The organism is Sphingomonas gellani (assembly GCF_900110035.1).
In the GTDB taxonomy this organism is placed as follows: domain Bacteria; phylum Pseudomonadota; class Alphaproteobacteria; order Sphingomonadales; family Sphingomonadaceae; genus Sphingomonas; species Sphingomonas gellani.
Genome location: NZ_FOCF01000007.1, coordinates 115,344 through 206,724 on the forward strand (window position 1 = coordinate 115,344; position 91,381 = coordinate 206,724).

Consider the following 91,381-nt stretch of genomic DNA (forward strand, 5'->3'; position numbering starts at 1 on the left):
CAACCTGCCCTGCGCCGCCATCAGCGCCGCCCATGCGGAATCGGCGTCGCGCACCGCCTCCCTCGCGGCGGCATCGGCCTGGAAACGCTCCGCATGCCAATTGGCCTCCGCCTGCCGGACGCGCGACGCGACAAGGCCGCCGGTCAGCAGCGGCAGGCGCAGGTTCGCCCCCACACTGGCCGCGCTGTCGAACCCGCGCCAGTCGCCGCCCGCGATGCGCACGCCCCGGCCATAGCCGCCCGCCAGATCGATCGTCGGCGCGCGTTCCGCCCGAGCCTGATCGATCCGCGCGGCAGAGGCATCCGCCGTGCGGCGCTGCGCCAGAAGCAGCGGGTTGGCCTGTTCCGCCGCCTGTCGCGCGTCGGCAAGGCTGCGGGGCAGCAGGGCGGACGGCGGCACATCGGGTGCCAACGACCCGGCATCCTGTCCCACCACCGCACGATATTCGGCCTGGGCCGCGGCCAGCGCCCCTTCCGCATCGGCGAGGTTGGCCGCGACGCTTGCCCGCTGAGCCTGAAGCTGCGCCACGTCCGTCCGCGTCGCCTGCCCCAGATCATAGCGGGAGCGCGCCTCCGTCACCTGTCGGTCGAGGCGTTCGATGCCGACCCGCGCCACCTCCGCCGCCTGTTGATTGAACAACAGGTCGGCATAGGCCGCCACGACACGCTGGAGCATCGCCGCCTCCGCGTCGCGCAGTCGCTCCTCCCCCGCCGCCACGTCGCGGGTCGCCGCGCGGGTGGCCGACGCCACCCGACCGCCCGTCCAGATCGGCAGCGCGGCCGTGACCCCACCGACGCCGGAGCGGCCATAGCCCAGCCGGTCGTACCCCGCAGTGCCGCCGGTCTCCACGACCAGTCGGCCGGCGGCTCGCGCCTGTTCGGGCAGTTCCGCCAGCGCCTGCTGCCGGGCGCGGGCGGCGGCCAAATCCGGGTTCGTCGCGACGGCGGTCGCGATCGCCTGCGGCAACGTCTCCGCCCCGGCATGGGCGGACGCCAGCAAGGCTCCCGCGATCAGAAGGGCACGCCCCTTAGTCATGGCGCAGCGCCCATGCCGGCGCCGCACGACTGGCGCGCAGCGACTGGCCCAGCACGGTCAGCACCGCGATCGCCAGCGCCAACAGGCTGGCGCCCACGAAATACAAGGGCGACAACGCGATGCGATCGTCGAACCCAGCCAGCCATGCCCGCATGGCAACAAAGGCGAGCGGCCATGCCAGCAGGTTCGCGATCAGCACGGGGCGCAGGAACTGCCCGACTAGCAGCTTCACGATGTCGGCGGACGAGGCGCCCAGCGTCTTGCGAATGCCGACCTCCTTCACCCGCCGCGCGGTATTGAACGACGCCAGGCCCCACAGCCCGACACAGCCGATCAGCACCGCCAGCCCGGCCCCGATGCCGAACAGCCGTGCGGCACGCTCGTCCGCCTTGTAATAGTCCTGCAGGTCCTGGGTCGCCGTTTTCGCGGAGAAGGGCACCTGCGGCGCCACCCGCCGCCAGATCGCGCGGAGCTGTTCGACCATCCGGCGCGGGTCGCCCTCGACGCGCAGGGTGGTGCGCGGGAATTGTGCCTGACCGGAGGCGTAGTAATAAACCGTGCCGTTCACCGGGTCGCGCGGCGAGAAGAAGCGCGCGTCGTCCACGACGCCGATGATGGTTCGCGGCGCTCCGTTCCCGACGGTCCTGCCAACCGCCGCCATTGGGGTCGCGAAACCAAGCAGACCGGCAGCACGTCTGTTCACCAAGATGTTGACCGGGTCGCTGTCCTTTGGCGCGTTACGCATGTCGTCCAGGCGGTGCGCCGCGTCTGGCAGGCGCCCGGCCAGCAATCGGAAGCCGAAGGTCGGAAAGAAGTCGGGTCCAACCGTGATCCATTGCAGGCTGGGTCCGCTGTCCGAGCGGCCTGGTACCTCGACATTGGCGCTGTTGCCGGTGCTGTACCCTGGAGTGGAGTCGGATGTCGTCACCATCCGCACGCCGGGCAGCCGGCGCACCTCCTGAAGGAAGGACGCAACCTGCGCCTTGTCCAGGGCGCTGTCAGCAGTGGACCCGACGATCACCAGCCCGTCGCGGCGAAAGCCCAGGTCGGTGCTGCGGACGTGCTGCGTCTGCGCGACCAGCACGGTGGTCCCGACCGTGAACGCGATGGCGAGCGCGAACTGGAACACGACCAGCGCCTCACGCACGCGCGTCCCTGCCCGTCCGCCGCCCGGCGACCGCGCCGACGCCAGCACCGCCGCGGCGGGAAAGCGCGACAGCAGCACCGCGGGATACAGGCCGGCGATGAGCGCGACGATCAGCGTCAGCCCGATCAGCGCAGGCACCACGAGGCCATAGGGCATGACAAGCGACAACCCGCCCGCCGAGTTGACCAGCGGCAGACCCAGTTCGGCCAGGATCAGGCCGATCAGCGCGGCAAGCGCCACGGTCAGCACCGCCTCCCCCAGGAACTGTCGGACAAGCGCACCACGATCGGCGCCCAGCACCTTTCGCATCGCCACTTCGCGCGCGCGCAGACCGGCCCGCGCGGTGGCGAGGTTCACGTAATTGACGATCGCGATCAGCAGCGTGAGCAGCCCGACCAGGCCGAGCGTCGTCATCGTCAGCTTTCGGCCGGGCGTCTGCAGGTGCAGGTCGGTGACCGGCGTCACCGGCAGGCTCAGCTGTTTGGTGACGTCTCCCAGATCCTTCGCCCCGCGACGATCGACAAAGCCGCGAAGCTGTCCGGCCAGGCGCGCGGCGTCGGCGGGCGTGTCGAAGCGCAGCCAGGTCATGACGCGCTCGCTGCCCCAATGCCTCCACATCGCGTCGGGATGGGGCGAGGGCATGCGCGCGATGATCGAGAATCGCTGCACCGTCGCTTTGGGCAGGTCGCGAAAGACACCGGCGATGCGATAGTTCGCCGCCTTACCCATCACGGCGAGTGTGATGGTGCGCCCGATCGGGTCTACGCCCGAATAATATTTCCCGGCCGTGGTCTCGTCGACCAGAACGGCCGACGGGTCGCGCAGCGCGCGCCGTCCGTCACCCCGCGCCATCGGCAACGGAACCACGTCCAGGAAATCGGGATCGGCGTAGCCGAATGCTTCCGACGTGGCGGAGCCGGGGCGGATCACGTTCGCATCCATCACCTGCATCCGTGTGCCGACGATGCCGGGAAAATCCTCGCGCAGCTCGTCGATCAGCCCGCCCATCGTGCCGGTGCTGTACCCGTTGGCGGGGCTGCCGGGCTGGTTCCAATATTCCTCGACCACATACAGCTTGTCATGATCCGGCAGCCATTTTTCGTAGCTGGTCTCGAACCGCACATAGAGGCCGAGGACCAGGAACACGGCGATCCCCACCGCCAGCCCCCCGATGTTGAGCGCGGCGTAGAGCCGGTGCCGGGTCAGGGAGCGGTAGAGCGACAGAAGGGCGGAGCGGTTCATGCGTTCGTCCGATCAAAGGAGGAAAAGGATGTGGCGGCGGCCGTCAATCGTGGTGCAAGGCCCAGGCAGGAGCCGCCCGGCTCGCCCGCACCGACTGACCCAGCGCGGTGAGCACGGCGATCGCGGCCGCGACGAGACTGGCGGCGAGGAAGTAGACCGGTGACAAAGCGATCCGGTCGCCAAAGCCGGCGAGCCATGTCCGCATCGCGAAATAGGCAAGCGGCCAGGCGATCAGGTTCGCCAGCAGCACAGGTCGCAGGAATTGGACCAGGAGCAGCCTGACGATGTCACTGGCGGACGCGCCCAGCGTCTTGCGGATGCCGATCTCCCTTATGCGCCGGGCGGTGTTGAAGGACGCCAGCCCCCACAGCCCGACACAGGCGATCAGGATCGCAAGCCCCGCCCCGATGCCGAACAGGCGCGCGGCCTGATCATCGGCCTGGTACAGCCGGCCGAGACGCCGGTCCGCCGTTTCCGCGATAAGCGGCACTTGTGGCGACAGCCGCCGCCAGGTCTGCCGAACACGGTTCATCATGACATTCGGATCACCGGTGAACCGGATCGCGGCGACCGGCGTCGGCGGCACATCGCGGGTATATTGAAAATAGGTCGCCTGATCCGGCGTGCGCGGCGAGAAGAAGCGGAGCTGGTCGATCACGCCGATGATGGTCCGTGGCAAGGATCCGCCGACGGTCTTTCCCACGGCCTCAGCGGGCGACGCGAAGCCGAGCGCCTCGGCCGCGACACGGTTGACGACGATGTTGCGCCCGTCCTTCCACCTGGTCCACTCACCCGCGTCGTCGGCACGATGCCGATCATCGAACAACCGCCCCGCGAGCAGTCGCGGACCATAGGCCCGGAAGAAGTCGGGTCCGACGCTGGCGACCTTGATCGACGGGCCCAAACCGGGCCGGCCGGGCACCTCCACCACGTCCACCATACCTGCGCCATCGCCGCCCACACCTACGCTGCCCGCGCCAACCGCAACGACACCTGGCATGTCACGCAATGCCGTGACGATCGCGCGCGACTGATCGGGAAAAATCCTCTTGTCGGCGAGCGAGGGCACCACGATCAGTCCGTCGCGTCGGAAACCGAGGTCGGAACGACGTACGTGCGCGGTCTGCGCCACAAGCACCGCCGTGGCGATGATGAACGCGGTGGCCATTCCGAACTGCATCGTCACCAAGGCCTCGCGCAGGCGCGTTCCCGCCCGCCCGCCGCCTGGCGAACGTGCGGAGGCGAGCACGCCCGCAGCCGAGAGGGACGACAGAAGCAGCGCGGGATACATGCCCGCTGTCGCGCCCACGAGCAGCACCAGCAACGCCAGTACCGGCAGTGCCAGGGCGTAGGGGATGCCGAGCGACAGGCCGTTCGCGGCATTGATGAGGGGGAGGGCAAGTTCCGCCATGATCAGTCCGGCAAGCGCCGCCACCGCCACCGTCAACATTGCCTCGGCCAGGAACTGGCGGATCAGCGTGCCGCGATCCGCGCCCAGAACCTTGCGCATCGCGACCTCCCGCGCGCGCAGTCCCGAACGCGCGGTCGCCAAGTTCACATAGTTCACGATGGCGATCAGCAGCGTCATGGCCGCGACGATCCCCAGCGTGGTGACGGTCAGCCGGCGCCATGCGGTTTCCGTCCCCTGCGGCTCCAGATGGATCCGGCTCACGGGCAACAGCGACAGAGTGATCGCCTTATCCGGTTCCGGCCCTAGTTCTTGACCGGCGCGGCGCCGGACGAACGAGGGCATCTTGGCCTCGAACCGCCGCGCGGCGGCCGCGTTCGGAAAGCGCAGGAACGTCGATACGGATGCCGTGCCCCATCTGTACCAGGCCCATTCGGCAGGTGGCGCCTTTCGCGGCATGGGCAGCAGGATCGCGATCCGCAGATCGGTGTTGTCGGGCAAATCCTCGAAGATGCCGGCGACCCGGTATGTCTGGGGCGCGTCGACCGCGATGGTCAGCGGCTGGCCGACAGGATCGGCCGCGCCGAACAGGGTACGCGCCGCCGACCGGCTGATGAGCGCGCCGTCAGGGTCCGCCAGCGCCCGGCGACCGTCGCCTGTCACCATCGACAGGGCGAACACGTCGAAGAACGAAGGGTCGACCTGCGCCACGTCCATCGGCAGGGCCTCGCCCCCGCGCAGCACGGCGCCGCCATCCTTGCCGCCCCGTATGCGCGTGCCGACAAGGCCGGGAAAATCCTGCCTCATTTCTTCGAACAGGCCGGCCATGGTGCCGGGATATGCGCCGTTGAACGCGCCACCCGGCAGGTGCAGTTCGGTCTGCACGAGGTACAGTTCGCGGTGGTGCGGCAACCACCTCTCGAAACTCAGTTCGAAGCGGACATACAGGCCCAGCATCAGGCAAACGGCGATCCCCAGCGCGAGGCCGCCGATGTTCACCACCGCATAGGCGCGGTGGCGCGCGAAGGTGCGGTACAGCCCCAATGCAGCCTGACCGATCACGCCGGCGCCCTTCAAATGTCGCGCATGGCGGATGCGACGATGCGGCCGTCGAGCATGTCGATGCGGCGCTTCGCCATGTCGGCGTGGCTGGGGGAGTGGGTGACCATCACGATCGTCGCGCCCTCCGCGTTCAGGCCGGACAGGATGTTCATCACCTGCTCGCCATTGGCGGTGTCCAGGTTGCCGGTCGGCTCGTCGGCCAGGATCAGCTTGGGATCGCCGACGATCGCGCGGGCGATGGCGGCGCGCTGCTGCTGTCCGCCCGACAACTGGTGCGGGAAGTGGTGGGCGCGGTGGGCGATGCCGACCTTGTCCATCGCCGCGGCCACGCGCGCGCGCCGGTTCCCAGCATCGGCGCGGTAGGCGAGGCCGAGCGCGACATTCTCCTCGATCGTCAGTTCGTCGATCAAGTTGAAGCTCTGGAACACAAAGCCGAGGGTCTGGCCGCGAAACTTCGCCAGCGCCTTTTCATCCAGCGCGGCCAGGTCGCGGTCGCCGAACAGGTAACGCCCCCCGGTGGGCCGATCCACGGTGCCCAGCGTGTTGAGCAGCGTCGATTTGCCGCAGCCGGACGGCCCCATGATGGCCAGGAACTCGCCCTCGGCGACATGGAGGTCGATGTCGTGCAGCGCGGTGGTTTCCACCTCGTCGGAAACGTAGCGGCGCTGGATGTTCTGGAGCCGGATCATGCTGGTCCCTTTCAGCGGATGTTGAGGATGTCGCCCTTCACGGACGCGGTGTTGGAGGTGACGATGCGATCGCCCTGGGCGAGGCCGGACAGGATCTCGACCTGCTCGGGATTGCGGCGCCCGGTCTTCACGGAACGGCGGCGGGCATGGCGACCGTCATCGTCGAGCACGAAGACGCTCGATCCGCCCCCCGCCTCCAGCCAGCTGCCGACCGGAGCCACCAGCGCACGCGATCGGGCGCCAAGCGTGATGCGGATGTCCAGCGTCTGGCCGCGGTTCAACCCGGCAGGCGCGCTGTTGTCGAACGTCAGCTCGACACGAAACCGTCCATCCTTCACCGCCGGCAGCACGCGGGACACGGTTAGCGCCGCGCCGTCGCTGGTCCGCGCCCTTTGTCCCGCCGCGACGCGACCCAGGAAATATTCGTCCACGTCCGCCTCCAGCTTCCACGATCCCTCGCTGTCCACCTGTCCGGCCGGATCGCCGGCCTTCAGCGTCTGGCCGGGCTGAATGGTGAAGTTGGTCAGCCGGCCGCCGGCGGGGGCATGGATCGTCAGCGCCTCCAGCCCCGCGCGCACCGCTGCCAGGTTGCCCGACAGGCGCTGTTGCGTGTCGGCCAGCCGCGCGCCCTGCGTGGCGGTGATCCGCGCCTCCGTCGCGCGTCCGGTGCGCAACTGCGCCAGACGCTGCGACTGATAGGCGGCCTCTTCCTGGAAGCTCTTCACGCCGGCGTCGGACACGAACCCTTGGTCGTGCAGCTGCTGACGCACCGACAGGTCGCGCCGCGCCTTGATCAGGTCGTATTCGGCCTGCGCCACCTGCCCCGCCCGGTCGAGCCGGTTGCGCTCGATCCCCAGTCCCTCGCCCGCGACCTGGCCCAACTGGCTGGCGATCTGCGCCTCGCGGGTCAGCACATCCAGGCGCAATTCCGGATTGGCCAGCGTGGCGAGTGGCTGGCCGGCGTGCACCACCGTGCCGTCCTGCACCAGCAGCCGCTCCACCTGCCCCCCGCTCAACACGCCGACCAGCGTGGTGACGCGCGGGGCGACCGTGGCGCGGACGGGCAGGTAGTCGTCGAACGCGGCGCGCGCCACCTCCCCCGTTTCCAGATCGGCCGCCGCGACGTCGGTCGATCCGCTTGCCGGGAGGAAGCGCCACAGCGCCACGCCGATCAGGACGACCGCCAATCCGATCAGCACGCCGCGCCGTCGCCACCATGGTCGTGCTCGCCGGGCGACGCGGCGGTCCATCGCGGCGCCCGAAGTGGTGCTTGCGCCCATGTCCTGTTCGGTCATCATGAGCGGATTGTCGCTCACCACCGGGAAAATACCTAAACCACTATGGAACAACGGTTTTCACGGATCACGAACACCGATGACCGTTCGCAACCGGACGCACTGTCCACGAATGGACGGTCGGAAACGGGGTCAAGGGGATTGTCGATCCTGCTGGTCGACGACAACCCGCATGTCGCCGATTCGCTGGATGTGGCGGTCCGGCTCGCGGGCCACGCTCTGGACCGTGCCGAGGGGCCGGAGGATGCGCTGTCCCGCCTCGCCATGCGGCGATACGACGCGGTTCTGCTCGACATGAACTACACCGCCGGCCGCACCAATGGGGCCGAGGGACTGGCGCTGCTGTCGCGCATCATGTCCGACGATCCGGGTGCGCGGGTGGTGGTCATCACCGCGCACAGCGGCATCCGCATCGCGGTGGAGGCGATGCGGGCGGGTGCGCGCGATTTCGTGATGAAGCCGTGGCGCAACGCCGACCTGCTCGCCAAGCTGGAGGCGGCGGCGGCGTGGACGGCACCGGCCGCCGCCTCCCGCAGCCCCTATGTGGACCCGGCCCCGGCCGGACTGATCGGCGACAGCCCGGCGATTGCGCGGGTGCGGGACATCGTCCGCCGGGTCGGACCGACCATGGCGGGAGTCCTGATCGCCGGTCCGTCCGGCAGCGGCAGGGGGCTGGTCGCGATGGCGCTGCACGCCGCCTCACCCCATGCCGCCCTGCCGATGGTTCAGGTCGATCTGCGCGATCCGGAGGCATGGGCCCGCATCGACGCGGCGGACGGCACGCTGCTGCTGCGCCACTCGGATCGGCTGGGCAGCGTCGAACAGGCGCGCCTGCTCGACCGCTTGCCCGATGGTGCCCGTGCCATCGCCATCGCCGACGATGTCGCGGCGATCGACCCGGCGCTCGCCCGACGCATCGCGGCGGTAACGATCACCGTCCCCTCGCTCGCACAGCGGGGCGAGGACGCGCTGCTGCTCGCGCGGCATTTCGCGCGAATGGCGGCGGAGCGGTACGGACGCCCCGCCCCCCGGCTAACCCCGGCGGCCGAGGACGCGGTCATGCGGATAGACTGGCCCGATCAGGCGCGCGGACTGGCGGCGGCGGTCGAGCGCGCCGTGCTGCTCGGCGAGGGCGACATGATCGACGCGGCGTTGCTGGTGTCGCCGAGCCACGCGCCCGCCGAGGCGACCGACACGACGGCGCCATCACGCTTCGACCTGGAAGAGAATGAGCGTGCGGTGATCGAGGCGGCGCTGCGCGAGCATCACCACAACATCACCCATGCCGCGACGGCGCTGGGCCTGAGCCGCGGCGCGCTGTATCGGCGCATGGAGCGTCATGGCCTATAGCGCGGCGGTGCGGCGGCGACGTGCCATCGGTGCGCTGGTGTCCGGCGTGGTCCTGGCGGGCGCCGGCGCGATCCTGCTGGTGGCTTGGCAGGCCGGATGGTGGGCGACGGCGTTCGGGTCGGCGCTGTGCATCCTGTGGATCGTCGGGCTGGACTGCTGGTCCGCGCTGCGCGGCGGCGCCCCCGCGATGCCGGCCGACAGCATCCCGTCTGATGCGGATGCGATGCCGCTGCTGGCATTGCTCGATCAGGTGCCGGTGCCGCTGGTCCGCATCGACGGCAGCGGGGCGCGGGTGCTCAATCGCGCCGGGCGCCACCTGTTCGGCACCGACGACCGTATCCTGCCGACCCCGCCGGAGTTGGTCGACCCCGCGGCCGATCGGCTGCGTCATGAGGGGCGTGCCTGGCGGATCAGCGCCGTGGCGATGGGCGGGGCCCGGCGGCTGGCCGTGCTGATCGACGTGGACGCCGAGGAGCGCGCGGCGGAAGGACGCGCCAGCGACGAGATGATCGACATTTTGGGCCATGAACTGCTCAACGGCCTGTCGCCGATCGTCTCGCTGGCCGACAGCGCGGTCACGGCCGCCGCGCGCGGAGACGCCATGCTGCCCGATATCCTTTCCACGCTGGCGCGCCGCATCGAGGGGCTGGAAGGGTTCACCCGCGCCTACCGGACCTTGTCGCGGCTTCCCGATCCCGTGGTGGCGCCCGTCTCGTTGCGGGACCTGGGCGACGACCTGGCGCGCCTGTTCGCCAGTCGTTTCGGCGACGCCGTCACCCTCATCATGACCGTGTCCGATCGGACGGCGACCATGGACCGGGACCAGCTCACCCAGGCGCTGTGGGCGTTGCTCCAGAACGCGGCGGAGGCGGCGGTTGCGGCCGGTCCGCCATGCCGCGTCGACCTGAACATGGCAGCCGACGATCAGGGGCTGACGATCCGCATCGGCGACACCGGCCATGGCATCGCCGCTCCCGACCGTGCCCGCATCTTCCGCCCGTTCTTCACCACCAAGCCGAACGGGTCGGGCATCGGCCTCAGCCTGGCGCGGCGCATCGCCCGCGCGCATGGCGGCGACCTGTCCCTGCTGCCGACGGCGCGGACGATGTTCGAACTGCACCTGGCCACATCGAGCGCCGGCGTGCCGCACTCCTCGACAAAACAGCGGCCCGATTGATCGAACAAGCCCCCTCACATCTTCGAGTTTTTTGTTGCCGTGTTTTGGAGTTGTAACATTCGACCATCAACGGGCGGACGTCGCCAACGATCGCGGCGCAGACTTACCCCGGGGGATCATGTTCAAATCCGTTCTCGCAACCAGCACCGCGCTTCTTGCGCTGTGCCCGGCCTTTGCCGCACCCGCCTTTGCGCAGGCGGATGCCACCACGGCCCGGACGAACACCCCGGCGGCCAGCACCGACGACGCGAGCGCGCAGGCGAACGCGCCGGAGGAGCCGAAGAACGACATCATCGTCACCGGTTCGACGCGCGCGCAACGCCGCTTCGACGCATCCTACGCGATCAACACCATTTCGCAGACCGACATCGAGAAGATCGCGCCGGTCAACTTCGCCGACCTGATCGGCCAGCTCCCCGGCTTCCAGACGGAGATCACCGGCGGCGAGGTGCAGAATATCTACCGCATCCGCGGCCTGCCGAACGATGGCGGTTTCGTCAGTTTCCAGCAGGACGGTTTGCCGCTGTTCCACGAGAATGACGGTGTCTTCTTTCGCGGCGACGCGATCCTGAAACCCGACCTGATGACGGAGCGGGTGGAGGTCGTGCGCGGCGGTCCGGCACCCGTCTACGCCAGCTATTCGGGCGCGATCGTCAACGCGATCGAGGTCACGGGCCGCGACGTCGTGCGCGGCAAGGCGCAGGTGACGCTGGGCGACACCGGACTGTACCGGGGCGATGTGGTCCAGTCGGGGCCGCTGGGCAACAACACCTATTACGCCGTCGGCGGGTTCGTCCGCTATCATGACGGGTACCGCGACAACGGCTTCCCCAACGACAAAGGCGGTCAGTTCCGCGCCAACATCAAGCATGACACGGACACCGGATCGTTCCGCGTCAGCTTCAACTACGTCAACGACCACAATGTCTTCTACCTGCCGATTCCGACCGCCGATCCGCGCAATCCGAATGTCTCGCTCGACCCGTACATCGACTATTTCTCCGGCACGCTGAACTCGCCGTCGCTGCGCAATGTCGATCTGCGCTTCCGCAACGCGGCGGGCGTGGTCCAGAACGCCGCCAGCGACCTGAGCAAGGGGCGCCACATGCGGATGTTCAACGTCGGCACGCAATATGAGGCGGAGTTCGACAACTGGCTGGTGTCGGCAAAGGCCGGGGTCACCATGGGCCAGCTGGATTTCACCGCCTTCTACTCGACCACCAATCCGGTCGACGCCAACAGCTTCGCCAACGGCTATCGCACCCGCGCCAGTGCCGCGTTCGGGCCGGTCGCGTCGTTCGGCTATGTGCTGGCCGGGACCAGCACGGTCTACGACCCCTATGCGGCATCGGGCCTGGTGGTGCAGGGCCAGTACCGCGACATCCACTCCAAATTCTATTCCAGCCAGGCCAACCTGTCGGTCGCGAAGAAGTTCGAGACGGGCTTCGGCACCCACGACCTGAAACTTGGCGTGTACGGCAGCCTGTATGGAGAGGACAGCCGCACGTTGTACCAGAACTACCTGATCGAGGTGGCGGGCCAGCCCCGCACGCTGGATCTGGTCGCCTATAACGCCGCCGGCGCGCGGATCGGGCGCGTCACCGACAACGGTGTGCTGAACTATGCCGCGACGCTGAACCGGGGCGATTCCGACGCGCGCATGATCGCGTTCTTCGCCAACGACACGTGGGAGATCGTGCGCGGCCTGCGCATCGATGCCGGCGTCCGTCACGAACGCTACAACTACAAGGGCTATGCCCTGCTAACCGGTCAGGCGAACCTAGGCGACGCCACCACGCTGGCCGACGACACGACGCGCGCCTTTACCGGCGGGGTCGTCAACCAGACCGGCAACCCGCACGTCACCAACTGGACAGTCGGGGCCAATTACGACTTCAACCGCCACATCGGCGTCTATGGCCGCGCATCGCACCTGGCGACGCCGCCCAACATACAGACTGTGATGAGCATCAACCCGACCATCCTAACCACGGTCGCCGACCAGTACGAGGCGGGGCTGAAGCTGGCGGCCGGCCGGTCCTATCTGTACGTCACCGGGTTCTACACCAACTTCGACCCGCTCAACGCGTCGTTCCTGGCGTTCGACCCCACCACCGGCCGCAACGACGTCAACGTGCCCTTTATCGGCGAGGCGCAGGTGAAGGGCGTGGAGTTCGACGGATCGCTCGCGCTGCTGCCATGGTTCACGCTGAACGGCGCGCTGACGATCAGCGACCCCAAGTACAAGAACTTCCAGAGCGCGACAGGCGCCGATCCGGTACAGGCCGAGGGCAAGCAGATCGTGCGCCAGCCCAAGATCTACGGCAACATCCGCCCCAGCTTCGACTTCGACCTGGGTGGCAACGCCGTGTCGATCTATGGCCGCTACACCTACATGGGCAAACGCTATGTCGACCTGTACAACAACACCGCGTTGCCGTCCTATGGCACGACAGGTGCGGGGATAACGGTGCGACACGGCAGCTGGCAGGTGCAGGTGGTGGGCGACAACCTGTTCAACGCGCATGGCCTGACGGAGGGCAATACCCGCACCGACCAGCTAAGCGGACAGGGCAATGCGGAGGCGATCTACGGCCGCCCGATCTTTGGCCGGAACGTGCGCCTGGTCGTCGGCAAATCGTGGTAAGGGGGCGCTGGGCGCTCGCGGCGGCAGCGCTCGTCGCGGCGGGCGTCCCGGCGTTCGCCGCGCCCGTCGCGGCCGACCGGACAACTCCGGCCACCGACCGCACCGTCGCCACGCTGTCGCGTCGGCTGTTCCCGCTGCTCGATGCGATCGGCGCGGATCCGGCGGCGGTCGCCCGGTTGCGGGCACAGCCCGGTGTCGCGGCGATGCTGGCGACACGCGCGGCGCGACGGGCGGCGTGCGCGCAGGACCTGCCCTGCATCGCCCAGGCGCTGATCTGGTCCGCCGAAGAGGCATCGGCGCTGTCCGCCGCCGTTCCGATGGACGCGCCGCATGCCGATGACGGCGCCGCCGCGCAGGTCCGGCGCGAGGTGGAGGGGATCAACGTGGTGCTCCGCGACTACGCGCTCGGCCATGTCCCCCGCTATCTTCAGATCGACGGCCCCGGCACGATCGATCCGATGGAGGCGAAGGCGCGGCTACAGGCCGCCGAATGGCTGTCGCGCGCACCCCGCGCGGGTTCGGCACAGGCGCTGGATGGCAGCGTGGAGTTTGCGCTTGCCCTGCTGGACGTCAGCGACCGGACGGATGCCACCGCGTTCGAGCCGCTGACCGGCGGGATGAACGCGGCGGCGGCGAAACGGGCCCGCACCACCGATTGGGCGCGCTGGCGCTACACCGCGATGATCGTCACCGGCGTCGGCCCGGAAACGCCCGACGCGGCGCTCAGCCCGTTCGGCCTCTACCATCTGCGCCTTGCCGCCAACCGCTTCGCGCAGGGCGACATCCCCTTCATCATCGTGACCGGCGGCCGCGCACATCCCCGCGCCACCCGCTTCGTGGAGGCCGAACAGATGCGCGCCGCGCTGATCGAACGCTACGGCGTGCCCGCCGATGCGATCCTGATCGAGCCCTATGCCCGCCACACCACGACCAACCTGCGCAACGCCGCCCGCCTGCTCGCAAGCATCGGCGCGCCGCTCGACCGCGACACGCTGATCGTCTGCAACCCGGGCCAGAGCGATACGATCGCCAGCCCCGGCTTCGTCCAGCGCAACGTGACGGAATTGGGCTATGCCCCCGGCCAGGTCGGACGCCGCCTGACGCCGACGCAGCTGGAGTTTCGGCCGTCGCCCATGTCGACGCGCGTCGATCCGCGCGACCCCCTCGACCCCTGACGTACCCCTGACGTACCCTGCCCCATTCGGGAAGAACGATCATGCGCCCCGCCCTGCTGACGACCCTTTCCGCCGCCGTCACCCTGTGCCTTCCCTCCGCGGCCTTCGCATGGGGCGGTACGGCTCATGCCGTGATCGACCAGGCGGCGATCCAGGCCATTCCGGATGACGGCCCGACATTCTTGCGCAGGCATTTCGACTATATCGCCGGATCGGCATCGCTGCCCGACACGTGGCGCGGGTCGTCGGAGAACTTCTCCAAGATCGAGGAGGATCCCAACCACGGCTGGTTCCGGGAACAGTTCCGCTTCCTGAAGCCCATTCCGCGGTCCCGTTACGAGTTCGTGATCGCGCTGTTCAAGCGCTACCAGGCGTTCCAGCGCACCGATCCCGCCACCGCCGCGCGCACCAACGTGCGATGGACCGGCACCCTGCCCTATGCCGCGATCGAGGCGTATCAGCGGATCATCGTGTGCATGCGCGACGTCCGCGCCGCGCAGGCGGCGGGACGGGACAGCGCCTTTGCGGAACAGCATTGTGCCTTCGACGTGATCCGGCTGGGCCATTACATCGGCGATGGCGCGCAGCCGCTGCACGATTCGGTCAACAGCGACGGCTGGCGCGGGCCGAACCCACACGGCTACACCACCGACCGGTCGATCCACGGCCGCTTCGAAAGTCGCTTCGTCGACGGCATGACGCTGACCGTCGCCGACATCGCGCCGCGCATTGGCGCACCCGGACATCGCACGGGCGACATGTTCGACGCGATCCTGACCTTTCTGGACGGAGCCGGCGACCAGATGGAGCGGGTCTATGTGCTGGAAAAACGCAACGGCTTCGCGGATTTCGCCGACAAGGACGTCCGCGCCCTGATCTACGCCCAGACCACGGCCGGGGCGACCATGCTGCGCGACATGCTGTGCCGAGCCTGGGTGGAGAGCGCGACGTCGCCGGCAGAGGTCGTGCCGTCGCCCATCGACTTCGACAATCCCCGCTTCGATCCGGAAACGGGCTCGGCACCCGGCTGAGGCCGTTTGCGTGGGTGCTGCAGCGGGACTCTGCTGCCCGTGCTTACCCGCAGCACCGCTTGAATTTCTTGCCCGAACCGCACGGACACGGATCGTTCCTGCCAGCCTTGGCAGGGTTCGTTGCGACCGACAGGATTTGCACCGTCGACGTGGCGGCGGAGCGTGCGCCATACAGCCGCACCACGTCCTCCATCATGTCCGTTGCCGCGCAATCCTGCAGCGCGTTGATTTGCATGCTGTCCAAATCGCTCTCGTTGCGCGCGACCGCGATCAGCGTCCTCAGGCGCGACACGGCAGCGGCAGCCTCGGGATCATCCCCTTGGTCAATCGCGGTCCAGCCGTCCGGGCGCAGCGCCATCGCCTCGGCAAAGCCGTCGATCCACATCTCCCACAACGGCTCGCCGTTACGCTCGTCGATGTCGATGACCGGCCGGGGCTTGCCGCGTCCCAGATCGCGCACGATCTCGTCGTGCCGCGCCATGACGGCATCGGTGAACCACCGGACGTCCGCCGGATCATCGAACACCGGCACGTCGCCATCGTCGATGCCCCAGATGTTGCCGAACCATTCCGCAGGCGCGATCGCCTCCGGGCAGACGACGATGCCGTGGAGAAAGCCGTCCAGCTCCGTCAGGAGCATCGGCTCCTCCAGCGGCAGGGCGGCCAGCGCATCGTCCAGCCGCCTGAGGCGGGAGGGCAGCTGCCTCACGCGGTCACGCGGGCCGATGCAAGGCGACCATGACCCGACATCACAGACGGATGTTGCGCTTCTGCATCTCGGCCGCTGCGATCGTCCACAGGGGCGTCTCCTTGTCCCCGGCGAAGATGTCCGCCAGATCGAGCAGATCCTCGTTCGCCAGCGCCACGACCGACGCCTCGATCGCGGCGAGGCGAGCAGCGATGCGCTCGGCGTTGGCCACCTCGCGCCTGATCCGTGTCTTGAGCATGCCGGTACCGATAGCAGCATCGCGACGCAAAAGGCACCTCCCACGTGTCGAACGCGTGAGACACCTGTACACGGCCCTCAAAACCCGGCGAACGGGGCCTGAAACAGCCCCCGCCCGCGCGCCCCAACCCTCACTTCAGCTCACGAATCCAGATCGATCGGAAGCTGATCGGTGCGCTGGGATCGCCGTGATCCTGCAACTTGATGGGGGCGGCGCCATGCGCGGTGTATTTCGGCTTGCCGATATACGCCGTCTCACCGGTCAGCGCGTAATGGTTCTGGACCAGCACCCCGTTGAAGAACACGGTGACGAACGCCGGCGTGGTCAGCGAACCATCGGCGGCGAAGACGGGCGCCGTCCAGATCACGTCATAGCTCTGCCATTCGCCCGGCGCGCGCATCGGATTGGCGAGCGGCGCCGACTGCTTGTAGATGCTGCCCGCCTGTCCGTTGACATAGGTCTTGTTACGGAAGCTATCCATGATCTGGAGTTCGTAGCCATTGTCCCCCGGCCCCGTGGACGCCAGGAATAGCCCGCTGTTGCCGCGCGCCTGTCCCGTGCCCGTGATGCCGACCGGGATGCGCCATTCCAGGTGCAGCTGGTAATTGCGGAAGGTGCGCCGCGTCTCGATGTTGCCGGTGCCCTTGCGCACTGTCATCTCGCCGTTGCCGACCGTCCACTTGGCCGGCGTCTTGTCCTTGGTCGACACCCACTCGGCCAGGCTCTTGCCGTCGAACAGGATCACCGCGTCGGATGGCGGGGCGACCGCGACCGCCGGACCGGGCGTGACCACCGGCGGTTCGGGTTGCCACACCTCGGTATCTTCGGGACGCGGGCCGGAACTGGCCTGCATCGCGAAAGCCGGAGCGGCGAAGGCGAGCATGGCAACGGCAGCGGCCTTGAGGGTCATAATTCCCATCCCTTGCGATAGTCTCTGTCCAGAAAGCGGTTCGCGTCGGGCAGGTTGGTGATCCGCCCCGAAGCGCCGTCATATTCGATCGGCTGGTCGGCCCGCAGCGCCACCATGCCGAGCAGCATGGTCTCGGTCAGCGGCACCGCGCTCGAGAAGGGCGACGATATCGCCTCTTCTCCGCGGATCGCGCGGATCCAGTTCATCTCGTGCCCGTCGCGGCCACCCTGGATGCGCGGCAGCGACACCGGGATCGCCGCGGCCCGCGCCTCCACCCCGTCGCCGATCAGCACCGGCTTTTCGCCATAGGTGTCGTGCATCAGCATGCCGCGGTCGCCGATATACAGCACGCCGCCATCGGGGTTCATCCGCGCCGTCGCCGGCATCGCCACGGGCGTCGGCGGCATCAGGCCACCGTCGTACCAGGTCATCATCAGCGGCCCCGGCTTCGCCGCACCGAAGTGATAGGTGGTGATGTTGGCCAGCGGATAGCTGCCCAGGTCGGCCGGCGGCTTGCCGTCCCAAATATTGTCGTCACCGCCCCAGCGGCTGTGCCGCGTCTCGATCCGGGTCGGCAGGCCGGGTTGGAGCGCCCAGACCGGAAAGTCGACCAGATGCGCGCCCATGTCGCCCAGCGACCCGATGCCGAACGGCACCCAGCCGCGCCAGTTGAAATGGGCGTAGTCGGGATTGTAGCCCCAGTCGACCGGCGCCGGTCCCAGCCACAGGCCCCAGTCCAGCGTGGCGGGCTTCGCCACCGCGGCGGGACGCGCCTCGCCCTGCGGCCAGACCGGGCGGTTGGTCCAGGCATGCACCTCGCTGACCCGACCGATCGCCCCGCCCCGGATCAGTTCCACGACGCGCCGGCCGTCATCGCCGGAATGGCCCTGATTGCCCATCTGGGTGACCAGCTTCGGATTGGCGCGCGCCAGGCCGAGCAGGGTGCGCCCCTCACGCACGGTATAGGTCAGCGGCTTCTGCACATAGACGTGGATGCCGCGTTCCATCGCCGCCTTCGCCGCCAGCGCGTGGTGATGGTCCGGGGTCGCGATCACCACCGCGTCGATGTCCTTGCGGGCGTCGAACATGCGGCGATAGTCCGCGAACTTCGTCGCGCGATCGTAAGCGGCCTTCAGCGGCTGCATCGCCGGTTTCGCCGCGCCCTTGTCGTCGACGAACGACTGCGCGACATGCGCGAAATCGACATCGGCCAGCGCGACGATGTTCTGGCTGGTCAGGCGGGACATGTTCTGCGCGCCCATGCCCCCCGCTCCGATCACGGCCAGGTTGACGCGGTCGCTCGCGGCGATGCGCCGCGCCGACGCCTGTCCCGGCAGGCCGAGCAGACCGGCTGTCGCCGTGGCGCCCGCCAGCCAGTCGCGCCGGGTGACACCGCCATCTTCGTTCGTCGCCATCGCCATTCCCCTCAACAATCCGAACCGGACAGCGGCGGCCGACCCCGGCGGGGCCGACCATCCGCGCAGGCCGGAACCTAGCTAGGCATGCTTCATCTGCCGAACCGCATGGTCGGCCGCGCGGGCGGTCAGCGCCATGAAGGTCAGCGACGGATTGACGCAGGAGGCCGACGCCATCTGCGCGCCGTCGGTGACGTACAGGTTCGACGCCTCATGCGCCTGGTTCCAGCCGTTCAGCACCGACGCGCCCGGATCGCGGCCCATGCGCGCGCCACCCATCTCGTGGATGGCGTCGCCCGGCACATGCTCCCCTTCCGAACTGGTGACGTTGGTCAGGCCCGCCCCGCGCAGCATCGCCTCGCCCTGCGTCCTTGCGTCGGCCATCATACGCAGTTCGTTCTCGCGGAACGTCACGTCGAAACGCATCAAGGGCACGCCGAACCGGTCGACCTTGTTCGCGTGGAGCGACACGCGATTGTCCTTGTAGGGCAGGCACTCGCCGAACGCGCCCATGCTGAACCGCCACGGCGCATATCCGCGCATGCCCTGCTTCATGGATGCGCCGAACCCGACCGGCGCCGCCGGATTGCGGAACGCGCTGCCCTGATAGCCGTAACCCCGCTTGAACCCGACATTCTCCGCGCCATCGATGTTGCGAAACTTGGGGATGTATACGCCCCCCGGCCGGCGGCCATATTCGATGAGGTCGGTCATGCCGGGGATGTCGCCCTCCACCCCGACGCGGAAGATGTGGTCCATGACATACCGGCCCAGCGTACCGCTGCGGTCGAAATAGCTCTGGCCGCTGCCGGCCGGACGCGAATTCATCATGATCTGCGTGGAGGCCATGGCGGATGCGCACAGGAACACCAGATCGGCGTTCACCACCTGCGCCTGGCCCGTCTTCGAATCGACGTAGCGCACGCCCGTCACCCGCTTGCGCGCCGTGTCATATTCCAGGTTGGTGACCACCGCATCCGATTGCAGCGTCAGCCGCCCGGTGGCGCGCGCCGCGGGCAGCGTCACCGCCTGGGTCGAGAAATACGCGCCGAACGAACACCCGTTACCGCACTGGTTGCGGAACTGGCACTTGGTCCGGTTCTGGTCGGGCTTGTCCTCCGTGATGTTGGACAGGCGCGTGTGGATCAGCTTGCGGCCCGGAAACTTGCTCTCCAGCCGCCCCTTCAGCCATTGTTCGGCGACGTTCATCGGCACCGGCGGCATGAACTCGCTGTCGGGCAGATAAGGCAGGTTCTCGCGAGAACCGGACACGCCGATGTAATTCTCGACATATTTGTACCACGGCGCGACGTCGTCATAGCCGATCGGCCATTCGCCATCGATGCCGTCGCGCTTGTTCGCCTCGAAATCGGCGGGCGCCCAGCGGAAGCTCCAGCGACCCCAGATCAGCGACTTGCCCCCGACCGCGCCGGGACGGATCCAGTAGAACTTTTCGCCTTCGTCATAGGCGTACGGGTTCAGCCGGTCGTCATTGTAGAATTTCTGGTTGCTGGGCGCGACATAGCCGTGCCGCGCGATGAAGTAATCGCTCTCCACCAGCGCCTTGGGCATGATGTTGCGGGCAGGCACCTCATAGGCGGGCTTGCCGTCATAGGTATAGCCCTCGCCATGCTCGACCATCGCACCGCGATCGAGCATCAGCACGCGCAAACCCTTTTCGGTCAATTCCTTTGCCGCGAACCCGCCGCTGACGCCGGAGCCGATGACGATCGCGTCGAACCTGTTGGTCGAAGCCATGATTGATCCTCTCCTCCGCGCGGTCAGAAACGCAGCGCGCGCAGCGTGTTGAAGCTGGTGGTGATGTCCGGCAGGTACGGTGCCGGCGCTTGATCGTTCTCGACATAGAAATGCCGCACGCCCGCCGCGCCCTTTTGCCGGAACAGCGCGGCAAAATCGATCGTCCCCTGTCCGACGGCGGCCATGCTGCGGTCCGCGCGCATGTCCTTGACGTGGAACGCGTAGATGCGGCGCCCCAGCCGGTCGATCAGCGCCGCCGGGTCCTGCCCCGCATGGACGGCCCAGTACAGGTCCAGTTCGACCTTCACCAGCGCGGGATCGGTTTCCTTCAGGAACCGCTCGTACAGGGTGTTCGCACCCGTGCCGACGAACTCGAAATCGTGATTGTGGTATGCGAAGCCCAAGCCCGCCTTTTTCAGGTCGGTGGCGAAGCGGTTGAAATTGGGCAACGCCGCCGCCCATGCTTCGGGTGTGCGATGCTCGTCGGTCATGTAGGGCAGCACCACCGTATCCGCGCCCAGCGTCTTGGCCATGGCGACCGACCGGTCGAACTGGCCGAGCAGCGCGTCATATCCGATATGGACGGAGGGCGCGCGCAGGCCCAGCCGATCCAGCGCCCCGCGCAGCATGGCGGGATCCATCGTGTCGTAACCGCCGCCGCCGAACTCGACCTCCCGGTATCCGATCCGCGCCACCTGTTCGAGCGTCCCGACCGGGTCCTTCTGGAAGATGTCGCGCACGGTGTAGAGTTGCAGGCCGATCGCCTTCAACCGTGCGGCCGCGGCGGTCGGAATGACCCGACCCGACAGGGCCAGGGCCGCGACGGCGCCAGCGCCGCCAAGCAGGGTTCGACGGTTCATCATGCGCTGTAGACCTTGTTGACCTTGGAATAGGGAAAGGCGCCGTTGTATTCGCCGGGCACCGGCAGATACTCGCGCTCCTGCGTGATGCCGATCTCGGACGTGTAGTATCCGGTGATCACAAGCTGACGAAACGCCTCGAAGAAGGTGGCGCCCTTGGGCAGCTGATCGTTCATGGCGAGCGTCAGAAGCGCGTCCTGCTGCGCCGGCGTCGCCTGCGCGGCGGACACCCGGTAGTCCTTCAGGCTGCGCGCCTCGATCGCGGCCAGGCCGTCGAGGATCGGCACCCGGTCGTCCGGCGACCCCCAGTCGGCCAGCAGCTTTTCCAAAAAGGCCGGTACGCCGGCGGCGATCGCGCCGGGAGTGTCGGTGGTGGGAATGACCCGGTCGCTCAGCGCCGTCATCAGCGCGCGCTGGGCCGGCGTGAATACCGCCACGCTGGGCGGCCCCTCGCTGATGACCGGGATCTTGGACGCCTGGGCCGCGCCCGCCGCCCGCGCGATCGGCGCGAACACGCCGGTGCCGAACAGGGCGACCACGCCGGCAAGCGCGGTTCTACGATCGATCAATGCCATTCTCCCTCCACACCCGCGCGATCGTGGCACCGGGCGATGTCCGCCCGGATGCAGCGATGGGACGCGGGCGAACCACGATATTCTCTCGGAAACGGTGCAGGCGACCGGCGCGGCGCCCTCCCCACGCGTGCACCGACCCCGCTCATGCGATGTCGATCGCGCGATAGGCGGCGATCAGCCGATCCTCGCCCGCGCGGCCCTTGACGGAATTGCCGTGCTCCATGCCGATCACCCCGGCATAGCGGCGCTGGCGCAACCACTGCACGATGCTGCGATAGTTGATCTCGCCGGTCCCCGGCTCGTTGCGGCCGGGATTGTCGCCGAACTGGATGTAGCCGATCTCGTTCCAGCACGTGTCCAGCGTGGGGATCAGGTTCCCGGACTGGATTTGCTCGTGATACAGGTCGGCCAGGATCTTCACGCCCGGACTGTTCACGCCGCGCGCGACGGCATAGCCCTGCGCGATGCTCTGCATGTACACGCCCGGATGGTTGGTGCGCGTGTTCAGCGGCTCCATCACCACCGCGATGCCATGAGGCGCGACGATGTCGCCGGCGCTGCGCATCAGGTCGATCACGCGCGCGGTCTGGATGTCGACCGGCACCCGGGGATCGAGGAAGCCCGTGACCACCGTCATGCGCGTCGCGTGCAGCCGCTTCGCGACATCGACGGCGCTGCGCATGTCCGCCAGGAACGCCTCGCGCTCCGCCCCGTCGACGGTCCCGAACACCGGCCGCGACTGGCCCCAGTTCGGCATGCTGGCGACGAACACGCCCATGGTCATGCCGCGCTGTTGCAGGGCGCGCGCCATGCTTTCCTGCTCCGCCACCGGCCGACCGCGCGCCTCGTTGTCTTCCCACGCGGTGAAGCCCTGATCGGCGGCAAAGGCGATCTGTTCCAAGAGCCCGCCACGGCTGGCGAAGCTGCCCTGGTGCGGCGCGAAGCCGAGGGAGAAGCGCGCCGCGTTGGACCCTTCGCGCCGCGCAAGGCCCGCGCTCGCCGCAATGGGCGCGGCCGCGCCAACGGCCAGAACGGTGCGGCGCGAGAAGGTCATGCGCCCAGCGTCCTCACTTGCCGCCCTGTGCCTTCAGAAAGGCGATGATCGCGGCACGTTTGACCGGGTCGGCCATGCCGAACGGCATGCGCGTGCCCGGCACCTTCTTGGACGGGCTGGCCAGGAACTCGTTCAGCGTCGCCTCGTCCCAGCGCAGCTTCGACGCCTTCAGCGCGGGCGAATAGTTGAAGCCGGGCAGTGATGCCGCCGGGCGACCGACCACACCGTTCAGGTTCGGGCCGACCCCGTTGCGCCCGCCCTTGTCGACGGTGTGGCACGCCTTGCACGCGGCAAAGGCCGGCGGCGGCGCGGTCTGCGCAATGGCGGGCGCCGCGGCCAGCAAGGCCGCCGTTGCCGCCACAAGGCTGATGGTACGCTTCATACACTCTCTCCAGGATCGATACTGGTCCATTTGTGGTCCGCCGCCGCGTTGGCAACGACCGCCTCGACGAATTGCATGGTGCGCAGGCCGTCCGCGACACCGGGAAAGCCGGCGCCCGCCTCGCCACGAATCGCCGCCGCGAAGCCACGATACAGGTTGGCGAACGCCTCCACATAGCCCTCCGGATGCCCGGCCGGCGTGCGCAGCATCCGGGTGGCACCCTCGCTCAGGCCAGGTCCGCCCGCACGCAGCACCTCGATCGGGCGGTCCAGCCAGCGCAGCGTCAGCGTGTTGGGCTCCATCTGCGCCCATTCCAGCCCGCCCAGTTCGCCATGGATGCGCAGCTTCAGGCCGTTCTCCTCGCCCGCGGCCACCTGGCTCGCCTTCAGCGTGCCGCGCGCATCGCCGTCGAAGCGGATCAACGCGCCGACATCGTCGTCCAGCCGCCGTCCGGGAACGTGGATCGCCAGATCGGCGGACACCGATCGCGCGCGCAGTCCGGAGACATGCTCCGCCAAGTGAAAGGCGTGCGTGCCGATATCGCCCAGGCACCCGCCCAGCCCGGCACGCGCCGGGTCGGTCCGCCATTCGGCCTGCTTGTTGCCGTCGCTGTCGATCGGCCGGCTGAGCCAGCCCTGGAGATACTCGACCTGCACCAGCCGGATCGTACCCAGCTCGCCGCGCGCGATGCGGGCGCGCGCCTCCTCCACCATCGCGTAACCGCTATAGGTGAAGGCCAGCGCGAACAGCCGCCCGCTCGCCTCGGCCGCGGCGGCGATCGCCTTCGCCTCTGCCACGCTCATCGCCATCGGCTTTTCGCAAAAGACGTGGAATCCCGCTTCCAGCGCCGCGATCGCCATCGGCGCGTGGAGGTGGTTGGGCGTCACGATCGCCAGCGCGTCGATGCGCTTGTCGGCCGGCAGCGCGCGCTCGCCCGCCAGCATCGCATCCAGAGAGGCATAGGTGCGGGCCGGGTCCAGCCCGAGTTGTTCGCCGGTGCGCGCATTGCGGCCCGCATCGGTGCTGAACGCCCCCGCAGTCAGCCGCCACGCGCCGTCCAGCGCCGCCGCCATGCGATGGATCGCACCGATGAACGCGCCCTCGCCGCCGCCCACCATGCCGAGCCGGAGTGGCTGCACCATCACGCCGCGCCCTTGTCCAGACCGAGCAGCGACCGGATCGCGGCTTGGTCGACGCCGCTGGCCGCGAAGTCGTCGAAAGGCCGCTCGGTCAGGCGGATGATGTGGTCGCGGATGAACGGCGCCCCTTCGCGCGCGCCATCCTCGGCCCGCTTCAGCGCGCATTCCCATTCGATCACGGCCCAGCCGCGATAGCCATATTGGGCCAGCTTGCTGAACACGCCGCCGAAATCGACCTGTCCGTCGCCCGTCGACCGGAACCGGCCGGCGCGGTTCACCCAGCTCTCATACCCGCCATAGACGCCCGACCGCCCCGTCGGATTGAACTCCGCATCCTTGACGTGGAAGCACGCGATCCGCTCGTGATAGCGATCGATGAAGTCGAGATAGTCGAGCTGCTGGAGCACGAAATGCGACGGGTCGAACAGCAGGCGCGCGCGCGGATGATGGTCGACCGCGTCCAGAAACCGTTCCCAGCTGGCGCCGTCATGCACGTCCTCGCCGGCATGAACCTCGAACGCGCAATCGACACCGGCGTCCTCGAACACGTCGAGGATGGGCGTCCAGCGCCGCGCCAACTCCGCGAACGCTTCCTCGACCAGCCCCGCCGGCCGCTGCGGCCAGGGATAGACATAGGGCCAGGCCAGCGCCCCGCAAAAGGTCGCATGCGCCGACAGGCCCAGATTGGCGCTAGCCCTGGCCGCCAGCTTGACCTGCTCCACCGCCCATGCCTGCCGCGCGGCGGGCTTGCCGTGCAGCTCTGCCGGCGCGAACCCGTCGAACAGCGCGTCATAGGCCGGATGCACCGCGACCAGCTGACCCTGGATATGCGTCGACAGCTCCGTCGGCTCCACGCCGAACCGGGCGAGTCGGCCGCGCAGGTCGTCGCAATAATCCTTGCTCTCCGCCGCCGCCTTCAGGTCGATCAGGCGCGGATCGCACGGGATCTGCACCCCGACATAGCCGAGGCCCGACGCCCATTCGGCCAGATGGTCCAGCGTGTCGAACGGCGCCGCATCGCCCAGGAACTGCGCCAGGAAGATCGCCGGCCCCTTCATCCCGGTCATGCCCGCGCCTCCTCAGGGCGATTGCCGCGAAAGGTCAGCTGGAACAGGATCGCGATCAGCGCCGCTGCGATCGCGGGATACCACCACAGGTGGTGCCAGTCGGCGACGCTCGGCGTGGCCGGCAACTGCGCATACAGGATGCCGCCGATCTGCGCGCCCAGCAACATGCCCACGCCATAGGTGAACAGCGTCAGCATACCCTGCGCCTGCGCGTTAACCCCCTTCGGCGTAGCGATCGTGCCGGTGTAGATCGCGCCCGCGACGAAGAAGAAGTCGTAGCAAACGCCGTGCAGCGCCACGCCCAGATAGATCGCCCAAATCGAGCCGCCGCCGTCCCCGATCGCGAACAGCATGTAACGCAGCGCCCACGCCACCATGCCGACCAGCAGCAACGGCTTCACACCGAAGCGACGGTACAGCCAAGGCATGGAGAACATGAAGGCGAGTTCGGACATCTGCCCGATTGCCATCGTGCCACCGACATTCTCGATCCCGGCACTGCCAATATAGGCGGAGGCATAGGCGTAATACATCGCCAGCGGGATGGAGATCAGCGTCGCGCAGACGATGAAGATCAGGAACGACCGCTGCCGCATCAATCCGAACGCGTCGACGCACAGCACCTGTCGCACCAGCCCTTCGCTCTGCGGCGCATCGGGTTCGACGTTGGGTAGCGTGAAGCTGTAGAAGCCGAGCGCGACCGACACCACGCCCGCCACCACGAAGATCTGGGGGCTGGCCGACAAGCCGGCCCAGCCGATGATCAGCCCCGCCGCGATCCAGCCCAGCGTTCCGAACGCACGGACGAAGGGAAACCGGTCCACCCGCTCGCCGAAACTCTTCAGCGCGATCGTGTTGGCGAGGCCGACGGTCGGCATGTACAGGATCATGTAGCCGAGCAGCAGCCAGACGAAGCTGTCGCCATGCCCCGGCGCCACCAGCGCGGGCAGCGCGAACAGGATCGCGCCGCCGACCAGGTGCAGGATCACCATCAGCATCTTGGGGCTGAGATAGCGCGCGGCCGCCATGCCGAGCAGGAACGATCCGACGATGGAGGCGATGGGCCCGACGGAAAAGGCGTTGGCGATCAGGTTACCGATCCCGACCGTCTGCATCACCAGGCCCAGGGTCACGTTCCACGCGCCCCAAACGAAGAATTGCATGAACATCAATGCACTCAGGCGTGTCGTCAGCATCGACGAAGCCGATCGCTCGGTTCCCGGTAACACACCCTCGGCAGCGACCATCCGCGCATCCTCCCAGCAGTTTCGCCTGCTCTTCCTGTCCGAAGACTATGGACCGGAAACGCGCATGTAAAGGATTACATTCGCGCCTATCGACACATCCTCACACAGGCGACATGAAGGGGAGATGGCCACGATCATCCAGGTCGCCGCGCAGGCCGGCGTCTCCACCGCGACCGTTTCGCGCGTGCTGAGCCAGCCCGATCGCGTCGCCGTGGGCACGCGCGAACGGGTGCTGGAGGTGGTCCAGACGCTCGGCTATCGCCCCAATGTCGCGGCGCGCAGCCTGCGCACGCATCGGGCGGCCAAGATCTTGTTGACGGTTCCCGACATCTCGAACCCGTTCTTCGCCAGCGTGATCCGCGGCGCGGAGGAGGCGGCGCGCGACGCCGGCTATGCGTTGGTGCTGGGCGACACCCGGCTGAACCCGGAGGTCGAGGACCAATATGCCGAGATGCTGTCACGGCGCGAAGTGGACGGCCTGATCTTCCTTGGTCACCGATTGCCCGCCAGCCTGGCGCCGCTGCTCACACGCCGGGGTGAGCTGGCCCCGGTCGTGAACGGTTGCGAGTACAGCCCCGACATCGGCGTACCCAGCGTCCATATCGACAATGCGGCGGCGGGCCGCGACGCGATCGATCATCTGGTCGCGCTGGGCCACCGCGCGATCGGCGTCATCACCGGCCCGCAAGTCAGTCCGATCAGCCGCGACCGACTGGCCGGCGCAACCGCCGCGGCCGTGTGTCACGGATTGCCGAACGGCCTGCTGGTCCGCACCGGCGACTATTCGGCAGGCTCCGCCTTCGACCAGATGCGCGCGCTGCTCGACCAGGGCGTGACGGCCGTGTTCTGCTTCAACGACGAGATGGCGATCGGCGCGATGCGGGCAATCGAGAAGGCGGGGCTGTCCTGCCCCGACCATGTGTCGGTGATCGGGTTCGACGACCTGCCGCTCGCGCGCTTCTTCCACCCCGCGCTGACGACCATCGCGCAGCCAAAGGGCCTGATCGGACAGCGCGCGGTCGAGTTGCTCGTCTCGCTGTTGCACGGTGTGGAGCCGCCGGTTCGCCAGCTGACGCTTCGCCACGAACTGGTGGTCCGCGGCAGCACCGCGCCAGTACGGGCCGCACTCGCCTGAACCACGTGCCTGCCGCCACGCTGCCCAAACCCGCTTGCGCAACTTCGGAGGCGTCCGCTCGTTTCCCTGTCCAACGCGAACAGCGCAGGAGATCGAGACATGCGGACCGGATCACTCATCCTCGCGGGTGCCCTGCTGCTTCCGGCGGCTGCGATCGCCCAGCAATCGACCACGTCAACGGGCGGCAGCCAAGCCGCGCATTCGACGAAGCATACGCAGCACCGTGCCGGCAAAAAGGCCGGATCGTCCCGCACCAGCGACGCCACGAAGTCGGGCACCATCGGCACGGGTCAGGTCGGGTCAGGTGCGACCACGACGACCACGCCGGACACCGTGCAGCCGACCGACCAGACGATCGGACAGCCGGGTTCGACACTCGGCACGGGCAGCACGACGACCACCAGCGGCACCTCCACGCCGCCCCGCTGAACCGCGTTGGCGGAAGGTCGCCTCGACAGGGTGCGACCTTCACCAACCGATAGGTAGCGCGCGTGCGGCCGCTCAGCACACCGTTAAGCGAGAGCGCCCCCGCCGCTGAAACCTAGCGGTAAGTGGCGCCGAACCACCGGACGATGGCGATGCCGAACCCCTTGATCGGCTCCACGCCCCGCGCGGCGCCGTTGAACCACCAGTCACCGTTCACGTTGCCCCCGCCGCGCAGCCAGTTGACCGCGCCCTTCGCGTCGATCGTGCCATAGCCCTGATACCCGCCGAACGGCACAAAGGTGACGTAACCGCCGTTCGACGTGCCCACCTCCCTTGAGACGTTCCACCGCTTGCCATAGCGATCGGTGAACACGCCAAGCTGGCGCGTGGTCTTCGCCCAAGTCTGCGTCACGCCGGGTGCCTGCCAGAAGAACCCGATCTCGATCTTCTTCAGGTCGGCGCGGTTGGCGGCGCTGGTGAGATAGAATTCCATCAGCCCGTTGAACTCGGACGGATCGGCCGCATAATCGATGCCGTACGCGAAGGTGAGTTCGCCGATCGACTTGACCTGACGCGGGACCACCGACGTCGCGGTGCTGCCATTGTCGTAATTGCCCCAGGCGATGTGGTTGTAGCCCAGCACCCCACACTTGTGGGATGGCTGTTTGGGCCAGCGCCACGTCAGCTGGACGTTGTTCGTAACGGCCGCCGTTTCGTAGGTGATGGTGTTCCGGTAATCGCGCCCTTCCTTCATCGAAGTGTCGACGAACCGCGAGCACCAGGGCTATGCCATGAACTGGACTGACCCCACCCCGCTGGTCTGCTGGTCGCGGAGCATGGTGGCCTGCTGCGCGGTCGCTGGTAGCGCGATCGTTGAGAGGAGGGTGGCGAGGGTGTAACGCACATGGATCATCGTGCAAACTCGTTCCGGGCGGAGGCTTGATCTGGATCAGTCGGTCCAGTTCTCGCCACGCTTGATCGGCCGGGGCGGTATTTATCAGGCACTTGGATCATCTATGCGCCGTCGAAGCCGGTAGTGATCCGGCCTGGTTCGAGCCAGGCGAATCCTACCTGGCGACCGATTTGTCGACAGGCAGGGAGTCTAGGTCGGTAACTGAGACAGGGCTGTCCTCAAAATCGGACGAGGGCGCGAACGTGCCCGGCCGGGCCACGCCACGATACCGCAAACGTCCGGCCTTGGCCGACCTCAGCTTCAGCCGTCGACGCGCACCTCCGCCTTCGCCCCGGCCACATCTCGCAGCCACAGGGTCAGGCGGCCGGTCGTGGGCCGGGGAACGTCGATGGTCGCACCCGTGAACCCATCGGGGACGGCGGTGGCGCCCGCCGTGTCGGCCCCGCCACCGACCGCGCTGATCAGGAACAGGTCGCGCCCGGTGAGCTGGCAGGTGTTGACCGACGTGTCGCAGCGTACCGTGTCCAACGTCGGCAACCGCACCACGGCGATCAGGGGTCGCCACGGACCGGCCACGCCGTTCTGCACGACGCGGAAACGCAGCGGCCCCATCGCGCCGCTGCCCAGCGCTTGGCTGGGCACCAGTTCGGCAAAGGCGATCCCGGCGTCCTGCAAGCGGATCGGCAGGCTCGCCGTCCGGCCCGTCGCGCCCGCCTCTACCTCCACCGTGTCGCCAACGGAGAAGCGGATCGCCCCCTCCGCCTTGAGCGAGAAGGTCAGCCTTGCGTCCTGCGGCATCAGCCCGGTGCCCTGAACCTCCAGGCGCACTTTGCCCGGCGCCGCCTGCTGCACCGACTGGCCGACCAGCGTCGCGGCCGGACGTGGCGTGGACACCATCACCTTTGCCGACAGGCTGCGCCCGTCCACCAGAGCCACTCGCGCCTGTGCCGACTGGCCGGCCTTCACATCCAGCGCCCCCGTCTCGCCCGCAATCATCTCCAGCCGATCGCCCGACGCGACCCGGTCGAGTGCGCCCGGTCGGAACGTCGTACCGGCCAGGCTCAGGCTGGCGACCTGATCCAACCGCGTGCCGGTCAGCACCCCCTCGCGGTCGCCGGCATGCAGGCTGAACCCGTCGATGCGCGCGACCTCCGCATAGGCGTGGAGCGCGACGCGCTGCGGACCCTGCGTGCCCTGGCTGTGCACCAGGATAGCGATCGGCCCCGGCTTCGCGTCAGTCAGCGGCACCTTGACCGCGATCCGCTCCGCCCCCTGTCGCGTCCAGGTGGCCGGCACCGCCTGTCCGTCACGCTCCGCCTCGATCCGGGACACGCACGCCGCCGCGCCGCCGTCCAGAACCAGCGGCGTGTCGCGCCCCACCACCAGCGAGGCGTCGCCGGCCGCTTTCCAGCTTTGCGAAGGCGCAACCAGGCGGAAGGTGGGTCCGTCAAAGGGCTGGAACCCCCACAACCCATGCAGCGTACCCTGGACCGGGGCCCCGGCCGGTGCTGTGGCCGCCAGAACTTGCGTACCATCGACGACATATCCGCCCAGCACAGGGTCCGCGGTTGCAGGCACGTCACGCGACACGCCGTTCGCGCCGCGGACCCGCAACGCCATCTGCCGCGCGTAGTCGGTGGCGAACACCAGAGGCGCGCCAGTCACGGGCAGCACCAGCCGGGGCTCCGTCGCGCATAGAGTGTCGTCCGCTTTGACGGACAGCGGCGGCGTGGTGGCGGCGGCGACGCTGGGCAACGCCGCGACCAGCACCGATTGCGGCTTTCGGAAGGACGGGACGGCGTTCAGCAGCAGCCCGGTCAGCTCGCCACGCGGCACGCCCAAAGCGGGGATGAACTGCAACTGCGCCGACTGGAAGGCACCGAGCAGCCGCGCCACGTCGCGCACCACGCCGATATACGGGCTGTAATAGCCGAACCCCGCCTGCGGCGTGGCGCTGAGCTGAAGCGCGATGTCCGCCGGCGTTCCCGCCAGCGTCTGCGCGATCGAGCTGGTCTGGCCATCGGCCAGGACGGCCGCGTTGCTGCCCTGTGTCAGGCAGGCGGCGCGCGCATCGGTCTGACGCAGCAGGCAGTCGGTGTCGAGCTTCACCGCCAGACTGCGCGCGAGTTGTGGCGACACGTCGTTCAACTCGGCCGCATCGCGCGTCCGGACGTGATCCACAAACGTCTCCAGCCGGGCGCGGTCGAGCATCGCCTGGTTGAGTTCCTGCGACGCACGCACGAACGCGCCGGGTCGCCCGCGTATGGCGGAACTGACCGCATCCACCGCACCGCCCGTGTCCGGCACCAACAGCAGCACCGCCTGCCCCGCCCCATCCGGCACGACCGCGTCGATCGTCGCCTTTTTCGCCTTCCACGTCTCGACATCGAACAGCCAGTCCTTGGGCGGCGGGTTGGTCGCTCCGCGCAGAAAGGCCAGCACCATGCGGTATCGCGCGCCCTGCTTGGCGGGCAGGTCGGCGGTGATCCGCAGCCGGTCGCCCGCCGACAGGTTCGGCACCTGCGACAGCGGCAGGGTCACGCCGTCATGGCTGACCGACACCCGGATCGACGGGCCGACGAGATCGAACGCCGCCGCCTGAGCGTGCACCGCGCCGCCCTGCACGGTCGCCGCGCCCATGCAGGCCAGGGGAAGCCAGCGCAGCGCGCGACGGGAAAGCGCCTTTCGAACCATGCGCGCTTCATAACCCGCTGCCGCTTCGCCGCAACGACCCATGGCCGCCGCCGCCTTGGCCGATGTCAGTCGCCGCGAACGGGTATCTGGATCAGGGTTTCCATCGTCATCGCCACCGCGCCCGTTTGGTTTACGACCGTGGTCGACATGCGGATGCGGCCATAGGCCGGGTTCTTGCTCGACCGTACGACCTCCAGCACCTCTCGCGTCGCGATCAGGATGTCGCCGGGTCGCACCGGCAGCAACCAGCACAGATTGTCCATGCGAATACCCAGCAATGGGGTGCCCCCGAACGGCGCCGACAGGACGAAGTCGCGCATCACCAGTGACGCCACATGCCAGCCACTGGCGATCAGGCCGCCGAAACGACCCTCGCTCGCGGCGGCGTTATCGATATGCATCGGTTGCGGGTCGAACTCGGTCGCGAATGCGACGACCGCCTCCCGCGTGATCGCGATCGGCGCACCCGTGGAGGTTTCGCCTGGCACGATATCTTCCAGGTAGCGGTCTTGCGGCATCGTCATACTCCGACAGGCGAACAGCGCAGGGTCGCCCGGTCATCCCTTACATGCCGCCCCGCCGGCTTCGTCAACTCGCCCTTCGGATGATCCACAGGACTTGGCGAGGCACCACCGCCCGTCAATCAATCGTGACGCGCCAACTGCCATCACGCTGATGGTGGAAACGCGCTGGTGCCACCTGCGTGTCGGGCAAGCGGCCGATCAGGGTGTCAGCCATGTCGCTCGGGCGGCTGTAGCGTATCCGGTAGATCGGGAGTCCGGCGCGGTGATCATGCACCCTAGCGAAATGCGTCGTGAACGGCCGCGCGGTCGCCAGCGCCGTCTCCATGCGCGCGGCGACAACACCCGCCGAGATGGCGAACGGCACGATCGTCAGCAGCATGCCGAGGCGTGACAGCCACTCCGCGACCGGATGCGACGCCGCCGACGGCGCAAGCACGCCCCTTACCCGGTGGGCGATGTCGAACGGGCGGGCCTGCGAATAGCCGGCTGCCAGCGGTACGGGATGCCCCAGGACGTGGAGCAGGGTCATGGCGTAGGTCCGGCGCGTCGCAGCGTCCGCATCCCGGAGGACGGCCGCGTCGCAGCTCTCCTCGCGCGCCAGCGCCAGCCGCCTGCGCGCCCACCGCGCGGCGGGACACCACCAGAACAGCGCGCCGGCGCACGCCTCCAACCACAATTGCAGGTTGTCGCGCCGTCGCGCGTGCGTGAATTCATGCTCGCAGATCAGCTGAAGCTGCACCGCGTCCAACTGCGCGATCAATCCCTCCGGCACCAGCACCACCGGCCGCAACCAGCCCGCCAGCATCGGTGTCGGCGCGTCGCTGCTGATGCGGACCGGCACACGCTGAGGGATCGCGATCGTGCCCCGCATCGGCCCGGTGGCCCGGATCATCGCGAGCACATGCGCCGTTGCGCGCGCCAGACCGATCAAGCGCAGCACCGCACCGGTGACCACGACCAGGAGCAGCACCGCCACCAGCCAGGCGATGCGGTCAGGTCCCGCCACGCGGGTCAACCCCGCCGCGACCAGCGTGCCCGTACCCTCGATCCGGCGCGGGAGGGCGATCGCGAACCAGATTGTCAGCACGGCCGCCACCGGCCCACACCAACAGGCCAGCACCCATGACGTGTAGCGCGCGTGCGCCGACGCCCATCTGTCCGCGACCGCCGCGCACAGACACCCCGCTGCGCCTGCCAGCGACGCGGCGATCAGCGCCACCAGCACGCCGAGGACCGTCACTGCGGATCATCCGACCGATTTATCAGGTCGACGATCTCGGCCAACTCCGCCTCGCTCAACAGCGAACTTCCGGCAAAGGCGTTGACGGGCAGGTCGCCGCGAACCTCCAGCACTCCGCGTGTCAGTCGGCGGATCACACTGCCGAGCACCTGGACCTTGCCGTGTGTCGCCGCATAGACGGCAACACCGTGCACCGTGTCGCGCGTCAGCAGATCCTTGCCGCGCATACGTTCCAGCATCGTGCGCGTGGTCGAGATCGACCAGTCGTTAAGGCCGCCGAGCCGGTCATGGAGCTCGCGCGCGCTGAGCCGGTCATGCTCCCAGAACAGCTTCAGGATTTCGAGTTCGTTGGCGTTCGGCTGCATCGTTCCTCCACACTACTCTCGCCATCTGCGTACGCCAAGCGAGTGCATGCGTTACATCATGTTGACTCACACGACATTTGTGGCGCAGGTGAGCTAAGGATGATGAGAGGTGAGCGATGGCAACGGATTTCCTGAAGCGGCGCGAGGTGCTCGCCGGTGGCATCATGACCACGCTCGCCTTGGGCAGCGGTACGGCGTGGAGCGCGATGGCCGAACGCTCGATCTTTGCCGGAACGGCGCTCGCGTCCAATCCGCTGGCAGCCAGCTTCAAGCGGGTTCCCGCCGGGCTGGCCACGCCCGCCACGACCCTGTTGTCCGTGGCTGGTGAGGGCCGTCTGACCAACCTGCGCAACCCGGCGACGCTGGTTTCGATCTGGGCGGATTGGTGCGGTCCCTGCCTGGCGGAGATGCACGACCTGGCGGCGCTCCGGGCGCGTCACCAGGGCACGGGGTTCGAGGTCATCGCGGTGCTGCAGGGGAGCGCACTGGACGTGCGCGCCGCCCGCGCGAAGCTGGATGGCCTGAACGCCGCCGCGCTGCCCAGCTGGATCGAGCCGAAAGGCGCCAGCATCGCGGATGCGCTTGCCACCCCGGCCGGCGGCAAGGGCTTCTCGCTGCCGTGCAACCTGCTGCTCGACCGACGCGGCCATGTGCGGGCCCGCGCCTTTGGCAGCCATGTCCTGACCTCGGTGGACATGAAGAACGGTGAGGTCACCGCCACCGGCAAACAGCAATTGTCACATGCCCGCACGACATGGTCGCTGCCCGCGGCCGACCTGTTCGCGAGGGCGCTTGCGGACGGCCTGCTCGACCGGGTCTAGCGATCGGCGGCCGGCATGCCGCGCGGTTTATGCGGCCGACCGGCACCGGTTGTTCTGAATGCCGTTCAGGACCCAGTGGCTCGCCACCAAGCGGCTCCGGGGTCGGCGGAACAAGTCGCCCGGCCGGCAACATGGATCACCGCCGGCACGGCACGAACCGATCGGCCGGGCGTTCTGACGGCTTGATTACGCCTCATCTTCATGCCGTTGGCACCGCCGTCCCCGACCACGACATCCACGCCGCGTTCCTCGGCTGGGCCCGGTCGCAGATTCCGAACCCGCGGGAGGCGCGGCTGTTCGATCGGATGGCGGCGCGATCGGGGATAGGGCATCGCTGGACGGTGCTGCCCGTTCGGGAGGACGGCGGCTCTCCGATCGGGCCGGGCGGGTTTTACGGAGAGGCCGTGCTGCCTGGGACCGCGGCGCGCATGGCAATCTATGCCGAACAGGCGCCGGTGCTGGCGCTGGAGGCGATCGGCGCGCTGGCGGAACGGGTGCCGCTGGACGGCATCACCCATCTGATCGTGGCGAGTTGTACCGGCTTCGTGGCGCCAGGCATCGACCAGATCGTCGCGCGCCGTCTCGGTCTCGCGCCATCGGTGGAGCGCCTGCTGATCGGGTTCATGGGCTGCTACGCCGCCATCGCCGCCCTGCGCAATGCGCGCCACATCGTCCGGTCCGAACCGACGGCGCGCGTGCTGGTCGTCTGTGTCGAACTGCCCACGCTGCACATGCAGGCGGACGAGACGCTGGAGCCCCTGCTCGGCCAGTTGCAGTTCGGCGATGGTGCTGCCGCCGCGCTTGTCGCCGCCGAGCCGGTCGGACTCGCGCTGGGACGGCCCTTCGCCACCACCCTGCCCGATTCGCATGGACTGATCCGCTGGGACATCACCGACACCGGCTTCGTCATGCACCTGTCGGGCGAGGTGCCGGGACGGATCGCCGCCGGGCTGGCCGATCCGGATTTCGCGCGCGCCGTCACCGGCGGGGTGCCGGCGGAGGGGGTCGATGGCTGGGCCGTGCATGCGGGCGGCCGGTCGATCCTGGATGCGGTGCAGGGTGCGCTGCACCTGAGCCCTGATGCGCTCGACGCCTCGCGTCGCGTGCTGGCGGCGAACGGCAACATGTCGTCCGCGACACTGATGTTCGTCCTGTCCGAGATGCTCGAACGTACCGTGGATCGGGGTGTCGCGATCGCCTTCGGCCCCGGCCTGGCCGCCGAGGGGTTCAGCTTCGCGAGCGCGCGATGATCCGCCTGCCCGTCTCCGTGGCCGATCTGTCGCGGCGTTCGGATGCCGAGGAGCAGATGGACGCTGACGATCTCGACCCGGCGATCTACAGTGCGGTCGTGGGCGACCTGGCCCGCGTCAACACGGTCACGCTGGCCATCCGGCCGACGCTCGCCTTTCTCGCGCGCGCCGCGCGTGGGGCGGCGGGGTTGCGCATCCTGGATGTCGGGTTCGGGGATGGCGATGCCCTGCGCCGCATCGCGCGCTGGGCGGCGCGGCGGCGGCTGCCGGTCGCATTGGTGGGCGTCGACCTCAACCCGCGCAGCGAGGCGGCCGCACGAGCGCACACCCCCGCCCAGACGTGCCGCGGGGGCGCCATCGAGTGGATAACCGGCGACTACGCCGCGCTCGCCGGCGGCGGATGGGACGTGGTCATCTCCAGCCTGGTCGCGCACCACATGACGCGGGAGCAGCTGGTGTCCTTTCTCCGCTTCATGGAGCGGGAGGCGGCGCGCGGTTGGCTGATCAACGACCTGCACCGCCACCGGCTAGCGCATGCCGGCTTTCCACTGCTCGCCAGGGCCGCCGGGTGGCATCCGATGGTGCGGCAGGACGGCACTCTGTCGATCGCGCGCAGCTATCGTCCGGACGAATGGGCCCCGATCCTGGCGGAGGCTGGCGTGGAGGATGCGCGGGTGTTTCGCGCCTTTCCCTTTCGGCTGTGCGTCGAGCGGCTACGGACGTGACATCCGCCAGCGGCGCACCGCTGATCGTGGGTGGCGGCCCGGCGGGTGCGAGCGCCGCGATCTCGCTCGCCCGCGCCGGCCTGGCTCCCCTGATCGTCGAGCGCACGCGCGAACCGGCCGACGCGCTGTGCGGCGGGTTCCTGAGCTGGCGAACGCTTGCGTCGCTGGAAAAGCTGGGAGTCGCGACGGACGAACTCAATCCGGCCCCCGTCACACGCATGCGCCTTTTCGCGGGCGAGCGGAGCCGCGACCTGCCCCTGCCCGCGCCCGCCCGCGCGGTGTCGCGACGACGGCTCGACGCCCTGCTCCTGGCCCGCGCCGAGGCCGCAGGTGCACGCGTCGAACGCGGCGTGACCGCGCGGGAGGTGATCGGGCGCACGGTGCGCTTCGCCGACGGAGGCACGGCGAGCGGTTCGGCTTTGTTCTTCGCGACCGGCAAGCATGACGTGCGCGGCCTGGCCCGACCGCCGGCGGCGAGCGGCGGAGATCCCGCCATCGGCCTGCGCCTACGCCTCTCCCCGCATCCGGCGCTGTCGCGACTCGTCGGGGACGCGATCGAGCTGCACCTGCTGGATCGCGGCTATGCCGGACTGGTGCTTCAGGAGGATGGCGGCGGCAACCTTTGCTGCGCCGTGCGCCGATCCCGATTGCGGGGGGCCGGATCGCCCGCCGCCCTGCTGTCCGCCATGGCGCGCGAGATCCCGGCACTTGGCGAGCGGATCGGCCATGCGGATTTGGCGACCGACACGATCGATGCCACCGCCAACGTGCCCTATGGCTGGCGAGCGCGGGAGGGTGCCGAGGGGGTGTTCAGGTTGGGCGATCAGGCGGCGGTTATCCCCAGCCTGGCCGGCGAGGGCATGGGCATCGCGATCGCCAGCGGCACCCTGGCCGCCGCGGCCCTCCTCGCCGGCGGCCCGGACGCCGCGCCGCAATATCAGCGCCACCTGTCGCGACGGGCCGCGCGCCCGCTCGCCATCGCCGGCGCGGCGTGGAGGCTGGCGGAAACACCGGTGCTCGCACGCGCAACCGTGTCGGCCTTTCCCGCCGCGATGATCTCCCTCCTCGCCCGCGCCACCCGGATCGGCTGATCCAGGGAACAGGCGCCGTCGGCGTCCGAGACCGTGACGCCTAGAAATCGATCTCGCCGGCCGCGATCTTGCGGTCGCGCTCCGCCAGTTCGGCTGCGTCGGCGGGGAACATGGTCGACAGGCCGTTGGTCGCGGCGCGCTGCTGCACCTCTTCGACGAACGGGCGCAGTCCATCCTCATACTCCCGAAAGGCCGCGGCATGGTCCCCGGCATGCCGCTCCAGCGCCTGGGCGAGCCGACCCGCACCGATGATCGCCATCGAGCCGCCGAACCCCGCCAGCGGCGACACGCAGTAACCAGCGTCACCGACTAGGGCGACCCGGCCGGACGACCAGCTGGGCATGCGGATCTGGTTCAGACGGTCGAAATAGAAGTCGTCGTCCGCGTCGATGCTGTCGAGCATTGCCGGCACTTTCCACCCCAGCCCGTCGAACTGGTCGTGGATCAGTCGCCGTTGCTGTGCCCGGTCGCGATAGTCATACGCGATTTGCCCTTTGGTCCTGAACCCGAAGCCGATATCGGTACGGTCGTCATAGCCGTTCAGCATCGCCATGCGGCCGGGCACGCTGTAAACCTGCGACATGTGAGCAGGCAGCAGGTCGGTCCGCGGCACGACCTTCAGGAACACGTATCCGCCCATGAAATAGGTGAATTGATCGCCATCGCCGAACACCAACCGGCGCGTGTTCGACCGGTTGCCATCACAGCCGAAGACCAGAGCATAGCGACCCTCGGTCCCGTCGTCGAACGTTACCGACACCTCCTCCGGGCCGTCCGCCAGCCGATCGATCGAGCGGCCGAACAGGATCTCCGCCGTGTCGGCCACCGCGCCGAGCAGGATGTCCAACAGGTCGTCGCGGTGGATCTCGTATCGCTCATGCCCGGTTACGTCCGTGCCCGCGCCGATCGCACCCATGGTCCTGTCGTCTGCGTCCTTGAACTCGAACCCGCGCGGCGGCAGCGCCCTGGCACGGACCGCATCGGCCAGGCCCATGCGGGTCAGGATCTCGATCGTCTCCCCCTCGATGTCGACCGGTGTTCCGCCGCGTCGCAGGTCCTTCGCCGCCTCGATGACGGTCACACGGTATCCCAACCGGTTCAGCCAATATGCGGTGGACAGGCCGGCGAAGCTCGCCCCGCTGACGAGCGCCGGCGGGCGGCCATCCTCGGCGGCGGGCGGCGTGATGGTTGACGAAGCCATGGGAACATCCTCAAACAGGAGACACTCCCATATTGTACTGAGTACATTCTAATGTTCAATCCATGATCGAACAGACGCCGGATCGAAGGACGCGCAAACGGCTGGCCACCCGTCAGGCCATATCTGACGCCGCCACCCGCCTGTTCATGGACCGTGGTTTCGACCGCGTGACGATCGATGAGATCGCGGAGGCAGCCGATGTCGGGCGGATGACGGTATTCAATCACTTCCCGCGCAAGGAGGACATGTTCTTCGACCGGGAGCAGGAGGCGCGCGACCTCGCCTTCGCGGCCGTTCGATCGCGGCCATCCGGCACCTCGCCGATCCAGGCGCTGGGCGATCTGGCCCACCAGATGGTCGAACAGCCCCGATCCGCCTTCCCTCTGTTCAAGGGTACCCGGACATTCGTGGAAACGTCGCTGGCGAGCGAGGCGCTGAAGGCGCGCGCGCGGCAGATGCGCGACGACTTCGTCCGCGCGCTGGCCGCCGTCCTGGCGGAGGCGGCGGGTCGTCCGGCGGACGACGCCGATGCCTACCTCGCCGCCACGCTGATCGCCTCGACCTGGAGCGCCGCGTTCGCGCGGGCGCACGCCCAGCAGAGGGAGACCGGCGATGTCGAGGCGGCCAAGGCGACGTTCCTCGGCATGATCGACCGGGGCATCATCGGCACGCATGCCGCCATGGCGGACACGCCCTACGCTGCCGGAGCCTGAGCGGCAGCGGCCGGTCGACACGGTCGCTCCCGAAACGACACGCGATCGGGCGCTGTCGACAGGAAATGATCTTGGATCATGGGGGTTCAGCCAGTAATGGCCGCCGGCCGAACGACGGCCAGGGAGATGCAGGCGACATGCAACACAGCTACCGTCAATTGATCTCCGAACATGAACAGATCGAGGAATGCGCCAACGCGTTGCTGGCGGATGTGGCGGATGCCAGCGTCCCGGCCAGCGATCTGGCCGCACAGCTCGGCGAACTCGCCCTGGTGGTGAAGCGACATATCGCGGTCGAGGACGAGGTCGTCGGGACGCTCGATCCCGCCACGCTTTCGCAGCCATGGACGGACGCCTGGGTCGAGGGCGAGGCCGCGTTCAAGCGGCTGAAAAGCGATTGGATGGCGTTTCTGGTGCGTTGGGACGGCATCGCGATCGCGGAGGATCGATCGGGCTTCGTCTCTGCCGCTCAGGCGATACTGGGCCGGCTTCGCGATCGCCTGGCGATCGAAACCCGCGCCTTTTATGCGACCGCCCTCCAGACCGGCTCGATCGCGCTGCGCTGACGCCTACAGGGTTTGCGTCGGTCGGTGGCCACCGAACGTCGATCCGACCGTATCGGCAAGGAAAACCAGCGCTATTCGTTCGTTAGGGCTCCGCAAGGCGACGGAGTTCGGACATGAAGGCGATGGTACTACAGCCCCCGATCGGGCTGGATCGATTGACGTTGGCGGACAGGCCGGATCCCGGTGCCCCAGGCACTGGCGAGATCAGGGTCGCGCTGCACGGCAGTTCGCTCAACTTCCACGATCTCGGCGTCGCGACGGGCCGCATGCCGACGGAGGACGGCCGCATCCCGCTGGCCGATGGCGCCGGCGTCGTGGAGGCGGTCGGCGAAGGCGTCACGGAGTTCAAAGCGGGCGACGGCGTCGTGTCCTGCTTTTTCCCCAACTGGCAGGACGGCGCACCGACGATCGGCGATTTCAGCGGAACGCCGGGTGACGGCATCGACGGCTTCGCGCGCGAAAGCGTGGTGATGCCCGCCACCGCCTTCACCCATGCGCCGCGCGGCTATGACGCGGTGGAGGCCGCGACGATCACGACCGCGGGCCTGACCGCGTGGCGCGCGCTGATCGTCGACGGCAAGCTGAAGGCGGGCGACACCGTGCTGCTGCTCGGCACGGGTGGCGTATCGATCTGGGCGCTTCAGATCGCCAAGCTGATGGGGGCGACGGTCGCGATCACCTCATCGTCGGGCGAAAAGCTGGAACGCGCCCGGGAACTGGGCGCCGACTTCACCCTGAACTATCGCGAGCAGGCGGATTGGGGGCGGCTCGTGCGCGACTGGTCCGGCGGTCGGGGCGTCGATCACGTCGTGGAGGTCGGCGGGCCGGGCACGCTGGCGCAGTCGATCGAGGCGGTCAGGGTCGGCGGGCACATCTCGCTGATCGGCGTACTCACCGGCGCCGCGGGCGAGGTCCCGACGGCCGCGCTGATGGGTAGGCAAGCGCGGTTGCAGGGCCTGATCGTCGGCAGCCGCCGCGAGCAGCAGGATTTCGTGCGTGCGCTCGACGCCAGCGGCATCCGCCCGGTCGTGGATCGCCGCTTCCCGCTCGAACAGCTCGCCGACGCCTTCCGCTTCGAAATGGGCGCGAGCCACTTCGGCAAGATCGGCGTCGAGTGGTGACGGCTGCCAGGATGATGCCGTGCCCCGGTGGGTACAGGTTCAGGCAGGGGACCCCCGCCCACATCTGAGTTTCGAGCAAGGTTCGTGCGGCGTGTGGCGGCATGTCGTGATCGCCGTCGATCAAAAGACATCAATCACCGGCGACAGCACCGGATAAGGGCGGCCTGCATGCGTCCCCCTCGCCGCTGTGGGCGAGTCGGTGGCTGACGAGGCCGCCGAGGGTTTGCGCGCCTCAGGCGCGGCGGTGAGGAGGTTGCACGCGGACCTTACCGACGCGGCACCGGTAGCGGCGCTGACACGCGCCGCAAGCGTTCCCGTGCTGCTGTTTATGAGCGGTGCTGGACGCAAGGGCGGCGGCATTGTCGCGGCACGCGTCCACCGATCACCTCCTCCGCCGACCAGCGCAGCAGATGCTCGGCACTCCGTTCCAGCTGGTCACCTGGCCGTCTAGTCCGGTGGTGACGATCGCGTAGGCGGTAGCGCTGGCCAGAACGGCGCGCGCAGCGCCGCCTGCCGCTTGGGTGAGGACATCGCCGCCTTGAAGGAAAGGGCTGGCAGCGGTTCGCGCCTGTGCGGCAGCCGGGCGGCTCAGTTCACTGGCGCTGTTGCAACGACCCGACCCGACCCGCGCTTCGGGCGTGGGCGGCACGTTTCCGGACCGCTTTGGGGGCCATGGCTTCGGTTCATCCGCAAGCTGCGACCTGTCAGGGTTTGACATGCGCCACGCGCCAACCGGCGTCCAAGTGCCTGTGCTAGCATCGCTTTGCTCGCACCGGATAACGCCGGAAACGGTTCAGACGACGCGCTCCGGATCATCCTCCATCGCCACGGCTTGGTCTCGCGCCGACACGGCCCGACAGACCGCATGCCCCCGATTGCCTGACACCATCTGTCGAGATACATTGCACCCGTCGACCTGCCTCGTTGAGGCATGTCGGCATGATCGCGCCGGTGCCCCGAAAGGGGCTTAAAAGGGAACGCGGTGAGGGTGGCCTGCCACCCGAGGCCGAGGCTGTCCCTGCAACTGTAAGCGGCGAGCGCGATGCACATCGCTTTTCCCCTTCAAACGGGGGAGAGGCAGCCACTGGGCCGAGCGTGATGCCACGCGACACCTGGGAAGGCCGTGCATCGCGCGATGACCCGTGAGCCAGGAGACCTGCCGGCGTCTGGTCGCTCTTGCCTGGCCCAGGGGGTGGCCGCGGCACGGTCCTCCGTCGAGCGACGACGTGTGCGGTGGGGACCGCACGGACATGCGTGTCGGTCGCGATGGCGTCCGGCTGGCGCGGATGTCGGCCGTTCGCGGAGGGTCCCTGCCGGGTTCGCCAGACGCTCCGGGGATTACCGTCATGCCATTACCGATCTCTCGCCTCGCGCTCGCGGGTGCCTTCCTCTCGCCGTGTGTTGCCGCACCGCTCGCTGCGCAGACCACGCCGCCGTCCGGCAGCGAGGACATATTAGTGGTGGGTCAGCACAGCCGCGACACACTGACCACGCCCGATACCACCGGCAGCCGCCTGGGCCTGACGCCGCTGGAAACGCCCGCCACCCTCTCGGTGATCGATGGCGACACGATCCGGGCACGCGGCGACATGTCGGTCATCGACGCGGAAAGCCGCGCGCCCGGCATCAGCAACGCCGGCAATCCCGGCAATGGCGGCACCGCCCTCACCGCGCGGGGTTTCAGCGGCCAGGGTTCGGTGCTGCAACTGATCGACGGCATCCGCCTGTTCCCGGCGGCCGGCACGATCACCTTTCCCACCGACCCGTGGATGGTAACGCGGATCGATGTCCTCAACGGCCCGGCATCCGTACTTTATGGTCAGGGCGCGCTGGGCGGCGCGGTGAACGTGCTGATGCGGAAGCCGAATACGCAGCGGACCGAGGTGGAAGGCGAGATCGGATACGGCTCGCAGAACAGCTTCCATGTCGCGGCCGGTGCGGGCGGCCCCCTGACCGAGCGTCTGTCCTACCGGGTCGACGGCAGCTACCGCCGGTCGGACGGCTATGTCGATCGCGGCGATGCGCGCAGCCATGCCCTTTCCGGCACCCTGCGCTGGACGCCGACCGACACCCTCGTGGTCACGGCGCGCGACGATTACGGGCATCAGGACCCGATGCGCTACTTCGGCACACCGCTGATCGACGGTCGCCTCGACGACGACAATCGCCGGCGCAATTACAACACGCGCGACGGCTTTATCCGCTACCGCGACAACCGCACCACGGTGCAGGCGGACTGGACACCCAGAGACACGCTGACGATCAGCAACCAGGCCTATCGCCTGACGTCCAGACGGTCGTGGCTGAACCTGGAAAGCTATTGCTGGATCGCCGCGGAGGGTGTCTGCCTCAACGGCGCCAACAGCGATGCGGCCACGCCGGGCCGCATTCTGCGCACCGACATGACCGGGATCGTTCACGACCAGACGCAATGGGGTGACCAGGGCAGCGTGACGCTCCGGACGCCCATCGGCGAGGGCATCGGCAATGACTTCGTCGCGGGCTTCGACGTCAACCTGGTCAAGCTGACCTATTCGCACAATTTCGGGTCCGACCCGCAGGTGTCGGAGGTCGACCCCTTCGACTTCGACCCCGGATCGATCGTCGACACGCAGGGTATCGCGCCCCGTTACCGCACCCGCACCAACGAATACGCTTTCTTTGCGGAGGACCGGCTGACGCTCGGCACTCACCTTTCGATCGTCGGCGGCGTGCGCCACGAACGCGACCGGGCTCGGCGCTGGACGATCGACTATCCCGAGGGTGACCGCCGCGAGACGTTCGCACTCGACAAGCGGCTGCACAACACGACGTGGCGGGTCGGCAGCGTGTATCAGCCGATCCCGACCGTTTCGCTCTACGCGCAATATGCGACCGGCGTGGACCCGATCGGTACGCTGACCACCTATTCCACGGGGCAGGTACAGTTCAGCAACGCCCGCGGCGACCAGGTGGAGGCCGGCGCCAAGGCCGTGTTCCTCGACGGCCACGGCACCGCGACGATCGCCGCGTACCGGATCGTCAAGAAGGGCCTGCTCGCGCAACTGACCCCGACAAGCCCGGTCGAGCAGGTCGGGCAGCGATCGGCAAAGGGGGTGGAGGCCGCGATATCGCTGGACCTTCCCCACGGCATCGGGATCGGCGCGAACGGCAGTGTGCTGGATGCGCGGTTCGACGACTTCCTGTCGGGCGGGACCAGCTTCAACGGCAACACACCCCCGGATGTACCCGAGATGCTGGCCAATCTCTGGCTGCGATGGGACGCGACGCGCTTGCTCCAGGCGCGTGCAGGCCTTCGCTATGTCGGCCGCCGCTATTCGGACAACGCCAACCGCTTTCGCGTCCCCGCTTACGCCACGGTGGATGCGACACTTTCCTACGCGCTGACGCCCCGGCTCGCGCTCGATGTGCATGCGTACAACCTGTTCGACCGGAACTACGCGCTCAACACTTATGGCAACCAGCAATGGGTGCTCGGCCGACCCCGGTCGATCGATGTCTCCCTTCGTGTCGGCTTCTGACGCCGGACGGGGTCGGATGCCGGGCAAGCTCTTCCGACGCTGGCTGTACCTGATCCACCGCTGGATCGGGATCGCCAGCTGCCTGCTGTTCGCCATGTGGTTCCTGTCGGGGCTGGTGATGCTGTACGTCCCCTATCCCTCGCTTTCGGCGGCGGAGAGGCTGGCGGGCGGAGAGGCGATGGATTGGGCGGCGGTGGACGTCCCGCCGCCGCTGGACCGCGGACGCTTGCCGCAGGACCTGCTGCTCGAAATGCGCGACGGGCTGCCTGTGTGGCGCGTGGCGGGATGGGACGGCACGCACGCGACGGTGACGGCGAGCCGGGGTGCCGTCCTGCGGCCGGTCGACGCCGCCTATGCTCGCCGTGTCGCCCGTCGCTTCTCCGGGCGGTCACCGACGCATGTGGAGCGGCTCGCACGCGATCAATGGACGGTCGCCGGCGGCTTCGATCGCCACCGGCCGTTGTGGAAAGTCGCGCTGGCCGATGCATCGGGCACGCAGGTCTATGTGTCCACCACCACGGGCGCCGTCGTGCAAGCCACGACACGTCGCGAGCGGTTCTGGAACTGGATGGGATCGGTGCCGCACTGGTTGTACCCGACCGTGCTGCGGCAGGATCAATCGGCATGGCGGCAGGTCGTGCTGTGGGTGTCCGGTCCCTGCATCGCGGCGGCGGTTGCGGGCCTGTGGATCGGCATCCTGAGGACCCGGATCGGGCGCCGGCGGTTCAAGGGCGGGCGGATGACGCCCTATAGCGGCTGGATGCTGTGGCATCACGTCGCCGGGCTGGTCGGCGGCGTGTTCCTGATCGCATGGATAGTCAGTGGCTGGCTGTCGGTCGATCCGGGCCATCTGTTCCGCGGCACAGAGCCGGATCGGGCCGCGTTGCGCGATTATCAGGCGTCCGATCCGATGCCGCCCCTGTCCCTGCAACGCCTGCGCGGCATCGGCGTGGGGGCCGTGACCGCACAGCTCACCGATCACGCCGCGACGCCGCTGGTCGTGCTGACCTATCGCGATGGCAGGCGGCTGGCGCGGGATGCGGCGACACTCAGGCCCTCGCAGCCCACCACGCATGCCATCGTCGAGGCAGCCCGCCGTCTGCAAGGCTCGGCGCGCCTGCTCTCGATCGATCGCCTGATGGCCCCTGACGCCTATTGGTACAGGGTGGGCGCGCTGCCGCGCCTGCCGGTGTTGCGCTTGCGCTTCGCCGACCCGGCGAACACTTGGCTCTATGTCGACCCGCTCAGCGGAGAAATCCTCGCAACGGTCGATCGTCGGCAGCGTGTGTATCGTTGGGCGTTCGACCTGCTGCACAAATGGGACCTGAACGCGCTCACTTTGCATCGGCCGGCATGGGACGTGCTGATCTGGCTGTTCTCGATCCTTGGCGTCGTCACGTCGGTAAGCGGCGTCTGGCTCGGCTGGAAAAGGCTCATGATCGGACATCGGCGACGGCCTTGAGCGGCACCGTGACGGATCGGGCGTCGCCCGCGCCGCGCGAGGGCGGCAACCGTAACCGCCCCCCCCAATCGCCTATTCGCGTCGGGAACTGGGCCGGGGGCGCAGCGCGTCCAGTGCGTCGGCATTGTCGCGACCCCAGCCGTAAAGCAGCTCGACCGGCTCCACGAAGCGTTTCCCCAGATCCGTTAGGCGGTATTCGACCACCGGCGGGATCATGCTCTGCACCTCCCGCGTCAGCAGCCCGCTTGCCTCCATGTCGCGCACCGTCTGGGTCAGCATCTTCTTCGAGATGCCGGGCAGGCTGCGCAGCAGCACCCCGGTGCGCGCGACGCCGCCGTGGCGGGCGTGGAGCGTATGGAGCACCATGCTCGTCCACTTGGTGGCGAACAATTCCAGCACCCGGCGCGGCGCGCAATCCTCACGCCATTCCTCGTCCGGCGTTCCGGGTCGCATCTGGTTACCTCCTGGTGCCTGGGGACCTAAATGGTGCCGTCTGGAAGCGCCGGCAACCCATGCCTAGCTCTGGCAGCAGCAAGGAGCGTTCATGATGAAGACGGCATTGGTGGTGGGTGCGAGCGGGATCGTCGGCAGCGCGACGGCGTCGCTGTTGCTGGAAAACGGCTGGACGGTGCATGGTCTCGCCCGCAGGCCGACCGACGCCACGGGTGTGCGTCCCATCGCCGTCGATCTGCAGGACGGTGCGGCGACCGCGGCGGCGTTGCGCGACCTGAACCCCGATGCCGTGTTCATCACCACCTGGTTGCGTCAGGACAGCGAGGCCGAGAACATCCGGGTCAACGCGGCCATGGTGCGCAACCTGCTCGACGGACTGCCCAACTCGACCGGCCCGCGTCATGTCGCGCTGGTCACCGGCCTCAAACATTATCTCGGCCCGTTCGAGGCCTATGGGCAGGGCACGCTGCCGCAGACGCCGTTCCGCGAGGAGCAAGGGCGGCTGGACGTCGAGAACTTCTACTACGCGCAGGAGGACGAAGTGTTCGCCGCCGCGCGGCGCGATGGCTTCACCTGGAGCGTCCACCGGCCGCACACCGTGATCGGCCTGGCGGTCGGCAACGCGATGAACATGGGCACGACGCTCGCCGTCTATGCGACCCTGTGTCGGGAAAGCGGCCGACCCTTCACCTTCCCCGGCTCCGCCACCCAATGGTCCGGGCTGACCGACATGACCGATGCCGGCCAGCTTGCCCGCCATCTCCTCTGGGCCACGGAAACCGAAGCCGCCCACGACCAGGCGTTCAATGTCGTCAACGGCGACGTCTTTCGCTGGGAATGGATGTGGGGCCGCATCGCCGAGTGGTTCGGGGTGGAGGCGGTGCCGTTCGACGGCGTGGTTCGGCCGCTGGAGCAGCAGATGGCGCAGGACGCCGATCTGTGGCGCGAGATCGCGGCACGGGAGGGACTGGCGGAACCGGACCTCGCCCGCCTGGCGTCGCCCTGGCACACCGACGCCGATCTGGGCCGCCCGATCGAGGTGGTCACCGACATGAGCAAGAGCCGGCGTCTGGGCTTCACCGCCTATCAGCCGACCGACGATGCGTTCTTTGCGCTGTTCGAGCGGCTTCGCCGCGATCGCCTGATCCCGTGATCGCTCCGGCATCCTTACCGGCTGCTCACTGACGACGAACGATGTCGTGCAGCGGCCGTCGAGCCTTGACGTGGCGGGGCGCCGTCTCGACCTATGGCGTTTGCGGAGGTGGATGATGGTCGAGGCTCGGTGGAACGGCGCGGTGATCGCCCGCAGCGACGACACGGTCGTGGTCGAGGGCAATCACTACTTTCCGGCGGACACGGTCGACGCGACGCTGCTCCAGCCGAGCAGCACGACCACCATCTGTCCGTGGAAGGGCACGGCGCATTACTACAGCCTGCGCGTCGATGGCGCGGACAATGCCGACGCCGCCTGGTACTATCCCGATCCCAAGCCGGAGGCGGAGCATATCCGGGACCGCATCGCGTTCTGGAAGGGCGTGGAGGTCGGCTGACCCTGATCGTCGCTGAGCGCTCTTGGCGCCGCCCCGCGATCACCCACGACGCGCCCAGCGCATCAGCCAGCCGCCCGACAGCACGACGTCGCTTCAGCTAGCCACCCTTCGTCATCTACGGCCGGTCGTCGCGGCTGATGCGATAGGGTCCAGCGCGCGTCGTGAGCGGCCGGCTCTTCCAGCTTAGCCGCACGCGTCCCTCCTCCACCAAGCCATCTATTGCGGCGTGGACCAGCGGCATCGCGTCGCGCCAGCCATCGCCGGGAACAAGGGCGCGCGCGACCTCGCTCGGGCATACGCTCGCGTCCGGCGAGCGCGCCGCGAGCAGCGCCAGCGTGGTGTCGCGTGCGCTCGCCGTCACGGCCCGCGGCGCCGCCCCCGTTGCGAACGGCCGGCCGTCATCGGATCGGGCCTGGGCGGCGGTCGCCAGTCTGCGGGCGGAGTCACGCTCTGCTGGCTGGTTCCCAGACCCATCGCGCCGGGCTCCTGCCGCGTCAGGCCCTCGAAGTCCGCGTCCTCCGCTTCGGCTGCCGTCGCGCCGCCACGGATCATGTTGATCATGTCGCGGCAGCGTTTCGCCTCCTCGAAATCGAGGGCAAGCGCGGCTTCCTCCATCCGCTGTTGCAGGGTTTCGATCGTCACCGCCATTCGGGCGAAACGCACAAGGCTGCTGTCGGGTGGCATGCGGATCGGGAAGTACCGACGCATCCGATGCCGGCGCCGATCTATGCCTCCGGCAACTCGGCCAGCCGCTTGGCGACGAGAGGCGCGACACGGTCAGCGATGCGCGACACGCCGGCCGCATTGGGGTGGACGCCGTCGGGCAACATCAGCTGCCGGTTGCCGAGCACACCCTGAAGGATGAACGGGTCGAGCACGGCGTGATGCTCGCGGGACAAGGCGGGCCAGATCGCGTCGAACCGTGCGGCGAAATCGGGCCCCAGGTTCGGCGGCGCCATCATGCCGGTCAGGATCACCGGAATGTCGCGGCGCGCGAGTTCGTCGAGCATCGCCGCCATGTTCGCGCGCGTTTCCGCAGGATCGACCTGACGCAGCACGTCGTTGCCGCCCAGCCCGAGCAGCACCAGGTCGGGCGTCGTCTTCAGCCGATCGAGCGTATAGGCCAGCCGCCGCCGCCCGTCCGCCGTGGTATCGCCCGAAACACCGGCGTTGATCACGGTGGCATTGATGCCTTGGCCGCGCAGGCGCTTGCCGATCGCATCGGGCAAGCTCTCCCCGCGTTGCAGGCCGTATCCCGCATACAGGCTGTCGCCAAAGGCGAGCACGGTGCGCTTCGGCCCGGCGACCTCGACCCTTGCCGCCGGCGCGGCAGCGGAGACGTTCGCCGCGGGCAACGCCTCTTCACGTTGCTCATGACAGGCCGGCAACAGCCAGACGGCTTGGAGAAGTGCGGCTGCCGCCACATATGGCGCCTTCGTCATCTCTGTCGTGGAACCCCCGCAATCATGGTCGCAGGCGATATGGTCATCCGGGCCGAGGATGTAAGGCTGACGTTAGGCGGGACGACGCCGGTCGAGATCCTGAAGGGCATCGACCTTCGGGTCGCCGATGGGGAAAGCGTGGCGCTGCTCGGTGCGTCGGGATCGGGCAAGTCGTCGCTGATGGCGGTTCTTGCGGGCCTGGAACGTGCGACATCGGGTCGGATCGAGGTGGCGGGCAGCGACTTCGGAACGCTCGACGAGGATGGGCTGGCGATCGCACGTCGGGGTCGGATCGGCATCGTGCTGCAGGCCTTTCACCTGCTGCCGACGATGACCGCGCTGGAGAATGTCGCGGTGCCGATGGAACTGGCCGGTGCCGCCAACGCCTTTGCCCGAGCGGAGGCCGAACTGGTCGCGGTCAGTTTGGGCCACCGGTTGGATCATTATCCCGCGCAGCTGTCGGGTGGCGAGCAACAGCGCGTCGCCATCGCCCGCGCGCTCGGTCCCCGCCCCCGGATCGTCTTCGCCGACGAACCGACCGGCAATCTGGACGCCGCCACCGGCGGGCGGGTGATGGACCTGCTGTTCGACCGGCACGCGGTGACGGGCGCGACATTGGTCGTCATCACTCACGATCCTGTCCTGGCCGCACGGTGCGACCGGGTGGTGGAACTCGCCGACGGCCGGATCGCTGCGTGAGCGGTTGGGCGCTCGCATGGCGGCTCGCACGGCGCGAGCTGTCGGCACGATTCCGCGGATTGCGCCTGTTGCTGCTTTGCCTGTTCCTGGGCGTCGGCGCGCTGGCGGCGATCGGCAGCCTGAGCGATGCGATCGGTGGCGAACTGGCCGCACGCGGGCGTGTCCTGCTGGGCGGCGATGTCGAGATGTCGGTGTCGCAGCGCCTTGCCGAGCCGGCGGAACTGACCGCGATGCGGGCCACCGGCCGGGTATCGGAAACCCTGCGCATGCAATCCATGGCGGTCACCTCCGCCGGCATGACCGCGCCCGTGCAGTTGAAGGCGGTGGACGCCGCCTATCCGCTCTACGGCCGCATGACGCTGACCGACCGCCGCGCGGTGCGAGCGCCGATGGTCGATCAGGTGTGGATCGGTCGCGCGCTGGCCGACCGCCTGAAGGTGAAGCCGGGCGACACGCTACGTTTCGGCACCGCGCGGTTCCGCATCGGCGGGATCATCGCGGACGAACCCGACCGGCTGAGCGAAGGCTTCACCCTCGGTCCCGTCGCGATCGTGTCCCGTTCGGGGCTCGATCGCACCGGGCTGATCCAGCCGGGCAGCCTGTTCGAGACCAGATACCGCATCGCCGCACGTGGCGACCCCGCAGGAATCGCGGACGCTTTCGCCAGGCGTTTTCCCACGGCTGAGTGGGAGACGCGCACCCGCGACCGCGCCTCGCCCGGCACCAGCCGCTTCGTGGCGCGCATGGGGGAGTTCCTGACCCTTGTCGGGCTGACCGCGCTGGTGATTGCCGGGATCGGGGTCGGCAACGGCGTGGGATCGTACCTGGAGGCGCGGCGCGGCACCATCGCGATGCTGAAGGTGCTGGGCGCGACATCGGGTCTGGTGGCGCGGGTGTACCTGCTCCAGATCCTCGTGGTGGCCGGCGTCGGCATCCTGCTCGGGCTGGCTGCCGGCGTCGCCGCTGTGCCGCTGGTCGGCCTTGCGGTCGGTGCCGTGCTCCCGGTCGCGCCGGGCTTCGTCCTTGCGCCCGGCCCTCTCGCCCTCTCGGCCGCGTACGGCCTGCTGATCGCACTGGCGTTCTGCGCGCGTCCGCTGATGGCCGCAGGGCGTGTCCCTGCCGCGGCACTGCTGCGCGGCGCGCACGATCCACGGGCGAATGGCGGATGGCGGGGCGTCGCCTGGACTGCGGCCGCTGCGGTTCCTGTCGTGGTGCTGGCCCTGTCGACCACCGACAGGCCCGTCTTCGCCGCCCTGTTCCTTGGTGCGACAGCCGCGACCCTGGCGGTACTGGTGGCGATCGGTGGCACGATCCGTGCGGGCGCCGCGCGCCTGCCCCGCCCGCGCCGGCCGCTCGCCCGGCTTGCGCTCGCCGCGCTCCACCGGCCGGGCGCACGAACGGTGTCGCTGGTCGTCGCTCTTGGCCTCGGCCTCACCCTGTTCGTCCTGCTCGCGAGCATCCGGACCAGCATCGACGGCAACATCCGCCGCTCCGTGCCCGATCGTGCGCCCGCGTTGTTCGCGCTGGACGTGCCGCCGGAGCGCGAGGCCGAGTTCCGCCGCACGGTCGCGGCGGTCGCGCCCGCCGCCAGGATCGCGACGGTTCCGCTGATGCGCGGCACCATCACCGCCTATGCCGACACCCGTGTCGCCGATCTCGCGACGATCCCGGAGGCGGCATGGGCGCTGCGCGGTGAGCGCGGGCTGACCTTTGCCTCGACCCTGCCCCCCGGCAGCACGCTGACCTCCGGTCGCTGGTGGACCGCGACCGAGGGGCGGGAGAGCCTTGTGTCGATCGACGAGCGGCTGGCCGACGCGCTGAAGCTCCGGATCGGCGACCCGCTGACCATCTCGGTCCTCGGGCTGGAACGCACGGCACGCATCGCCTCGTTCCGGCGGATCGCGTGGGACACGTTGGGCTTCAATTTCGTGATGGTGTTCTCGCCCGGCGCGCTCCAGGACGTGCCGCACAACCTGGCCGCGACGATCGACATGCCCGCGACACAGGCGTCGGCCGTGACCAGGGCGCTGTTGCCACGCTTTCCATCGACGTCGATGGTGGAGGTCGGCGGCGTGCTGCAGCAGGTCCAGGACGTCGTCGGCCAGATGGCGACCGCGATCACCGCGGCCGCCGGGATCGCAGTGGCCGCCGGGATCGCGGTACTGCTCGGCGCGATCGCGGCGGCGCGCGCGGCACGGACCTATGATGCGGTCATGCTGAAGGTCCTGGGCGCGACACGCAGGCAGGTGCTGGCGATGCAGGCGATCGAGTACGCGATCCTCGCGGCGATCGTCGGCACGGTGGCCCTGGCGCTCGGCGCGGGCGGCGGCTGGTTCGTCGTCACGCAGGTGTTCAAGTTCGAATGGCTGCCCGACTGGTCGGTCGTGCTGGCGACGCTCGCAATCGGTGCGGCGGTGACGATCGGGATCGGCATCCTCGGGACGATCCCCGTGCTGAGGGCGAGGCCGTCCGAGGCGCTGCGGGCGTTGTAGCCTGCCGCGCCTCGGTCAATGCGTTAGGACCACGGTAGCGAGTGCTAGCGTCGGCGGGTGCCGAAGCTCAGCCGGCCTGGCGCCGTGCGCATCCCGATGGCTCCGATCACAGCGCGTCGAAGTCGATCGGCGCGTGGCGGTCCAGCACCTGCGGCGCGGCGGGCATCGGATACTTGAGTCCGGTGGCGCAGTTGAACAGCACGACCCGTTCGTCCTCATCCACTTCGCCCGTGCGCAGCGCCTCGCGATACGCGGCCAGGGTCGCGCCGCCCTCTGGACAGAGCAGCAGGCCATCCTTCTTCGAGCAGTCCTCCACTGCCTTCAGGATCGCGGGGTCGCCCACGCCCACCGCCTTGCCGCCGCTCTCGCGCACGGCGCGCAGGATCAGGAAGTCACCGACCGCACGCGGCACGCGGATGCCCGCCGCCACCGTGTGCGCGTCCTCCCAGCGTTCCGCATGCTCCTCGCCCGCCTCGAACGCGCGCACGATGGGCGCGCAGCCGCTCGCCTGGACCGCATACATGCGCGGGCGCTCGGGCCCGATCCAGCCGATCCGTTCCAGCTCGTCGAACGCCTTCCACATTCCGATCAGACCCGTCCCGCCCCCGGTCGGGTAGAAGATAGCGTCCGGCAGCGTCCAGCCGAGCTGCGCGGCCAGTTCCAAGCCCATCGTCTTCTTGCCCTCGATCCGGTACGGCTCCTTCAGGGTCGAGAAGTCGAACCAGCGCCCCTCCGCCGCGCCCTTCGCCACGATCGCCCCGCAATCGTCGATCAGGCCGTTGACCCGCCATACCCGCGCGCCCTGCATCGCGATCTCGCGGACGTTCACCTCCGGCGTGTCCTCCGGGCAGAAGACGATCGTCTCGATCCCGACGCGGCTGGCATAGGCGGCCAGCGCCGCGCCGGCATTGCCGTTGGTCGGCATCGCGATGCGCGTGACGCCCAGTTCCTTCGCCATCGCGACCGCCATCACCAGCCCGCGCGCCTTGAAGCTGCCGGTCGGCAGGCGCCCCTCGTCCTTCACCAGCACGTTCGCACTACCGGCACTTTTCGGGATGGGGATCAGCGGCGTCTCGATCTCGCCCAGCGAGACGATGTTCTCGGCGCCCCGTACCGGCAACAGCTCGCGCCAGCGCCACATGTCCGTAGGCCGCGTCTCCAGCATCCGCCGTGGCAGGTTGGCCTTCACCGCGTCCAGGTCGTAGCGGACCAGCAGCGGCCGGCCCGCACGCGACAGGCCGTGGAGCGTATCGGCCTCGTACCGCTCGCCCGTCATCGAGCATTCCAGGTGCGTGACGAAGGTCGGGCGGGCGGCGGACAGGTTCTGGTTCGTACCGGCAGTCATCGATGCATGTACTCGCTGATGATTGAAGAGCTTGAAGCGCCATGTTCGCTCGGCACGCATATCGCACTTTGCGGCATGACGCGCGGGGTCTGGCCGAAAAGTCACGGAGATACGATGAACGTCACCGCGGATCGGAGTCAGACCGCCATGGTCTGCACGGAGCCGCTGTCCACCCTGAGCGCGGCGCCGTTGATGAAGCTGGCGCGCTCCGAACACAGGAACGCGACCGCCGCGGCGACCTCGTCGGCGCGGCCACGGCGCTTCAGCGTCATGCCGGGACGCTCCTCCTCCAGAAAGCTGTCGATCGCCGCGTCGACGCTGGTGCCATTCTCCTGCGCCCGCTTTTCCATCATCGCGTCGGTCATCGGCGTCGCGATGAAGGCCGGCATGACGACGTTGACCAGCACATTGTCGCAGCCATAGGCCTTGGACAGACCCTTGGTCAGGTTCTGAATACCCGCCTTCGACGCGCAATACGGCAGTTCGTCGACATAGGGCTGTACCGCGTCCTCGGACGAGAACAGCACGATCCGGCCCCATTTCCGCTCGCGCATCGCCGGGATGGCCGCCCGGCACATGCGCACCGCGCCCATCAGGTTGATGTTGAGCGTGTCCAGCCAGCCGGCATCGTCCACCTCCAGGAAATCACCCGTCGCGCCGGTCACGCCGGCGGCGTTGACCAGGATGTCGGGTGCGCCCAGCTTTTGCGCCACCTCTGCGAACAGCCGTGCGATGCTGTCGGTATCGGTAACGTCGGCCTCCACCGCGATCACCTCACCCGCGCCTTTCAGATCTTCGAGGCTTTCGTTCAGGGTGCCGCCAGGGCGGTCGGTGATCGCCACCTTCGCGCTCGCCTCCAACAGTTGCCGCGCGCTCTCTCGCCCCATTCCGGAATCGCCGCCGCTGACCAGCGCCACCCGTCCACCGATGCCGAGATCCATACCGTTCTCCCCTTGCCCGAAGTTTCCCGCTTAATGAGCGAGCGCGTGGCGTGTTCCGCGCGGAGCGCATGCGCCGGTCCTGAGTTGTCGATGCATGTTTCATGACTTGGATCAGGATGATGCCGCCGACCGAACGGCGACCCAGAACGATGCCGCCCGGGTTCCCGAGCGACGCGACGGTTACCTGCCGCTGGAAGACTATGGCGTCTTGGGAGACGGTCGATCTGTGGTACTGTCGGGGGCGGACGGATCGATCGACTGGTGGTGTGTTCCCAACCTCGATTCCCCGCCGCTGTTCGACCGGTTGCTAGACACGGACAACGGCGGTCGCTTCGTCGTGGCTCCGGACGCGCCGTTCACCGTGGAGCGTCGTTACCGCGAAGACAGCAATGTGCTGGAAACGCTGTTCGTGACAGCCACCGGTCGCGCGATGCTGACCGAGTCGCTCAACAGCGGCACCGCAGGCCGCCTGCCCTGGGCTGAACTCGCACGCCGGATCGAGGGCGTGGAGGGGGAGGTCGCGTTCCGGCTGGAGATGCGGCCCGGCAGACGCGCCGACACCGCCAGCCCGTATCAATCCCGAATCGGCGGGCATCACGTCTTTCATGTCGACCGGGTCCTCGGCCTCTTCCTGCATGGCGACGGCGTGACGGTCGAACGCGACGACGACGGGGTGACGGGCCGCTTCACGGTCGCGGCCGGCGAACGGCGGGTGCTGGCGATCGTTGCGGGCGAGGAGGAGCCGCTGGCGGTGCCGCCGATCGCCGACATCGATGCACGCATCGACCTGTCCGACCGCGAATGGCGCGACTGGGCGGCGCGCGTGGTGCATGCAGGCGAGCGGCGTGCCGATTTCGTGCGCAGCGCGCTGGCGCTGAAGCTGCTGCTTTATTCGCCGTCCGGCGCGATTGCGGCGGCGGGTACGACCTCGCTGCCCGAACGCGTGGGCGGTGAGAAGAACTATGACTACCGCTACGCCTGGGTGCGCGACGCGGGCTATGTCATCAAGGCGTTCCTAGCCGCCGGCGCACAGGCGGAGGCGAAGGCTGCGTTGAGCTGGTTGCTCAACCGGTTGCAGGCGCATGGCGCTCGCGTGTGTTTCACACTGGGTGGTGAGGTGGTGCCGGATGTGGCGCCCATCGACGTGCCCGGCTGGCGCGGGTCATCGCCCGTCGTCACGGGCAACGCCGCGACCGGGCAGGTCCAGCACGGCGTGTATGGCGACATCTTCGAAACGGCCGCCCGCTTCGTCTCCTGCGGCGGTGTGCTCGACCCGCGCTCGGCGGAAACGCTGTCGCACCTGGCCGACCAATGCGCCGATGCGTGGCGGACAAAGGACAGCGGCATCTGGGAACTGCCAGAGCAACGCCATTACACCATGTCCAAGGTGAGTTGCTGGCAGGCGCTGGCCCGTGCGGTGGAGCTTGCCGACATCGGACAGCTGCCCACCACCTGCCGCGATCGTTGGCAGCGGGAGCGGGATCGGATCGAGGCGTGGATCGGGGAGCATTGCTGGTCCGAAGAGCGCGGCGCGTACCTGTTCTATCCCGGTGCCGATGGCCTGGACGCCAGCCTGGCGCTCGCGGTCCGCTTCGGCTTCGATGGTGAGGACCGGCTGCGCCGTACGCTGGACGAGATCGACCGGGAGCTGGGCTGCGGCCCCTATCACTACCGCTATTCGGGGGCGCAGGATGAGGAGGGCTGCTTCCTCGCCTGTTCCTTCTGGATAGCGGAGGCGCGCGCGGTACTCGGTCAGCGTGACGTCGCCCGCGCCGCGCTCGATCGGCTGACCACGGCGCTCGACCGGGGCGTCGGCGTGTGGACGGAAATGGTCGATCCCGACAGCGGCACGTTCCTCGGCAACATGCCACAGGGCCTGACGCATCTGGCGCACATCATGGCGCTGGATGCGCTGGTGGCGGAACCGGCGCGGTGCTGACGCGCTTGCCGCCTCGACCTTCGACGGAGACCTGATCCATGAGCCTTGCATCCGCCCTCGGCCTCGGCGGCCGGAAAATCCGCTATGCCATCGTCGGGCTGGGCCACATCGCGCAACAGGCGATGATGCCCGGCGTCGCGCACACCGGCAATTCGGAGATCACGGCGCTGGTCTCCTCGGACTCGGAAAAGCTTGCCGCCCTGGGCGACCGCTACGGCGTCGAGCACCTGTATTCGTACGAGCAGTTTCCCGACCTGCTGGCGTCGGGCACGATCGACGCCATCTACCTCGCCACGCCCAACTGGCGGCACGCCGAATTCGCGGTGCCGGCGCTGCACGCGGGCATCCATGTCCTGTGCGAAAAGCCGCTGGAGATATCGTCCGCCAAATGTCGGGAGATCATCGCCGCGTCCGAACGGTCGGGCGCGCGGCTGATGACGGCATACCGCCTGCATTTCGAGCCGGCGACCCTCGACGCTATCCGCCGGATCAGGGCGGGGGAGCTGGGCGATCTAGTCGCCTTCACCTCCTGCTTCGCGCAGATGGTGGATCCCGCCAACCACCGCGCGACCAGCGGGATCGAGGCCGGGCCGCTGTTCGACATGGGTCCCTATCCGATCAACGCCATCCGCTATCTGTTCGGGGCGGAGCCGGTGGAGGTTGTCGCCGCCGTCGGCGTGCGCCACCCGGAATCGGGCATCGGCGACTTCGACGACACGCTGGCAGTGACGTTGCGCATGCCCGGTGACCGCCTCGCGCAGTTCACGATCAGCTATTACGCCAACCAGATCGACAGCCTCATCATCGCGGGCACCAAGGGGTCGATCCACATGAGCCCATGCTACGGCTTCCAGAGCGGCCTGGAACAGAACCGCCAGATCGGCGACGACAAGACCCATGAGGCGTTCAAGGCGACCGACCATTTCGGTGGCCAGATGAAATACTTCTCGGACTGCATCCTTGAGGATCGCACGGTCGAGCCGGACGGCGAGGAGGGGCTGGCGGACCTGCTGGTGATCGAGGCGGTCGTCGCCGCGCTGAAATCCGGCGGCCCGGTGAAGGTCGAGCCGCTGGACCGTCGTCGCACGATCGACCCCGACGCACAGGAACAGACGCTGCGTGCAGTTTCCGCGCCTGAGCCGGTGAATGCGTCCAGCCCGACAAAGGAGTGACGTGACCCCGACGGTGTTCCTGCTCCACGCGCTGGGGGCGAGTGGCGGTGCGTGGAGGGAGGTGATCGCCGCGCTTGGCGACCGCGTCCCGTGCGTGGCGCCGGACCTGCCCGGCTTTGGCGACAACCATGCCGGGCAAATGGACGTGGAGGCGACGCTGCGCTGGCTGACGGCCGAGATCGCTTCGCGCGCGCCTGCCTCGTTCCTGCTCGTCGGCCACAGCATGGGCGGCAAGTTCGCGACGCTGCTTGCCGCGCGGGCACAGGCCGGTGAGCCGGCGCTGGACGGCCTTGCCGGCGTCGTACTGCTCGCGGCCTCGCCCCCGGCGCCGGAGCCGATGGACGAGGATCGCCGCGCCACCATGATCGGCTGGTTCGCGGATGGTGAGCCGGGAGAGGATGACGCGCGCCGCTTCATCGACGCGAACGTTGCCGGCCCCCTGCCGCCGCCGTTGATGACGCAGGCGGTGGCCGATGTGCGCCGGTCGTCGCCGGCGGCATGGACCGGCTGGCTGGAACGCGGCGCGCGCGAGGATTGGAGCGAGCGCGTGGGTCGGCTGACCATCCCGGCCCTGATCGTCGCCGGTGCCGACGACGGCGATCTGGGGATCGACAATCAGCGCCGCCTGAACCTGCCTCATTATCCGGGCGCATGGATCGAGACGGTGCCGGATGCGGCGCACCTGCTCCCCTATGAACAACCCGCCGCCGTCGCCCGCCTGATCGCCGGCGCGGTCGATCGCGCGCGGGGATGACCGCGACAGGAAACCTTGTGCGCGGCCGCGCGCTTATCACCCGACACCGCGCAAACGGTGCGTAGTTCAGCAGGAGAAAGTGCATGAGCATCGAGGGCAAGGCCAAGGAAGCCGCCGGTTTCGTCAAGGAAGAAGCGTTCGAGCACGGCAAATCGCCCGAGGCGAAGGAAAAGGCTCAGGAAGGCCGCGACCTGCGCAACGAAGGCCGTGTCGAGGACGGCAAGGAGCCGAAGCTGACCGAGCCGGGCACCGGCCACCCCGAGAAGTGAAGTAACGGCCCGCCCCGCTTCGGCGAGGGCGGGCCTGCCTATATGGGCGCCGGCTCGTTAGAGCCTGCTTCTTGAGCAAGCGGGTGCCGGTCCAGTTCCTAGGTTCCCTCTAACTGGCAGAGGTAAAGACCGTCGCGTCATGCGCGGCAACAGCGCCGGCATATGAAGCGTGAGCCAGCTACACGGCGTCAATGGCCGCATCCCACACAACTTCACGTTCATTGCCGCGCTCTCGGAGCACTTACTGAGGACGCCAGGTTGACAAGCATCTCGTTGGCCGACGCTGGCGAGCTTGCCCAATCGGCTTCTCCCATGATCCGCACACTGACCGGAGAAGCGTCCGGCTGGAACAAGCCCGTAGAGCGAGATGTACGTCATCCCATCGACGGCTCTTCCGCCGCCTAGTTGGGCTCCGACATCGACGGGGCGGACCATCACATACGAACGCTCCGGGCACCGGGCGCCATCATAGCTGGCTGAGCGCGCTGAGCATCGCATCCAGAAACACCCGCGTCTTGCGGGGCATCGTGGCACGGTCCGGAAACAGCGCCACGATCGGGGTATCGCCGGCGTGCCATTCGGGCAGCACATGCTCAAGCGTTCCGGCACGCAGGTCGGCCGCGACATCGACCTGCGACTTCAGCGTTATGCCCAGGCCAGCGACGCACCAGTCATGAACCGCGTCGCCATTGTCGACGCGAAGCCGTGCCGGCGCAGGCACCGATTGCTCCCGTCCGTCGGCATCGAACAACCGCCACGCGACGACAGCATCGCCATAGCGTAGCAGGTCATGGTCCGACAGATCGTCCGGCGACCGCGGGCGCCCTCGCCGGTGGAGGTAGGCGGGCGCGGCGAGCAGGATGCGCCGGTTGTCGGCCAGCTTGCGCATCGCCGCCCCGCCCGCCGCCGCGAGTCCGCCGATGCGGATCGCCACGTCGATGGCGCCGCCAGTCACGTCGGCAAGCCGATCGTCGAGCGACAGGGATACGGCAAGCTGTGGATACCGCTGCGTCAATTGCCCGAGAACGGGCGCGACATGGCGACGGCCGAAGGACACCGGCGCGGAGACACGCAGCGTGCCGACCGGCTCGTCACGGCCGGTCGCCAGCAACTCCTCACCCTGTGCGATCGCTTCCAGGGCGCGGTCGACTTCGACCAGCAATTGCTCCCCCTCCTCCGTCGGCGACAGGTTGCGCGTCGTGCGGTTGACCAACCTTACACCAGTCCGCTTCTCCAGCGTGGCCAGGCGCTTGCTGACGACAGCCAGGCTCACACCCATCGCACGCGCGGCACCGGTCAGGGAGCCGTGCGCCAACACCTGTTGGAACGTCCGCAGTTCATTGAGATCGTCCAGCATATCGCCTCGCGGTTGATACTGTCTCGCCGTGTTGCGCGCTTATCGCCGTGCAGATGATAGCTAAGTTGGTGGAGTGTCAAATGGATCACCCCGCCCCGCCCTCGATCGCCGCGCCTTTCTTGCCGGAAGCGTCGCGGGCGCGAGCGTGGCGACAGCCAAGGAGCCTCGAGCGATGACCCAGCAATCCTTCTGGCCGGGCGGTGCACGCCTCACCGTCAGCTTCAGCCTGATGTTCGAGGGCGGCGGGCAGCCGATCTCGGGCGCGGGCGGCGTCATTCCCGATCCCATCGAGGACGGCCTTCCCGACCTGCCGACCAACGCCTTCTTCGCCTATGGCCCGAACGAGGGCATCCCGCGCATCCTGGACCTGTTCGACAAGCATGGCATCAAGCTGTCGTCGTTCATGATCGGCGAGGCGGTTCGCAGGGCGCCGGATGTCGCGCGAGAGATCGTGCGGCGGGGCCACGAGGCGGCGGCGCACGGCCGCACCTGGGAAAACAGCTATCAACTGTCGGAGGCGGAGGAGCGCCGCTTCATCGCTGACGGTGTCGCCACCATCGAGCAGGTGACCGGCCAGCGCCCGGTCGGATGGAACGCGTACTGGATGCGCAACTCGCCCCGGACCCTCGACATTCTCCAGAGCCTCGGCTTCCGCTACCATATCGACGAACCCAGCCGCGACGAGCCCTTCATCGTGCCGCTCGCCGGGGGCGATTTCGTCACGGTGCCCTACACCTTCCACATGAACGACATCGTGTCGTTCCCGTTCGAGGGCTGGAACCCGGTCGCCTATGAACAGGCGCTTCGCGACGAGTTCGACCAGCTTTACGAGGAGAGCGCGCATCGCCGGCGCATGATGGTGGTCAGCCTGCACGACCGCATTTCCGGCCATGCCGGCCGCGTACGCGCACTCGATCGCTTCCTTGCCTATGCCCGATCCAAGTCCGGCGTGTGGTTCGCCCGCAAAGACGAGATCGCCGCCTTCGCGCTCGAAACGAAGGGCACGACGCCGGTGATCCGCCGTGGCCCGCCCACCGAAACCGGCCTGCCCGGCCCCACTGCCTGAGGAGACAAGACCATGCCCATCGATCTGACCGACGCCCATGTGCTGGTGGTTGGCGCTTCCGGCGGGATCGGCCGTGCCACCGCCGACGCCTTCGCCGCTGCCGGAGCGCAGGTAGCACGTCCCCCGCGCGATACGCTCGACATCGCAGACGATGCCTCGGTCGAGGCTTTCTTCGCGCAGGCCGAACCGTTCGACCATGTCGTCGTCGCTGCGGCGCAGACCAGGACCGGCCCCGTCGCCGGTCTCGACCTGACCGACGCGACGGCCGCGATGAACAGCAAGTTCTTCGGCGCCTATCGCGTGGCGAGGGCGGCGCGCGTCAACGACGGCGGCTCGATCACCTTCGTCTCCGGCTTCCTGTCGCAGCGACCCAGCGCGAGGTCGGTGCTGCAAGGCGCGATCAACGCCGCGCTGGAGGCACTGGCACGCGGCCTCGCGCTGGAACGTGCGCCGGTGCGCGTCAACACCGTGTCGCCCGGACTGATCGACACGCCGCTTTATGCTAAGATGGACAATGCGGCGAGGCAGGCGATGTTCGACAAGGCCGCCGCTCGCCTGCCGGCGCGCCGGGTCGGAAAGCCCGAGGACATCGCGCAGGCCATCCTGTTCGTCGCCACCAATCCCTATGCCACCGGATCGACCGTGACCGTCGATGGCGGCGGCACGATCGCCGCCTGAGGAGACACACCATGCGCCTGATCCCCGCCCTTGCCCTGTTGGTCGCCGCGACGCCGGCACTGTCCGCCCAGGTCGACGACCGTGCCGCCATCGCCATCGCAAGGCCGCGCGCCCAAATCGTCGACAGGAGCCTGTCGCCCGCGACGGTTGCCGCGCTGCTCAAGCCCGTCGAGGCCTTCTACGGCTTCTGGAATAACGCCAGCCAGACGCTCCTCGACCAGGCGATCGCGCCGGGCTTCATCGATCACGCATTACCGCCTGGACGCCCGCAGGGTCCAAAGGGCCCGATGGTCGCCGCGCGGGCGTTTCTCGGCGCGGTGCCGGACCTGCGCGTCGCGGTGACACAGCGGCTGGTGGTCGGCGACCGCGTTGTCAGCGCGCTGCATTTCACCGGCCATTTCACCGGCACGTTTCAGGGTCGGAAAGGCGCAGGCCAGCCGATCGACTTTATCGCCACCGACATCCTGGCGGTACGGAGCGGTCGCATCACCGACAACTGGCACCTGGAGGACAATCTGACCTTCATGAAGCAGATTGATGCGGCGAAGTAGAACGGTCGCGTGCGGTGCAAACGCACGGCATGATGACCTTGGCGCCAAGGGGCTGGTGAGCGCGTCTAAGGCTAGGTGCCGCTGGCCTTCGTCCGCAGCCAAGCTATCCGCTCAGGATCGAACGATCCTGGCGGCATAGCAGCCACGCTTCGCATAATGCGCATGGAGGTATGCGACGTCAGGGTAGGCCAGGAAGCGGACGATCAGTGGCTCCAGCCTGCTGCCATGCTGGAGATCGGCATGAAGCATGTAGCCCACGGCATCGAACGCGCGCAGTGAGATGGGGCGAATGCGGATCGCCTCCGGAAGCCGGTCGATCAGGTCAAGGGCCTGTTCCGCGCCCTCGCGAGCGAAGATGGCGTGACGCGATCGGTAGGGCGTGTCGGCAGGCTGATGTTCGTAGTTGAGCAGAAGCGCGGTTTCGCCAGGATCGAGATCGCGGACCTCGATGCGATCAGGAAATCCGGGCGTGACATCCGCGACGACCCGCTGCGCACCGAACTGCGTGAGTTCACCGTTGCTCAGGCCGTAAAGGTGCATGAAGTGTCGGGCATCCAGCCCCTGAACACGGAATGACATACAAGCCCCTCGAATGGTGTTCGAGGTCAGCTACCGCCCACGAACATCGCCCGCGTCCCGCTTCCTGCGGTTGAATTCGCGCGCCGTGCGGCCGGCGCCGGCGGGTCGGCGCGTCAGCAGCCGGGGGGGGGGGGAACGCAACCGGGATTGGCAGCAATCAGATATCACGATACTTTACGGGTTACGTGAGTCGTGGAGTGCCGATATGCCTGAATACGAAGACCCTCATCACTGGGACGGTGCGGCCCGGCACTATGAGCAGACCGCGCACCCCTTCACCGCGCTGTTCGCCGCGGCAGCGCTTGCGCGTGTTCCCCTGACCCAGGACAGCCGGGTCCTGGACGTCGCCGCCGGCACGGGTGCGCTGACGCTGCTCGCGGCCCGGACGGGCGCGCGGGTTCTCGCGACCGACTTCTCGCCCGGCATGGTGGACCGCGTCGCCGCGTCGAACCTTCCCAATGTCGATGTCCAGGTCATGGACGGCCAGGCACTGACGCTAGAGGACAGCAGCTTCGACGCGGTCTTCTCGATCTTCGGCGTCATGATGTTCCCGGACTGGCGGCGTGGCCTGGCCGAGATGGCCCGGGTCACCCGTCCCGGAGGATATGGCGTCGTCGCGACCTGGCAGGATCGCGGTGCCGCCACCTTCCTGTTGCTGGGCCAAATCCGTGACAAGCTGTTTCCGGAGCGCGCGGGCATGGCGATGCCGGCCGGCATACAGGCGCTGAGCGATCCCGCAGACTTCGCCCGCGAGATGATCGCAGCCGGATATCGGGATCCTCACATCGAACATGTCACGCACGACTATCTGTTGCAGACGGCCACCCTCTCCGATCCCGATGCATTGTTCGGCATGTCACCCGATTGGACCAGCCTGAGCGACACGGACAAGTCGGCCGTGGTCGACGAGGTACGCACCATGGCGGGCGAGCGCGCGGTGTTGCCGATCCCGTCGACCGCACTGATCGCCGTGGCGAGGAGATAGCGCGCGCTGGCACGTCGTAGCGGCACGTGGCTTTCCAAGCCGATGCAGACGCTTTCCGTCATCAGGCTGAAACGAAGTCGTCACGAAAGTCACGCGAGACTGACTTACCCGATCGGGACCGTCGACGCGCACGTGTCGGCATGAGGATCGGGGGAAAAGATGGTTCGCACGTCGGCTTCGTTGTTTGCGTTGGCCCTGTCGCTGGCGCTGCCGGCCACTGCTGCGATGTCACAGGAAAGCGGCCAATCCGCCGTCGGCCAGGATGCGGGGTCACGCGCGGCGGACGATGACACGAGCGCGCCGACCATCATCGTGACCGGCCGCGAAACCCGCACCTCCGTGGCGCTGCCCGGCACCGAGATCCAGAAAATCCTGCCCGGCGTCAGCCCGCTGAAGGCGATCCAGACGTTGCCGGGCGTCCTCTACGTCACCGCCGATCCGTGGGGTTACAACGAACAGAACGCCCAGCTCTTCATCCACGGTTTCGCCGCCAACCAGCTCGGCTATACCATGGATGGCCTGCCGCTGGGCGACCAGAGCTATGGCAACTATAACGGCCTGTCGCCGCAGCGCGCGGTCATCTCGGAGAATGTCGCCCGCGTGGTCGTGTCGACCGGTGCAGGCGACCTGGCGACCGCATCGAACAGCAACCTGGGCGGGACGATCGAGACCTTCTCGTCCAATCCGCTGGATCGGTTCAGCATTCAGGCAACGCAGACGTTCGGCAGCTATGACACCTCGCGCAGCTTCGTTCGGGTGGACACGGGCACCTTTGGCGGCAACAACTCCGCCTATGTCTCGGGCGCCCGGCAGCATGCGCGCGCCTGGGATTTCCGGGGCATCCAGGGTGGTTGGCAGGCCAACGCCAAATTCGTCCACGACGACAGCATCGGCAAGCTGACGCTGTATTTCGACTATAACGACTTCGCCCAGCCGAACGAGGACGCCACCGTCTTCTTCAAGCCGTCCGCCGGGGGCACCGCGACGCCCGTCCAGCTCTACACGCCCTATACGAAGCCGTTCTTCTATCCGGACTTCAACGGCTATCGGAACGGCTATCTGAGCGCGCTGGGCAATTCGCCGTCGGCGCAAGGCAGCAACTACCGCAACTATTACTCCGATGCACAGCGGACCGACTATCTGGCGTACGGCCGCTATGACGCGCACCTGGCGAACTGGGCGACCCTGTCGACCACCGCCTATTACCACCACAATGACGGCGCGGGCGTCGTTGCCGGGCCGCTCGGCCAGTCGATCACGACGGCGCAGCCCTATCTCGATCCCGGCTATGCGAGCCTTCCTGCGAACTGCCGGTTCGGCGGGAACGCGAACGGCGTGCGGCCGAGCGCCTGCACGGCGCTTACGGCGGCACAGGCGGCTGCGGCAGGTGCCGCGCTGGTCGCCGCGACCGGCGGATCGGGGCTGATCACGCGCACGACCGAGTACCGGATCGATCGCTGGGGCGTGATCGCGGCGCTGAACCTGGACCTGGGACCGCACAAGGTCGAACTTGGCGGTTGGTTCGAGCATAACAGCACCACCCAGTGGCGCCGCTGGTACGGGGTGGACGTCAACAATCCCGCCTTTAGCACGCCGTACATACGCCCGCTCGAGGCGGCGCAGCCGCTCTTCACCCAATATCAGGGCGACGCGATGATCGAGCAGTTGCAGTTGCACATCCAGGACAGCTGGCAGGCGACGGAAAAGCTGGTCATCCAGGCGGGCCTGAAGACGAGCGCGCAATGGGCGGACGGTCGCTATCCCGTGCAGCCGCGCGCCGGTTCCTTGTCCGGCCTGGCCGGCGGCCTGCCGCAGGGGCGTATCGATACCAAGCGCTGGTTCCTGCCGGCGGCCGGCGCGACCTATGACTTCAACGGCCATGAACAGCTTTACTTCAACGCGCAGAAGAACCTGCGTCAGTACCAGGCGTATCTGGCGGGCGGCGGCGGCCCATGGTTCACCGGCAGCCAGGCTGCGTTCGACGCCTTTGCGGACGAGGGGCGACCAGAGAGCAGCTGGACCTATGAGGCGGGCCTGCGCACCAATCGCACCTTCGGCAACGGCCTGGGGCTGAACGCGCAGGTCAACTATTACCATGTCGACTTCAGCAACCGCCTGCTTGCCATCTCCACCAACCCGGGCGGCATCGCGGGCAGCGGCATCACCGGCGGCACGTCCATCCTTGTCAATGTCGGCGACGTGAAGACCAACGGTGTCGATGCCGCCTTCACGCTGCGCCTGGGTCGCGCATTGTCGCTGTACAATGCGGCGTCGTACAACCTGTCCAAATACAGGAGCGACTACAGCTCGACGGCATCGGGTATCGGGGCTGCGACGGACTCGTGCATCGGCGGCTATCTGGTCACCGGGGGCGTCGTGCCGACCTGCGGCAAGGAGTTGCCCGGCGTGCCGAAATGGCTGAACAAGACCGTCGCGACGCTGTCCCTTCAGCCGTTCGAGGTGCAGGTGATCGGTGACTATGTCGGGCGCCGCTATGCGACCTTCAGCAACGACGCCAGCGTGCCGTCGTTCTTCCAAGCCTCGCTTCGCGTCGCGGCACGGCTGCCCGACAGCTTCATCGCACCGCTGCGCAAGGCGGAACTCGCGCTCAACGTCACCAACCTGACCGACAAGAAGGGCTGGTCCACCGTGTCGATCGGTTCGGCGACGAACAGCTACTCCGCCTATCCGATCGCCCCGCGTCAGTGGTTCCTGACGCTGTCGGCCGCGTATTGAGATGGCGGCACCGGCTGCACCCTGCTTCACCCGGCGTGGGGCGATCGCGACCATCGGGGCGGTCGCGCTTGCCCCACGCGTGCTGGGGTCGGAGCGTCGGGTCGAGGTGTTCGGGCACAGGGGCGCCTCGGCGCTGCGGCCCGAACACACACTGGCCTCGTATGAAAAGGCGATCGCGGACGGAGCCGACTTCATCGAACCCGATCTCGTCGTCAGCAAGGACGGCGTGCTGATCGTCCGCCACGAGCCGAACATCGCGGAAACGACGGACGTCGCGCGGCATCCGGAATTCGCCGGGCGCCGCACCGAAAAGGTGATCGACGGCAGCAAGCAGGTCGGCTGGTTCGTCGAGGATTTCACCCTGGCCGAACTCAAGACCCTGCGCGCGATCGAGCGGCTGCCGCAACTGCGCCCGCAGAACGCGGCCATGGACGGGCGGTACGGGCTGGTCACGTGGCAGGAGATGATCGACTTCACCGCAGCGGCGTCGCGGGCGCGGCCGATTGGGCTGGTGCCGGAGTTGAAGCATTCGACCTATCTCCGCTCCATCGGCCTGCCGCTGGAGGAACGGTTCCTTGCGACGCTGGACCATGGCTTTGTTCGACGGTGCCCGTTGGTGATCCAGTCGTTCGAGATCGCGAACCTGAAATATCTGCGCGCGAAGCTTGGACGGCCCACCAACCTTCGCCTGATGCAGCTGATCGACCCGAGCCATCCGCCAGCAGATGTGGTGAAGGCGGGCGGCAGCCTGACGTCCGCGCAGATGATGGAAGCGGCCGGCCTGCGTGACGTGGCACGCTATGCCGACATCCTGGCACCCGACACGCGCAGCATCATTCCGCTCGGGCCCGACCGAAAGCTGCTGCCGCCCAACCCCGTGACGGCGCTCGCTCACCGGGCCGGGCTGGCGGTGATGCCCTACACCTTCCGCCCCGAAAACTATTTCCTCGCGGCCGATTTCCAGGACGGCAAAGGACCTGCCGCCCGCAACCCGGTCGGGTCGATCTCGGAAATGCGCGCCTATCTCGCGGCGGGGATCGACGGCTTCTTCACCGACGACCCCGGCCTCGGCCGGCAAGCGGTGGATCGGGCTGCTGCGCCTTCGGTCGGAGCGGGTTGACCGACGCCTGCGCCGCTATTCGCACACACCGTTGCCAGCCTGAGCGGAACGCGGGCGGGCGCCAGCACCGCGGCCGCATCACCTCCTGCGATAAGTTGACGCGCCGCGACCGACCGGGCGGCAGCGCCTATGACGTGCGGACCTTCGCAGGAGCCCTGCCAAACCTCCCACATCGTTCTGGCAGGGTCCGTTCGTCACTGTTGTCGCATTCGAAGGCTCAAAACCTTCCCCCGACCTCCACGCCGTAGAAGCGCGGCTCGCCGGCGATGTAGGTCGGTACGCCAAAGCCGCCCCCGGTGTTACCTGCATCGAGCAGATAGCGCTTGTTGGCGAGATTGCGGGCGAACCCGCCGATCCGGTACCGTCCGCCATCCAGTTCGACGCCCGCGCGCAGGTTGACCAGCGTATAGCCGCGCTGGCTGATCGCGTCGGAATTGGGCAGTTCGAAGAACACCTTGCTCTGATAATTGGCGGACGGCGTGGCGTAGAAGACGGTCCCGCTCCCCATCGGCAACCTGAGCGACGCGCCGCCGGACGCGGTGTATTTCGGCTGAAGGCGAAAGCGGGCGCCGGCATAGCTGGCCGCGACATTGCCGCCGGAATCGATCTTGCCATCGATAAAGGCGAAGCTGCCGAACAGCGAAAGCACGTCGCCGAAGCGATACGTCGCCTCCGCCTCCACGCCGGGGTTCTTCGCCGACCCCGCGCTTTGGGTCGTGGTCACGCCGTTGTTGGTGACCGACACCTGGAACCCGTCATAGGTCTGGTAAAAGGCCGACAGCGTCCCCGACAGGCCGCCGATGCTCGCCTTGATGCCCCCTTCGTAATTCCAGACGGTCTCCTCCGGCACCACTTGCAGGTTGGGGGTGACCGGCGTGCCGGCCAGGGCGGCGAGTTGCACCACGGGCGAGCGGCGCCCCTTGCTGATCGTCGCGTACAGGTTGATGCCATCGCCGATCCGGTACAGCGCGTTGAAGCGCGGCAGCACCGCCGTGAACGACTTCTCGGCCCGGAATTCGGTGCCGCCCGTGTTTGCGGTGCCGAGCAGGCTGCTGCGCACGCCCAGTGCTCCAAGGATGACGGAATTGGGCTGCACCGAACTATAGCCCGACTTGCGCCGTTCGATCAGCACACGCGCGCCGGCGGTCAGCTCGACGCGACGGTCCGGGATCCATGTCCCGTCGGCGAAAACCGAATAGCTGTCGTTGTGCCCGTAATTGGTGAATACCGAACTATAGGGGATCTGCGTCGCGGCACCCCGTGTCAGGATGGCGGTGGCGCGCGTTGCCGGGATCGTGCCGTTCGGCGCGACGCAGTTCGGGCCGGTGGGAATGCCGGCGGCGTTCAGCGCGGCCCGGATCGGTGCGAATGTTCCGCTGACCGAACAGGCGAGGTACGTACCCTCTTCGGTGGAAAACGGCACGCGCTGGAGATTGTCCTCGAAAAAGCCGTTCCAGCCGAAAGAGGCGCGATAGCCGGGGCCGTCGAAGGCGAAGCGGCTTTCGTGGCTGAACTGATGGCCGCGCGCGTCCTCCGCGAATTCCAGGTACCAGGCGGGGCCGCCATCGGCGTCGAACACCTCGTTGCTCTTGAAGCGGCGATATCCGTTGACGGTGGTAAAGGTCACACCCGGCGCCAGGTCGACCGCAACCGTCAGGTTGGCGTCGTACACGTCGCGCTTCAGCCCCAGCTTCGCATCGCCAAGCACGGCGGCACTGAACGGCGACCCGGACAGTTCGGCATAGCCGTAATCGCCCGTCTGGCCGCCGGTCGGCGCGAAGGCGCGGCTCTTGAACGCGGTGCCGGGATTGCGCTGCCCGTCATAGGTCAGCACCAGGCTGGCATCAACCGCATCGTCGGGACGCCAGCGCAAGGTGCCGCGGATGCCGCGCTGATCCTGACCGTTCAAATCCTTCTGGTTGATGCGGCCCTGGTTCTGGTTGGGTACGTCCGGATCGCCGGCGATGTTGCGGACATAGCCGTCGCGATACTTGTACGCGAACGCCAGTCGCGCGGCGAACGTGTCGCTGCCCGCGTTGAGAAAGCCGGACACCTGCGTGCGGTTGAAATTGCCGTAGGTGGCGGTGATGCCCGACGACGTACCCGTCTCGGCAGGAGCGGACACGATACTGACCGCGCCGATCGCGGCAGCGGTGCCGAACAGCGTCGCCTGCGGCCCCTTCACCACCTCGATCCGCGCGACGTCGAACAGGTCCTGATACGCCCCGCGCGATCGCGAGATGTCGATGCCGTTATAGTACAGCGTGACGCGCGCGCCCTGTTGCGCCGATCCGCTGTCCGATGTGATGCCCCGGATGACGAAGCCGGGGTTGTTCGCGCTCTGCTCCTGGATGCGCAGGCCGGGCACGAACAGCGCCACTTCCGACAGAGAGTTTATCCCGATGTCCGCCATGCGCGTACCCGTCACCGCCGTGACGGTAACGGGTACGTCGGCGACCTTCTGCTCCCGCTTCTGCGCGGTGACGACGATGTCGTTCTCCGGCGCGTCGCTCGCGGGCACCGACGATGATTGGGCCAGTGCCGCCGTCGACGTGCAGGCGAGCAGAGCGGCGCCAACCGCGCAAGATAGTCTATTCATGGTGAGTATTCCCCCGCTCCGGCGCGGAACCTAGGCAGGCCGGATTGCGCAACCGCGACGATCCCGTGCCAGAACAATGACAGCAACGAGGCAGGCCGGTTACGCCATCACGCGTCGCCCCCGCATCACGGTTGCGCTGTGCCCGATGCTGGCGCGGGGGCTGCGCTGCTTCACGGTGTCGACCATGATCCAGTCGTTGGTGACCCGGTCCGCCGCCACGGTCATCGCCATATAGCCGCGCCGCGACGTGTCGCACCATTTCAGTTCCGGATTGGCCCGGACCAGCGCGGCCGCCACGATGCGCGGGTCCGTGCCGACCCCGCCCTCGTACCCCGGAGAGGTGACGCTGTGGCCGGCGAATTCCACTGCCGCCGGGCGGCCGTCCTGCGCCAGATCGTAAGCCCAGGCATTGTGACTGTCGCCGGAGATCACCACCGTGTTGCCGCCCATCCCCTGCACCGATCGCAGGAACCGCGCCCGCGCCGCCGGATAGCCGCCCCAATTGTCGAAGTTGAACGGCAGGCCCGCCCTGCCCGCCGCGATGCCGCCCGCGACATAGCGGCGCGCGCGCTCGTTCGCCCCGCCGAGCCAGTCCGCGGCCTCCGACGGCATCATCGTGCGGCCCATGATGGTGCCGAACCCGACGATCTGCCACGGCCGCCCGCTTTTCACCGATGCGCGCATCGCATGCGACAGCCAAACCTCCTGCTGGCTGCCCATCATGGTCGCCGCCGGGTCCATCCACGGGCCGTCACGAAACGCCTTAAGGGCGGCCATGGGATCGGCCTGTTGGAACAGCGGCGCGACGTCGGGTTGCTCGGTGCGAGCAAGCAGCCGCGTTTCCGTGCGGAACAGCGTGGCAAGGCCACCGATGTCATAGGCCTTCCACGGCTCGTCCGACACTGGCATCCACTCGCGATACGCCTGGATCGCTGCCGCACGCCGCGGGTTCCAGTCACCTTCGGTCGCCGGATCGTGGTTCTCGGCCCCGCCCTCCCAGCTGTCGTTGGCGCTTTCGTGATCGTCCCACTGCGCGATCATCGGAAAACGGGCGTGCAGCGCCTGGAGGTCCGGATCGGCGCGGTAGCTGGCATAGCGCAGGCGATAGTCGGCCAGGTGGATGATCTCCCCCGCCGGCAGCGGAACGCGGCCCGGCACTCCGACCCCGGCAGGAGGATAATTGCCGGTCGCATATTCGTAGAAATAGTCGCCCAGATGGACGACGCAGTCGATGTCGTCGCGCGCCGCGGCATGGCCGTACGCGTTGAACCAGCCATAGCCCATGTTGGAGCAGGAGAAGATCGCCGCCCGCCACGGACGCCGGCCGTCGGCCGGCAGCGTCCGCGTCCGCCCTGTCGGGGAGAAACTGCCATCGGGCGCCACGAACCGGAAGAAATAGCTGCGTCCGGGCTGCAGCCCCTCCACGGTGATCTTCGCCGTGTGGTCGCGCCACGGGCCGGTGACCTGGGCGCCGCCGGCCACCACGCGGGCGAAATCCGCGGTTTCCGCGATCTCCGCGCGCAGTTCCGCATGACCGCCACCGGTCGGCACATAGCGGGTCCACAGCAGCACCGAGTCAGCGGCCGGTTCGCCGCTCGCGACCGAATGGGTGAACCCCGTCGCGCCGGCAAGAACTGCGGCGCCGACGGAGCCGGGCAGCGCCAGGCTACCGATCCCCAACAGGGCGGTCGTGACGAGTGAACGACGGTCGATGATCATGACGCTCTCCAGATGACACCCCCCCGCTTGCACCGCGATTGTTGAGGCGCCGTGACAGTGCGCGGCAGCGAGGCTGGAGAGGGCCGGCTGGGTTACAGCTACCGATGCCGTCGGAGCGTCTTCTTCAGCTTTTCTCGACCGACGCCTTGGCCGTTCGCTGGCCGTCCCAGCCACGAGCGTGGCCGGCGGGCGTCATGGCACGAAAACCGATCGATGCCGCGATGGCCGGCGCCGGAGCGTAGCGGGCGGCCGAAGGAGCGGCGACGCGCAGCCCCACTCTTTGCGGAGGTGCACCGATCAGCTTGCGGGGCCGATCTGGTCCGTCTCGCCGTTGCCGAGACTCACGATAGGCTCATGACGGGACATCCTTCTCGAAAACGGCGGATAACTGCCGTCCGCGACAATGATCCACCGAATTGCCAGTCCGTCGCCTGCGGGCGTTCGGAGCTAGAGCCGCAATCGCCCATATGGACGCATTCACCGCGTCATCCGAGGGTTCGCCGATAGAATGCCAGGGTCAACGCCATCGCTTGCAGGAACAGCGCGGGATCGTACCGCGGGCCCTCGTCCCTCAGGAACGCATGCTGTGCGTTCATCTCGTGCCATTCATAAGACGCGCCGACCTCCTCCAGCCGCGCGTGGATCACCTCACGCCCGGCATACGGCACGTGCGGATCCTGCCTGCCCCAGACGAACAGGGTCTCAGCCTGCAACTCCGCCATCCGGGCCAGACTGTCGTCGCAACGCCCTTGGCCCAGCGAGCCGGAATGGATGTCCGTGGGGTAGAAGCAGGCGGCGGCGGACACGCGCGGATCGAGTGCCGCCCGGTAAGCGAGATGCCCGCCAAGACACACGCCGAACGTTCCAAGCCTGCCGCTGCAGGCTGGGTGTTCCAGGAGAGCGGTCAAGCCGGCCTGCGCATCCGCATCGTACGCCACAACCGGCTTGGTGACCTTGAGCGCGTTGCCGCGGTCGGTGCCCGCGGGGTCATAGTTCAGGACCGTTCCGGCGGGTTCATACTCGTGATAGACTTCGGGAACGGCGACGACATAGCCGTTCCCTGCGATCATGGCGGCCAGTCGCCGGATCGGTGCCGTGACCTGGTAGATCTCGGAAAACAGGAGCACGCCCGGAAAGCGGCCGTCGATCGCAGGCCGGAACAGATGCATCCGCATCGTGCCGCCGCCGGGCACGTCTACATCCTGTATCTCATCGCTGCGCAAGATCATTCGCTCGGTCTCATGCTGGTTGGTTGCTACGCCGCTCTGCTGCTGCTCGCGTGAAGGCTCATCGAACGGGGAGCCTAGCTTGGCCACAACCAGGCCGATCGTGCTAGCCCCCATACCGAGGTTGCGCCCAAATCCTGGTGAAAGCCTGTCAGCCTTCACGCCCTGCCTAGCCGACGAGATGCGAAAGCCGATCACTCCTCCGCAGGCACCGAATAATCCATCGCCGCGAGGTCGGTGAGCAGATCGGGCCCGCTCGGCTCCCATCCCAGACGCGCGCACGTCCAGGCATTCGACGCGCTCATGTCGAGCCCGGCGAACGGGGCCATCCAGCCGAAGTGGTGCTCGACCTCGTCCCTCCCGATCGAGCGGACCGGCAACCCGATGCCCCTGCCGATCGCCTCGGCGATGGCGCGGGCGGTGACGCCCTCCTCAACCGATGCGTTGTAGCGTGCGCCCGGTTCGCCTTTCTCCAGCGCCAGGACGTAGAGCTTCGCCACGTCGCTGACATGCGCCGCTGACCAGCGCGTCCGCCCCTCAGCCAGATACGCCACGGCTCCTGCCCGGCGGGCCTCGGCGATCAGCGGCGTGATCAGCCCGGCCCTGGTGGTATCGTGCACCTGCGGCAGCCGGATGGTGCGCACGTCGACGCGCCGCGCGATCAGTGCCGCGCCGGCAAGTTCGGTCGCGATGCGTGGATTGGCATGGCGCGGGTTGAGCACGTCCTCGGTCGCCGGGCCTCCGCCGATGGGCGTGCCGATGCCGACGCCGGACGTGATCAACAGCGGCTTGTGTGTGCCCGCCAGCGCCTCGCCCATCGCGGCGATGTTGCGTTCGTCCTTTCTGGTATTCTCGACAAAGGCCGTGAAATCATGGTCGAATGCGCAATGGATCACCGCGTCGGCCGCTGCCGCACCGCTGGCCAGCGTCTCGGGCCGTTCCAGGTCGCCGCGGTGAACGTCGACGCCCGCCGCCTCAAGCTGCCGGGCTCCGGCGTCGGAGCGCGTGAGGCCCAGCACCTGGTGGCCACCAGCGAGAAGTTCGAGAATGATGTGCGAGCCGATGAAGCCGGTCGCGCCGGTGAGAAAAACGCGCATGGGATGCTCCTGCAAGTCGAAGCATGTATCAGCGGCAACCGCACCCTGTTAAAGCAGTGTCCTTATCCTAGTATAAGGTTCAATAGGGACAGCCATGGCGATAGAGGCATCCAACGCGCTCGGCACCTATCTGCGCGATCGCCGCGCGCGCCTGGATCCGGCGGCGTTGGGGCTCGCCGGCGGGCGCCGCCGGACACCGGGCCTGCGTCGCGAGGAAGTGGCGAGCCGCGCCAATATCAGCCCGGCATGGTACACCTGGCTGGAGCAGGGCCGCGGCGGCGCGCCATCGGCCGACGTGCTCGACCGCATCGCCAAGGGGCTGATGCTGACCGAGCCGGAGCGAGAGCACCTGTACATGCTGGGCCTAGGCCGCCCGCCCGAGGCGCGATACCGGCCGGTCGACGGCATATCCCCGCGATTGCAGCGCGTGCTGGACGGCATGGCGTTCAGCCCGGCGATCATCAAGACGGCGATGTGGGACGTGGTCGGCTGGAACCGAGCCGCCGCGGCACTGCTGACCGACTATTCGCTGTTGCCGCGCGAGGGACGCAACATCCTGCGCCTGATGTTCACCGGCGGAAAGGGCCGCAGCCGCAACGAGGATTGTGACAGCGTGGCGCGCTTCGTCGTCGGTGCTTTTCGCGCCGATGTGGCGCGGGCGGGCGCACAGGGCAGTGCGGAAGCATCGCGGCTTGTCGAAGAGCTGAGCCGCCTCAGCGCGGAATTCGCGACGCTGTGGCAGAACCACGACGTCGATGCGCATAGCGAAGGCGTGAAGCGTATCCGGCACCCCGTTGCCGGACTCGTAAAGCTTGAATTCGCATCCTTCGCCGTCGAGGGCAGGCCCGAACTCGGCATGATCGTCTACAACCCGGCCACCGCCGCCGATGGCGAACGCGTGCGGGCACTGATCGAGCAGAAGGAGGGTATCGCAGCCTAGGCGTTGATGGCGGCTCGCCAGGCCACTGCCTGCGTAAGATTCCTTTCATCGTCACGACGCCGAAGCGTCATACGTGACGGTTAGCGCGCCAGCTCTCAACGGGGCGGAGCGTACAAATATGACAAAGCGACATGAGCTGTGGCTTGGATGCTGCGCGATGGCGCTGCTGACGGCGGCTTTGCCTGCCCTGGCGCAGTCGCAAGAAAGCACGGTAGCGTCGGACGCCTCGGCCGACGACACGCAGGGCGACATCGTCGTCCTGGGCCGCGGCGAGACGCGTCAGGTCCAGACGCTGACGAAGAGCGATCTCGATGCGCAGCCGCCTGCGGCCAGTCCGATCAAGGCGCTGGAAAAGCTGCCCAGCGTGAACTTCCAGAGCGCCGATCCGCTTGGGGTGAACGAATATTCCACCAGCATCTCGGTGCGCAGCTTCGGGCAGACGCAACTCGGCTACACGCTCGACGGCATGCCGCTGGGCAACATGTCCTATGGCAGCTTCAACGGGCTTCATATCAGCCGGGCCGCCATTTCGGAGAACGTGGCCGGGGCGGAGCTGGCCCAGGGTGCGGGCGCCCTCGACACGCCCGCCAGCTCCAATCTGGGCGGCACGATCAAGTTCACCACGGTGGACCCGTCACAAACCCTCGGCGGCGAGATCGATGCCGGTTACGGCAGCCAGAACACCTACCGGCTGTTCGCGCGGCTGGACACGGGTGACCTGGGCGACGGCACGCGCGCCTATATCAGCGGCGCGCACCTGGACCAGCCCAAGTGGAAGGGGAACGGCAAGACCTCTTCGTGGCAGACGAACGCCAAGCTCATCTCCCCGCTCGGTCCCGACACCACGCTGACGGTGTACGGCGCCTATTCGGATCTCGCGACCGACGATTACATGGACGTGTCCCGGTCGATCGTTGATCGTTACGGCTGGAACTGGGATTATCTGCGGTACGACTGGGCGACCGCCGTGGCGCTCGCCACTGCGTACCAGGCCAACCCGTCCGGCGACTGCGGCGGCAACGCGTACCCGCTGGGCATTCGCTGCGTCGACGACACCTATTATGACGGCACCACGCTGCGCAGCGACGTGCTGGGCTATCTGCGCCTGGAAAGCCGGCTGAGCGACAAGGTTCAGGTGCGCGTGCAGCCCTATTTCCACCATAACCGGGGTGAGGGCACCTGGTGGTATCCCTATTCGGGCACCCCCGGCGGCGCGCCGCTGTTCGTGCGCAGTTCGGGGTATGGCCTGGATCGCTGGGGCGCCACCGCCGCGGTGACGGTGGAACTGGGCGCGCACAGCATCGAGGCAGGCGGCTGGCTGGAGCGCGCCGATGTGATGAGCCGTCGCCTGCGCTACGGCATCGCGGCCGACGGCAGCAACTGGGGCCATCGGCAGTGGCCGCGGATGAGCGACGCGTTCGGCAGCTATTACGACTTCCGCTACGACGTCCGGACCAACCAGGGTTTCCTGCAGGACACCTGGCAGGTCACCGACGCGCTGAAGGTCACCGCCGGGTTCAAGGCGCTGGACGTCGACGTGCGGGCGCGGACGATCCAGACGACCATCACCCAGGCGCAGGGCAAGATCGAGGCGCGCGACCTGTTCCTGCCGCAGGCCGGCGTGAACTACATGGTCACGCACGATTTCGAGCTGTTCGGCAGCTATGCGGAGAACTTCTCCGCCTTCGGCAGCGGCCCCTTCTCCACCGACCAGGCCAGCTTCGATGCCACGAGCGGCGACCTGAAACCCGAAAGCTCGCGGACGTTCGAGGGCGGCCTGCGCCTGCACCTGCCCCGCTTCGAGGGCGTTCTCGCAGGTTATCACGTCAAGTTCCGCAACCGGCTGGCGGGGTTCAGCCCGTGCTCCGTGATCGAAACCTGCGCGAGCATCACCTCCAACGTCGGCAGCGTCACCACCTATGGCATCGAGGCGGCGGGAACCTGGCGGCTGGTGCGCCACCTGTCCCTGTTCGGTTCATACTCCTATACCAACGCGCAATATGACGACGACACGGTGAACGGCGCTGGCGAGGTCGTTCTCAGGACGCGTGACCGCCAGGTCGTGGGCGTGCCCCGCCACATCGCGAACGCAGAGGTCGCGTATGACGACGGGACCGTGTTCGGGCGGGTCGGGGCCGGCTATCAGAGCCGCCGCTACTACACCTTCCTGAACGACGCCTCGATCGACGGACGAATCGTCGCGAGCCTGTCGCTCGGCGTGCGCTTCGCCGGTGACGGACCGCTTGCCGGCCTGGAAGTGCAGGGCAACGTCACCAACCTGTTCGACAAGAACTATTTCGCCACCTTCGGTTCGACCAACAGCGACGTGGCTGGTAATTACCAGGGCGGCATGGTGGGCGCGCCGCGGCAGTTCTTCATCACGGCGCGCAAGCGGTTCTGAGGGCGATCGAATTTGACGAGCGATCGGCGTACATTCCTGAGGGCCGCCCTGGCGGCGGCGGCATCCGGTGCCGTGGGTACGCCGATCGCCCGCGCGCTTGCGCTGCCCGCACGCAGACGCACCGGCACCATCGCCGATGTCGAGCACGTCGTCGTGCTGATGCAGGAGAACCGCTCCTTCGATCATTATTTCGGCGCGTTGCGGGGCGTCCGTGGCTTCGACGACCCGCGGCCCCTGTTGCTGCCGGGCGGTCGGCCTGTCTGGGAGCAGCCGGTCACACGCGGCGCCGACATGACGGTGACGCCGTTCCGGCTCAACGCCGACGGCCGCCACAACAATGCGATGACGAGCCTGGATCACGGCTGGCGTGGACCGCACGAGACATGGCGGGACTATGACGCCTGGATCGAGCGCAAGACCGCGCTCACCATGGGCTATCACGACCGGCGCGACCTGCCCTTCTACTATGCGCTCGCCGACGCCTTCACGATCTGCGACGCCTATCACTGCTCGGTGTTCGGCTCGACCAATCCGAACCGCATGTTCATGTTCACCGGCACCAGCGGATTGTCGGTCGGGCAGAACGGCCGACAGGTCGGGTCGAACGTGGACGACGGCAACTGGACCGGCGACGCGGCGCGCGACGATCGAGCCTTCGCCGGCTATCCCTGGACCACCTATGCGGAGCGCTTGCAGCGCGCCGGCGTGGACTGGCGCGTGTACCAGGAACACGACAATTACGGCGACAACGCGCTCGCCTATTTTTCCGCCTTTCGCGGACTGGACCCCTCCGACCCGCTGTATCGCCGCGGGCGCTCGATCCTTGCCGGCTCCGATGCGTCCAACGCCGCCGCGTCAGAGGGCGAGCACATCGTCGCCGCGATCCGCCGGGACGTGGAGCGGGGAACGCTGCCGCAGGTGTCGTGGGTCGTCGCCCCCTTCAAGGTGTGCGAGCATCCCGAGGCACAGGGCATGGAGTACGGCCAGTACTTCACGTCGCGCCTTCTCGAGGCGCTGACGGCCGACCCGGACGTCTGGGCGAAGACGGTCCTGTTCGTGACGTACGACGAGAATGACGGCTTCTTCGATCATGTGCCGCCGCCGGTGCCGCCGATCACCGCGGCGCTTGGACGATCAACGGTGGATCTGGTCGGCGAGACGGTCGGGACCGATCCGTTCGGCGCAGGACCGCGCGTCCCGATGATGGTGGTGTCGCCGTGGAGCAAGGGCGGCTGGGTCAGTTCCGAGCAGTTCGACCATACCTCCATCATCCGGTTCCTTGAGCGCCGCTTCGACGTGATGGAACCGAACATCACGCCGTGGCGCCGCGCCGTCATGGGCGACCTGACCGGGACACTGGACTTCGCCGCACCGAACCGCGTCCTTCCGGCCTGGCCCGACACCAGCGGCTATCCCGATGCGGCGAAGGCCGGGCGTGCGGCGCGGCGGCCGGCGCCTCCCGCGCACGGCAGCGTCGCCCGCCAGGAGCCGGGCTCACGCCCCGCCAGACCCCTGCCCTATGGGCTGCGGTCCGACTTCATCGTCGATCCTGCGGGCGATCGCTTGATGGTGCGGATCGACAATCATGGCCTTGCCGGTGCGACGCTGTCGCTCCAGTCCAGCGCGACGGACGAACCGCGACGCTTTTACACTGTCGGCGCGAACGGGAAGCTGGAGGACGCGCTGCCGTTACGACCGGGGGTACAGCGCATCCTCCGGCTACAGGGCCCCAACGGCTACCTGCACGAAGTATCGGTGGAAGCCCTGCGCCTCTCCGGCCTGCGGCTTGAAGGAGGCTTCGACCCGCGTGCGAAGCGCTTCGCGTTGAGGGCCTCCAATCCCGGGTCATCGGGCAAGACGCTACGATTCACGCCGTTGCGTTATGCCGGCGACGTTCGCGAACACGTCGTGCCCCCGGGCTCGACGGTTGGCGTCGGATGGGACCTCCGCGCCAGCGGAAACTGGTACGACATCGAAGTGCGCTTTCCCGGCAGCACCGCCGCCCTCATGCGCTTCGCAGGACGCGGCGAGGACGGGCAGCCCGGACGCAGCGATCCGGCTGGCGAACGCGCGTAAGCGCCGCGCCAGGAGCGGTCACGTCAAGCTTTCACCAGAGCCATGGAATGTTCGCCGTTCACGCGTCCTCGCACGATTCCTCCACCGCCTTCGCCTGCTCCTCGATAAACATGGCAAGATCGATATGCATCGCCGCCACGGGCGGGGCGGCGGCGATCGTGGCGAGGTGGGCCTGGTCGCGCGCGTCGGTATGCAACTGATCGGCAACGTCGTGACAATCTTCCATGGGAACGATCTACCGACGCTTCGTTTAAGAACTTGTCCGCGTTGTCATGCGGTTGGCCGCATGGCTCGGTCCGTTTCGGAGAAAGTTGCGGCCTCCAACTACCATGCGGGAGATTGCAGCCGCATCGCGTTCGACATCAACCAAAACACGGATATCGAGTTCATCGTCCCGCCGCGCTAAAAGCAACTCAATCTGATGAAGCGGGCTGAGCCTCGGCTACGGAGAAACGCCAAGGAGGGTCGATTGCCAATGATGTCGGTCGTGTTGCTGGCGATGGCCGTCGGCGCCACGCAGGGCGCAAGCGGTGTGCCCGAAGGGACCATCTCGCTTACCGCGCAGTCCGGGCCCGGTGGAGAGATGCGCTGCTCGGCCATGGACGGCGCTGTGGGTGGGCGATGGTGTGTATCCATGGCCCAGGCGGCCCTGTCACCGCTGGTCCTTACGCATGACGGCAAGCAGGTCGGGCGCTGGACCCCGCCCGAAGGTGATGAAACATTCGAGGTGGTGCCTGCGGTTCTGCCCCTGGAGGGTGGGTCTGCGCTGGTGATTGCCCGATCGACGCGGCAGGTGATGTATTCTGGCGGTGGCGGCCGGATCATCACGCAGCACGTGATCCTGGTGGAGCAGGGCGGACAAGGGACTGCGACACGCGTGCTGAGCCTGCCGGCCGTAAGCGGCCTGATGATCCGCGCCTGCTTTGCCGAAACCGACATCGTAAAGCGCGCCGGCGCCTGCCACGACACCTATTCCATGTTCGGCTTTCTGTCCTTTGGCCGTCCAAGCGGCGAAATGCCGGTCATACGCTTCAAGGCTGAGGCGTCGTCATATCCGCGCGGCGTCTCGCGCGACAAGGACTCGCTGGCCCGGCCGCCGCTTCGCAAAGCCGATCTCGTGTGGGACCCGGATCGGGCCTGCACCTACACGCGGGCGTTCCACTTCGATCCGGTGGAGATGCGCTATTTGCCGGACGCGCCGCTGCCCGACTGTAGCCAGTATCTCGACGACTGAGCCGAAAGTCACGGACACGAGGTACCGCATCGACACCGCGGGCTGCGTTGGCCAATGGCGATCATCCGTTTAGGTCGGTATGACCGCCACGCGGTCAGCGAGATGCCAGCAAGATCGCGTAGAGCGCCGCGCCTGTGCCGGGTTCGTGGCGCGGTGCGATCAGCTCATAAGGCGCCTGTTGCGCAAGATGATGCAGCAGTGCCGCTCGCACGGCGTCCTGCTTGATCAACACACCGCCCGACCAGGAAAGAAGCACGCGCTCCTGATCGTCGAACCGCAGCTGCTGGCGCAGCGCCCGGGCGATCTGTGCCAGTTCCCAGCCAGCTCGATCCAGGATGGCGACCGCCTGCCCGTCCCCCTCTTGTGCCGCCCGACTCACCAGCGGGGCGAGCGCGGCGACCTCATCGCGCGTCATGCCTGCGTTGCCCATGACACGCGCGCAGATCGCCAGATCGCTCTCAAGGCCCATCGCCTCGACGAAGATCCGTCGCAACGCGCCGACCGGCATCCGGCCATCGCTCATCCGGGTGAACGCGTTCAGGCCTTGAAGGGCGGTCCAGTAAGCCGAGCCTTCGTCGCTGAAGATCTCTCCCCATCCGCCGACGCGCGCCTTGCGCCCCTGTCGCTCGCCATAGCCGATCGACCCGGTGCCCGCGACGAGGTTGATGCCGTCCGCGCATGCCAGCGACCCCGCCCATCCGCACACCATGTCGTTGTCGCACCGATACCGATCATGGCCCAACAGGCGGCCGCAGGCGGCGTCCAGAAGCGGATCGACCGCCGCGTCTTCGCCGAACGCCGGCAGCCCGACAAATTGAACCGGCGAAAACAGACTTGTCGGCGCCCCTTAGCTGGCGGCTCAGCGCCATACGCTATCAGTATACTGCCACACCTGCTACGGTAATTCGATATATTCCAATGGAGCGTCACCACAGCTTGAGAGTACAAAGCTTAGAATGCGGCCTTGTTTGAATAAGTCCGCTCATATAGACAGTCGTCGCCGGCGCTCCTTACTGAGCCGGATTAGTCCACGATCGCAGCATTGCCTCGATCTGACCAAGCAGTCTGGAAGGTGCTCCATCGAGTTGGCGGCCGAGGCGGTGGATCAAGCTGACGGTCGCATGTTCCAGCTCCGGCTCTAACAAAGGCCTGCTTACAATCGTGCCCTCCTCCAGTTCGGCGACGGCCGCCATTCGAGGGAGAACAGTGATCATATGACCACCGCGCACCAGATCGCGCATCAGTTGCAGCGAAGAGGTGACGATCACCGGCGCAAGATATGTCTGCGCGCGCCGCTCTGCTCCATTCAACATCTGACGGATGCGGAACTCACTCGGGGGCAAACACAATGCATATCGCGTGAGATCGGCGATCGTCATCGAGGGCATGGACGCTGCCGGGTGGTCGCGTCCGCATAGCACCGCCAACGGCTGCTCAGCCGAGGTGCGGGAACGGATCTTAGGCTCGTTCGACGCGCCGAAGATCATGCCGATATGCGCCTCGTCGTGCAGCACCATGCGCACGACTTCGCTGGTGGTGCCGCTGTGCACCCGAACGACGATGCCGGGATTGCGACAGTAAAACTTGTCCAGCAAATTACTGAAGGAGCGTCCCAGAAACCCCTCGCCGACCGCCAGATCTACCGTCCCAGTCTTCAATTCGCGTAGATCGCGCAATCGGTTTACCAAAGCCTCGCGGTCGGCGAGTTGCTCGCGATAATATTCGATCGTCACTCGGCCAGCTTCTGTAAGCTGGATGGACCGCCGACCGCGCTCAATAAGCGCGATGCCCAACTCGCGTTCCAGCTGGGCGATCTGGCGGCTGATGGAGGATACCGCTACGCCGATCCGCTCGCTGGCGAGCCGCATCGAACCCAAGTTCGCCGCCTCGTAGAAATAGGTAAGTGCCGTTTCCAAATGTCGTGTCCTCGTAGCGAGGGAAGCTATTTCTCTGTTCCACGAGACGCAAACGAATTCGCCGCTGCCCTACCCTGATGCAACGTACTATCCTACGCAACACTCTCGCTCACGCCGAGCAAGCTTGGTCGGTTAGACCATCGTCTGCCCAGAACGCGGAGGATTGACGATGACCCGACCCTGGCCGCGAGATCGACGGGCACCGCTTCCGCCCGTTCCCGAATGGCATGGAGAAACAGAGGACCGCATCGCTTCTCCGGGCGGTAATTGGTGCACCCCGGCCGAGCGCGATGATTTCGACACGACGCCCGATTATGAAGAAACGCTGGCCTTCATCTATGCCCTGGCGGACGCGTCGCCGCTGATCCGCGCGCGCACCTATGGCCGAACGGTAGAAGGTCGGCCACTGACGTTGGTTATTGCCAGCAGCGATCACGACATGGCGGATGCTGAAAAGCGTTCAAAGAGCCGCGCCCGCGTGCTGGTTCAGTGCGGCATTCATCCGGGAGAGATCGACGGCAAGGACGCCGGGCTGATGCTGCTGCGCGACATCGCCGCAGGCGATCGGGAAGCATTGTTGAACGAATGCGACCTGTACTTCGTGCCGGTAGTCAATCCTGATGGCCACGAACGTCGATCACTCTTCAGCCGCCCCAATCAACGCGGTCCGCGTGAGCAGGGATGGCGCGCATCGGCGCAGGGGCTGAACCTTAACCGTGACTTCGTGAAAGCGGAATCGCCTGAGATCAGGGCGATGCTGACGCTGTTCAACACGATCGATCCCGACCTGTTCGTCGACATCCATGTCACCGACGGGCTGGATTACCAGTACGACATCACCTTCGGCTTCCAGGACGCTCCGTATACCGCCTCCCCGGCGATCAATCGTTGGCTGGAGGCGTGCTATCGCCCGTTCGTATCGGCCGACATGACCGCGGTCGGACACCTGCCCGGTCCGCTCATCCTGGCTATGGACGACCGCCGACCGGAACTGGGGCTCGCCCTGCCCGCCTTTCCGCCACGATTCTCGCACAGTTATGGCGATCTCCGGCACCTGCCGTCTGTTTTGGTCGAGAACCACTCGCTCAAGCCAGTACGCCAGCGGGTTCTCGGCACCCTGGCGCTGTTGGAGGCCACGATGCGCGTCGCTTCGGCAAACGTCGGAGACCTACGCGCCGCGATAGAGGTCGATCGCCGACGCAGGGAACCCGCGCCGGTGCTGACCTGGCTGGCAGCCGCCGATCCGGTGCGGGAAACACTGTTCCACCCGATCGCCTCCGAATTCTATCGCTCCCCGGCGTCCGGTGCCGAAGAGGTGCGCTGGCTGGGCACCCCACTGCCGCCCGTATGCACACCAGTGCATGGATCAACGCCAGGCCTGCGCATTGCGCGGCCGGCGGGCTACTGGGTTCCAGTCTCCGAACCTGAGGTAATCGAGCGGCTGTCGCGCCAAGGCATCCGCATGGACGTGTTGGCGGAGGCACGTACGGCGGAGGTCGCGATGATCCGCCTTGATCGCATCGTGCTGGCACCGCGCGTGTCCGAACGGCGCGTCGGTGTGGGTGCCGACTGCACGCGGGTCGAACGGCGACAGCGGCGATTTGCGGCGGGTAGCGCCTATGTGCCCACCGACCAACCAATGGGCGATCTGGCGATCCACATGCTGGAGCCGGCATGCGCCGACTCCTTGTTCGCGCAGGGGTTCGTCACAGGCTGCCTGGACCAGGTCGAGTATATGGAGGCCTATGTCATCGCACCCATGGCTGATGCCATGCTGGCCGAAGATCCCGAACTGGTGGCCGAGTTCGAAGCTGCACTGGACGCCGATCCGGCCTTCGCCGCGGACCCGGTCGCGCGGCTCAAATGGTTCTACCTGCGGTCGCCTTATCAGGACGACGATTATCTGCTCTATCCAATCGCAAGGGCGATCGCGCCTTGAGGTGTTGCAGGAGGTGCAATGAACTCTGCGCCGTAGGTGCGTTGCGGTTCCTTTTGTCCGCTGCGATCCTGCCGCCGGCCGGCCTACGCGACAGTATTGCCGCCGGTCGAGAAGGACGGAGATGAACATGTCGATGCCCGTTGATCGTCGCACGCTGATCGGCGGTGCCGCAGCTTTCGCGCTTGCTCCCACCGGATTGCTCGCGGCTCCGCGCCGGCGACCGCGTCTCGGCATCCAGCTCTATACGCTGATGCAGCTGCTCGACAGGGATCTGGAAGGCACGATCGCGCAAGTGGCGGCGATGGGCTATCGCGAGGTCGAGACGTTGGGCAGCTTTGGCGGCGATCCGGTCAGGCTGCGCGAGATATTCGACCGACATGGGCTGGTGTCGCCGTCACAGCACATCATGCCCCCCGGCCTGTACGAGGTGTTCGATGCCGGCGTCGCCAAGCGGATCGACATGGCAACGTTCGAGCGGGAATTCATCGCCGCCTTCTCCTTTGACCGGGTCGAGGGTTTGATCGAGGCGTGCGCACAGCAGGCAAAGGCGCTGGGCCAGACATACATCGTCTGGCAGATCAGCTGGCCATCCCAGCTGGAAACGCGAGCAAAGATCGACGCGCTTGTGAAGGCGCTGAACCGCGCCGCCGACACCGCGCATCGCGAGGGCTTCACCCTCGCCTACCACAATCACAGTCAGGAATTCACCAAGGTCGGGACCGACGTACCCTATGACCTGATCCTGAAGGGCACGAACCCCGACCGGCTGAAGTTCGAGATGGACCTGGCATGGGCGACCGCCGCCAAGGTCGATCCGGTCGGCTATTTTCGCCGCTATCCCGGCCGCTTCCGCATGGTGCACATGAAGGATGTCGGTGCCGATGGAAACGTGCGCGATCCGGGCACCGGCATCGTGCCGTTCAAGCGGATCATCCCGGCCGCGGAAAAGGCCGGCGTCGAGCATTTCTATGTCGAATACGACGTGCCCAAGGACCCGATGGCGACGGCCAAGCGCGCGTACGGCTATTTGTCGCCGCTGCTGTGACCCAGGTCGGCCGGCGGCGTCAGTCCAGCCGGCCCATCACCTCGAACGACGCGATCCGATCGTCGCGCAGCGTTGCGAGCGCCATGCAGGATTCACTTCCCCTGGACCTCAAGGGCGCCAAGCCGCAGGCGATCATGGACATCTGGTATCCGGGCAGTCAGGGCGGTGCGGCGACTGCCAACCTTTTGTTCGGCGAGGTGTCGCCTGGCGGCAAGCTGCCCTACACCTGGGTCCGCAACATCGGTCAGATCCCGACCATCTACTCTCACCTGACCACGCACCAACCAAAGAGTTTCGGCGAACGCTACTGGAATGAGCCGAGCGCGCCGACCTACCCGTTCGGCTACGGTCTGTCCTACTCCAGCTTCGCCTTCTCGAACCTGCGGGTTGGCAAGGCGAGCGTCGCTCCTGGCGAGGGAGTGCCTGTCAGTGTCGAGGTGAGGAACACCGGCACGGTGAAGGCCGACGAGGTGGCGCAGCTTTACATTCACCAGCGCTATGGCACCGCCGCACGGCCGGTGCGCGAGTTGAAAGGGTTCGAGCGAGTGACGCTGGCGCCGGGTGAGACGCGCACCGTGCGCTTCACACTCACGCCCAAGGACCTCACCTACTGGGCGTCTTCGACCAAGAGCTACGTGCAGGATGAGACGACCTTCGACCTCTACGCGGGCGGCGACTCCACGGCGGCGCTGACCACAACCTTTGAAGTGCGCAAGCCCTGATGATGACAGCCAAGAACGACGTAGGTCTGGTGCGCGGCGACCACGCTGGTGCCCGGCTCGCCACGCGCATTGCCTTCCTCGTAAGCGGGTTCGGGCTAGCCTGTTGGGCGCCGCTCGTCCCGCTCGCCAAGGCTCGCCTTGGCATTGACGAAGGCACGCTCGGCCTCTTGCTCCTGTGTCTGGGGCTGGGGTCGGTGGCTGCCATGCAATTGTCCGGGCCGCTGACCTCCCGGCTGGGAGCGAAGCCCGTGGTGTTGATCGGCGGGGGCGGCCTGACGTTGCTGCTGCCACTGCTCACCGTCGCATCGACGACCGCCACGATGGCTTTGGTGCTGCTCGCTTTTGGTGGCTTTATGGGCACGATCGAGGTCGGCATGAATGTCCACGCGGTCGAGGTCGAGCGGCATGCGGGACGGCCGATGATGTCGGGCTTCCACGGTCTCTTCAGCGTTGGCGGCCTCGCTGGAGCAACGCTGCTGACGTTCATATTGTCGGCGGGCCTGAGTGCGCTTGCCGGAACGCTTCTCGCGGCCGCGGTGATGGTCGGAGCGCTGACGCTCGCCGCGCCACGCCTCATCGCGACATCACGGGCGGATGAGACACCTCTCCTCGTTTTACCGCGCGGCACCGTCATCCTTCTTGCCCTGCTGGCAGCGAGCACCTTCCTGTCGGAAGGCGCGATCCTGAATTGGGGCGCGCTTCTTCTCACCGACAAGGGTCTGCTCACGCCCGCCCGTGCCGGCATCGGCTACAGCGTGTTCGCCGTCGCCATGACCGTGGGGCGACTCACCGGTGATCGGGTGGTCGCCCGGCTTGGCGATCGACAAACGATGTTCTGGGGCGGCCTGCTGGCGATCGTCGGCTTCGGGGTACTGCTAACCACACCCGTGGCCATGATTGCTATGCTGGGCTTGTTGCTGATCGGGCTCGGTGCATCGAACACGGTGCCGGTGCTGTTCCGCCAGGCAGGTGCGCAGACTGTCATGCCGGCCGGGCTTGCCGTAGCGGCGGTCACGACCATCGGCTATGCTGGCATATTGGCAGGACCAGCAGCGATCGGGTTCGTCGCGAAGCAGACTGGGCTACAAGTCGCGTTCTGGATGCTGGCAGGCCTGCTCTGCCTTGTTCCATTACTCGCTGGAGTGGCGGTGCGGAAGCGATCAGCTGTGAAAACTTACCCGGCCACTTTGTGATTACCTCACAACCTGAGTCACACCGTGGGTGTCCTGCCATCCACGCCGTGTGCATCATAGGGTCCTGGCTGTTTAGGAGATGCCGGTGGACGCTGACCCGTCCCGCAAGGGAAGGTGTGGCGGGAAGGCGGCTGGCGTAGACCGCCCTGTCCCATGATAAGGGGCCGCTTTCCCAAAACCCGTTTCCGATTGCTATGTCCCGAAACCGCACCACTAAGACGGAGTTACGGGAATATGCGGCATCCTCGAAAGGTGGCGTTCGGGGTCGGCGGCCGTGACCCATAGTCGGTCACTCAGGGCCGTTTTCCGCTTTCCGAAAGCCGCCATCCGTTCATCTCCCGCGGCCGGCTGCGTCTCGGCTTAGGGCCGAGTACTTGCATCAGTGTAGCCGGGTCTCGCGTGCCGCAGATGTGCATCGAAACCGCCTACTTTCACGTCGGACATTCGCGCCAAATACGCCGTCAGTCGAACCCGCCTGCACCGGCGTTGCGAAACTTAGGAACTGTGCGACAACATGGGCGCCGACGGGGTGTCCATCGGCGCCTGCCTCATTGGTGAATGTCTGGGTGGCGTTCAGGCCGCGGCGAGCGTGCGGGCCGTTTCGCTATAGCTGTGCAGCGGGCGGCCCAGGATGCCGACCAGCCGTTCGCGGTCGCCGTCCTCGGGGATCATGCCGTCGCTGACATAGCGTTCGGCCATCAGCCGCATCTCGTATGCCGTCCAGCGTGGCATGAACGTCGCCATGTTGGCCTCGAAGCCGCTGGGATCGTCGCCGCCATAGACGACCGGGCGCCCCAGCACGTCGGACCAGATCGCTGCCACGTCAGCGCCGGTCAGCGTATCGGGGCCGACCAGGTTGATCGTCTCGATCGGGAGCTTGGCCGGCGCGTCGTGGCGGCGGACCAACTCGATGGCGGCGACCTCGGCGATGTCGCGCGCATCGACCATGGCAAGCCCCCTGCCCCCGATCGGCATGGGATAGACGCCGTGCTGGAGGATCACGTCCTTCACCATAGCCTCGTTGTCGATGAAGTAGGTCGGGCGCAGGATGGTGGCGCCGAAGCCCATCGCTTCCAGCATGCGCTCGGCGCCACGCTTCACGGCGAAATGGGGAACGTTCACCGCGAGGTCGGCTTGGAACACCGACAGGTAGACGACCCGCTCCACGCCGGCTTCACGCGCCACGTTGAGGGTGATGATCGCCTGGGTAAACTCGTCGCCGGTCACCGCATTGAGCAGGAACAGCGTGCTGACGCCCGCGAAGGCGGCGCGCAGCGCGTCGATGTCGAGCAGGTCGCCTTGCACCACCTCGACGCCGGCCGGGAACGCGGCCTTGGCGGGGTCGCGGGTCAGGACGCGCACGTCCGCATCGCGCTGCACGAGCTGGTCGACGACATGGCGGCCGACACGGCCGGTGGCTCCGATCACGAGAATGGTCATAGTGTTCGCTCCTTCGCTTGGGTCTTGCTGATGAAGCGAAGATGGTCGATCCATGGGCGGGCAAATAGACGCGCAATCTGAACGCAGCGTCTCACTGGTGGAACCATATGGACCTGCTCGCCCTTGCCGACTTCACGCTCGTCGCCCGTCACGGCGGTTTCGGTGCAGCATCGCGCGCCGCCCACCGGCCCAAGGCGACCTTGTCCCGGCGCGTGAGGGAGCTGGAAGCGGCACTGGACCTGCGGCTCTTCGAGCGCGGCCGACGCGACCTCAAGCTGACCGAGGAAGGACGGGCGCTGTTCGAACGCGCCGGCGCGCTGCTGACCGAACTAGAGGAGACGGCGACCGCCATCGCCTCCGGCAGCAGCCAGGTGCGTGGCCGGCTTCGGATCAGCGCGCCGCTGCTCTTCGCGCAGACGGCGATGGGACGGCTCGCGGCCGAGTTCGCGCGGGCGCATCCGGAGGTGCGGCTGGAGGTGACGACCGACGATCGGGCGGTCGACATGATCGAGGAGGGCTACGATCTGGTGATCCGCGTGAACCCTGCGCCTGACGAGGCGCTGGTAGGCCGCCCCTTTCTCCACGACCGGCTGGTGGTGGTGGGCGGCCCCGCCATGCCGCGGTCCGTGGGGGCGGTTATGCCGGCGGTGGTGCGCGGCGCCGATCGCGCACGGAGCTGGACCGCAGTCGGGCCGGAGGGGCCGGTGGCGATCGAGATCGAGCCGGTGCTGCGGCTGTCCTCGCTGGTCATGATCCGCGACGCGGTGCGAGCGGGCGCCGGCGCGGCGCGTTTACCGCTATCGCTCGCGCTCGGCGACATAGCCAGCGGGCGGATGACGTCGTGGGGCAACGTGGCGGGGTCGGATATCAGCCTGTGGGCGCTCTATCCGTCGCGCCGGCTGCTCAACGCCAGGGTGTCCGCGTTCCTGGAGCTTCTGCGGCAATCATTTCCCCAAGGAACACCGGAGGAACTCGCCGCCTACCTCGCAGGATGAGGCTGGTTCTTGTCGCATGACGTCGGACATACGCTACGGCAGGAAGTCGGGACAGCCGCGACGCGACCGCTTTCCTATAACCCATCGCCACGTGCCCGTTTCGGGAAAGCGCAATTGAGAACGTGTTTCGGGAAACGACCCTGGCGGCGAGGTGATTTGCTCTCCCCTGCCCTCTGCGATCTCGGCCGGGGTCCCAATCGGGAACGGCCTTGACGTTATGGTCTGACGATCGAGGCCGTGGAATATGGAGAGATCGTCTCCCACCCGAGCGCTGAGTAGAGGGTTCGGCCGTTTTCGGTGGCAACGAGCAATTCCGTGGCGCTGGGGTTCT

80 protein-coding genes and 1 riboswitch (1 of these 81 running past the window's edge) are annotated in these 91,381 nt (G+C 67.6%); of the genes, 40 read left to right on the top strand and 40 right to left on the bottom strand.

All coding sequences use genetic code 11. The features are described 5' to 3' along the window. The 5 genes in view from BMX37_RS13890 to BMX37_RS13910 are tightly spaced (at most 43 nt apart) and all read right to left on the bottom strand, a layout consistent with a single transcriptional unit that may run on beyond the window. Positions 1–1,035, bottom strand: partial view of a TolC family outer membrane protein gene (locus tag BMX37_RS13890; protein WP_093666354.1) — the 5' portion only. The gene continues 219 nt to the left of window position 1, outside the view; the window shows 1,035 of its 1,254 coding nt (coding positions 1–1,035); it begins with the start codon at positions 1,033–1,035; its stop codon lies beyond the left edge, outside the window. Continuing rightward, positions 1,028–3,424, bottom strand: a complete 2,397-nt coding sequence (locus tag BMX37_RS13895; RefSeq protein WP_093666355.1) for an ABC transporter permease — start codon at positions 3,422–3,424, stop codon at positions 1,028–1,030. Before BMX37_RS13895 ends, BMX37_RS13890 begins: the two co-directional genes overlap by 8 nt. 43 nt (positions 3,425–3,467) lie before the next feature. Beyond that, the gene (locus BMX37_RS13900) at positions 3,468–5,894 is read right to left on the bottom strand and encodes an ABC transporter permease (protein ID WP_093666439.1); all 2,427 of its coding nucleotides are present in this window, start codon (positions 5,892–5,894) and stop codon (positions 3,468–3,470) included. Between the two features lie 11 nt (positions 5,895–5,905). Beyond that, positions 5,906–6,583: an ABC transporter ATP-binding protein gene (locus BMX37_RS13905; RefSeq protein WP_093666356.1), complete on the bottom strand. Its 678-nt coding sequence runs from the start codon at positions 6,581–6,583 to the stop codon at positions 5,906–5,908. Positions 6,584–6,594: 11 nt separating this feature from the next. Next, positions 6,595–7,899 carry an efflux RND transporter periplasmic adaptor subunit gene (locus BMX37_RS13910; RefSeq protein ID WP_244501596.1) on the bottom strand — a complete coding sequence of 435 codons (1,305 nt, stop codon included), beginning with the start codon at positions 7,897–7,899 and terminating at the stop codon, positions 6,595–6,597. A gap of 120 nt (positions 7,900–8,019) precedes the next feature. On the opposite strand from BMX37_RS13910, the gene BMX37_RS13915 reads away from it, so the two are divergent. The 5 genes from BMX37_RS13915 (at position 8,020) to BMX37_RS13935 (ending at position 15,258) form a co-directional block, all read left to right on the top strand. Next, a complete protein-coding gene (locus BMX37_RS13915) occupies positions 8,020–9,228 on the top strand; it encodes a sigma-54-dependent transcriptional regulator (RefSeq protein WP_244501597.1) in 1,209 nt (402 codons plus the stop codon). Then, positions 9,218–10,405, top strand: a complete 1,188-nt coding sequence (locus tag BMX37_RS13920; RefSeq protein WP_093666358.1) for a sensor histidine kinase — start codon at positions 9,218–9,220, stop codon at positions 10,403–10,405. The genes BMX37_RS13915 and BMX37_RS13920 overlap by 11 nt, the downstream gene beginning before the upstream one ends. Before the next feature lie 118 nt (positions 10,406–10,523). Continuing rightward, entirely contained in the window at positions 10,524–13,052 is a 2,529-nt protein-coding gene (locus BMX37_RS13925) for a TonB-dependent receptor (RefSeq protein ID WP_093666359.1), read from the top strand. Continuing rightward, positions 13,046–14,227: a YdcF family protein gene (locus BMX37_RS13930; protein ID WP_244501598.1), complete on the top strand. Its 1,182-nt coding sequence runs from the start codon at positions 13,046–13,048 to the stop codon at positions 14,225–14,227. Before BMX37_RS13925 ends, BMX37_RS13930 begins: the two co-directional genes overlap by 7 nt. Positions 14,228–14,268: 41 nt before the next feature. Next, positions 14,269–15,258 (top strand): phospholipase C/P1 nuclease family protein, encoded by a 990-nt coding sequence (locus tag BMX37_RS13935; protein ID WP_093666360.1) that lies wholly within the window; start codon positions 14,269–14,271, stop codon positions 15,256–15,258. 43 nt (positions 15,259–15,301) lie between these two features. On the opposite strand, the gene BMX37_RS13940 is transcribed toward BMX37_RS13935, so the two are convergent. The 12 genes from BMX37_RS13940 to BMX37_RS13995 form a co-directional block, all read right to left on the bottom strand. Then, positions 15,302–15,967, bottom strand: coding sequence for a UPF0149 family protein (locus BMX37_RS13940; RefSeq protein ID WP_093666361.1), 666 nt, complete (start codon positions 15,965–15,967; stop codon positions 15,302–15,304). A gap of 40 nt (positions 15,968–16,007) precedes the next feature. Then, positions 16,008–16,205: a hypothetical protein gene (locus BMX37_RS13945; RefSeq protein WP_093666362.1), complete on the bottom strand. Its 198-nt coding sequence runs from the start codon at positions 16,203–16,205 to the stop codon at positions 16,008–16,010. A gap of 130 nt (positions 16,206–16,335) precedes the next feature. Further along, positions 16,336–17,115, bottom strand: a complete 780-nt coding sequence (locus BMX37_RS13950; protein WP_093666363.1) for a 3-keto-disaccharide hydrolase — start codon at positions 17,113–17,115, stop codon at positions 16,336–16,338. Continuing rightward, entirely contained in the window at positions 17,112–18,530 is a 1,419-nt protein-coding gene (locus tag BMX37_RS13955) for a Gfo/Idh/MocA family protein (protein ID WP_170841978.1), read from the bottom strand. Before BMX37_RS13955 ends, BMX37_RS13950 begins: the two co-directional genes overlap by 4 nt. 81 nt (positions 18,531–18,611) lie before the next feature. After that, complete coding sequence (locus BMX37_RS13960) at positions 18,612–20,288, bottom strand: GMC family oxidoreductase (RefSeq protein WP_093666365.1); 1,677 nt, start codon at positions 20,286–20,288, stop codon at positions 18,612–18,614. 23 nt (positions 20,289–20,311) lie between these two features. After that, positions 20,312–21,151: a sugar phosphate isomerase/epimerase family protein gene (locus tag BMX37_RS13965; RefSeq protein WP_093666366.1), complete on the bottom strand. Its 840-nt coding sequence runs from the start codon at positions 21,149–21,151 to the stop codon at positions 20,312–20,314. After that, positions 21,148–21,717 (bottom strand): gluconate 2-dehydrogenase subunit 3 family protein, encoded by a 570-nt coding sequence (locus BMX37_RS13970; protein WP_093666442.1) that lies wholly within the window; start codon positions 21,715–21,717, stop codon positions 21,148–21,150. Before BMX37_RS13970 ends, BMX37_RS13965 begins: the two co-directional genes overlap by 4 nt. Positions 21,718–21,865: 148 nt before the next feature. Continuing rightward, complete coding sequence (locus BMX37_RS13975) at positions 21,866–22,777, bottom strand: hydroxypyruvate isomerase family protein (protein WP_093666367.1); 912 nt, start codon at positions 22,775–22,777, stop codon at positions 21,866–21,868. Positions 22,778–22,790: 13 nt separating this feature from the next. Further along, positions 22,791–23,159 carry a c-type cytochrome gene (locus BMX37_RS13980; protein ID WP_093666368.1) on the bottom strand — a complete coding sequence of 123 codons (369 nt, stop codon included), beginning with the start codon at positions 23,157–23,159 and terminating at the stop codon, positions 22,791–22,793. Continuing rightward, complete coding sequence (locus BMX37_RS13985; protein ID WP_425288464.1) at positions 23,156–24,301, bottom strand: Gfo/Idh/MocA family protein; 1,146 nt, start codon at positions 24,299–24,301, stop codon at positions 23,156–23,158. Before BMX37_RS13985 ends, BMX37_RS13980 begins: the two co-directional genes overlap by 4 nt. Beyond that, the gene (locus BMX37_RS13990) at positions 24,301–25,365 is read right to left on the bottom strand and encodes a sugar phosphate isomerase/epimerase family protein (protein ID WP_093666369.1); all 1,065 of its coding nucleotides are present in this window, start codon (positions 25,363–25,365) and stop codon (positions 24,301–24,303) included. The genes BMX37_RS13985 and BMX37_RS13990 overlap by 1 nt, the downstream gene beginning before the upstream one ends. Beyond that, complete coding sequence (locus tag BMX37_RS13995) at positions 25,362–26,528, bottom strand: MFS transporter (protein ID WP_244501599.1); 1,167 nt, start codon at positions 26,526–26,528, stop codon at positions 25,362–25,364. The genes BMX37_RS13990 and BMX37_RS13995 overlap by 4 nt, the downstream gene beginning before the upstream one ends. On the opposite strand from BMX37_RS13995, the gene BMX37_RS19200 reads away from it, so the two are divergent. The 3 genes from BMX37_RS19200 to BMX37_RS14005 all read left to right on the top strand — a co-directional run bounded on the left by BMX37_RS19200 (position 26,527) and on the right by BMX37_RS14005 (position 28,176). Continuing rightward, positions 26,527–26,682 (top strand): hypothetical protein, encoded by a 156-nt coding sequence (locus BMX37_RS19200; RefSeq protein ID WP_244501600.1) that lies wholly within the window; start codon positions 26,527–26,529, stop codon positions 26,680–26,682. The two genes, BMX37_RS13995 and BMX37_RS19200, sit on opposite strands and share 2 nt — an antisense overlap. A gap of 54 nt (positions 26,683–26,736) precedes the next feature. Next, positions 26,737–27,747, top strand: coding sequence for a LacI family DNA-binding transcriptional regulator (locus BMX37_RS14000; RefSeq protein ID WP_093666371.1), 1,011 nt, complete (start codon positions 26,737–26,739; stop codon positions 27,745–27,747). 99 nt (positions 27,748–27,846) lie between these two features. Further along, positions 27,847–28,176, top strand: coding sequence for a hypothetical protein (locus BMX37_RS14005; protein ID WP_093666372.1), 330 nt, complete (start codon positions 27,847–27,849; stop codon positions 28,174–28,176). Between the two features lie 112 nt (positions 28,177–28,288). Here the strand turns inward: BMX37_RS14005 and BMX37_RS14010 are convergent, their stop codons facing one another. The 6 genes from BMX37_RS14010 to BMX37_RS14030 form a co-directional block, all read right to left on the bottom strand. After that, positions 28,289–28,927, bottom strand: a complete 639-nt coding sequence (locus BMX37_RS14010; RefSeq protein WP_093666373.1) for a hypothetical protein — start codon at positions 28,925–28,927, stop codon at positions 28,289–28,291. Between the two features lie 30 nt (positions 28,928–28,957). Beyond that, a complete protein-coding gene (locus tag BMX37_RS19330) occupies positions 28,958–29,086 on the bottom strand; it encodes a hypothetical protein (RefSeq protein ID WP_280139257.1) in 129 nt (42 codons plus the stop codon). A gap of 300 nt (positions 29,087–29,386) precedes the next feature. Further along, complete coding sequence (locus tag BMX37_RS14015; RefSeq protein ID WP_093666444.1) at positions 29,387–31,780, bottom strand: hypothetical protein; 2,394 nt, start codon at positions 31,778–31,780, stop codon at positions 29,387–29,389. A gap of 65 nt (positions 31,781–31,845) precedes the next feature. After that, complete coding sequence (locus BMX37_RS14020) at positions 31,846–32,298, bottom strand: MaoC/PaaZ C-terminal domain-containing protein (RefSeq protein ID WP_212611450.1); 453 nt, start codon at positions 32,296–32,298, stop codon at positions 31,846–31,848. Between the two features lie 121 nt (positions 32,299–32,419). Continuing rightward, entirely contained in the window at positions 32,420–33,544 is a 1,125-nt protein-coding gene (locus BMX37_RS14025) for a M56 family metallopeptidase (protein WP_093666375.1), read from the bottom strand. Then, complete coding sequence (locus BMX37_RS14030) at positions 33,541–33,909, bottom strand: BlaI/MecI/CopY family transcriptional regulator (protein ID WP_093666376.1); 369 nt, start codon at positions 33,907–33,909, stop codon at positions 33,541–33,543. The genes BMX37_RS14025 and BMX37_RS14030 overlap by 4 nt, the downstream gene beginning before the upstream one ends. Before the next feature lie 116 nt (positions 33,910–34,025). On the opposite strand from BMX37_RS14030, the gene BMX37_RS14035 reads away from it, so the two are divergent. From BMX37_RS14035 to BMX37_RS14050, 4 genes are all read left to right on the top strand, one after another. After that, positions 34,026–34,730, top strand: a complete 705-nt coding sequence (locus BMX37_RS14035) for a TlpA family protein disulfide reductase (RefSeq protein ID WP_093666377.1) — start codon at positions 34,026–34,028, stop codon at positions 34,728–34,730. A gap of 182 nt (positions 34,731–34,912) precedes the next feature. After that, positions 34,913–35,980: a type III polyketide synthase gene (locus BMX37_RS14040; protein WP_244501601.1), complete on the top strand. Its 1,068-nt coding sequence runs from the start codon at positions 34,913–34,915 to the stop codon at positions 35,978–35,980. Further along, entirely contained in the window at positions 35,977–36,705 is a 729-nt protein-coding gene (locus BMX37_RS14045) for a methyltransferase domain-containing protein (RefSeq protein ID WP_212611451.1), read from the top strand. Before BMX37_RS14040 ends, BMX37_RS14045 begins: the two co-directional genes overlap by 4 nt. Further along, a complete protein-coding gene (locus tag BMX37_RS14050; protein ID WP_244501602.1) occupies positions 36,702–37,796 on the top strand; it encodes an FAD-dependent monooxygenase in 1,095 nt (364 codons plus the stop codon). The genes BMX37_RS14045 and BMX37_RS14050 overlap by 4 nt, the downstream gene beginning before the upstream one ends. Before the next feature lie 40 nt (positions 37,797–37,836). On the opposite strand, the gene BMX37_RS14055 is transcribed toward BMX37_RS14050, so the two are convergent. Further along, the gene (locus BMX37_RS14055; RefSeq protein ID WP_093666380.1) at positions 37,837–38,997 is read right to left on the bottom strand and encodes an FAD-dependent monooxygenase; all 1,161 of its coding nucleotides are present in this window, start codon (positions 38,995–38,997) and stop codon (positions 37,837–37,839) included. A 62-nt stretch (positions 38,998–39,059) separates the two neighbouring features. Between BMX37_RS14055 and BMX37_RS14060 the strand changes: the two genes are divergently transcribed. The 5 genes from BMX37_RS14060 to BMX37_RS14080 all read left to right on the top strand — a co-directional run bounded on the left by BMX37_RS14060 (position 39,060) and on the right by BMX37_RS14080 (position 46,380). Beyond that, positions 39,060–39,710: a TetR/AcrR family transcriptional regulator gene (locus BMX37_RS14060; protein ID WP_093666381.1), complete on the top strand. Its 651-nt coding sequence runs from the start codon at positions 39,060–39,062 to the stop codon at positions 39,708–39,710. Positions 39,711–39,847: 137 nt separating this feature from the next. Beyond that, positions 39,848–40,276 carry a hypothetical protein gene (locus BMX37_RS14065; RefSeq protein ID WP_139198093.1) on the top strand — a complete coding sequence of 143 codons (429 nt, stop codon included), beginning with the start codon at positions 39,848–39,850 and terminating at the stop codon, positions 40,274–40,276. A 113-nt stretch (positions 40,277–40,389) separates the two neighbouring features. Beyond that, the gene (locus BMX37_RS14070; RefSeq protein WP_170841979.1) at positions 40,390–41,397 is read left to right on the top strand and encodes a zinc-dependent alcohol dehydrogenase family protein; all 1,008 of its coding nucleotides are present in this window, start codon (positions 40,390–40,392) and stop codon (positions 41,395–41,397) included. 932 nt (positions 41,398–42,329) lie between these two features. Beyond that, positions 42,330–42,575, top strand: a riboswitch (cobalamin riboswitch). Between the two features lie 168 nt (positions 42,576–42,743). Continuing rightward, positions 42,744–44,918 carry a TonB-dependent receptor gene (locus tag BMX37_RS14075; protein WP_093666383.1) on the top strand — a complete coding sequence of 725 codons (2,175 nt, stop codon included), beginning with the start codon at positions 42,744–42,746 and terminating at the stop codon, positions 44,916–44,918. A gap of 16 nt (positions 44,919–44,934) precedes the next feature. Then, positions 44,935–46,380, top strand: coding sequence for a PepSY domain-containing protein (locus BMX37_RS14080; RefSeq protein ID WP_093666384.1), 1,446 nt, complete (start codon positions 44,935–44,937; stop codon positions 46,378–46,380). A gap of 72 nt (positions 46,381–46,452) precedes the next feature. On the opposite strand, the gene BMX37_RS14085 is transcribed toward BMX37_RS14080, so the two are convergent. Beyond that, a complete protein-coding gene (locus BMX37_RS14085) occupies positions 46,453–46,833 on the bottom strand; it encodes a winged helix-turn-helix transcriptional regulator (protein WP_093666385.1) in 381 nt (126 codons plus the stop codon). Between the two features lie 91 nt (positions 46,834–46,924). On the opposite strand from BMX37_RS14085, the gene BMX37_RS14090 reads away from it, so the two are divergent. Together BMX37_RS14090 and BMX37_RS14095 are read left to right on the top strand one after the other, a co-directional pair. After that, positions 46,925–47,986, top strand: a complete 1,062-nt coding sequence (locus BMX37_RS14090) for an SDR family oxidoreductase (RefSeq protein WP_093666386.1) — start codon at positions 46,925–46,927, stop codon at positions 47,984–47,986. A 115-nt stretch (positions 47,987–48,101) separates the two neighbouring features. Continuing rightward, a complete protein-coding gene (locus BMX37_RS14095; protein ID WP_093666447.1) occupies positions 48,102–48,383 on the top strand; it encodes a DUF427 domain-containing protein in 282 nt (93 codons plus the stop codon). A gap of 115 nt (positions 48,384–48,498) precedes the next feature. On the opposite strand, the gene BMX37_RS14100 is transcribed toward BMX37_RS14095, so the two are convergent. The 3 genes from BMX37_RS14100 to BMX37_RS14110 all read right to left on the bottom strand — a co-directional run bounded on the left by BMX37_RS14100 (position 48,499) and on the right by BMX37_RS14110 (position 49,807). Further along, positions 48,499–48,744, bottom strand: coding sequence for a DUF3253 domain-containing protein (locus tag BMX37_RS14100; RefSeq protein ID WP_093666387.1), 246 nt, complete (start codon positions 48,742–48,744; stop codon positions 48,499–48,501). Next, on the bottom strand, positions 48,741–49,031 hold the full coding sequence (locus BMX37_RS14105) for a UvrB/UvrC motif-containing protein (RefSeq protein WP_093666388.1): 291 nt from the start codon (positions 49,029–49,031) through the stop codon (positions 48,741–48,743). Before BMX37_RS14105 ends, BMX37_RS14100 begins: the two co-directional genes overlap by 4 nt. Positions 49,032–49,108: 77 nt before the next feature. Next, on the bottom strand, positions 49,109–49,807 hold the full coding sequence (locus tag BMX37_RS14110; protein WP_244501603.1) for an arylesterase: 699 nt from the start codon (positions 49,805–49,807) through the stop codon (positions 49,109–49,111). Between the two features lie 42 nt (positions 49,808–49,849). Here BMX37_RS14110 and BMX37_RS14115 point away from each other — a divergent pair, with 42 nt between their 5' ends. Both BMX37_RS14115 and BMX37_RS14120 read left to right on the top strand, forming a co-directional pair. Next, the gene (locus tag BMX37_RS14115; protein ID WP_093666390.1) at positions 49,850–50,524 is read left to right on the top strand and encodes an ABC transporter ATP-binding protein; all 675 of its coding nucleotides are present in this window, start codon (positions 49,850–49,852) and stop codon (positions 50,522–50,524) included. After that, a complete protein-coding gene (locus tag BMX37_RS14120) occupies positions 50,521–53,016 on the top strand; it encodes an ABC transporter permease (protein ID WP_093666391.1) in 2,496 nt (831 codons plus the stop codon). The genes BMX37_RS14115 and BMX37_RS14120 overlap by 4 nt, the downstream gene beginning before the upstream one ends. 106 nt (positions 53,017–53,122) lie before the next feature. Here the strand turns inward: BMX37_RS14120 and BMX37_RS14125 are convergent, their stop codons facing one another. Both BMX37_RS14125 and BMX37_RS14130 read right to left on the bottom strand, forming a co-directional pair. Then, positions 53,123–54,361 (bottom strand): threonine synthase, encoded by a 1,239-nt coding sequence (locus BMX37_RS14125; RefSeq protein WP_170841980.1) that lies wholly within the window; start codon positions 54,359–54,361, stop codon positions 53,123–53,125. Between the two features lie 137 nt (positions 54,362–54,498). Further along, positions 54,499–55,302 carry an SDR family NAD(P)-dependent oxidoreductase gene (locus BMX37_RS14130; protein WP_093666392.1) on the bottom strand — a complete coding sequence of 268 codons (804 nt, stop codon included), beginning with the start codon at positions 55,300–55,302 and terminating at the stop codon, positions 54,499–54,501. A 94-nt stretch (positions 55,303–55,396) separates the two neighbouring features. On the opposite strand from BMX37_RS14130, the gene BMX37_RS14135 reads away from it, so the two are divergent. The 4 genes from BMX37_RS14135 to BMX37_RS14150 all read left to right on the top strand — a co-directional run bounded on the left by BMX37_RS14135 (position 55,397) and on the right by BMX37_RS14150 (position 59,436). Next, positions 55,397–57,241: a glycoside hydrolase family 15 protein gene (locus BMX37_RS14135; protein WP_093666393.1), complete on the top strand. Its 1,845-nt coding sequence runs from the start codon at positions 55,397–55,399 to the stop codon at positions 57,239–57,241. A gap of 38 nt (positions 57,242–57,279) precedes the next feature. Then, positions 57,280–58,413: a Gfo/Idh/MocA family protein gene (locus tag BMX37_RS14140; protein WP_093666394.1), complete on the top strand. Its 1,134-nt coding sequence runs from the start codon at positions 57,280–57,282 to the stop codon at positions 58,411–58,413. Position 58,414: 1 nt separating this feature from the next. Continuing rightward, a complete protein-coding gene (locus tag BMX37_RS14145) occupies positions 58,415–59,167 on the top strand; it encodes an alpha/beta fold hydrolase (RefSeq protein WP_244501604.1) in 753 nt (250 codons plus the stop codon). An 83-nt stretch (positions 59,168–59,250) separates the two neighbouring features. Next, positions 59,251–59,436 (top strand): hypothetical protein, encoded by a 186-nt coding sequence (locus BMX37_RS14150; RefSeq protein WP_093666396.1) that lies wholly within the window; start codon positions 59,251–59,253, stop codon positions 59,434–59,436. A 466-nt stretch (positions 59,437–59,902) separates the two neighbouring features. Here BMX37_RS14150 and BMX37_RS14155 read toward each other — a convergent pair whose 3' ends face one another. Next, positions 59,903–60,793 (bottom strand): LysR family transcriptional regulator, encoded by an 891-nt coding sequence (locus BMX37_RS14155; protein WP_093666397.1) that lies wholly within the window; start codon positions 60,791–60,793, stop codon positions 59,903–59,905. Between the two features lie 172 nt (positions 60,794–60,965). Here BMX37_RS14155 and BMX37_RS14160 point away from each other — a divergent pair, with 172 nt between their 5' ends. The 3 genes from BMX37_RS14160 to BMX37_RS14170 are packed head-to-tail and all read left to right on the top strand — an operon-like array spanning position 60,966 to position 63,088. Then, entirely contained in the window at positions 60,966–61,859 is an 894-nt protein-coding gene (locus tag BMX37_RS14160; protein ID WP_212611452.1) for a polysaccharide deacetylase family protein, read from the top strand. Between the two features lie 12 nt (positions 61,860–61,871). Continuing rightward, a complete protein-coding gene (locus tag BMX37_RS14165) occupies positions 61,872–62,537 on the top strand; it encodes an SDR family oxidoreductase (RefSeq protein ID WP_093666399.1) in 666 nt (221 codons plus the stop codon). Positions 62,538–62,548: 11 nt separating this feature from the next. Beyond that, the gene (locus BMX37_RS14170; RefSeq protein WP_093666400.1) at positions 62,549–63,088 is read left to right on the top strand and encodes an ester cyclase; all 540 of its coding nucleotides are present in this window, start codon (positions 62,549–62,551) and stop codon (positions 63,086–63,088) included. Positions 63,089–63,199: 111 nt separating this feature from the next. On the opposite strand, the gene BMX37_RS14175 is transcribed toward BMX37_RS14170, so the two are convergent. After that, positions 63,200–63,667, bottom strand: a complete 468-nt coding sequence (locus BMX37_RS14175) for a DUF1203 domain-containing protein (protein ID WP_093666401.1) — start codon at positions 63,665–63,667, stop codon at positions 63,200–63,202. 205 nt (positions 63,668–63,872) lie between these two features. Here BMX37_RS14175 and BMX37_RS14180 point away from each other — a divergent pair, with 205 nt between their 5' ends. The 3 genes from BMX37_RS14180 to BMX37_RS14190 all read left to right on the top strand — a co-directional run bounded on the left by BMX37_RS14180 (position 63,873) and on the right by BMX37_RS14190 (position 68,508). Continuing rightward, positions 63,873–64,652 carry a class I SAM-dependent methyltransferase gene (locus BMX37_RS14180; protein ID WP_093666402.1) on the top strand — a complete coding sequence of 260 codons (780 nt, stop codon included), beginning with the start codon at positions 63,873–63,875 and terminating at the stop codon, positions 64,650–64,652. A 159-nt stretch (positions 64,653–64,811) separates the two neighbouring features. Continuing rightward, entirely contained in the window at positions 64,812–67,388 is a 2,577-nt protein-coding gene (locus tag BMX37_RS14185) for a TonB-dependent receptor (RefSeq protein ID WP_093666403.1), read from the top strand. A 1-nt stretch (position 67,389) separates the two neighbouring features. Continuing rightward, positions 67,390–68,508, top strand: a complete 1,119-nt coding sequence (locus BMX37_RS14190; RefSeq protein ID WP_093666404.1) for a glycerophosphodiester phosphodiesterase family protein — start codon at positions 67,390–67,392, stop codon at positions 68,506–68,508. A gap of 217 nt (positions 68,509–68,725) precedes the next feature. On the opposite strand, the gene BMX37_RS14195 is transcribed toward BMX37_RS14190, so the two are convergent. From BMX37_RS14195 to BMX37_RS14210, 4 genes are all read right to left on the bottom strand, one after another. Continuing rightward, the gene (locus BMX37_RS14195; RefSeq protein ID WP_093666405.1) at positions 68,726–71,107 is read right to left on the bottom strand and encodes a TonB-dependent receptor; all 2,382 of its coding nucleotides are present in this window, start codon (positions 71,105–71,107) and stop codon (positions 68,726–68,728) included. Between the two features lie 99 nt (positions 71,108–71,206). Further along, a complete protein-coding gene (locus tag BMX37_RS14200; RefSeq protein ID WP_093666406.1) occupies positions 71,207–72,826 on the bottom strand; it encodes an alkaline phosphatase D family protein in 1,620 nt (539 codons plus the stop codon). Positions 72,827–73,311: 485 nt separating this feature from the next. Then, positions 73,312–74,214, bottom strand: a complete 903-nt coding sequence (locus BMX37_RS14205) for a dienelactone hydrolase family protein (RefSeq protein ID WP_244501605.1) — start codon at positions 74,212–74,214, stop codon at positions 73,312–73,314. Positions 74,215–74,246: 32 nt separating this feature from the next. Next, positions 74,247–75,149 carry an SDR family oxidoreductase gene (locus BMX37_RS14210; RefSeq protein WP_093666407.1) on the bottom strand — a complete coding sequence of 301 codons (903 nt, stop codon included), beginning with the start codon at positions 75,147–75,149 and terminating at the stop codon, positions 74,247–74,249. A gap of 94 nt (positions 75,150–75,243) precedes the next feature. Between BMX37_RS14210 and BMX37_RS14215 the strand changes: the two genes are divergently transcribed. The 3 genes from BMX37_RS14215 to BMX37_RS14225 all read left to right on the top strand — a co-directional run bounded on the left by BMX37_RS14215 (position 75,244) and on the right by BMX37_RS14225 (position 80,566). Beyond that, positions 75,244–76,089, top strand: a complete 846-nt coding sequence (locus BMX37_RS14215; RefSeq protein ID WP_093666408.1) for a helix-turn-helix transcriptional regulator — start codon at positions 75,244–75,246, stop codon at positions 76,087–76,089. Between the two features lie 157 nt (positions 76,090–76,246). After that, on the top strand, positions 76,247–78,490 hold the full coding sequence (locus BMX37_RS14220) for a TonB-dependent receptor (protein ID WP_170841981.1): 2,244 nt from the start codon (positions 76,247–76,249) through the stop codon (positions 78,488–78,490). Positions 78,491–78,502: 12 nt separating this feature from the next. After that, positions 78,503–80,566: a phosphocholine-specific phospholipase C gene (locus BMX37_RS14225; RefSeq protein ID WP_093666410.1), complete on the top strand. Its 2,064-nt coding sequence runs from the start codon at positions 78,503–78,505 to the stop codon at positions 80,564–80,566. 58 nt (positions 80,567–80,624) lie between these two features. On the opposite strand, the gene BMX37_RS18870 is transcribed toward BMX37_RS14225, so the two are convergent. Then, entirely contained in the window at positions 80,625–80,792 is a 168-nt protein-coding gene (locus BMX37_RS18870; protein ID WP_170841982.1) for a hypothetical protein, read from the bottom strand. Positions 80,793–81,041: 249 nt separating this feature from the next. On the opposite strand from BMX37_RS18870, the gene BMX37_RS14230 reads away from it, so the two are divergent. Next, positions 81,042–81,800, top strand: a complete 759-nt coding sequence (locus BMX37_RS14230; protein WP_093666411.1) for a hypothetical protein — start codon at positions 81,042–81,044, stop codon at positions 81,798–81,800. Positions 81,801–81,894: 94 nt separating this feature from the next. Here BMX37_RS14230 and BMX37_RS14235 read toward each other — a convergent pair whose 3' ends face one another. Both BMX37_RS14235 and BMX37_RS14240 read right to left on the bottom strand, forming a co-directional pair. Further along, positions 81,895–82,542, bottom strand: a complete 648-nt coding sequence (locus BMX37_RS14235) for a BadF/BadG/BcrA/BcrD ATPase family protein (protein WP_280139258.1) — start codon at positions 82,540–82,542, stop codon at positions 81,895–81,897. A 268-nt stretch (positions 82,543–82,810) separates the two neighbouring features. Then, positions 82,811–83,716, bottom strand: coding sequence for a LysR family transcriptional regulator (locus BMX37_RS14240; protein ID WP_244501607.1), 906 nt, complete (start codon positions 83,714–83,716; stop codon positions 82,811–82,813). Positions 83,717–83,885: 169 nt separating this feature from the next. Between BMX37_RS14240 and BMX37_RS14245 the strand changes: the two genes are divergently transcribed. The 4 genes from BMX37_RS14245 (at position 83,886) to BMX37_RS14260 (ending at position 88,615) form a co-directional block, all read left to right on the top strand. After that, positions 83,886–85,655 (top strand): M14 family metallopeptidase, encoded by a 1,770-nt coding sequence (locus BMX37_RS14245; RefSeq protein ID WP_093666413.1) that lies wholly within the window; start codon positions 83,886–83,888, stop codon positions 85,653–85,655. Between the two features lie 127 nt (positions 85,656–85,782). Continuing rightward, the gene (locus BMX37_RS19020; RefSeq protein ID WP_212611453.1) at positions 85,783–86,700 is read left to right on the top strand and encodes a sugar phosphate isomerase/epimerase family protein; all 918 of its coding nucleotides are present in this window, start codon (positions 85,783–85,785) and stop codon (positions 86,698–86,700) included. Then, entirely contained in the window at positions 86,697–87,422 is a 726-nt protein-coding gene (locus tag BMX37_RS14255) for a fibronectin type III-like domain-contianing protein (protein ID WP_212611454.1), read from the top strand. Before BMX37_RS19020 ends, BMX37_RS14255 begins: the two co-directional genes overlap by 4 nt. After that, positions 87,422–88,615 (top strand): MFS transporter, encoded by a 1,194-nt coding sequence (locus BMX37_RS14260; RefSeq protein WP_244501608.1) that lies wholly within the window; start codon positions 87,422–87,424, stop codon positions 88,613–88,615. The genes BMX37_RS14255 and BMX37_RS14260 overlap by 1 nt, the downstream gene beginning before the upstream one ends. A 573-nt stretch (positions 88,616–89,188) precedes the next feature. Here the strand turns inward: BMX37_RS14260 and BMX37_RS14265 are convergent. Further along, positions 89,189–90,055, bottom strand: a complete 867-nt coding sequence (locus tag BMX37_RS14265; RefSeq protein ID WP_093666416.1) for an SDR family oxidoreductase — start codon at positions 90,053–90,055, stop codon at positions 89,189–89,191. A gap of 107 nt (positions 90,056–90,162) precedes the next feature. On the opposite strand from BMX37_RS14265, the gene BMX37_RS14270 reads away from it, so the two are divergent. Continuing rightward, positions 90,163–91,050, top strand: coding sequence for a LysR family transcriptional regulator (locus BMX37_RS14270; RefSeq protein ID WP_093666417.1), 888 nt, complete (start codon positions 90,163–90,165; stop codon positions 91,048–91,050). Positions 91,051–91,381: the final 331 nt, after the last annotated feature.

Coding starts and splice junctions, on each gene's coding strand:
- BMX37_RS14045 (WP_212611451.1), top strand. CDS start 35,977: ATGATCCGCCTGCCCGTCTCCGTGGCCGATCTGTCGCGGCGTTCGGAT.
- BMX37_RS19020 (WP_212611453.1), top strand. CDS start 85,783: ATGTCGATGCCCGTTGATCGTCGCACGCTGATCGGCGGTGCCGCAGCT.
- BMX37_RS14060 (WP_093666381.1), top strand. CDS start 39,060: ATGATCGAACAGACGCCGGATCGAAGGACGCGCAAACGGCTGGCCACC.
- BMX37_RS14005 (WP_093666372.1), top strand. CDS start 27,847: ATGCGGACCGGATCACTCATCCTCGCGGGTGCCCTGCTGCTTCCGGCG.
- BMX37_RS13960 (WP_093666365.1), bottom strand. CDS start 20,288: ATGGCTTCGACCAACAGGTTCGACGCGATCGTCATCGGCTCCGGCGTC.
- BMX37_RS14190 (WP_093666404.1), top strand. CDS start 67,390: ATGGCGGCACCGGCTGCACCCTGCTTCACCCGGCGTGGGGCGATCGCG.
- BMX37_RS13920 (WP_093666358.1), top strand. CDS start 9,218: ATGGCCTATAGCGCGGCGGTGCGGCGGCGACGTGCCATCGGTGCGCTG.
- BMX37_RS14200 (WP_093666406.1), bottom strand. CDS start 72,826: ATGATCATCGACCGTCGTTCACTCGTCACGACCGCCCTGTTGGGGATC.
- BMX37_RS14230 (WP_093666411.1), top strand. CDS start 81,042: ATGATGTCGGTCGTGTTGCTGGCGATGGCCGTCGGCGCCACGCAGGGC.
- BMX37_RS14150 (WP_093666396.1), top strand. CDS start 59,251: ATGAGCATCGAGGGCAAGGCCAAGGAAGCCGCCGGTTTCGTCAAGGAA.
- BMX37_RS19330 (WP_280139257.1), bottom strand. CDS start 29,086: ATGATCCATGTGCGTTACACCCTCGCCACCCTCCTCTCAACGATCGCG.
- BMX37_RS14090 (WP_093666386.1), top strand. CDS start 46,925: ATGATGAAGACGGCATTGGTGGTGGGTGCGAGCGGGATCGTCGGCAGC.
- BMX37_RS14055 (WP_093666380.1), bottom strand. CDS start 38,997: ATGGCTTCGTCAACCATCACGCCGCCCGCCGCCGAGGATGGCCGCCCG.
- BMX37_RS14130 (WP_093666392.1), bottom strand. CDS start 55,302: ATGGATCTCGGCATCGGTGGACGGGTGGCGCTGGTCAGCGGCGGCGAT.
- BMX37_RS13950 (WP_093666363.1), bottom strand. CDS start 17,115: ATGACCCTCAAGGCCGCTGCCGTTGCCATGCTCGCCTTCGCCGCTCCG.
- BMX37_RS14185 (WP_093666403.1), top strand. CDS start 64,812: ATGGTTCGCACGTCGGCTTCGTTGTTTGCGTTGGCCCTGTCGCTGGCG.
- BMX37_RS14095 (WP_093666447.1), top strand. CDS start 48,102: ATGGTCGAGGCTCGGTGGAACGGCGCGGTGATCGCCCGCAGCGACGAC.
- BMX37_RS14035 (WP_093666377.1), top strand. CDS start 34,026: ATGGCAACGGATTTCCTGAAGCGGCGCGAGGTGCTCGCCGGTGGCATC.
- BMX37_RS13985 (WP_425288464.1), bottom strand. CDS start 24,301: ATGGTGCAGCCACTCCGGCTCGGCATGGTGGGCGGCGGCGAGGGCGCG.
- BMX37_RS14010 (WP_093666373.1), bottom strand. CDS start 28,927: ATGAAGGAAGGGCGCGATTACCGGAACACCATCACCTACGAAACGGCG.
- BMX37_RS14125 (WP_170841980.1), bottom strand. CDS start 54,361: ATGACTGCCGGTACGAACCAGAACCTGTCCGCCGCCCGCCCGACCTTC.
- BMX37_RS14155 (WP_093666397.1), bottom strand. CDS start 60,793: ATGCTGGACGATCTCAATGAACTGCGGACGTTCCAACAGGTGTTGGCG.
- BMX37_RS14135 (WP_093666393.1), top strand. CDS start 55,397: ATGTTTCATGACTTGGATCAGGATGATGCCGCCGACCGAACGGCGACC.
- BMX37_RS14080 (WP_093666384.1), top strand. CDS start 44,935: ATGCCGGGCAAGCTCTTCCGACGCTGGCTGTACCTGATCCACCGCTGG.
- BMX37_RS14195 (WP_093666405.1), bottom strand. CDS start 71,107: ATGAATAGACTATCTTGCGCGGTTGGCGCCGCTCTGCTCGCCTGCACG.
- BMX37_RS13955 (WP_170841978.1), bottom strand. CDS start 18,530: ATGGCGACGAACGAAGATGGCGGTGTCACCCGGCGCGACTGGCTGGCG.
- BMX37_RS14220 (WP_170841981.1), top strand. CDS start 76,247: ATGGCGCTGCTGACGGCGGCTTTGCCTGCCCTGGCGCAGTCGCAAGAA.
- BMX37_RS13905 (WP_093666356.1), bottom strand. CDS start 6,583: ATGATCCGGCTCCAGAACATCCAGCGCCGCTACGTTTCCGACGAGGTG.
- BMX37_RS19200 (WP_244501600.1), top strand. CDS start 26,527: ATGAACATCAATGCACTCAGGCGTGTCGTCAGCATCGACGAAGCCGAT.
- BMX37_RS13980 (WP_093666368.1), bottom strand. CDS start 23,159: ATGAAGCGTACCATCAGCCTTGTGGCGGCAACGGCGGCCTTGCTGGCC.
- BMX37_RS14270 (WP_093666417.1), top strand. CDS start 90,163: ATGGACCTGCTCGCCCTTGCCGACTTCACGCTCGTCGCCCGTCACGGC.
- BMX37_RS14015 (WP_093666444.1), bottom strand. CDS start 31,780: ATGGTTCGAAAGGCGCTTTCCCGTCGCGCGCTGCGCTGGCTTCCCCTG.
- BMX37_RS14165 (WP_093666399.1), top strand. CDS start 61,872: ATGCCCATCGATCTGACCGACGCCCATGTGCTGGTGGTTGGCGCTTCC.
- BMX37_RS13965 (WP_093666366.1), bottom strand. CDS start 21,151: ATGATGAACCGTCGAACCCTGCTTGGCGGCGCTGGCGCCGTCGCGGCC.
- BMX37_RS13995 (WP_244501599.1), bottom strand. CDS start 26,528: ATGCAATTCTTCGTTTGGGGCGCGTGGAACGTGACCCTGGGCCTGGTG.
- BMX37_RS14105 (WP_093666388.1), bottom strand. CDS start 49,031: ATGGCGGTGACGATCGAAACCCTGCAACAGCGGATGGAGGAAGCCGCG.
- BMX37_RS13945 (WP_093666362.1), bottom strand. CDS start 16,205: ATGCTCAAGACACGGATCAGGCGCGAGGTGGCCAACGCCGAGCGCATC.
- BMX37_RS14180 (WP_093666402.1), top strand. CDS start 63,873: ATGCCTGAATACGAAGACCCTCATCACTGGGACGGTGCGGCCCGGCAC.
- BMX37_RS14210 (WP_093666407.1), bottom strand. CDS start 75,149: ATGCGCGTTTTTCTCACCGGCGCGACCGGCTTCATCGGCTCGCACATC.
- BMX37_RS13975 (WP_093666367.1), bottom strand. CDS start 22,777: ATGACCTTCTCGCGCCGCACCGTTCTGGCCGTTGGCGCGGCCGCGCCC.
- BMX37_RS14170 (WP_093666400.1), top strand. CDS start 62,549: ATGCGCCTGATCCCCGCCCTTGCCCTGTTGGTCGCCGCGACGCCGGCA.
- BMX37_RS14065 (WP_139198093.1), top strand. CDS start 39,848: ATGCAACACAGCTACCGTCAATTGATCTCCGAACATGAACAGATCGAG.
- BMX37_RS14075 (WP_093666383.1), top strand. CDS start 42,744: ATGCCATTACCGATCTCTCGCCTCGCGCTCGCGGGTGCCTTCCTCTCG.
- BMX37_RS13895 (WP_093666355.1), bottom strand. CDS start 3,424: ATGAACCGCTCCGCCCTTCTGTCGCTCTACCGCTCCCTGACCCGGCAC.
- BMX37_RS14140 (WP_093666394.1), top strand. CDS start 57,280: ATGAGCCTTGCATCCGCCCTCGGCCTCGGCGGCCGGAAAATCCGCTAT.
- BMX37_RS14030 (WP_093666376.1), bottom strand. CDS start 33,909: ATGCAGCCGAACGCCAACGAACTCGAAATCCTGAAGCTGTTCTGGGAG.
- BMX37_RS14215 (WP_093666408.1), top strand. CDS start 75,244: ATGGCGATAGAGGCATCCAACGCGCTCGGCACCTATCTGCGCGATCGC.
- BMX37_RS14115 (WP_093666390.1), top strand. CDS start 49,850: ATGGTCGCAGGCGATATGGTCATCCGGGCCGAGGATGTAAGGCTGACG.
- BMX37_RS14070 (WP_170841979.1), top strand. CDS start 40,390: ATGAAGGCGATGGTACTACAGCCCCCGATCGGGCTGGATCGATTGACG.
- BMX37_RS14175 (WP_093666401.1), bottom strand. CDS start 63,667: ATGTCATTCCGTGTTCAGGGGCTGGATGCCCGACACTTCATGCACCTT.
- BMX37_RS14160 (WP_212611452.1), top strand. CDS start 60,966: ATGACCCAGCAATCCTTCTGGCCGGGCGGTGCACGCCTCACCGTCAGC.
- BMX37_RS13990 (WP_093666369.1), bottom strand. CDS start 25,365: ATGACCGGGATGAAGGGGCCGGCGATCTTCCTGGCGCAGTTCCTGGGC.
- BMX37_RS14085 (WP_093666385.1), bottom strand. CDS start 46,833: ATGCGACCCGGAACGCCGGACGAGGAATGGCGTGAGGATTGCGCGCCG.
- BMX37_RS14000 (WP_093666371.1), top strand. CDS start 26,737: ATGGCCACGATCATCCAGGTCGCCGCGCAGGCCGGCGTCTCCACCGCG.
- BMX37_RS14260 (WP_244501608.1), top strand. CDS start 87,422: ATGATGACAGCCAAGAACGACGTAGGTCTGGTGCGCGGCGACCACGCT.
- BMX37_RS14245 (WP_093666413.1), top strand. CDS start 83,886: ATGACCCGACCCTGGCCGCGAGATCGACGGGCACCGCTTCCGCCCGTT.
- BMX37_RS14020 (WP_212611450.1), bottom strand. CDS start 32,298: ATGCCGCAAGACCGCTACCTGGAAGATATCGTGCCAGGCGAAACCTCC.
- BMX37_RS18870 (WP_170841982.1), bottom strand. CDS start 80,792: ATGGAAGATTGTCACGACGTTGCCGATCAGTTGCATACCGACGCGCGC.
- BMX37_RS13925 (WP_093666359.1), top strand. CDS start 10,524: ATGTTCAAATCCGTTCTCGCAACCAGCACCGCGCTTCTTGCGCTGTGC.
- BMX37_RS14265 (WP_093666416.1), bottom strand. CDS start 90,055: ATGACCATTCTCGTGATCGGAGCCACCGGCCGTGTCGGCCGCCATGTC.
- BMX37_RS13935 (WP_093666360.1), top strand. CDS start 14,269: ATGCGCCCCGCCCTGCTGACGACCCTTTCCGCCGCCGTCACCCTGTGC.